Raw genomic sequence first — 115,343 nt, 5'->3', positions numbered from 1 at the left:
GTGTTCCGGGTTGCCCAAAAGGCATAGTTATGCAAGGCCAGCAGGCAGCTTGTGAAACGGCTATCGGCGCCCACACCGGTAACATTTTCCGAATAGCCTGTGCCTGATAAGATGATCCTTCCTTTCGGCACACTTGGGTAGCGTGTTAAAAACTCGGCGTATATGGTAGTAAGCTGTGCCAGTGTATAACCGTGCGGTTCGTTAAATACCTCAAAATACACATTGTTGTTGCTTCCATACTTGTTTACCACCGTTTGCCACATCGACCAAAACTGCGTCGTATTATCAATAATGCCATTCCTGGATGAAGCACTTTCCCAGCAGCATATGATCACCTTCATGTTTTTGCTGAGTGCCCTGTCGATAGCGCCTGTATACGCTCCCCACCACGATTCCAGCACACTTGGCGGGTTAATCGGCAACCTTACCGTGTTTACGCCCGAGATATTGGTTTGAAAACCACTGAGTACAGCATTAGCCTTCGCCGAAACCGTTGTGTAGGAGTCTGCAGCGGTAAGCCCCGACGGGATCACCCAGCCGTCTACAAAATTGTCGCGCCCATCGGCCCAGTTTACGCCGGCTATACCTGCCGCGCCAACGGCGTTAACCGCCACGCTTTCTGCGGCAGGCGTTTCGGGCGTAGTGCCGGTAGGTGCAACACCGTCATTTTTAGAACACCCGGCCAGCAAATAAATAATGGCACAGGCAAACAGGATCAAAGTTTGTTTTTTCATAAAAAATGGTTTATTGGTTTATAATGCTGTAAAAGTCGCGTTATAACTACTTGGTAGTGAGTGGCAAAACCATAATAAAAAGGGGGCAGACCGGGCTGGTGGCGGGGATTTTCGCTTTAGTTGGGCTTTGCGCGACCGCCAATTACACTTTGATAGCATACGACGCACGTCAGTTATCTTGCATATGTACCACAAGCAGGGCACTGCTATAGCGAGGACTACAAATTACCTATTTTATTTACCGGGAGATGTTTTAATTTATACCGATCTGCGTTAGGGATTGCAGTGGAAAACCCGCAGCCGTGGTGGGCAGTGCGCGGGCCTGGCGAGGATTTGCAACGGAAAGCCCGGGCCGAAGGCAACGCCCATTCAATAACCGCGTTTAAAGCTGTTCTTCATATTGAGAAGCCGCGTCCCAATAGTCTCTGAAATCATTCAAGTCGTAACTGGAAATACCGAGGTATGCCAATGCATTTCCGGATATTCCGTCGTCAGATGAGGTGTAAGTTCCCTCAACTCTGTGACCATTTTTAAAAGCCGCAGAAAACCAATCGACAGGTATATCAGCCCAATCAGATGTATAAAGGAGGATAAATTCCTTGGTCACAAGATCAAATTTTTTCAATTCTGCTAATATTATCTCAGGATCGCCGTTTAGCCATTCGACTTTTTCGCCGCCATTATATTGAGCTGCATCTTCTTCCGTTCTACAAAAATGCGGAGGTATTTTAATTTCACCGGCAGAGAATACTTTTAAAAAGGCAGCTACGTCATCACCGTCCGCATTGATAGGTATGGTAATAACATTCTCTTTTTTAAAATGAGGGAATTCAGGCGGAACCTCTAAAATTTCCTTAGTGATAAAGCGACTGTATGTTGAACCCATACAGCTAATATACTATTATTTATTTTGAAAAGATTCATCTCATTCTGCAATCATCCCCAAAAAAAAACGGCTTCCGATTACTCGAAGGCCGTTTTTATATATCAAAGAATTTAACTTCTTATTTCACTGCATCAATAACTGCTTTGAAAGCGTCAGGATGATTCATAGCTAAATCGGCTAATACTTTACGGTTTAAACCGATTTGTTTAGCGGCTAATTTGCCAATTAATTGTGAGTAAGAAATACCGTGCTGACGGGCACCGGCGTTGATACGCTGGATCCATAAAGCGCGGAATTCTCTTTTCTTGGTTTTACGGTCACGGTATGCGTACTGTAAACCTTTTTCTACTGTGTTTTTAGCAACGGTGTAAACCTTGCTTCTTGATCCCCAATAACCCTTGGCGAGGATCATGATCCTTTTCCGGCGTCTTCTCGACGCGACTGCGTTAACTGAACGTGGCATGTGTTGTTGTTTTTGGTAGTGAGTGTCCCTCTCGGAAGCTTTTGTACTCTAATACCTGGTTAAAAAATTTGTGTAATTACTTTCCGATACAAAGCATACGTTTTACGTTACCTAAGTCAGCATTAGACACTAAGCTGGTGTGACCTAAGTTACGCTTACGTTTTGTCGACATCTTGGTTAAGATGTGGCTTTTGTATGCGTTTTTACGGGAAATTTTACCGGTTCCAGTAAGCTTAAAACGCTTTTTTGCACTGGAATTGGTTTTCATTTTTGGCATAACTCTCTATTTGTTTGTTTTTAGATATTCACGTTTCTCAACGCTTTATTTTTATCAGTTTCATTTGCACATCTGCACATCTGAAATCTGCACATTTATTATTTTTTCAACGCTTTCGGGGCTACGGTTAAAAACATCCGCTTTCCTTCCAGCTTTGGTAGTTGCTCTACCTTACCCACTTCTTCTAAAGCCTGTGCAAAACGCAACAACAAGATCTCGCCCTGCTCTTTGTAAACAATGGCACGACCTTTAAAGTGCACGTATGCCCTCACCTTTTCGCCGGCTTCTAAAAACTTGGTGGCATGTTTCAACTTAAAGTCGAAATCATGGTCATCAGTATTAGGCCCGAAACGGATCTCTTTAATTACAGTTTGCTTGGCGTTGCTTTTTATCTCTTTAAGCTTCTTTTTTTGCTCGTAAATAAACTTGTTATAGTCTGTTACTTTACAAACCGGCGGGTTAGCGTTCGGGGAGATCTCAACCAGGTCGAGTTCTTGTTCCTGAGCTATCGCCAAAGCATCTCTTAACGAGAATATACCCTGCTCAACGTTGTCACCTACAAGGCGCACTTCCTGAGCCCTAATGAACTGATTGATATTGTGTTCGGCTTCTTTTTTCTTAAAAGGGAGCCTTGGTCCTCTGTTGAAAGGTTTGTTTAAAGCCAAGTTATACTGTTATTTCTTTAATTATTTGTTGTTTAAATTCTTCTATGCTCATGCTTCCCAAATCGCCCTGCCCATGTTTACGAACCGAAACCTGCCCTTCGGCTGCTTCTTTTTCGCCCACTATAAGCATGTATGGGATCTTTTTAACTTCAGCGTCGCGTATTTTGCGACCAATCTTTTCATCTCTGAAATCAATTAGCCCGCAAATATCGGAATCTTTTAACTCATCTGAAAGTTTTTTTGCATAATCTTCATACTTTTCCGATATCGGGAGGATAATAAACTGCTCTGGTGATAACCACAGCGGGAAATTACCCGCGCAATGCTCTATCAGTACGGCAATAAAACGTTCCATCGAACCAAACGGCGCACGGTGGATCATCACCGGGCGGTGCTTTTGATTATCGCTACCGGTGTATTCCAGCTCGAAACGCTCGGGCAGGTTGTAATCTACCTGGATGGTACCCAATTGCCATTTACGGCCGAGGGCATCCTTCACCATAAAATCGAGCTTGGGACCGTAGAAAGCGGCCTCGCCCAGTTCAACAACGGTAGTTAAGCCTTTCTCAGCCGCAGCTTCGATGATGGAAGACTCGGCTAATGCCCAGTTCTCATCGGTACCGATGTATTTGGTTTTGTTCTCCGGATCGCGCAGGGAAACCTGTGCGGTGTAGTTTTCGAAGCCAAGGGCGCCAAATACGTACAGCACCAGGTCGATAACCTTTTTAAACTCCTCCTTCACCTGGTCGGGGCGGCAAAACAAGTGGGCATCATCCTGTGTAAAGCCACGTACGCGGGTTAAGCCGTGCAGCTCACCGCTTTGCTCGTAACGGTATACGGTACCAAACTCCGCCAAACGAACTGGCAGGTCCTTATACGACCGTGGTTTTGTTTTATAGATCTCGCAGTGGTGCGGGCAGTTCATCGGTTTCAGGAAGAACTCCTCCCCTTCCTGCGGGGTACGGATCGGCTGGAAAGAATCCGCGCCGTATTTTTCGTAGTGGCCCGAAGTTACATACAAGTTTTTATGCCCGATGTGCGGGGTCATCACCTGCTCGTAACCGGCTTTTACCTGGGCTTTCTGCAAAAAGTTTTGCAGGCGTTCGCGCAGGGCGGTGCCTTTTGGTAACCATAACGGTAAACCCATGCCCACTTTTTCGCTAAAAGCAAACAGTTCCAGTTCCTTGCCCAATTTACGGTGATCGCGTTTTTTGGCTTCTTCGATCAGGTGCAGGTATTCAGTAAGCTCACTTGCTTTAGGGAAAGTAACCCCGTAGATACGTGTAAGCTGCTTACGGCTCTCATCGCCGCGCCAGTAGGCACCGGCAAGGCTCATTAGCTTGGCCGCCTTTACAAAGCCTGTGTTAGGTATATGCGGCCCGCGACACAGATCGGTAAAGTTACCTTGTGTGTAAAAAGTTATGCTGCCATCGGGCAGGTCTTTGATCAGGTCGAGTTTGTACTCGTCGCCTTTCTCTGTAAAATATTCAATTGCATCGGCTTTGCTCACCGGTTTGCGGATGTATTCGTTTTTGGCCTTAGCCAGTTCGATCATCTTATCCTCGATCTTTTTAAAATCGTCGGATGAGAGGGTCTCGTCGCCAAAATCCACATCGTAATAAAAACCGGTTTCGATAGCAGGACCGATACCGAATTTGGTACCCGGATACAATGCCTCCAAAGCTTCTGCCAGCAAGTGCGCTGAGGAGTGCCAATAGGTTGATTTACCTTTAGGATCGTTCCAGGTTAATAATTTTACGGATGAATCTTCATCAATTGGGCGGCTGGCATCCCATACCTCGCCGTTTACTTCGGCGGCTAATACGTTACGTGCCAAACCTTCGGAGATAGACAACGCTATCTGCATAGCAGTGATTCCTTTGTCGTACTGACGAACGGAACCATCAGGAAGTGTAATACTAATCATCTACAACTATGATTTAAAAGTTAATAAAATAATGGACGATAAAAATCACATACTAACGTGATTTACATTTAGCGCAAAAATAGGATTTTATTTATAGGTAGGAAGTAAAATTGTGGATTTGCTGAACAGCGCTGAACATCACGTCATTGCACGAAGCAATCTCCCGATATGCAGAGCGGTAATGCAAGGCGTAGAGATTGCTTCGTTCCTCGCAATGACGCAGTGGAGAAACACGTTGTTCGCCCTACATCCTCAAATACTTGTTCTTTATTAAAAAGTAATGATGCATTTCGTGGCCGGCTATGTGGTAGGCTAAGGCGCGTACGGTGGCATCGTTAAAGGTGCCGGTACCATGCCCCATCCGGTCGAAAGCTTCCTCGGGCAGGCCGTTAAACAAGGCGACGGTAGCCAGGCGAACCGCCTCGTATTCCTCAAAAATATTATCGAGATCGCGTTTATCGGCGCCGGAGTATTTGGCGTAACTGTCCTGGTCGAAACCTATCAGGTTCTGCTGCTCATTACGGGCGAAGCGCAGGGCGCGGTAAGCAAAGATGCGTTCATCATCTATAATATGCACCAGCGTTTCTTTGATGCTCCATTTGCCGGGAGCATAGCGATGGTATAGCGTACTTTCGGGCAGCGAATAGATCAGTTCCTTCATGCGGTAGAAGTTGTTTTGCAGATACTTCAGCACCATCCCATCGGTTGGTATCAGCTTCATGTACATATCGGCATACGGCGGGTAATCGCCCGGTTTGGGTGGCTGGATGATCCTCATTGGTTTAATGTGTATAAAGCACGTGTAAAAACAAAAGCCGCTTGCAACGTTTGGGCTGTAAGTATCGTCTTGCCGGCAAACAATCATAACGAAATGAAAGCCAGGTTTATTCTTTTTATCTTTCTTTTATCCGCCTTAACTACCTCATTTGCACAAACAAATAACGGCAAAACCGATTACCTTGCCAAAAATTATGCAACATGGGATGGCGAGGGTTTCGCAAATATAAAACGCGTGTTCACTCCCGAGGTTTTAAAAAACCAGCTCTTCCTCATCGGCGAAGGGCACGGCATAAAATACTCCTACGATATCCAGTTCAACCTGGTGGCTTACCTGCAAAAAACTGCCGGCATCAGGTACCTACTGGTAGAGCTTGGCTACATCGACGGCCTGATGCTTAACAATTACCTGCAAACAGGCGACGAAAGTAAATACGAAGCGGTGTTCGCAGGCTACGCCGGCACCTACTACTACAATAAAAGCGTGCATGAGTTTTACCGGAAACTGTACGCTTTGAACCGATCGCTGCCTGCCGAGAAAAGCATCATGATTTTGCCCGTGGATATAGAATTTGGGCACCGCAAGGCCATAAAATACCTACAGCAAAACATTTTTACCGGCGATAATGCCAATACACCAGTTGGAGTAGCCATTAATAAAATTGACGCTGAAAAAGGAGTTGGAAAAGATATCGCAAACGAAATTATAAAGCTCTACCCTGCCTATAAAGCCGACTCCGCCCTGTATAAGAAAGCCCTTGGTAAACTATACTTTGATGCTACTTTCTTACTGCGGAACACTTACGAGCGGCTCAGCATCGCCCTGAAAGGCAACAGCGATACGCGGCGCGACAGTGTAATGCTGGAAAACTTTAATATTTACAAGCAGCGCTATAAACTGCAAAACCAAAAGCTTATGGGGCTTTTTGGCGGCTTCCACATCAAACAAACCGACCAGCCAAAGGACCTGCGCTTTGCAGCCCTGCTAAAAAGATCGGCCGCGGTAAAAGGCCTGTGTTCGGCATTGATGGTATACAACGGCGGGTATGCCATGTCGCCCAAGCCTAACCGCGATACCATTAAAACCGGGAATATTTACAGGCAGGCGGAGAACCTGTCGGACTATTGCATCCAAAGCGTAAGCGACGGAGACCTGCTGGAAGCTTATCATAAAACGGCTAAAGGCGTATTGTTTAACCTTAGTGCCAAAGGCAATCCATTTAAAGGCGACAAAAGCTTCCTGATGGGCAAAGACCAATACGCTAATATCAATGAGATGTACCAGTTGCTGATACTGATAAACGACTCCCCCGCCACCGAGCCTTTTATGGGCGGAATGGATAAGCCGTAACCCCCTGACCTGAAGGGGAACCAAAGTATTGGTTATTAATGATAACACCGCCCCTGGTAAAACAAAACGGCCTTTGACTTTTCGTCAAAGGCCGTTTCAATATATTTAAGAAAAGAATTATCCTTTAAAATGCGCGATAATTAAGCTTGCCAGCTCCACGCCAATACGCTCCTGCGCTTCGTTGGTAGCCGCACCGATGTGCGGAGTAAGCGAAATTTTTGGATGAGCCAGGATCTCTGCACGTGGGGTTGGTTCGTTATCAAACACGTCTAATGCCGCGTATGATACCTGGCCGTTGTTCAGCGCTTCGATCAATGCCAGCTCGTCAATTAAGCCGCCACGGGAGATGTTGATCAACTGAACTCCTTTTTTCATTTGCGCCAGTTCTTCGGCACCAATTAAGGCTTTATCAATAAATGGTGTGTGCAGGGTAATAAAGTCTGCTGTTTTGATAATTTCATCAAGCGTAGCTGTTTTAACAGTTACGTTAACTTTGGTACCGCCAGTACCTAAAACGATCTCCACTTCGGGGTTGAAAGGGAAAAGATCATAGGCTATAACATCCATACCCACGCCGATAGCGATTTTTGCTACCTCTCTGCCGATACGGCCAAAGCCTACAATACCCAGTGTTTTGCCACGCAGCTCAACACCTTTGGCGTAAGCCTTTTTCAGATCGTTAAATTTTGTGCCACCATCAACCGGCATTTTGCGGTTGCTATCGTGCAGGAAACGCACACCGGTAAAAAGCTGCGCAAATACCAGCTCGGCAACAGATAAAGAAGAAGATGCCGGGGTATTGTAAACACCGATGCCTTTTTCTTTTGCGTATTCCACGTCGATGTTATCAACGCCTACGCCACCACGACCGATCAGTTTAAGTCCGGGAACAGCGTCGATAAGGGCTTTACGCACCTTGGTTGCACTGCGCACGGTTATCGCGTCGAACTCCTGTAAGCGTACCGGTAATTCATCCTGCGGGATATTGTTGGTTTCAACAAAAAAGCCCGCGTCTTCTAACATTTTTTTGCCTATCGGGTCGATGCCGTCATTGGCTAATATTTTGATCATGTTGTTTGGTTCAATGGTTCATTTGTTCATTAGTTCATTGGTTCGCCTCATTAATGCTAATGAACTATTGAACCAATGAACTGGTGAACTATCTTTATTTATTCTTCTCAGCAAACTCTTGCATGGCGTCTATCAGCACGTAAACGCTGGTGATAGGCAATGCGTTGTAAATAGATGCGCGGAAACCGCCTACGCTTCTGTGGCCTTTTAAGCCTACAATACCTTTTTCGTCGCAAAGCTTCAGGAAAGGTTTTTCGTGCTCGGGGTTAGCGGCAACAAAGCAAACGTTCATGTGCGAGCGGTCTTCCGTTGCGGCAACGGCCTTAAAGAATGGGTTGCGGTCTATTTCTTCGTAAAGCACTTTTGCTTTGGCATCGTTCTCTTTTTCGATAGCTTCAACACCACCTTTGGCTTTCAGCCAGTTAAGCGTTAACATCGATACGTAAATAGCAAAGCATGGCGGGGTATTGTACATCGAGCCACCTTCTATCTGCACCTGGTAGTTAAACATAGCCGGAATTTTGCGGCCGGTTTTGCCCAACAGATCATCTTTTACAATTACCAAAGTAACACCGGCAGGGCCCATGTTTTTTTGCGCGCCGGCGTATATCACGCCAAAATCGGCAACGTTTACTTTGCGGCTAAAAATATCCGAAGACATATCGCAAACAACCGGTATAGGCGATTTAGGAAACTGCTTCAACTGCGTACCATAAATGGTGTTGTTTGATGTGATGTGGAAATATGCTGCATCGGCAGGTATTTCATAATCCTTAGGGATGTAAGTAAAGTTGCTTTCTTTTGAAGTTGCAACAACCTGCACCTCGCCAAAAAACTTGGCTTCCTTTAATGCCTTGTTGGCCCAAACGCCTGTTTCCAGGTATGCAGCTTTACCGCCTTCGGGCAGCAAGTTGTATGGTGCCAAAGCAAATTGCGTGCTGGCACCGCCCTGTAAAAACAATACCGAATACCCCGCAGGAACTTCAAACAGTTCTTTTACCAGTTTAACAGCTTCGTCTAACACCGCTTCAAATTCCGGCGATCGGTGCGAAATTTCGAGCAAAGACAAACCTGTACCGTTAAAATCAATTACTGCTGCTGCAGCCTGCTTTAACACTTCGTGTGGTAATATGCCGGGGCCGGCACCGAAATTGTGTTTCATATTATGAGTTTATTTTATGCTGATGTTTGATTATCAACTTTGTATTTTGAAGTGCCGAAGTTAATAAATCCTACAAAGTTCATAGACTTTTTTTACATTTTTTAGAAATAGTTGACATAAGACAAGTCTATAGGCAGCAGCAACAGGTATTTAGTGACTAACCTGCTTCAGCGCGGTTATGGCTGCTGTTGGGTTTGGTGCCGAGAACACCGAATTACCGGCAACTAACACGTTTGCCCCTGCCGCCAAAAGCTGGGCTGCGTTGGTATCGTCCACCCCGCCGTCTACCTCTATCAGCAAACCGGGATTAACATTTTTGGCAAGTTCCCTTACCTCTGCTATTTTGGTATAGCTATGGGGAATGAACTTTTGAGCGCCGAAACCCGGGTTAACCGACATTACCAGCACCATATCCAGCTGGGCTATAATATCCTTTAGTAACAAGGCTGGCGTATGCGGATTGATGGCAACGGAAGCCTTGCAACCAAGTTCTTTAATAGCCTGCACGGTGCGGTGCAGGTGGGGGCATGCCTCGTAATGTACAGTAATACTGTATGCGCCACCCTCGGCGAATGCTTTAAGGTAACGGTCGGGATCAACGATCATCAGGTGCACGTCAATTGGCTTGGTAGCGTACTTTTTTACCGCCTTTAATACCGGGAAACCAAAAGAAATATTGGGCACAAACATGCCGTCCATCACATCAAAGTGCATCCAGTCGGCCTGGCTGTTGTTCATCATTTCAACATCGCGCTGCATGTTTGCAAAATCGGCAGCTAATATGGAAGGCGCTATCAGGTGGTTCATGGCAGCAAAGATAAGTGGAATTTTGCAGTTGTAATGTTAGCGGGTTGTAAAGTTGAAACGGTTGCAAAAGCCACGGTGTAGCAACAAGTTCAACATAACGCATTCAATGACTATACCACCATCTCCGGGATCTCTCCGTCAATCACCAATTTCCCAGCGGTGGCTTTTATTATTTCTTCCACACTTACGCCCGGGGCACGCTCCAATAACCTAAAACCGCCGTCGGGTAAAACATCCAGTACGGCCAGTTCGGTCACTATTTTTTTAACGCAGTTTACGCCGGTTAAGGGCAAGGTGCAATTGGGGAGTAGTTTTGACTCGCCGGCCTTGTTTACATGCTGCATGGCAACAATGATATTCTCGGCAGATGCCACCAAGTCCATTGCGCCGCCCATGCCTTTTACCATTTTGCCGGGGATCTTCCAGTTGGCTATGTCGCCATTTTCGGATACCTCCATAGCGCCCAGGATGGTCAGGTTTACCTTTTTAGAGCGGATCATCCCAAAGCTCATCGCAGAGTCGAATACAGCCGAGCCGGGCAGCATGGTGATGGTTTGTTTACCTGCGTTAATTACATCGGGGTCCTCCTCGCCCTCAAAGGGGAACGGCCCCATACCCAGCAAGCCGTTCTCTGATTGTAGTACTACGTCTATATTTTCGGGGATATAATTGGCTACCAGCGTAGGTATGCCGATACCCAGGTTTACATAGTAACCGTCCTTTATTTCTTTCGCGATGCGTTTCGCTATTCCTGTTTTATCAAGCATGATGTTCTTTCTTTTTTGTCATTGCGAGGAGCAGCGCGGGGCTGTGCGATTGGAGCGACGTGGCAATCTCATAGGACATTCAGGCCCTGCAGATGAACTTTGCATATTCGAATGTCCTATGAGGTTGCCGCGCTTCGCTCGCAATGACAAGTTTGTTATAAATCTCGTTTCCTAACCGTCCGTTGTTCTATGCGCTTTTCGTAATCATTACCCTGAAAAATCCTATGCACGTAGATTCCCGGCGTATGAACGTTATCCGGGTCCAGTTCGCCGGGCTCTACCAGTTCTTCCACTTCGGCAATGGTGATCCTGCCTGCCATTGCCATTACCGGATTAAAATTACGGGCGGTGGAGCGGTACACAAGGTTACCCATCCTATCCCCTTTCCAGGCTTTTACAATGGCAAAATCAGCATCGAACGCCATTTCCATCAGGTAATCTTTGCCGTTAAAGTTTCTAACTTCTTTGCCTATGGCTACCTCGGTACCGATACCCGCCGGGGTGAAAATAGCGGGCATACCGTAGCCTGCTGCCATACAGCGGGTAGCTAATGTTCCCTGTGGGATGAGTTCTACTTCCAGTTCGCCGCTAAGCAGTTGTTGCTCAAATATGGCATTCTCGCCAACGTAGGAGGAGATCATTTTTTTAACCTGGCGCTGATGCAAGAGCAGGCCGATGCCAAAATCATCCACACCTGCATTGTTGGAGATACAGGTGAGGTCTTTCACACCTTTTTTCACAAGAGCTAATATGCATTTTTCGGGCAGGCCACACATGCCGAAGCCCCCCAGCATGAGTGTCATGCCGTCTTCAATATCGCGGATGGCCTCATCGGCGCCGCTCACAACTTTATTCATGGTAAATAATTGGTTGGGGCAAAATTAGATAATTTAGTTCATAGATGTTGGTTCATAGACGATAGTTCATGGTTCATAGTAAAACGTGTTGTCGCAACCTGTATTTAAAAACATCCTTATGCGCCATAAACCAAACATTTTTTACCATGAACCATCAGCTATGACCTATGAACCCCTCTTGGCATACATCTTGTTTTACTATGAACTATCATCTATGAACTATTAACTAAAATAACATCATGCAACTCAACGAAAATCAAAATACCCAACCAAACGCCTACGAAGTAAAAGACGACGATAACCTCGAAGAAAAAGATCTGCGCCGTACCTTCCTGTTTGGTAGCGGTGATGAAGAAAAAAAGGGCAATGAATCCGGATTAGAGGGTTCACCGGCGGGCGGCCAGCGGTTCGGGGAAAATAGCAACACCCCATCAGGCGACGATAAAAACAATCCATCGCAGCTGGCGGGTAACACCAACGGCTACTTCGCCCGTACCGAGCCATCAGACGAGCACCCCGAAAATTCGAATTTTAAAGACCCTAACCATTTAGGCCAACCAAATTATACCCTGGCGGCGGATGCGGCGAAGACCGGTCAATCGGACACAGAAAATACCGGTCTTGTACGGGAAGACCCGGACGTGGCCGATGCAGCTGATAATAAAAACGAACAGAATAAAACTTACCAGGAAGGTACTACCGATGGAGCCGATGAAAATATACCCGGGCCAAATGAGGTGCCGGATCAGCAAAAGGTTGGAGAGTAATAATTGATAGTGGTTATTACCACTTCATTTTCTTCTCGATAAATTTAATCAGATCGGCGGCCATTACTTTGTGTTCTTTTTCACTGGGGTGTCCGCCGGTCTCTTTGTAGGGGAAGAAGTGTGTATAAATTCCTTTGTCGCGCATATTGTCTACAGCTTTTTCGATATATCCCGGCCATGGCGAACCTTTTTTAGTGGCGTCCATAGCGCCTAAGGCACAGATGATCTTTGCATTGGGGTATTTGCTGCGTATGTTGCCAATAAACTTTTGATAAGCATTAACTATAAATTCCGGTGTCGGCGGCGTGTTACCAAAACGGGCTTTAAAGTTTGGGTTATCGGGCTGCAGTACTATCCAGGCATCGTTTTGAAATAGGTTAACTACCACAACCTCCGGCGTATACTTTTTAAAATCCCAAAGCTGGGTAGGATCCATCGCATAAGTGCGATCATAGATCTCGGGCATTACGTATGGGAACCAGCTTACCGTAACCCCTATCCCGCTTTTGGCAATGCAGTAATAATCAGCATTAAAATGGCGGGCGGTTAAGTTGGCATAGCTTTTATAGCCGTTTTCAAACTCATAGGAACCTCTATCTTTCCCTTCTAAGTCCTCTATCGCGTAGCCGCAAGTGATAGAGTTGCCATAAAATTCTATCCGATGTTTGTATACGGGCGGGGGCAACACTTTGGCATCGGCATCCAACGTAAATTTGTAGAACAACAGGCGCCCCATTTCGTATTCGGTACGTTTAAACAGTTCCAGTTTATGCGGGCTTTTTGGCAGGCCAGTCACCAGCACATATTCCTTTTTGTAGTTTTTCACCTGGATGGTGTTCACTACTTTGCCATCAACAACCACCGTAACAAAATCAAAACCGGTATCATCCTGCAAGGTGGCTTTTGCGCTGGTACCATCGAAATTTATAATAGCGGATGAAGCCGTCCAGGTGAGTTCCGCAGCATCGTCCTTCGTCCCGATACGCCCCATGTAGTGGATATTAGGGTCGGTGTAAGGCACTACCGTTTGCGCCGAGCAACTAATCGAAAAGCATGCGCTTATTAAAACAATTAAGCGGAAGATTTTTAGTCTTTTCATCATTCTAATTTCCTGAGATCAGTATCTACGTTGTTTATCTTTTAATTCGTGAAATTCGTGTCCCTTTATTTAAAATACACGTATGTTATCCCTGCTCCGCCCCTATCGGCATGTTCATCCTCCATCCTATCTACCTGCTCGTATTTTTTCAAATACTGGCGGATCATTTTCCGAAGGATACCATCGCCTTTGCCATGCAATATTTTCAGGGTTGCAAAGCCCATCATCAGGGCCCTGTCAAACAATTTCTCTATCGCGAACAAAGCATCCTCGGTACGCATACCCCGCACATCAATCTCCGGACTAAAACTCGCTATATCTTCGGTATGCCCAATATTACTGCGGCGAATCTCCTTCGGCACGGTTGATTTGGCCACTTTCTCCACGCGCTTGCGTTTCACCACCGTGCGTAATTCGCCCATAGCAATTACCACGTTATCTTTTATCAACTCCAGTACTTGCCCAGTGGTGTCGCCGTCAATCAGTTTTACCCAATCGCCTACTTTTATTTCTTCATCAGTATTGGCAGCTGCTTTTGGCACCTCTGCTTTAACTGTGTTCTTTTTAACTTCCGCCGTAAGGTTGTCGCGCAGGGTTTTGGTCACTTCCTTATCGGCGTTACTGCTTTTTATTTCGGCAATGGTGTTCTCTACCAGCTTGTTTGCGTTCAGGATAATGTCCTTAGCTTCCTGCTTAGCTTCCTTTAACAACGTCTTGCGGTTCTCATCCAAAAAGCTTTTCAGCTCTTCGTTCTCTTTCAGCAGCAGGTTTACATGGCGCTGCTGTTTATCCAGCTTTTGTTTGGTATCGAAGATCTCTTTCTTCTCCCGCTCCAGGTCAACCAATAAGCTATCCACCTTTTTTTGCCCGGCGCTTACCTTGTTGCGTGCCAGGTTCAATACATTTTGTGGCAAACCTATCTTTTGCGCTATCTCAAACGCGTACGAGCTGCCCGGTTTACCCACTTCCAGCATATAAAGCGGCTGCATGGCGGTATTGTTAAAAAGCATCGACGCGTTCTCTATCCCCTCGGTATGGCTGGCAAAAATTTTAAGGTTGGAGTAGTGCGTGGTGACCATGCCCCGTACTTTCTTATGATTCAGTGCCTCAAGTACAGCCTCGGCTATGGGTCCACCAAATTGTGGGTCGGTGCCCGTGCCAAATTCGTCAATCAGTATCAGTGTTTTGCCGTTGGCACCCTCTACAAAGTATTTCATTTTGGATAGATGCGCACTGTAGGTACTTAAGTCACTTTCGATGGATTGGTCATCTCCGATATCCACAAATAGCTGTTTAAACACGCCCGCCACACTATCGGCACTTGCGGGTATCAATAACCCGGCCTGTACCATCATCTGCAGTAATCCAACGGTCTTCATACAAACAGATTTACCGCCCGCGTTGGGCCCCGAAACCACGATGATACGCGTACCCTCATCTATCGATACATTTAGTGGCACCACCGTTTTCTTCTCTTTTTTAAAGTTGAGATATAACAGCGGATGGCGCGCATTGTAAAAAGTAAAGCGGCCCTCGTTCACTACCTTGGGCATTTCAGCCTCAATATCTATGGCAAAAAGAGCCTTGGCGCGCACAAAATCAAGCTTGGTAAGCAAACCGTGGTACGATAACAGCAAAGGCACATACGGGCGCAACTCGTCGGTGAGCGCGGTTAATATTTTAATGATCTCGCGGCGGCGGTCAAACTCCAGGTCGCGGATGCGGTTGTTCAGCGAGAATACCTCTTCCGGTTCCAAATAAACCGTTTGCCCGGAGGCGGATTCATCATGAATAAAACCTTTCACCTTGCGTTTATTCTCGGCTAAAAGCGGGATACAAAGCCTGCCATCGCGCACGGTGAGCGACCCATCGGCCGTCCAGTTACTGGCGGTAGCGGCTTTAAATATCTGGTCTATCTTTTTACGCGCTTCCTGCTCGGCTTTGGCAATGCCGCTGGTAATCTCCATCAGCTCGCGCGAGGCGTTGTGGCGAATTTTCCCTTTCGGGTCTATCACCATATCTATCTTTTTCAGGATCGCCTTCTCTATCGGCAGGTGCTCAAAAAGCGCTTCCAGGTTGGGGTAAACATCCTTACGCTCGTTAAAGTAAGCGATAACCGCGAATACGGTAGTAAGAGAGGCCTGCACCTGGAAAAATTCCTCTTCCGACAGGAAAGCGCCCTCTATCCTCGCCTTGTTGGCCAGCGTTTTAATATCATAAAAATGGTTAATGGGCAGCGCATCGTCGTTTTGGAGGATGTTCTTAAATTCATGGGCCTGGTTCAGGAACTTGGCTATCAGGTCGTAATTACTCATTACCTGTATCTTATCAACCATTTGCTGGCCCATAACACTCAGGCAATGCGCCTTTATCAGTTCTTTAATTTCGGTAAAACCCAGCTTATCGGCGCTATTTAAGGGGTACAGCATTTTTTATATTTGGAGGGTTAGTTGGTTTACTACCGATCTTGACTAACGAATCAGTTTTCCCCTTGATATTCTTTGATACCTGATCGTATATCTCTACCAATTTAAGGGGTTGGGTAGTGTAATATTTAAGGCTGGCTGTAAACTGCTTGTTGTTGGTATGGTAGCGTTTAAAAACCTCGGCGTAACGCGCCGAGCCGTATTTGTAAAGGCTATCAGGTATCTGGGGCACATTATACAGGGTACCATCGGTAAGGTGTATATCGGTAAGCAGGCCTGCCATTTGGGGTTGTTCAATTATTCCTTCAGGCGCATCCTTACCGCCACAGGCGGTTAAAAATACCAATACTGAAAAAAACAAGATGATATATTTATGCATTCTGTAATTTAGCGGCGTTTATAAAAGACAAATTTACGGATAAATGAGCATTGCAGATAATATCAAAAGCCTAAAAAAGGAAACCGACGGTATAAAGGTTACGTTGCTGGCTGTTAGTAAAACCAAACCCGCCGAAGAGCTGATGGAGGCCTATGATGCAGGACAACGCTTATTTGGCGAAAATATGGTGCAGGAACTGGTAGAAAAACAAGAAAAACTTCCTAAGGATATACAATGGCACCTGATAGGCCACCTGCAAACCAATAAGGTGAAGTATATTGCGCCATTTGTAAGCATGATACAATCGGTAGATAGTATAAAACTGCTGCAGGAAATTAACAAACACGCCGAAAAGAACAAGCGCGTTATTGATTGCCTGTTGCAGATCTACATTGCTGATGAAGATACCAAATATGGTTTGGGTTTCGACGAAGCAATAGAACTGCTGCGCGGCGAGGAATATACCGCATTGAAGAACATCCGTATACGCGGCCTGATGGGTATAGCCACCAACACCGATAACGAAACACAGGTAAAGGAAGAATACTACGAACTGAAGACTTTCTTCGACGGTGTAAAAGCCAGCTTTTTCCGAAAAGAGGCTTCGTTTGATACCCTGTCGATGGGCATGTCGGCAGATTATAAGCTGGCTATTGAGCAGGGCAGCAATATGGTAAGGCTGGGCAGTACCATATTTGGCACCAGGGTGGTGAAGCATTGGAAAAATAATTAGTCGTTCGCCGGCATTAAATAAAGACATACAAATAAATGAATAACTCCGTATTGAGGGCTGCCGTTAAAGAAGATTGCCCGCGGCTTTTGGATCTTGTGATAGAACTGGCCATTTTTGAAAAAGAGCCGGATGCAGTTACCGTTACCCTACAGGAATTTGAAGAGGCCGGTTTTGGCACCAAACCAGTTTGGAAGGCTTTCGTAGTGGAAGCAGACGGCAATATCGTAGGCTTCGCCCTTTATTACGTTCGCTACTCTACCTGGAAAGGGCAAAGGCTCTATTTAGAAGACCTGGTAATTACCGAAGCCTGGCGCGGTAAGGGACTTGGTAAGTTACTATTCGACAGGCTGATACAGGAAACCCGCGAACTGGGCTTTAGCGGCATGGTTTGGCAGGTGCTGGATTGGAACGAACCCGCCATTAAATTCTACAATAAATACGAGGCAAATATTGAGGCCGGCTGGTTAAATGCTGCCCTATCAAAAGAACAGGTTAATAATTATTAGGCCGATGAGGGCATTATTGCTGCTTTGTTTTGTGCTGATGATCTTTGCTTCGTGCGAGTTTGGTAAACCGTATGCTCCCGGCAAACCAGATATCTTTACGGATACGGCTGCCTACACCGTGCAAAAGATCTATCAGCGCGCCAACGATTGCGGCAATAAAGCTGATAGTGCCTGCACCATCGCAAAAATTACCTATCCCCTGTTTAAAGGGCAAAATGCCTTGAACGATAGCGTAAAACGCGGGTTACTGCGCATTAATTTTTCGGATAATAACGATGCGGATACCACTTTAAAAATGATGGTAGACAGGTACTTTGATGAGTATGCCGGTTTTAAAAAGTACAACAAGGCTGATGATAGGTTTTTTACGCTCGATAGTTACGCGAAAGTAGTAAACCAGGATAGCAGCCTGCTCGCGCTGGAATATGGCGGTTATGTGTACGAAGGTGGTGCCCATGGGGCCGATTTTAAAGAATTTCTTAACTGGGACCCTAAAGCAAAAAAGCCTGTTTATTTAAAGGATGTTTTAGTGCCGGGGGCTTATCCGCAGCTTACCAAAGTTGCCGAGCGGATCTTCCGCATGGATGAAAAACTAAAGGATACATCATCATTGGCGCGCGACTACTTTTTCAGAGATAACAAATTCGCGCTGAACCAGAACTACCTGTTCACTCCTTCGGGCATCAGGTTTGTTTACAATCAGTACGAGATAAAGCCATACGCCGCCGGGCAAACAGAACTGCTGATCCCCTGGGCACAAATAAAAACATTGATACGGCCCAACGCGGTTGTTGCACCATACACAAAAAAAGATGCTGGTATTTAAATTCGGAGGTGCATCGGTTAAAGATGCGCAAGGCGTAATTAATTTAGGAAAAGTAGTGAGCCGTTATGCAGGCAATCAGTTATTGGTTGTGGTATCGGCCATGGGCAAAACCACCAACGCGCTCGAAAAACTCACCAACGCCTATGTTAACGGCGAGGGTGATGTGCACGAGATCTTCGATGAGATCAAGAATTATCATTACCAGATCCTGGCTGAACTGTTTGAACCTAAAAATCCTGTTTTTGATGAAGTGGCCAACACTTTTGTAGAGATAGACTGGATGATAGAGGACGAACCGCACGACGATTACGACTTTATTTACGACCAGATAGTTTCCATAGGCGAACTGGTATCTACCCGCATTGTAAACGCCTGGTTTAACCATGAGGGTATTGCCAGCAAATGGCTGGATGTGCGTGGCTATATCCACACCGATAACACTTACCGCGAAGGCGTGGTAGATTGGGATAAAACCCGGGCAAGTATTCAAAACGAACTACCCGCGCTGCTGGAGAAAAGCATTATAGTAACCCAGGGCTTTTTAGGGGGCACTTCCGAGAATTTCACCACCACGCTCGGTCGCGAGGGCTCTGATTATACCGCTTCCATCATCGCTTCGTGCTTAGGTGCCGAATCGGTAACTACGTGGAAAGATGTGCCCGGCATTTTAAACGCCGACCCAAAACACTTTGCCGATACCATAAAGTTTGATGAGCTAAGCTACCAGGAAGCCATAGAAATGACCTACTACGGCGCAAGTGTTATCCACCCAAAAACGATTAAGCCGCTGCAGAATGCCAAAATCCCGCTGCTGGTAAAACCCTTTACAGATCCTGATGCGCCGGGCACCGTTATTAGAGAAGGCGCGATGAACAGCTTCGCGAAGCCCGTTATCATCCTCAAGCAAAGACAGGTGCTGTTGTCTGTCTCCACAGTAGATTATTCTTTTATATCAGAGAGCCACCTCAGCGAGATCTTCGGCTTGTTTGCTACAAATCATGTAAAGGTTAATGTGATGCAAACCTCGGCTCTAAGCTTTACGGCTTGTATAGATCTTGTACCCGGACGTTTCGAAAAATTGCTTGCATCGCTTAAAGCGTACTTTAAAGTAAGATACAACGATAACCTCACGCTGATCACCTTAAGGCATTATACAGATGAAGCGCTGGCGGAAATAACAGCCGGTAAGACCATCCTGATGAAACAAACCAATAGGAATACCGCGCAGGTAGTTGTTAAATAAGCAACAACAGATAAGCCACCAACGCGGCGAAAGCAGTATTAAGGAAGTTAACCAGATTGTTTTTGATATAGCTCTTACGCTCCAGTGTAGCGCCTAAAACCGAATCGAACAGGTTACCGGCGGTGCCTGATATTACTACAACCCAAAACACCGGGCTCCAGCCCAAAAACAGCACATAAATAAACGCTATTACTGCTGATCCTGCGATACCTATTAACGTGCCTTCCAGGCTGACCACCCCGTCCCTGCCCTTTTCATCGGGTTTAAAACTAATGATATTATAAAATCGCCGGCCATACACAGTGCCCAGTTCAGATGAAAGCGTATCGGCGGTAGCGGATGACAATGCTGCGGCTAATAAAATCAGCAGAGGATACCCTTGTACAGGCACCAACCACATCACCAGTCCGCAAAGCGCCGCTAAGCCACCGTTAGCCAGCACCTGCGCGGTATTGCGGATCTCGGGATGGGATTTACCCTTCAAACTCTTCTTCCACGAAGTGGCGATAGTTGCCATGATAAAGAACGCGGCCAGCATTAAAATGCAGGGTAAACCTGCACCCATAAAAATACAAATCGCCACCAATCCGCCGGTAAGGGTGCCCGCTAACGTAAGTTTACGAAGCTTGTAAACAGCAATTAGAACGGCAAGGAGGATTAAAAAGAATAATAAATAGGTCATCGGCATTATGCCCACGAATTTCACGAATTAAAAAAGATTTTACGAATATTAAGTGAAGATCACTTGATACGCCGCCCTGCCCAATTCGTGAAATTCTTGTTAACTAAAAACGCCCCTTAACGGGGCGCTGTAGTCGTTTATCGCATTATGATTTCTTATGTTCCGGCTTATGAGCGCTGTCGCGACTCGAGGTTTGATCCGAGCGCTGGCCACCGGCATTGCTGATGCCCGTTTGTTTCAGGGTTTCTTTTTGGTTGTTAAACGCGCGGTCGGATGTTGTTTGTCCCTGCCCGCTGTTGTTGTTTTTCAGATCCTGGCTTTTCATAATAAAATGTATTTAGTTTTTAAAATACCGGCTTTGCAGCCATACCGTATCTTAAACAATAACCATACCGAAGGCACAAAATGTTTTAAAACAAATCCCTCCCCTTTTTCTTCATTAACAAAGATGGAACAGCGACCAAAGAAAACAGCACTCACCGGCCAGCTAAAATGGGTGGAGCAGGTGGCCTCGGTTATGGACGATAAATTCAGGCTGCCGGGCACCAGCTTTCGCTTCGGGCTCGATCCTATCCTCAATTTCATCCCTTTCGCAGGCGATGTATCGGGCTTTATTGTGGCAGCGTCCCTGCTTTATGTGATCGCAAAAAACGGCGCGGTAAGCCGTAAAGTATTGATATTGATGGCGCTGAACATCTCTGTAGATGCGCTGATCGGCGCCATCCCCATCATTGGGCAGGTAACCGATTTTTATTTAAAAGCCAACACCCGCAATATTAAACTGCTAAAAGAGCATTACCAGGAAGGCAAACACCATGGAAACGGGAAAGGCACTATTACTTTGATATTAATAGTGCTTGTTGTTTTCCTTGCCGCGACTATCTACCTGTCGTACATAGCATTGCGGTGGTTATTTAACCTTGGCTAAGTTTTTTGTGGTGATCTTTTGCCGAGGTTTATAAAAGGTTTTTCTATATAATTATATACCAGTGCCGATAGTAGAACCACTATGATCAACATAACCACATCGAAGGTGATATTAAACAGTATATTATTTTGAATGGCTTCCCCTCTGTAATAGGATAGTATATTACAGCACACCGGTATATGCAGGAGGTATATACCGTAAGAATAATCGCCAGGCTTACTCAGGGCATTTTCCCCAAGCGGCCAACGCGAATTTGCTATAATAAGCAGCCCCGTGGCAAAGCACAGGATATAATATGGTGGGTAATCATTTATGGCAATAATGCCGGTTATACTTACAACAAATAAAAGCAAGCCCCAGTATAATTGCTGCCTGTTGTGTATGATATAATAAAGCGCTATACCAAAGCTAAACACGGGCCAGTTGCGCATCCAAAACAAAAAACCATGCTGTTGCACGGGCAGCGCTGCAGCAATTAATGTAATGCCAATAATTACAGGCAGCCAATACCTGTTGTTCAGCAAAATAACGAGGTAAACCACCACGTAGAAGAAAACCTCATAGGTTAAGCTCCAGTAAACGCCGTTTACGGTATGTATTTCAGAAAATGGATCTGTTAACAGCGTGAGTGTGGCCAATATCCCCGGCACTGTGCGGGGGATAACTGTTACAGAGTTTATGCCGGTTACAAGCAAATAAAAAGCAACGGCCAAAGCAACCACAAATAAACTAAACCAATAAGCAGGAAATATCCTGAAGAATCGCCGTACGATGAACTGGCCGGCGGTTTTGGTATGGCCTATTGCTATAAAAATACAGTAACCGCTTATCACAAAAAATACCGGTACGCCCAGCCATAGTTTACCGCAAAGGGTTTGATACCAGTTCCCGCCTTCCGAAGCGGGTAAGTTTAGGTGGTACAGTACTATACCGCAGGCCGCTAAAAACCGAAGGCCGTCGATCAAATGGTTCCTGCCCGGGGAGTTTATCATCCAATAAAAATATAACAATTTTAAACGCTTAAAGCAAATCTTTTACAAAAGCCCGTATAGATCAGTTTCTTTGTATTAAAAAAAACGAATGATTGTTAAACAACTTATAGCATAATACCTATATATTTATAAAAACAAGCCGAAGTTCCCCCAACTTGGTTGCTAACTAACGCGAATATTAATCGGAACCTGGATAAATAATCATGCTGGATCACTCAACCCTCAACGATATATTTAATTTTATACCAGCGCCTACGTTAATTTTATTGCCCGATACGCCGGTTTTCAGTATTGCCGATGTGAATGAAGGTTATTTAAACGCTGTAAGCCTCCCTGCAGAAAAACTCCTGGGAAAAAGCTTTTTTGAATATTTTGAGCGGTTTAACGGCAAAGACATGAGTGACGACCTAAACTCGCTTAACCAGGTACTGCAAACTAAAGCACCCCACCAAACCGGCGTAAACCAATACGAATTTCCTATAGCCGACAGCACTAATTTCCAAACCAGGTATTTTACCGCCGTTAACGTACCCGTTTTAGATGACCTGGGCAATGTAACTTATATAGTGCACACGGTAGCCGATGTTACCGAAACAATGGCCATAAAGCACCGGCAGGAACGTACCAGGAAAAACCTGCAGGAAACGTCCTTACTAATGTCGCAGGGGCAGGAACTGGCCAATTTTGGCAACTGGCAATGGGATATTGTAAACAACCGGGTAACCTGGAGTGAAACCCTCTACACCATTTACGGGCTTGATAAAAAATCTTTTAAGGCAACGTTTGAAGGTTACCAGGAACTGCTGCACCCGGACGACCGGCAATTTGTTTATAATAAAATAACGGGCGTTCTGCAAACCAAAGAGGACGCTGTTTTTGAAGAACGTATAATAAGGCCCGGTGGCGAAGTGCGGTATCTTAAATCGTGGGGGAAAGTACAATCTGATGAACAGGGCAACCCTGTAAAAATGATAGGTGCATGCCTGGATATCACCGAAACTAAACTGGCCGAAGCCCAGCTTACCAAAATGCATCACGAGCTGGAAGAGCATTTGAAAACCCTTGCCATATCAGAAAAACGTTACAGCGACCTTTTTCATCTCAGCCCATTACCCATGTGGGTTTTTAACCTGGATACCCGCCGGTTTTTAAATGTTAATGCTGCCGCCATTGCCCACTATGGTTACACGCTGGAAGAATTTTTGGAAATGGAGGTTACCAAAATATGGCCTGCGGATTGCGTAAACGAGTTTGAGGAAACGGTAAACCAATCGCATTTGGTTTACAACGGCATGTCTACCCAAACCAAAAAGAACGGCGAACAGATAAAGGTGTACCTGCAAAGCAATTTCATCCAGTTTAGCGGCGAAAACACCCATTTGGTGCTGGCTATGGATGTTACCGAAAGGCAAAATTACATCCATGCTATTGAGGAAAAGAACAAGCATTTACAGGATATAGCCTGGATCCAATCGCACGTGGTACGCGCCCCCCTCGCACGCATTATGGGGCTTATCGAGTTATTTAAAAGCTACGATGTGAGCGAGATAGATAAAAACAACCTGCTGGATAACATCGCCACTTCCGCGCACGAATTAGACGGCATCATCCGCGGTATATCAGACAAAACCGGGGAAATTGCCTTGAATAAAAAATAATTCTATTACACTCCGAACTGTGTAAGGTGGTGGTTAAGGTGTTTGTAAAACATATTGTTCCATTCGTTAGTGCTTAACGCGCCAAATGAATGCGACATCCGGTTATCAAACGCTGCCTCGCCAAGCTGCTGTGTTTTACTAATATAAGCCATCAGCCTCGCTTTTTCTCCCTCAAAATTTCTATCTCCCTTAATAATAAATGCGGCAGCTGTTGGCCCGTTGCGTTTATAAGGAGTTTCGCTTACCACCATTTTTTTCACCAATAGTTTTAATATCAGCTTCATGAAAGCGTTGGGGCGGGGGTGTTTTTCGGGCTCATAAAGCATTTCGTATGTTACATTACAATGTGCCAGCATTTGCGAAACATTCATTTTACCCCAATCGGGTGTAGTTTGCGGTGTAAGTTTGTTTATTCGTTCTATCACACCGTTTGCCACGGGCTGCGTAAAAATGTTAGGTAATGCCATTTGTTGAGTGATGATTAGTTTTCAGTTGCGGCTAAGTTCGGCATAAGCGTTGGTAATAAACTGCGGGCGGGCGCTATTATTTTTTAAGGAATGTTGATATTGGGCTGATGCTTAGCAAGGCAAAATATTTACTATTTTAAACCGCAAACTATTTGTCACGTCTAAAGTTTTAGCTTTACAAAGCCGCGTCAGCGTATCACAATAATAAAATGGGCAAAATATTTACAATAACCGAAGGGCTCGAAAACATGGGCGCACTACATACCGGCGGCCAGGGTTCGGTATATAAAGGCAAGCGTATCGGCGAGATTTACGTAGCAGTAAAACTATTGCCCACCCCTATTTATGCCGAAGACGAGAACGATAAGCATTATAAAGACTTTATAAACGAGGTTGAGAAGCTAAAAAAGGTAAACCAGGTATCAAACCCTAATGTGGTAAAGATCCTCAACTCGGGCATTACCGAAAGCGGGTCGTTACCGTTCATCGAAATGGAATTTATTGAGGGCCCCGATTTGGCCGAACTACTTACCGAAAAAGACACGCCTGTTTTTGCCATCCCGGAAGCCATAAAGGTAGCCTATCAGCTGGCAAATGCGCTGAGCCACTGCCACAAGGTATCGGTAAAGCATGGGGATATCAAAAGCAATAACGTCAAATTCAATATCAACACCGGCAATTATGTACTGCTTGATTTTGGCTTGGCCATCATGAGCGATGAACAACGGCGCAGCAGTTTGCGCAATGCAGGCGCAGTTGAATTTATGGCGCCCGAACAAAGCGAGGGTAACCTGCTGCCGCAAAGCGATGTATATAGTTATGGCATTATAATGTACGAACTGCTTGCCGGTACGGTACCCTTTAAACTGAACGATAACGGGCAAACCGCGCGTAATGCCGTAATGATTGCGCACCTGGAAAAAGACCCACCCGACCTGCTAACCCTGCGCGAAAAAAACATGCCACTCAACTGGCCCGAAGAGCAACGCCGGCGCGAAATGCAGGTGCCCGAATGGCTGCTCGCCCTTATTTACAAATGCCTGCAAAAAGACCCGGCGGGCCGGTATACTGATGGCACGGAGCTGCGCGAGGCGATACAAAGCAGCGTGATCGCAGTAAAGAACGACACAGAGAGTGCATTAATCCTGCAAAACGAAAAAGAGGCTTTAGAACTAAAATTACAGGAAGAACAGGCGAAGACCGACCGTTTACAGAAGGAAATAGCACAGCTTAAACAAACACCAACACCAAACAATTCGCAGCCGGTAATAGCACCGGCAACAAGTAGCAGCGCTAAAAGAAGTTCGATGTCGCTGTTAATTGGTATTGGATTTTTGTTTACTTGTGTAGGCGCATTAGCGGGACAATACCTGTTTAATAGCGGTAAAGCAGATGCAAGAGCTATCCCACAGGATACAATTGCTAATTCGAAAACTGCGAATGATGAAGCTTCCGAACCAAAACCCGTAACAACGGAAAAGAACGACACTGCGGAAACCGTAAAGAAGCCCGCTGCAAAAGCGGAATCGCTGGCTGTTCATAAAAAAGCGAAGAAAGATTCGGCTAAAAAGGCAGTTAAGAAAGATCCGCCGAAATCTCAAAATCAGGTACCCGTAAACACCGGCAAAGGAAGTGACGCGGGGAAAGTATTTACCTTATTTACTACCTACGCCTATTTTTATAGCAGGCCCGATGAATCTACCAAACGCGCTGCCAACATAAATCAATGGAACAACGCCCGATTAAAAGCACTTGACGATCAAAATGGATTTATATTTGTGGTATACTCTAACGATAAAGGGCAAACCAGCCAGGGCTGGCTTCGAAAAAAAGACCTCATTGTAGTTGGACAATAATATATAGAAACAGCATTATCTGCATATCGAGGTTTTGGTACGCACCGGCTGCGTAGCTCCCTGCGACTGCTGGTTACACTTGCCCAACAATACCCAGATAATGATGAATATGATAATAGTGGAGAAACATCCCCCTCCAAGTTTTTTTGCGCCCCAGGCCGCTATAAGGCCCCTAAAAAAATTATTCATGCGATGTGGTTTTCAGGTTAACAGCATCCGGGCAATAAGGTTTGATGATTTGCCAATTTGCCGGAGATATCCACATCCGGTCCCTCAATTGTCATATGTAGCTCTTATCAGTAATTTTATTAGATTCTAATAAATGATACACTTGATAATTATTTCAGCGGAAACTCCAATTTAAAAGTACTGCCTTTATCCACTCCGCTTTCCACGCTTATTTTACCACCAAGGCGTTCCACCTGTGTTTTTACCATAAACAGGCCCATGCCCTTACCTTCTACGCTAAGGTCGAAGCGTTTGTATAGGCCAAATAGCTGCAACCCGTCGCGCTGCATATCTATGCCTTTGCCATTATCCGTAAAATAAAGGCAGGCTTTGTTGTGATCAATTTTGCTAACGATACTTATAACCGGCTCTACGCCGGCACGGTGATATTTAATACTGTTGACGATAAGGTTTTGGAAAATACTGTACAGGTAACTTTTCAAACTGGTTAGTTCACCCACCTCGCTAAAATCGCAATGGATCTTCACATTGTTTTTTTGAATAAGCTGGCTGTTTGCCGACTTTACATCATCTACCAGCAAAGGCAACGAAACCTTTTCGAGCGTATCATTTGCCTGGCTGCTTACCTGCAGGATGTGGTTCAGATCGATGATCACCTTATCAAGGTTGCCAACCGAGGTATCCAGCGCGGTGAGTGCCGCCATGTTTTCGTCGTCGGGCTTCATATCATCTGATAAAAGGTCAGACAGGCCTTTAATGTTGGCCACCGGTGCGCGCAAATTGTGCGATACAATGTAGGTAAACTGCTCCAGGTCTTTATTACGCTGTATCAGGTCGGCCGTCATGCGGTCGCGCTCCTGGTCGGCTTGTTTCTTGCCGGTGATATCCTTTAATGTTAAGATGATACCTACCGGCTGGTTTTGAGCATTCACTACGCTCACCCAACGCACCTCAAACCATTGCGTCAGCTCAGCGGTGATGGGGTACGATACCTCGTAAACAATAGGCGACCTCCGGCGTAATTTTTGTAAAATATGCTTTACATCGCCCACCCGTTCCGGCAAGCAATAGTAAAAGGCCGATTCACCTACCTTTAGTTCGGCCTTAAAATAGCGGTCGGCCAGGCGCCGGGCATTATTATTAAAGGATTGTAACCTGGCATCCATATCAAACAGAACGATGGCCAGATCTGTGTTCTCAAATACCGATCGCAGGTTCGACTCTGATTGCTGCATCGAAGCCTCCGCCAGCTTGCGTTCTGTTATATCGCGGATAAAAACTGATAAGCCTTCGGGCGATGGATAGATATGGTTTTCCTGCCAAAGCCCAAGGGGTGGGTAGTAATCTTCGTTCAGGATATAATGCTGCTCCTCTATTGCCTGCTTAAAGGCCTTGTGAGTTGATGAGTTAACAGCATCCGGAAACACATCCCATACACATTTCCCAATCAATGATGCGGCGTCAACGCCAAGCATTTCGCCAATACGGTGATTTACGTAGGTGTAACAAAAGTTCTTGTCGAGCGCGATAAACCCATCAGTAATACTTTCCAGGATACTACCAATCTGCCGGTTTTTCTCCCTGATCTGTTCCTCGGCCAATATACGGCCGGTAACATCTCTAAAATTGCATACTATGGCTTCTACATCGGGGTCATTCAGCAGGTTATTAAGCAGGCACTCTATCCATATATAATGTCCCTGTTTGTGCAGCGTGCGGTAAGTGGCCATCACCGGCCTGGCGGGTTCTGTCAGTACCCTGGCAAACAGCTCTTTTGCCATCGGCAGGTCGTCGGGATGGATCAGGTCATCATGTCTTTTACCGGCCCGCTCTTCATTGCTCCAACCGCTTATCCGCGCTGCCGACCGGCTCCGATACAGCACATTCCAGTATCTGCCAAACAGCGAAATGCCATCGTAGCTGTTCTCTATCAATTCCCTGAAACGGCGTTCGCGGGCAATTATCTTATCGGTATTTGCTTTTACCCGGCGCTCCAGTTCGGCATTCACCAGGGTCTTCTGGTCGTCCTTTTTTTTTCGGGCGGTAATATCCCGGGTTATTTTTGCAAAGCCCTTCAAAAAACCGTCGTCGTCGTATAAGGTGGTGATAGCCACATCGGCCCAAAATATCGAACCATCTTTGCGTACACGCCAACCCTGGCTTTCGTGAATATTATTTTTCAGGGCATCATTGAGGTTATTGCCCGGCACATTTTCCCGCCGCTCTTGTGTGGTGTAAAAAATCGAAATATGGCATCCTATTACCTCTTCATCCTGGTAACCTTTAATATTTTTTGCGCCCTGGTTCCAGCTAAGGATATAGCCGTTCGGGTCGAGCATATAAATGGCGTAGTCTCCTATTCTCGAAATGAGCAGCTGCAACAGCTTTTCATCAAAATTATTCTGCATCAGTTCAGGCTTGGGCATAACCGTAATTGGTAATTCGGTTTAATTATCTATTTAATTCCAATTTAGCGAATTTGAATTGCTTCTACAAATACCCAAAATTTCATATAAAGAAATCGGACACAACAGACCCATGCATCAAAAGCAGGAGATATCCCTATAGGATATTTTGTAATTAATAGATAATCAATTATATATATGGTAAATTACGGGACATCACCAGTTAAACCATGGCTAAATTAATTGGGCATCAATACTTTCTTAAAAGTAAAAGTGAACAAAATGAACAACCCTTTTTAAGAAGAAAAGGAAATCAGAATATAAGACCGCCCTAACTGTGACTGCACACATTTCGCGGATTGAAAAATTAATAATTGCAAGAGCGTAACTACATCTCACTTTTTTTGTCATATTTATTTTTTTTAAAACATTAAACATATATGGGCTTCTTCAGTAAACTCCTAAACGAATTTATAGATGTGATAGAATGGGTAGATACTACCCAGGACACCTTGGTTTGGAAATTTCCGCGGAATGACAACGCTATAAAGATGGGCGCTAAACTTACCGTGCGCGAATCACAGGCTGCTGTTTTTTTGAACGAAGGACAAGTTGCCGATGTGTTTTTGCCCGGCATGTACGAGCTGCATACCGAAAACATGCCCATCCTCACCACCCTGCAAAGTTGGAAGTACGGCTTTAACAGCCCCTTTAAGGCCGACGTTTATTTTGTAAGTACGCGCCAGTTTGTAAACCAAAAATGGGGAACCAAAAACCCGGTGATGATACGCGATGCCGAGTTTGGCCCCGTTAGGCTGCGCGCATTCGGTTCTTTTAATTTTAAGGTACAGGATCCAAAAGTGTTTTTGAGCCAGGTATCGGCAACCAACCCCGAATTTATTGTTGAGCACATTAACGAGCAACTACGCAATACCATTGTGGCCCGCGGTATAGACGCGGTGGCGCAATCTAAAATACCCATACTGGACCTTGCCGCCAATTACAACGAAATGGGCGTGCTGATGTCTGATACCATACAGCCGGATTTTGCCGAACTCGGACTTAACCTTTCCAAGCTGTTGGTAGAGAATATTTCGCTACCGGCAGAAGTTGAGGCCGCGCTGGATAAACGCAGCCAAATGGGCATTATAGGTAATCTTGGGGCCTACGCGCAGTTCCAGGCTGCCAACGCGATGGAAAAATCTGCCGAGAACAGTATTGGCGGAAACCTTGGCGCCGCTGGCATGGGCCTTGGTGTTGGCGCCGCCATGATGAACCAGGTAGGCAACGTATTTAAGCAAAATAACTTTGATGGTAACAACCCATCCGGTGCAGATGCACCTCCACCCCTGCCAACTACCCAATATCATATTGCAGTAGATGGCAAGTCCGACGGGCCGCATAGTTTGGCAGATATTGATAGCATGATCGCAACCAAAACGATCAATAAAGAAACCATGGTTTGGAAAAAAGGCATGGCCGCCTGGGTTGCCGCCGGAACGGTTGCCGAGCTTACCGATCTTTTTAATAACGAACCACCGCCCTTAGCCTAAGCATCAACTGAAATTTACCTGTAAATGAGCGAACTTTTAAAACCGGCGGATAGCATCAGCAATTCGTTAAAATGCGCCGGCTGTGGTGCGTTATTACATTTTGTACCCGGCACCCGTACTTTGCAATGCAGTTATTGCGGCGAAAGCAATGCAATTGCAAACACCGATGATGTTATAGAACCTGTAGATTACGAAGATTTTATAGCGAATATCGACGTTACAAAAGCCGCTGATAACTTAAAAGTGGTCGACTGCAAAAACTGCGGCTCGCAAACGGTGCTTGATGCTTCGGTTACTTCTGATAATTGCCCGTTTTGCACCGCTCCCCTGGTTTTAAATTTGCAGGCCGGCAAAAATTATTTGCCGCCACATTATATTTTACCGTTTGAAGTAAGCCAAAAACAAGGCGCGGATTTTTTTCAGAAATGGCTTAAGGGCCTGTGGTGGGCACCAAACGACCTCGCGCAAAAAGCAGGTGGTACGTCGGCAGCGTTAAGCGGCGTTTACCTTCCTTACTGGGCTTACGATACCGATACCACAACCGATTATACCGGCGAGCGCGGCGATTATTACTACACTACCGAAACTTATACGGAAACGGTTGACGGCAAAACGCAAACCAAGACCCGGCAGGTGCGCCATACCAATTGGTCGTATACATCGGGTACGGTTGATTGCAGCTTTCGCGATCTGCTGGTGCCGGCCAGTAAATCATTACCCGAAAAAACACTGGATAGGCTGACACCCTGGAAACTGGACATGCTGGCTAAATTTGATGAACGTTACATGAGCGGCTTCCGATCTGAAACCTACCAGCTCGACCCTGAAAATGGCTTACTGAAAGCTATAGCGCAAACCGTGGAAGAGATCAATTCGACTATACGGAACGACATCGGCGGTGATGAGCAACGCATCAACAACACCGATACCGATTACCGAAACAAGGCTATTAAATACATTATGCTGCCGGTTTGGGTAAGTGCTTACAACTATAATAACAAAGTTTACCAGTTTACTGTAAACGCCAGCACAGGCGAAGTTATTGGCCAGCGCCCGCTAAGCGCTATTAAAATTACGTTGGCGGTGTTGCTTGCTATTGCGTTAATTATTGTGGCTTTTATACTGTTTTCGCAAAATGCAAATGGGTAACGGATCTTTCAATTTACTTTAACAGCGGGATTCTTTGCTCTCAGCCCGATGGCTCGTTATCTTCGTTTTGCACTTGATATAAAGCTATTTAACGATGCTGGTCGATAAGGATAACATTACCGTCGGGGTCGTTTAACATAAAGCCGGCCGGCCCGGAAGTACCCTCATCTACGTTGCTTGTTAATTGGATATTTTTGTCTTTCAGTTGCCGTTGGATCTCCCTGACGTCATCAAACTCCTCTAAATTTTTAGCATTTTCGTCCCACCCCGGATTGAAAGTGAGGATGTTGCCTTCGAACATGCCCTGGAACAAACCGATCAACGAATTCTCGTTTTTCATGATAAGGTATTTTTTCTCCAGGCCGCCCGCGAAGACGGTAAAGCCCAGATTTTCATAGAATGCTTTTGAAACGTTAATGTCTTTTACACTAAGGCTTACCGAAAATGCTCCAAGTTTCATATTTTTTGGGGTTTTTGTTTTGCTTGCTGATGAAGGCCCGGCCTGTAGGATAATGCCGTAAAGTTTATTGGTTTATTGGTTTATCTGCCGGCTAATCTACTCATCATCCAGGCCTTTTCCGTCAAAGATTTTCGGGATACATTTTTCAACCCTCGCCTCCCTCGTTTTGGCTTGTTTGGGTTGAGAAAAATGAAGCAGATATCCTCTTTGCCTGCCTGGTGTTAAGGCGTTAAAAGCGGTTTCCAAGCCGGGCATCCCGTCCAATTTGGCTTGAAATTCCTCGGCAACTGCAAATTCGGTAGTTTTTTTCAGATCTACTTTTAAACCGGCCTTTTCAACTTCTATAGCTTCGAAAATATAGGCTCTCAGGGTGGGTTCAAGTTCTACTATCTCCGCGATATTAGTAAACCTCACCTGTCGCGCTACCTGCACGTTCTTGGTTTGCTGGATGAGAATGCCCTCGGCATTATTTAATAAAGCGCCCTTAAAAAACAACACTGCGCAATATTCCTTAAACACATGTATCAATACAATATTATCTTGCTGAAACGTGTAGCAAGGACAACCCCACTTCAACTCCTCGGTAAGCCCGCAAGCAAGGATGATCGCTCTTAGTTTCACGATCTCTTCCTGCCACTTTTGGACTTTGTTGAAGTAGAAATCAACCTTCGGATTCATTCCGTTCTCTGTCATAATATCTTATTTTATACAAGCTCAAACTCTTAACGAGCCACGAAAGCCCCTGGCAGCGTAATAGGATTCCGCCCCATTATGATAAAAAAACACAGTATCGTACCGCCTGTCGCAAAAAACGGCGCCGCCAAGTTTCCTTATATTGGCAGGCGTTTGCACCCAACTGGATGTTTTCAGGTCGAACTTACCAAGTGTTTGCAATTCGCGGTATTGTTCTTCTGTCAATATCTCGATGCCCATCTCGGCGGCCATACCAACCGCACTATTTTCCGGTTTATACTCCTTTCTCGATTCCAGCGCCGCGTGGTCATAACAAACGCTTCTGCGGCCTTTAGGGCTCTCTGCCGCGCAATCATAAAAAAAGTATTCGCCCGTATTTTCGTCCCGGGCAACAACATCCGGTTCGCCGCCGGTTGTTTCCATTTCATCAAGCGACCATAGTTTTTGGGGCATAGCCTCCAGCTTAGCCTGTACATTAGCCCATTCAAGGCCTGTGTGGCGGTTCATGTTTTTCAAAACGAGCTTTCAACAACGCAAGTAGTTCTTCAGATCGTTCTGCGGGCAAGTTCTTTTTATCGTTTTTCATGCAATCTATTATTTATTAATTTGCTGTTACGACCCTTCTTTCGACAGGCCTGAAATACCATGATATAACTGTTAGCACTAACAGTAACGCCGGCCCGAAAAACTCTTTGCCCCCGTCTCCAACGGCTAAATGTGAAAATAAGGCACCCGACATGGAAAAGAAAAATCCTGCATAGGCCCACTCCTTCAATAAAGTAAATTTAGGGATTAGCACCGTTACAACGCCTAAAATTTTCCAAACGCCCAGTATGGTTAAAAAGTAGCTGGGGTAGCCTAAATGTGCCATCATCTCTACTTCTTCTTTTTGTTTGATGAGTTGTACAATCCCAGTGGCCGTCATTCCTAATGCCAACCAAAGTGTAGCTACCCAATAGATAATTTTATTCCGTTTTGTCATGATGTGTTTTATTTTAATTTGTTTGCAGCGTCCTGTAAGCGGTTATGCGCCATATTGAGGCCCTGGGCAAAAGGAAGCCGCAGCATCTGGTCTCTCAGGTCGCCCGATTTAAACACAGTATGTATACTGATCTTACTGGTGTCTTCGGTCAATTTTTCGAATTCTAAAAATTCTAATTGAACGCCAAACGGCGCGTTCTCCATTTCAAATGTGCGTGTGATCTTCTGGTTGGGCACAAACTCATGGAACACCCCATCAGCGCGAAACACCACGTTACCATTAGCGTCGCTTGTTTCAAAGGCCCAGCCGCCATGCTTCTTATTTTCGAGTTTAAGCACCTTCGTCCCCATCCATTGCGCCACAATTTCCGGCTCTACATGCGCTTTAAACAGCAATTCCAGGGGCAGGTCAAACTCCCGCGTTATCAGCAGATCGTGTTGGCCATTTTCGGCGCTGATCTTTGTTTTTAATTCCATATCAGGTTGTTTTTTTGGTTTGGTAGGTTTTCATAATGGCTTCCAGTTTGTTGAACCGGTCATCCCACATCTGGCGGAAGGGTTCGATAAAGTCGGCTACTTCTTTCATATTTTTTGCATTGATATGGTAGTAAACTTCCCTCCCGTTTTGCGTTTGTGCCACCAGTTCGCACTCGGTAAGTATTTGCAGGTGTTTGGAAACCGTAGGCCTCGCGGTGTCGAAGTTTGAGGCTATCGCGCCAGCCGTCATTGCTTGCGTAGCAACCAACAGCAGTATAGCCCGCCGTGTTGGGTCGGCAATGGCCTGGAATACATCTCGTCGTAAATTCATTATGTAGCTATTTGACTACGAATATATATGTAGTTATTTAGCTACGCAAATTTTATTGAAAAAAATAATTTGAGAATTGAGTTTTACAAGGTATTTTGGGGTATAATCGCCATCCGATAACAAGATAGGTATATGAACACCACCGACATACATAACGAGCGTATTGCAAAAATGACCTTCTCCTCGGTTTATCCTTTGTACCTCGCAAAAGTGGAGAAGAAAGGCAGAACAAAAGAAGAGTTGCACCAGGTAATAAATTGGCTAACAGGCTTTGATAACGAAAAGTTAAAAGAGCTAATTGAAAAAAAAGCAACTTTTGAAACATTCTTTCAGGAAGCTTCGCTAAACCCCAATGCGCAACTCATCACCGGAATAATTTGTGGGTACCGTATAGAAGAAATAGAGAATATGCTAACGCAGCAGGTGAGATATTTGGATAAGTTGGTGGATGAGTTAGCAAAGGGAAGAAAGATGGAGAAGATATTGCGGGGGTCTTAAGCCACTCGGGATATTATCATTTCATACTAATGGTGATTTACGGTTTGCAAACCGACTAAAAAAATCAAACAAAAAAGCCTCTGCTATGAATGTTTAATGCCTTTATGTCTCTACCGTGGTGCAATATGTTGATTTAAACTTTAAGAGATTTACTTAACCTTAGATATTTTAATTAGTTACTTCCTGTAATGATTTTTGAATTTACAACAGCCCCGGGTTTTGACTTTATAACACTGTTTTCAAAACAGATCAACGCGCCTGTAAGGGATAATCTATTGGAAATTCCGAAGACACTTGGAGAAGGTTATGTACGTAAAGTTGGGTTTGGGGACGATTTCAAATTAACGATCCACCGTTATATATTAAAAGAAGACTTAATTGTTAAACGCAATCCGGCTGCAGTAGCTAATAATGTACGTACCATTTTCTTTTATAATGACAGGGAAGATCTTGAAGTTAAATATCATAGCAAGGCAAACATGCCAGGCTCACAAAAAAATGATTCTTCTATACTTCTATCATCAAATGATTTACGTACGGAAATCCGGTTTCCTGCCGGCAGCAACATTCAATACATAGTAGTCGGGATCACTGCTAACAGACTACGCTCAGTTCTATCTATTGAAAAACCCAACGGTACCTTAAAAACCATTACAGCAGAAAATGCTTCCTTTCTCTTTTTCGAAAGCTTAGATGCAGAAATGCAATTACTGCTTAAAAATATTGTATCCATCGACATGAATAACTCCCTGAATAATTTCTATGTGCAAATTAAGGTACAGGAGCTGATGTACTTGCTTTTTAGTAAGCTATCGCTCAGGGAGCATACCACTTTTAAAAATATAAATAGCAACGATGCGGAAAAGCTTTTGGTCATTCGCAATGAAGTATTGAGTGATCTGAGTACTCCGCCTGTTCTAAGTGAATTAGCCACTATGGCTTCAATGAGCGAGACAAAACTTAAGCAGCTGTTTAAGCAAACATTTGGAGATACAATCTATAATTATTACCAAAAGGCAAGGATGGAAGAGGCCGCTTTTCTGCTGAAACAGGCTAAGCATTCAGTTTCTGAGGTTGGCTATGAGTTGGGGTTTTCAAACCTTAGCCACTTTAGCAGATTGTTTGCAAAGCAGTATGGCATTACCCCAAAAAAGTTCTCGTATACTTCATAAATCTTTCTATTCTTTTATATCAATATCACTTGCCGGATAGGACTATTCTTATGTCTTTTTCGGTTATTTTACCTATTTGATAACTTCTACATTTGTCATATAATTAAATATGACAAACTGAAAAATATGAAAGCAATACAATATAAGGCATTTGGCAATTCCGATGTGATAGAGGTGGCAGAGATCCCTCAGCCTGAAATAAGCAATGAAAACCAAGTTTTAATTCAAGTTAAGGCAGCCAGTGTAAATCCTTTGGATATCAAATTACGTAGCGGCATTATGCAGCAGATCCGTCCTGTCTATTTGCCTTTTGTGCCAGGTGCAGATATAGCGGGGATTGTTGTCGCCACCGGAGAAAAGGTAACCCAATTTAATGCAGGCGATCAGGTGATCGCTGTGACTTCGGCAGGTGGCTATGCTGAGTACGCATTGGTAAATGAGAGCCGTGTTGCACTAAAGCCAGCCAATACCTCATTCGAGGAAGCAACCTCGTTGGTTGTCAATATCGGAACTGCCCAGTCTGTATTGTTTGATGAGGGAAAATTAACGAAAGGTCAGAAAGTTTTAATTCAGGGAGCGGCTGGCGCAACAGGAGCCACCATGGTGCAAATGGCAAAAAATGCCGGAGCCTATGTTATAGGAACGGTATCCGGACAAGGCATAGCTTTGGTAAAAAGCCTTGGTGCAGATGAAGCAATAGATTATAAATTGCAGGACGTTACGGCGCTGGTTAAAGCTGTCGACCTGGTGGCTGATTGCGCCGGCGGCGAATCTCAAAATAAACTCTTTAAAGTGCTAAGGCCCGGAGGCAAATTATTCAGTATAGTAACCCCACCTTCCGCAGAATTAGCGGAAAAGTACCAGATTGACGCACGGTTTATCAGTTCCAATATCTCCGCAAATAGTTTGACCTGCGGTTTGGCTTTGGTCAAGGAAGGAAAGCTTCGTCCCATCGTTGCAAAAACATTCTCCTTAGAAGAAGCTGCGCAAGCTCAGGATTTTGTATTGGCTGGTGGCGTCAACGGTAAAGTTGTTCTTGTGGTTGCTCAATAACAGAATCGATCAGCAGGCCGATCTAAGGTAACATCTTTCAAACCAAACAGTACAATTTACAGATATCAATAAAGTATTAAAAAAGAAACCATGAAATTATTAGAAAAGATAACATTAGGAAAAGAATCATTAAAGAACGCTATCGCGATGGCACCAATGACACGCAGCCGGGCTAACACCGAAGGTGTTGTAACAGACCTGACCGTATTGTACTATACACAGCGTGCAAGTGCAGGGCTGATCATTACAGAGGCCATAAATATTTCTGAACAGGCGCTGGGTAGCCCCATGACACCCGGCCTATACAGCCAGGAGCAAATTGATGCCTGGAAGAAAGTAACCAAGTCGGTTCATGATAATGGAGGCGTGATCTATGCGCAGCTTTGGCACACCGGCCGTGTTGGACATTCGGTGGATAGAAAGGGAAAGCTTCCTGTTGCGCCGTCAGCAATTGGGATAAAAGGGCAGCAGCATTTTACTTCCCAGGGATTGAAAGATTATGAAACGCCTCAGGAACTTACTACCGGAGAGATCAAACAGATTGTTAAGGATTACGGTGAGGCCGCAAGGAATGCAATCGAAGCCGGTTTTGACGGTGTTGAACTGCATGCCGCATTTGGGTATTTGCCTAACCAATTTTTATCGGAAAGTGCTAACCTCCGAACCGACGAGTACGGTGGCAGTGTTGAAAATAGGAACCGTTTTGTGCTGGAAGCAATGCAGGAACTGGTTAGTGCGTCAGGAAACGATAAGGTCGGCATCAAACTATCACCTACTATTTATTACAATAATATTGACAACAGTGATCCGGTGGCACAATTCACACCTTTGATCGAAGCATTGAACGATATGCCATTGGCTTTTATTCATTTGATGAATGGAATTTTACCTTTGGATAATTATCCGAGCTATCCTAAGAATGCTATAGAAACATTTGGCAGTATAAGTAAACATTTGGTCATAGCCAATGCTGGGTTCAATAAAGAAAGCGGGGAAGCCGAATTGAAAAAGGGGATTGCCAAAATGATTTCTTATGGTTCATTATTTTTGGCCAACCCCGATTTGCCCAAACGATTTGAATTGAATACTGACTTGAATGTGCCGGATGGACCTACCATGTATGGTGGGGGAGAAAAAGGATACACCGATTACCCATTCTTAACAGAACTATAATAAAATTACATTGCCTGAAGTAATGGTACTCTTAGTTAAGAGAATGACAGGAATTAACAACAAGAATTTTCAACGATACTTTGCCATCACTTTTTATCGGCTAAATGCAAGCCCAAGCTGTCGTTACATAAAAAAAGCCTCCCATTTTCATGAGAGGCTTTTCGGGTAAATGATGGGGCTCGAACCCACGACCCTCGGTACCACAAACCGATGCTCTAACCAACTGAGCTACATCTACCGTATTGGAGGCTGCAAAAATAGGAATTCAACGGTAATTTGCAAAGCTTTTTTAAAATTACAATCGCCTTACCTTAATTATTTAGAACAATTCTACTTAATGGGTAAATTTGTACATCATGGCAGAGCAACTGGTTGAATTGAACGTTACGGGAATGCATTGCAATAATTGCGCAATGAGCATTCATAAGTTATTGGAAAAGAAAGGGCTGCAAAATGTGCTGGTAAGCTTTGCTTCCGAAGAAGTAAAGTTTTCTACTGCCGACCAGTCCATTTTACCCGGAATTATTAACGACATAGAAAATTTAGGTTTCCATGTGGTTGATGATATTGATACCCATAAAACGCCATTTTACGATAAAGTGGAGAACAAATTCATCTTCTGCGCGCTGTTTACAGCACCGCTTTTGCTGCACATGTTGTTCCCATGGCACTTTTTGCATAACCCGATAGTGCAATTATTGCTTTGCCTGCCTGTGTTTTTGGTAGGGTGCCTGCATTTTGGTAAAAGTGCGTACAGCTCGATAAAAGGCGGCGTACCTAATATGGATGTGCTCATATTTATCGGCTCCACATCGGCATTTGTTTACAGTGTTGTAGGTACCGTTCAAAATTTGGGCGGTCATTATTTGTTTTACGAAACCTGCGCCACCATCATTACTCTGGTGCTATTGGGTAATGTGCTGGAGAAACGCAGCGTAAACCAAACCACCTCTGCGGTGAAGGATCTGATGAAGTTTCAGCAGGTGAATGCCAACCGGGTGATTAAAGATGGTATAGAAGTAATAAGCGCCAAAGACGTATTAGCCGGCGATATTTTGCTGGTGAACGAAGGCGGCCAGGTGCCGGTAGATGGCGAAGTGCTGTCCGGCGAAGCATCTCTCAACGAGGCAATGATCACCGGTGAGAGCATCCCGGTGCAGAAAAAGAAATACGATACCGTTATTGGCGGCACGATAGTACAGGAAGGCAATATTAAAATAATGGCCACCAAAGTGGGCAGCAATAGCACGCTTTCGCAGATCATCGATCTGATGAAGAAAGCACAGGCCGCAAAACCTCCCGTACAAAAACTGGGCGATAAAGTGGCGTCGATATTTGTGCCCGTAGTGATATTGATCGCACTATTAACTTTTGTGATAACCTATTTTGCCACGAATGCAGGTTTGCAAAACAGCATGATGCACGCTATTGCTGTGTTGGTGATCTCCTGCCCTTGCGCCATGGGCTTGGCTACGCCCACCGCGGTAATGGTTGGCTTGGGCCGCGCGGCTAAAAACGGCATCCTCATCAAAGGTGGCGACACCATCGAAGCTGTTGCCAACACCAAGTTTGTGATTTTCGATAAAACAGGAACGCTTACAACAGGCAAATTCAGCATAAAAGATATTAAGGTAGAGGACGGGCAGGATCTGGAAAGCATCCGCGGAGCCATTACGGCTATTGAAGAGCGCTCTAACCACCCAATAGCCAAATCATTAGTTGCCGGACTAAGCAGCTTGCCGAAACAAAAAGTAATACTACGATCTGTTGCAGAAGAAAAAGGCCTCGGCATGCGCGCCGAAGACGTGGAAGGCAATAACTACTTTTTGGGTACCGCCAAGCTAACTACCGATGACAATTACAACCTTTCCCTGTATAAAAACCAGGTGCTGGTTGCGCAAATAGCCATTGAAGATACTATTAAGCCCGATGCTGCAAGCTTAATAGCACAGCTAAAAAAAGCAGGAATAAAACCAGTGCTGTTAAGCGGCGATAAAGCCAGCCGATGCGCATCTGTTGCAAAAACACTTGGAATTACCGATGTGCATGCCGAAAAGTTGCCCGACGAGAAACTAAGCGTAGTAGATATCTACCGCAAAAAAGGCAAAACCATTATGATAGGCGATGGCATAAACGATGCCCCTGCCCTCACCCAGGCTGATGTAGGCGTATCTATGAACGATGCCAGTCACATTGCCATACAATCGGCCAAAGTTATTCTGTTGAATACCGATCTGCAATCCGTAGTGAAGTTTCTGCAGATCAGCAGGCACACCTTGCTTACCATCAAACAAAACCTCTTTTGGGCATTTGCCTACAACATCATTGCCATACCTGTTGCCGCATTTGGCTTTTTAAACCCAATGGTTGGCGCGCTGGCCATGGCATTCTCCGATGTGATCGTCATCGGGAACTCCCTGAGGTTGAAGGTAAAGAAGATTAGTTGATAGATCATGGCTCATAGTTCATGGCAGCTGCGTAAAGTTTTTATATTTTTGAGGCTTGACAGGTGCATGGTATACTCATTTTAACTATGATCTATGAACCATCAACCATGAACTATGATTGAAATTTACACAGACGGTGCATCGAGCGGGAACCCGGGGCCAGGTGGTTATGGCGTGATATTGCGCTCGGGACAGCATTATAAAGAACTTTCAGCAGGCTTTCGTAAAACTACCAACAACCGCATGGAGCTGCTTGCCGTTATCAGCGGACTGGAAGCTATCAAATCCCCAAACCAGCAGGTCACCATTTATTCCGACAGTAAATATGTTATCGATTCTATTGAGAAACGCTGGCTGCAGGGATGGGTTGCCAAAGGTTTTGCAGGCAAAAAGAATAAAGACCTTTGGCTGAAGTACCTTACGATCAGCAAAATGCACCAAATAAAATTTGTATGGGTACGAGGCCACAACGGCCACCCCGAGAACGAACGCTGCGACGTACTTGCCGTAGCAGCCGGGAAACAAAGGGATTTACTGATCGATTCTGTTTTTGAAGCGGAAGCAGCGAATAGATCATAGTTGTTAGCTCATGGTTCATAGCAGCCTCTTTTTCTATGAACTATTAACCATTAACTATTTACTGCCCAGCTCAATCACATCCAGCCCGTGGATCTTATCTTCGGTAATACTGAACCTCATTAGTGTGCGCACTTTTTGCCAGCCTTGCTTGCCGGCAGCACCAGGGTTGAGGTGCAGGCAATTGATCTTTTTATCGTAAATAGCTTTGAGGATATGCGAATGCCCGCTGATGAACAACATCGGCGGGTTTAAATAAATATCCTTCCGCACTGCGGGGCTATACTTATCCGGGTAACCGCCTATGTGCGTCATCCATACATCAACCGCTTCGCACTTAAAGCGGAGATGTTCGGGATAAACCTGGCGGATATCCGCACCATCAATATTTCCATAAACACCCTTTAACGGTTTAAAAGCTGCGAGTTGGTTCACAAGCTCAATATTGCCAAAATCGCCCACGTGCCAGATCTCGTCGCAGGCATCAAAATGCTTAAACACGGCATCATCAAGGTAGCTGTGGGTATCTGATATTAAGCCTATTCTTTTCATTTGGGATTTTCGATTTCGGATTTATTCTCAGAAGATGGTTAAGAACTCCTTCAAAGTATTTTGGTACGCCGATGAATATACTTTTGGTTCATTATAAATTACAAGTTCCTTGCCTGCATGCGTAACTGCTTGCCTGCCAAAAGTTACAATTTGCCTGTTTGGCGGCGCATCAACAAAAGACTTGATATTAACCGCACCCTGCAGGTATAGTCCATTCGCTATTGCTAATTCTTTCACCAAATCGGCTGTTTCCAGCGGCAATATCATTGCGCACACGCCATCGGTTGCTAAATGGTTTGATACGCTTTTTATCAATCGTTCAAAAAAAGCACCGTCTGTGTGCCTTGCCAAACTCTTCTTCGCGCCGGGTGAGGTGAGCGAGTTTAAAAAGAACGGCGGGTTGGATACGATGAGGTCGTATTTTTTTTCCGGATTCGTTTCAAAGTACGCGTCAAAACCTAATGAAAACAGTTGGAGCCGGTTGGCGAATTTTGATCTTTTAAAATTCTCTTCAGCCGTGTTAGCCGCCGCTTCATCTATTTCAACAGCATCGATAATGGCATTTTGAAACCTCTGCGCCAACATTAATGCAATAACTCCTGTGCCTGTGCCGATATCCAAAATAGTTTTCGGCGCAGACGCGTTGGCTAAAGCGCCAAGCAATACGCCATCGGTATTTACCTTCATGGCGCAACCGGCCTGGTTTACAGCAAACTGCTTAAAATTGAATATATCTGCCAATTTATATGATGATAGCGCGCAATTTAAATCCCGCGTTTCAGTGTAAATTATTGATTATTTCCCTATTTTCAGGCTGGATTTTAAACGCCCTGCATTTAATGCAACCACGCCTGCAATACTTCAAAAATCAATTTAAAAAGCCAAAAGTAATTATAATAACAGCCATTTTACTGGCTTTAAGCACCTGGTTTGCGCTTTGCCTTCCCCGTCCCCTGTTTAACAGCCCCACTTCGTTTGTAATTGATGACGACGCCGGGCAATTGCTTGGTGCTTCCATAGCAGCCGACGGACAATGGCGCTTCCCTTATAACGATAGTGTTCCCGAAAAATTCAAACAATGCATTATCGCCTTTGAGGACAAGCGCTTTGAGCATCATCCCGGTTTTGATGCATTGGCTTTTGGGCGCGCTATCCGCCAGAATATCCGAGCCGGCAGGGTTTCCAGCGGAGGTAGTACGCTTACCATGCAGGTGATGCGCCTCTCCACCCGGCACAAACGAACCATCCTTAATAAGATAGGCGAAATTTTTATGGCCCTGCGGCTGGAACTGGGTTATAGTAAAAAAGAGATATTGGCCATGTACGCCAGTAACGCCCCCTTTGGCAGTAACGTGATCGGGTTGGATGCCGCGTCGTGGCGGTATTTTGGTCGCGGACCCGATAAACTCTCCTGGGGCGAAATGGCCGCGCTGGCGGTATTGCCAAATTCGCCGTCGCTGGTGCATCCGGGTAAAAACAGGCTCATTCTGCTCAAAAAACGCAATTTGCTGCTCAACAGGCTGTATAAACAAGGCATTATCGATAGCACCACCGCCAAACTTGCCGCATTTGAACCCGTACCCGAAAAACCGGTGCCCCTGCCCCAAATGGCACCACACCTGCTGCAGCGCTTTAAAGCAGATTATAAAAATAAACAGCAGGCCCTCACCCGCATCACCTCTACTATAAAAACCACCCTGCAGCAACAGGTAGCGGATATTTTAGAGCAGCATCACCAGGTATTAAAGGCAAACGATATCAATAACATTGCTGCGGTAGTATTAGATGTCGAGACCGGCGCCACCCTCACATACGCCGGCAATATCGCACACCGCGACGACCCGGAGATGGAAAGCGATGTAGATGTAGTTGGCGCTCCGCGAAGCCCTGGGAGTACACTAAAACCGCTGTTGTATGCATCTATGATGCACGATGGGTTGATACTGCCCAATAGCCTGATCCCCGATGTGCCTACCCAAATAGCGGGCTATCACCCTGAGAATTTCGACCTGAGCTATGATGGCGCGGTGCCCGCATCCAACGCTTTATCCCGTTCGCTAAACATACCCGCTGTAAAGATGCTGCAGCAATATAAGTACGAACGCTTTTATGATATAATGAAAAAGGCCGGCGTTACCACCCTCAAACAACCCGCCGATCATTACGGCCTCTCCCTCATCTTAGGCGGCGGCGAAAATACACTTTGGGAGCTCACCGGGATCTATGCAGGTATGGCCCGGGTGCTTAATCATTATAATAAATATAAGGGTAAGTACGATGCTGCCGATTATCATCACCCGGTTTATACATTAGCTCCGAAAGAAGAACCCTCGTTAGAAAAAAATGGGCTACTTGATGCGGGTTCGCTGTATTACACCCTGCAGGCTATGGAAGAAGTAATGCGCCCCGGCGAGGAAATGCTTTGGCAGCAGTTCAGTTCCACCCAGCGTATCGCCTGGAAAACAGGCACCAGCTTTGGCTTTCGCGATGGTTGGGCCATTGGCGTTACGCCCAAATACGTGGTAGGCGTTTGGGTGGGCAATACCGATGGCGAAGGCCGACCGGGCTTAACAGGTATCAACACCGCAGCCCCGGCCCTTTTCGAGATCTTCCGCCTGCTGCCTGCCGCGCGCGATTGGTTTGCCATGCCTATGGGCGAAATGGCCAAAATAAGTGTATGTAAGGAAAGCGGCTACCGCGCAGGGCAATATTGCACCAATACTGTGGAACAATTTGTACCCAAAACAGGCTTGAAGGCTGCCGCCTGCCCATGGCATCGGTTGGTGCACCTCTCGCCCGATGAACACTACCAGGTTACCGGTAACTGCGAGCTGCCGGAGAACATTGTTAATAAAAGCTGGTTTATGCTGCCGCCATCTATGGAGTATTATTACAAAACCAAAAACTACCAGTACCATGTGCTGCCGCCGTTTAAACCCGGCTGCGGCGAGGCCGATTATGGTAACCCGATGGAGCTTATTTATCCCAAAGAGAACGCCAAAATATACGTACCGCTTGAGGCCGACGGCAAACGCGGGCGCGTAGTGTTCAATGCGGCGCACCGGCAGCCCGGCATCAAGATCTTCTGGCACCTGGACGATCAATACGTGGGCGAAACCAGCACTTTTCATCAAATGGCGCTCAATCCATCCCCAGGGAAACACAAACTGACGCTGGTAGATGGCTCGGGCAATACCATCAGTATAAATTTTGAGGTATTGGATAAGAATAAATAACCTAAATTTAACATGTGTTCGCAAACTTACCGCATAGCCTCATCCCAACCCTTCTCCCAAGGAGAAGGGCTAAATATTGGATTTGCTATTCAAGTCCACTCCTTTGGAGAGGATTTAGGTGAGGCTAAACAGACTAATTTAATTCAAATACTACGAACAAATGCTTGAACAATACGACCTGGGTAACCTGATGGTTTTGGATATAGAAACCGTACCGCAATACCCCACGCATAACGAAGTGCCCGAACATTTGCAGGAGCTTTGGGAAGCCAAAACCCAATATCAGCGTAAAGAAGAAACGGCTGAAAATTTTTACGAACGCGCGGGCATCTGGGCGGAGTTTGGTAAGATCGTTTGTATCTCCGTTGGGATCTTTTTAAACGGGAAGAAGACAGGTCTCCGTGTAAAATCCTTTGCCGGGCACGAGGAAAAAGAATTGTTGATAGATTTCAGCAAAATGCTGAGCAGCCAACCGCCCAGCATTATCCTGTGCGCTCATAACGGCAAGGAATTTGATTTCCCGTACATCTGCCGCCGGATGCTGATCAACGGGGTACCCTTTCCGCCGCATTTACAGATAGCCGGAAAAAAGCCCTGGGAAATAAACCACCTGGATACCATGGAACTGTGGAAATTCGGCGATTATAAAAACTACACCTCCTTAAACCTGCTCACCGCCATCTTTGATATCCCCACTTCTAAAGATGATATCGACGGCAGCCAGGTGGGCCACGTTTACTGGGTAGAAGACGACCTCCCGCGTATTTGCACTTATTGCCAAAAAGATGTGATAGCCACGGCGCAATTGATAAGGCGGTATCGCGGTGAGAATTTGATAGCGGAGGATTGTATTACAATTGTGGCATAAAAAACAAGGTGTCCCACTTTTGAATGTGGGACACCTTGTTTTTCCATAGTTTTGATTATCAATATTTTAAGCAAAATATATGAAACACTTTGGGACACCCATGTTGTTTAAGTAGCCTTTGTAATTTATTTATTATAACAAACTTATACAAAAGCAAGAAAAAAATTTAAATAACATAGTGGGACACTATACAGTCCGCCCCGTCATGAAAAAAATCTCCATATTAACTTTTGTATGCCTGTTATCAATTATTACAGCCTCAGGCCAGGTATTTAATAAATCTATAAACAAAGACTCTCTGGTTAAGGCTATTCTAAAAGACCTGCCTGAAAATAAAAAGGTAGAATTTCTTGAAGCTTATAATTCGAGCGATGTTAGGTCAAAAGAATTTTTACTATTTATGTTCTCGATGCCTAAGAGCAGTAGGAAAGAATTGATCAAAAACATTGATTCGAATTATGAAAATGTCGACGCTTTAAAAACTCAATATAACAAGCTGGTTCCCCCAAATTACACTGTCTCTATAGAATTTAATCCGGAAAATAAAATTGTAAGTACTAAAGAAACTATAGACTTAAAAATAGCTCTTCTAAAAAATAACATGACAACTGTTACCCAAGAATGGAACTTAGAGCTTAATTCTGAAAAGCTTAACCAAATGCTGGTCATGCTTAACTGGAACAATGAGACATTGATAACGATAAAAAAACTGCTTGCCAATGCCAATTGCATTTCAATTGAAAATGGGCAAAAAGCAAATATTGGCTTTGCGAGAAGCGGTATGGGCAAATATTCATATTTACTTTTCAGCGATGATCTGACAGCAGCGCAAATCAAACATTACAATAATGGCTGTGAGTATATTTTTTACAAGAAAAGGATAGTATTGCAATATGGCGGCGGTGCTGTAGGGCCGCAGTGTTTTCCCGATTAAAATTGAATCGTTCAAAATTGGCGGAACAAGGGATTCAAGCTGCTGCACAACTGATCAGAAGGTATCGGGTGAGCCCAATGAACTTAAGCGTGGACGCTTAAGTTTTCAACATTCAAGCGTGGACGACTGAACGGGCGAGTATCCAGCTCTTCTTCGCCCGTTATAAGGATACCAATTTGAAACGATTTTCGTTTATTCTTCTTTCGATCTCTTTGCTTTTTCGCGTCAATTAAATAAATTAGCCTTTACATCTAAACCTGCTCCCGATGAGATACTTTTATGCGCTTTTAATGCTTATCAGCTGTTCGGCCGCATCCTTTGCACAGGATGTTATGAAGAGTTATCCTAAAGTAGTAAGCACACCTTCGGATACCGTTTACTTAAAATGGAATTTTTACCCGGACAAATACCCGAAAATTTTACGCGCCGGCGATACGGTTAACATCGGCACGGATGGCGCGCTGGGTATGGTGGGTACCATTTATTACGGAAAGGATTCGATAGTAATGCCTTATACCAGCGCGCCCAACGCGCAAAAACTATATGTAACGTTTGCTATGCCAAAAGGCAAACAAGGCGTTTTAGAATTTCGCTTCAACGGTGTAACGGCCGCCTTTCCAGGCGACTATATTGCCAAAAATACCGGGAAGGTGCAATTTGAGATCCCCGAGGTATACGAACTGGCTAACGTCATCTGGACACTGTCGCCGTCCGGTCAGCGTGCCACCGATCTGTGGAAGCAGGGTTCCTATTACGAAAAGATGATGGCTTACTTTAAGCCATACCTTAATCACCCGATTTTTAAGCAACTGGATTTTGCCGACAGCGTTTTTTACGAAAACTATTATGGCTTTCGCGAGAATAGCTTTATGTACCACTTTGCAAAAAACAAAATAGTGAACACCGGCCCATACTACTATGTATTCGGCGATGAGGATAAAACTGACCTGTTCACCAGGCTGCTTCCGCTTGCGGAGGACTTCGCGCTGAAATCCAAATTCAGGGAATTTTATAAACAGAACCAGCCCTTTTATACCGAAAAGATAAGCCGTGAAGCGCAGCTGATGCCCATAAAAAGTATGTGGACCTGGATGGAGGAACAATTCCCTAAGCGGACTTACAAATCTTATAAAGTGGTGTTTTCGCCACTTATTGGCGGCTCGCACAGCACGCAAAACTACTCCAGCGAAACAAAAAACGGCAGCTTTAACGAAAGCGTTATGTTTGTTTGCGCTACCGACCGATACGAAAAACCTACCTGGACGGAGAAGCAAAAGGAAGGCCTGATGAGCGGCATAGTGTTTACGGAGATAGACCATAATTACGTAAACCCGGTATCAAACAAGTACCGCTTGCCTATCGACAGTGTTTTCAAAAACCGGGTATTTTGGGCAAACGAAGTAAAAAGCTACAACAGCAGTATGGCCGTTTTTAATGAATACATGACGCATGCCGTATTTTGCCTCTGGGTAATGGACACTTACGATAAAGCCACCGCCGACGTGGTAATAGGCTTGCGCGAAGACCTGATGGTGAACAAGCGGAAGTTTAGCAAGTTTAAGGAGTTTAATCAAACGTTGATGGCAATGCATAAGCAACAGCCGCAAACCCCTGTAGCCGATCTGTACAAGGCTATATTAACCTGGAGCAAGGCTGAAATGAAATAGTAAAAAGCAACTACCCGCCCAGTCAGGAGTCTACGCCTGACTGTTTAAATTTGTAAGCGGTCCACGCTTACTTTACCACAAGGCCGATGAACTTAAGCGTGGACGCTTAAGTTTCCAGCATTCGGGCGTGGACGCCTGAATGGGTGCTATATCGTAAAAGAATCTACTCCCCTTCGCCTCTTCCTCCACATGCACAATAATAGATCGGATAGCCGTATCCAGCTCCCCTCCGGCTTCTCCAGTTTATCAAGCGCTTCTGGGTCTACCTATCCATACAGTTTTCAAATAAAATCGTTAATCCTCCTTAACAGTTCTTTCCGTATCTTAGCGCATTAGTTACTACCTATGTCTAAAAAGAAAAAAAAAGGCAATTCATCCATCAACCAGGTGCTTACGCAAATGGTGCTGGACATATTCGAACAGAACGGCAATACGCCGCTTAATCATAAACAGGTTTCGGCCAAGCTAAACGTGCGCGACCCGGATGCCCGCGACGTGATATTTGATGTATTAAAAGACGAAGCCTTTAAAGGCGTTTTAAAGGAGATCTCTCCGGGCAAGTTCCAGTTACTGGAGCTAAAAACCTTTGTGGAAGGAAAAGTTGACCTAACCAACGACGGCTCTGCTTTCATCGTTACCGACGACCCATCCGAAACCGATATTTTTGTGGCTCCCCGCAAACTGCGTAACGCCCTCAACGGCGACCGGGTAAAGGTTTACGTATACGCTATCAGCAAGGGCAAACGCCAGGAAGGCGAAGTGATAGAAATATTGCAGCGCAACAAAATGGAGTTCACCGGTATTGTAAAACTCTCCGAGCGTTTTGCCTTCTTCATCCCCGACGACCGCAAGATGATGCACGATATTTTTATCCCCATCAGCGATCTGAACGGTGCTAAAAACGGAATAAAAGCCGTTGCCGAAATTACCGACTGGCCCGCCGGTGCTAAAAACCCGATAGGCCGTATCAAGCACGTACTGGGTAACCAGGGTGAGAACGATACCGAGATGAACGCCATCCTGGCCGAGTACGGTTTCCCGCTCTCCTTCCCTGCCGAGGTGGAGAAAGATGCCGAAGAAATTCCGGCGGAGATCTCAGCAGATGAAATTGCCAAACGCAAGGATTTCCGTAAAACGCTCACCATCACTATCGACCCATTTGATGCCAAGGACTTTGATGATGCCATCTCCTACAAAAAGCTGGATAACGGCAATTACGAAGTTGGTGTGCACATTGCAGATGTATCGCATTACATCATCCCCGATTCGGCCCTGGATAAAGAGGCTTATGAACGCGGAACTTCTGTTTACCTGGTAGACAGGGTGATCCCGATGCTGCCGGAAAGACTGTCGAACGGGCTCTGCTCGCTTCGTCCAAAAGAAGATAAATTATGTTTTGCTGCTGTTTTTGAGATGGATGCCGATGCCAACATTATTGAGCAATGGTTTGGTAAAACCGTGATCCATAGCGACCGGCGCTTTACCTACGAGGAAGTGCAGGACGTTATAGAAACCAAAACCGGCGATTATGTGGAAGAGATTGAACAACTAAACGCCCTCGCCTACAAACTGCGCGACCGCAAGTTTAAAAATGGCGCTATCAGTTTTGAAACTACAGAGGTAAAATTCAAACTGGATGAAACCGGCAAGCCAACCGGCGTTTACGTAAAAGAACGCAAAGACGCTCATAAGCTGATAGAAGACTTTATGCTTTTGGCTAATAAAAAAGTGGCCGAATACATAAGTAAAATGGGCAAAGGCAAACATAAATACACCTTTGTTTATCGTGCGCACGATTCCCCAAAACCCGATGCGCTGGCGAATTTTGCGCAGTTTGCAGCACGGTTTGGATATAAGATAAACACCAAAAGCGATAAGGAAACCGCCAAATCCCTCAATTTTTTAATGGAGGATGTGGAAGGCAAAAAAGAGCAGAATGTGCTTACCCATCTGGCCATCCGATCGATGGCTAAGGCTATTTATACCACCAAAACATCAAGCCACTACGGTTTGGCGTTTGATCATTATACCCACTTTACCTCGCCTATCCGCCGTTACCCGGATGTGATGGTGCATCGCATATTATTCCACTATTTAAATGGCGGCCAAAGCGTAAACGGCGAGCATTACGAGGAACTGTGCAAGCACAGCTCGCAGATGGAGAAAAAGGCGGCAGATGCCGAACGCTCGTCAGTTAAATACAAACAGGCCGAATACCTGAAAGACCAGGTGGGCAACGTGTTTACCGGCATCATCTCGGGTGTTACCGAGTGGGGTATGTACGTGGAGATCATCGAGAACAAATGCGAGGGCATGATCCGCCTGCGCGATATCAGCGATGATTTTTATACCCTGGATGAGAAGAACTACGCTATCATCGGCCAGCGTAAAAAGAAAATTTACCAACTTGGCGATGAAGTGAGCATCCGCGTAAAAACGGTAGATTTGACCAAAAAACAGATAGATTTTTCCTTAGTAACAAACTAATCAGTGAGTGGTAAATGGTGAATAGTTCTAAAACTCACCGCTCACCATTCACCACTCACCATTCACCTTAAATGAGAAAACTCGAAGACCTGCAAGCACTTATTGCAACCTCGGTAGAACAATTGAAATACCCGGCATACCCTGCCGAACTGTACGAGCCTATAAGTTATATTTTGTCAATAGGCGGCAAGCGCATGCGCCCGGCCCTGTTACTGATGGCATGCGACCTGTTTGGCGGCGATGTGGAAGCGGCCCTTCCCCCTGCCCTGGCCATCGAGGTGTTCCATAACTTCACGCTGATGCATGACGATATTATGGATAACGCCCCCATCCGCCGCGGCCGTGCCACCGTGCATGAAAAATGGAACCAGAACGTGGCCATCCTTAGCGGCGATGTGATGCTGATTGAAGGCTACAAGCTGATGATGCAAGTGCGCGATAACATCCTGCGCCGTGTATTGGACATATTTAACGAAACTGCTGTTGGCGTTTGCGAAGGCCAGCAGCTGGACATGACCTTTGAGACCAGCAACAATATCAGCATCGGGGAATACATCAACATGATCCGCCTTAAAACGGCCGTGGTGCTGGGCGGTGCCTTAAAGATAGGCGCCCTTATCGGTGAAGCAGACAATAAGGATGCAGATCTGCTATCCGAATTTGGCGTGAACCTTGGCATCGCTTTCCAGTTACAGGATGATATACTGGATGTTTACGGCGATCCGCAAAAATTTGGCAAACAGGTTGGCGGCGACATCATCTCCAACAAAAAAACTTACCTGCTGATAAAGGCTCTGCAATTGGTTGAAGGCACCGATGCCGAAGAGCTGCAGCGCTGGATAACATTTACCCAGTTTGACGCTGCCGAAAAAGTAGCCGCCGTTACCGAAATTTATAACAAAGCAAACGTGCGCCAATACGCCGAAGACGAAATGCAGGCCTATGCCGAAAAAGCCTTTAAAGCGCTGGAGCAGATCAGCCTGCCCGAAGACAGCAAACAATACCTCCGCGATTTTGCCGACGGCTTGCTGGTGAGGGAATATTAGTATATTTAGGGTATGAAACTATTAGTACGTTTAGGCCTTCTTTTTACGATCACCTCTACTTTTTCAATAAGGGTGGTGGCTCAAACAACCGATACCACAAAACTACCTAAAGATACCAGTAAGATTTTTATGCGGGTTGAAACCATCCCAGAATTTAAGGGCGGTAACGAAAAGTTTGCTAAATTCCTCAACAAAAACCTGAAATACCCAAAGCAAGCCCGCATCGATAAAATACAGGGAACCGTTATCCTCACTTTTGTAGTAGAAAAAGATGGCACGTTATCGGACCTAAGGGTTATAAGAAGCGTTTCACCCGAATTAGATCAGGAAGCCCTACGCCTGATGAGCATTTTACCGCCTTGGGTTCCCGGCACGCAGGGCGGAAAGCCGGTACGCGTGCAATTTTCGGTACCTATCGGCTTTCGCCTTTAATAAAATAGCGCTAAAGCTATTGCTTTAGACCGAGGAAGTAACATTTCAGTATTTTCCCTATCTTTAAGCAAATGAAAGCCTTATTGACGTTTACAGTACTCATCATAGTTGCAGTAGCTAATGCACAACCAAAGCAGCCTAAAATAAACGTTAAGGACACCATTGTTTACACAGCTGTAGAACAGCAGCCGCAATTCGGCAATGATGAGGTTGCGTTTAATAAATACCTCATGAAAAATGTAAGATATGTGCCACCCGACGGCGTTGGCCATAATACAGAGGGTAGGTTTATAGCGTCATTTGTAGTGGAGAAGGACGGCACGATATCTCACATCAAAATATTACGCAACTGGGACTCTGCAACCGGTAAGGAGTTTGTTAAGGCAATTCAACGATCTCCCAAGTGGCGTCCGGGTATTCAGAACGGCTATTTAGTTCGGACAAAATTTTCCATCTCTATGTTTATCTGCCTTGCGTCTGAGGAATAAACGAGCAGCTTAATCACAATGTTATCCACAGTGATGATCCCCTTTCGACAAAATACGATGCACAAGCTTTAAGGGTGGTAAAAAACAGCCCGCGCTGGATACCCGGCAAAAGTTTAAAAGGCAAGCATTGAAACCTATTAAGGTAATGCTTAACTTGCCTATCCTATTCAGCTTTAAATGAAAAGAAATCTATATGCCTTTTTGATGGCGATGACTATCGCCACCACAGCCTCTGCCCAAAACAAAACCACCTCCGGCGGCAAATTAAAACCCGAACAGGCCAATATGGATGTGCGGCATTATACCATCGCGCTGGATGTAAACTTCGAACAGAAAACGATTGATGGGTATACTACCATCGATATCATCACAGCTAAACCAACGCATATACTGTTATTCGATTTGCTGGATTCGCTTAAAGTAAGCGCGGTGCTGGTGAATGGCAAAAAAGAGCCGTTTACATATAAAAACAACATGATCACCATCAACACGGTGAAAGAACTCGCGGCCGGTAAAGCCAGCGTAAAGGTGGTTTACGGTGGTAAACCGCACATTGCCGTGCGCCCGCCATGGGATGACGGGTTTACTTTTACAAAGGATTCTACCGGTCACCAATGGCTGGCCATTACTGCCGAAGGTACCGGCGGCAAGGTGTATTATCCTTGTAAAGATCACCCGTCCGACGAGCCGAACGAGGGTGCCGATCTGATCATCACCGTCCCCAAGGATCTGGTAGTTGCAGGCCCGGGCTTATTGATTAAAACCACCAAAAAAGGCGATAAAGCCACCTTCCACTGGAAAACTAACTATAGCATCAATAATTACAGCATCCTGTTCAACGTGGGCGATTATAAGCTGGTGCAGCGCACGTACAAAAGTATTGCAGGCAACACCGTTCCTATCCAGTTCTATGTTTTAAAAGAACATGCTGATAAAGCCAATAAGCTGATGGATATGTTTGAGGTGACCATCCACGAAAAGGAAAAGTATTTTGGCGAATACCCCTGGGCAAAAGAAAAGGTTGGACTTGTAGAAACACCGCATTTAGGTATGGAGCACCAAAGTATGGTGGCTTATGGCAACAAATTCAAATATGTACGCGTTGGCAGCCAGGATTACGATTGGCTGCTGCACCACGAATTCGGGCACGAATGGTGGGGCAATAAAGTAACCGCTATCGACTGGGCCGACTACTGGATCCACGAAGGTATCGGCAGCTATGCCGATGCACTTTTCACATTGGAATTTGCAGGCAAGCCGGCATACATTAAGCTGTTCCAAAAATCGGTAAAAGGCATCCAAAACAAGCAGCCTATTGTACTGGGTAAGGATATCGACGAAGAATCGGCCTACAACGGCGACATCTATAGCAAAGGCGCATTCTTTATGCATACTATCAATTACGTAATGGGCGATAGCCTCTTCTTCCCAACTTTAAAGGGCTTCGCAACCGACCCAAAACATACCTACATCAACCTCAACAATACCGATGACGTAGAGCAATATTTCAGCGCGGCTTACGGCAAAAGTTTGAAGCCTTTGTTTGATATGTATCTGCGCACCATTGATAAATTACAAATCAGCGTCATCCCCGCACGCGGCGATAACAAATACCTGGTAAAACTGGATAACATCAGCATGCCGCTGCCACTGGATATTACCACCGATGCAGGTACCCAACGCATGGTAGTTGATGCCAAAGGCACAAGCATCACCAGCAAAACTATGCCAGTTGTGGATGCGGATGGCTGGTATTTTAAGAAGGTGATATATGAGTAAGTTCATAAAAGCGTTTTTTATCGCAGCATTGCTGTTTTGCGGACTATCAGTAAACGCACAGGTAAACAACCAGCAAACATCTGGTGATACCACCGCGCACTCTTCGGTCGACGTACTTCCTGAATTTAAGGGAGGCGAAAAAGCTTTCGTTGATTATCTTACCAAAGCCATTGTTTACCCGATGGTAGCAAGAAAAAAGAATGTTCAGGGAAGAATTATTTTGGTATTCACGGTTGAAAAAGATGGCTCGCTAACAAATATCCGGGTAGTTAAAAAAGTATCGCCAGAGATAGATGCCGAGGCAGTCCGGGTTATCCGGGAGTCGCCTCATTGGATACCAGGAACCATCAAAGGGCAGCCTGTGCGCACTCTTTTTGCTATCCCACTCAATTTCAATCTAACTGGCAAATAGCCGTCATATAAATATAAAGCTAAATAACAATAAATATTCGTGCCCTTGTTGGTGTTCTCACCAACAAGCCCGTCATTCACTCTATTACGTGATCAACGAAAAGCCACCCGGCTTTATTGGCATTGTTATACATACCGGGGAAATATTCGGCTATCAGTCATTTAAAAGCTTACCACGTTCGGTTTGCTTTTATGCAAATATTGAGGTAGCGCATTGATAGCTGTGATGATGATCATGGCAGTTGGGCGTTTGCCAAGTAACTTTGCATTTTAAATGAAGCGCTATCGTGTGGTATCTTTGCACGCGCAACGCTCCTTTATATATTTAATAAGATCATGCTACTCGAAAAACATTACATCAGCCGGGTGGGCTGGCTACGCGCAGGCGTATTAGGCGCTAACGACGGCATCCTGTCTACTACCAGCCTGGTTATCGGTGTTTCCGCAGCAACGGCCACACATCAGGCTATTGTGCTGGCCGCCTTATCCGGGTTAATAGCCGGGGCAATGTCTATGGCAGCAGGCGAGTATATTTCCGTAAGTTCCCAGTCTGATACAGAACTGGCAGATATAAAAAGAGAAAAAGAAGAATTGGAGACTATACCCGATGAGGAGCTCGAAGAACTTACTGATATTTATAGAAAAAGGGGGCTCTCTGATGAATTGGCCCGACAAGTTGCCGTTGAGCTTACCAGCCATAACGCGCTGGAAACACATTTAAGGGACGAACTGGGTATAACTGAAATAACTGCTGCCAGGCCTTTGCAAGCCGCTGCTTATTCTTTTGCCTCATTTATTTGCGGTGCATTGCTTCCCTTAGTGGTAGCCGTTTTCGCCCCGATAAAAAACATGATCTACTATCAATACGCTTTTTCAATTATCTTTCTGGTTGTGCTCGGAACCATCGCTGCCCGGGCGGGCGGAGCGCCTATATTTAAAAGTATGCTGAGGATTGGTTTCTGGGGAACAATAGCAATGGCTACAACTGCCTTGATAGGGTATTTTTTTGGCACGCAGATCATTTAGCGCTGTTTCCCTGTCCTGATGGAGTTCAAAAGTAATCCCACAAAAAAAGCCCTGCATCAAATGATACAGGGCTTTTTAAATATTGAGAGCTTCTTAAGAATTACTCAGCTGCTGCTTCTTCAGCTTCAGTAGCGTCTTCTTTTTTAGCTTTAGGTGCTTTTTTAGCTTTAGGTGCTTCTTCAGCAACTTCAACTTCTGCAACAGGTGCAGCAACTTCTACAGCTTTAGCTTCTGCTTTAACAGCAGGTGCAGGTGCTGCATCTTCAGCTACAGGAGCAACTTCAAAAGGAATAACAGAAACGTATGAACGGTTATCTGCTTTCTTTTTAAATACTACGTGCCCTGCGGTTAAAGCGAACAAGGTATGATCTTTACCGATACCTACGTTTAAACCCGGATTGTGTTTGGTACCACGCTGACGAACGATGATGTTACCAGCAATTGCAGGCTGGCCACCAAAAATTTTGATACCTAAACGCTTGCTATGTGATTCGCGGCCGTTTCTTGAACTACCGGCCCCTTTTTTGTGTGCCATTTCTTAATTTCTTTTGTGGGATATAAACCCCGGTTAAAATTTAATTATAATGTGATACCGGTGATCTCTATCTTGGTAAATTGCTGGCGGTGGCCATTTTTCTTCTGGTAACCTTTTCTTCTTTTCTTTTTGAAGATAATTACTTTATCACCTTTTAAATGAGACACGATCTTAGCTGATACTTTAGCGCCTGCCAGGTCTGAACCTAATTTGAAGCTACCTTCGTTCTCTGCTAACAACACATTGTCAAATTCAATATTAGCGCCTTCATCCCCTTGTAAACGGTGTACAAAGATCTGCTGGTCTTTCGCAACTTTAAATTGTTGCCCGGCTATACTTACTATTGCGTACATTGTTGATTAATTATTGTTTTAAATTTTGAGGTGCAAATATAGTGCTTATACTCATAAAAAGCAATAGCGAAAACAAATTCGTGAAATTCGCCCCATTCGTGAAATTCGTATTCATTATTTTTTCAACCGCTGCTCGGCATCGCCCAGCCTGCTCTGTATCTCTTTTATCAACCGCTGGTTGGCATCCACCAATTTTTCGGGTCCGGTATAGTCGGCATCAAATACCACGCGTTTGGTTTTGCGCTTATAATTAAAGGTGATGATGTAACGCGGCGCACGGCTTTTGCTGCCTTCAACCGTTTCATTCGCCGGAAAATCCCAGTAACCAAGGTCGGCAGCTTTACGGTGCAGGTACAGCAGGTCATCGTTAGTTAAGCGCATCTTCATTTTCACTACCGAATCCTTGCGGTTGATGTATTGGTAATTACCGGTTTTCGAGTCGTATTTATTCAGCAGGCTATCCTTATAACCAAACTCGAACTGCATCGACTGAAATTCCGAGAATTTATAAGGAGCGTTCTTCACCATCATGCCGTAGTAATAAAAGCAGTACAGTAAAAAAGGCACAATAATACTTAGGATAAGAAATGTTTTTTTCGACTTAAGAGCGCTCATGAATATCAATAAAAGATTAAGGCCGCAAAATTCGATATTTTATTTTCAATAATCCACACACAAATCTAATCTTTTAGTTCGCCTTCCCATTTGCTTACTACGGCTGTTGCCATGGCGTTGCCTAACACATTTGTAGCAGAACGACCCATATCCAACAACGGGTCTATGCCTATTAATAAGGCCAGGCCGGCCTCGGGAATATTAAACAACGAGATCGTACCCGCAATAACCACCAGCGACGCACGAGGAACACCTGCAATACCTTTACTGGTAAGCATCAACACCAACAGCATAGATAGCTGCTGACTGAAGCCAAGATGGATCCCGTACGATTGCGCCAGGAATAAAGACGCAAAGGTCATATACATCATCGAGCCATCAAGGTTAAAGGAATAACCCAGCGGCAGTACAAAGCTCACGATCTTGTTATTGCAGCCAAAACGCTCTAATTCTAATAACACTTTCGGATAGGCTGCTTCGCTGGTAGAGGTGCTGAAGGCAATGAGCATGGCATCTTTTATCCTCGCTACCAAATTAAACGCACGTTTTTGCAATACGGCGAAACCCGCCAGTACAATAACCGTCCATAACACCAGCAGCGAAAAATAAAACTCACCAATAAATATGGCGTAGGTGGATAAGATGCCCAAACCCTGTTTGGCAATAATTGCGGTTATCGCACCAAATACAGCCAACGGTGCCAGTTGCATTACGTAGCCGGTTATTTTTAGTATTACATGGGCAATAGCGTCTAAAGCTTTTATCACAATAAGGCCCGGTTCGCCAATGGCAGCGGTTGCTACGCCGAAAAAAAGAGAGAATACCACGATCTGCAATATCTCGTTATTGGCCATCGCCTCTACAAAACTCTTCGGGAAAACGTGGCCGATAAAATCGCGCAGCGAAAGCGCCGTTTTTTGGATCCCTGTGCTCAGGTTGGCATCTGGTAATGGCAAATGCATGGCTTCGCCAGGCTTAAAAAAGTTAACCAATACCATACCCAAAAGCAATGATACCAGCGTAGCGCTTAAAAACCAAAGCAGCGTTTTACCGCCAATACGCCCTACCGATTTAATATCGCCTACCTTGGCTACCCCTACCACCAGCGTGGTAAATACAAGCGGCGCTACTATCATTTTTATAAGCCTCAGGAATATGTCGCTCAGCACGGTAAACCCAACCAGCTTATCCTCGCGTGCGGTGTCACTTTCCTTGCGAACTTTTGCCTGGGCTGTGCGTTGTGTTTTCAGTGCCTTAAAATCGGCGGTTGTGGTATCTTTGGCGGCTGCTATTTGCAGGTCTATGGTTTTTATCTGTGCTTCGGCAGCGCTCATTTTTGTGTTAATGGCGTTTATTACCGTAGCATTGTATATATAGCCGGCTATAACACCCAGCACAAGCGCTATAAAAATATACAGGGTGAGTTTGTTTTTTTGCATTTGGTTACGATCAGTGCCGCTAAACTACAAAATTTACTATGTTGCAGAAAGTTTAATATGAGCATTGCCACCTACGGATTACAACAAATAAAAAAAGAACTTCAGCACCTGCCGCAAGAGCAGCTTGCCGAACTGGCCCTGCGGCTGGTACGCTATAAAAAGGAGAACAAAGAACTGCTGGCGTACCTCCTCTTCGAAGCCCATAACGAACAGGATTTTATCGAAAGCATTAAAGCCGAAGCAGGTTTTATGTTTAGCCAGCTGCCCGCGCAAAGCTATTTTACAGCTAAGGCTCTGCGGAAGATCCTGAAGATGCTTACCAAATACACCAAATTCATAGGCACAAAACCGGCGGAGATTGAGCTGTTGCTCAATTTTTGCCAAAACTACCTGCAATACGTTATCCGCCAAACATCCTACAAGCCTATCCGCCTCATATTCACCCGCCAGTTGGAGAAAGTAAAAGGCTCCATAGGTAAGCTGCATGAGGACCTTCAGTTTGATTACAGCCAGGATTACAACGCCCTGCTGGATGATGCCGCTAATAAACTCCCCTGGATAAATAAAAAAAGTTACCTGTTGTAACATTTACCCCATACCTTCGTCAAACTTTTAAAAAACTACTAAACTATTAACAAGTGGCCGATAATAAAGAAGAAGCTTTCCGGAAGGTATATGAAGCCAATTCGAAGAAAATTTTCCATTTGTGCTATGGTTACACAGGTGATGATGATGCCGCTAACGACCTGCTGCAGGAGACCTTTTTAAAGGTTTGGCAAAATTTACACAAGTTTCGTAACCAGGCGCTGATATCAACCTGGATCTATCGCATTGCGGTGAACACTTGCTTAACCTACCTGCGGTCGGAAAAACGGCAGGCCAAGGATGAGCTGACCCCATTAATTGCTGAAAACAAACGCGAGGAGTTCTCTGAAAAGAACGAACAGGTTGCTTTGCTGTACAAGTGTATATCTAAGCTGGAGGAATCGGAAAGAATTATAATAACATTGGTGCTTGATGAAGTGCCGTATCCCGAAATTGCAGATGTTTCGGGTATATCAGAAGGGAATTTGAGAGTGAAGATATATCGTATTAAACAAAAATTAACCGAATTATACAACCATTATGAAAGACTTTGATCATTTATTGATGGTTTGGCAGGGACAGCCAAAACTTGAGCCGGTTGCGGTAGACGAAGTGCTGAAGCAGGTAAAAAAAGGGATGAGCAGCTTAACGCGCAACCTTTTCTGGAGCATTACGGGCATGCTGCTGGCCTTATTCGGTATTACAATGGTGATGCTGTTTTTTGTGTTTCATTCCTGGGTAACCTACGCCGGTATAGCCGTTATACTATCTACCATGGTAATTTATGTACTGATGATGATCCGCGATTACCGCCTTATTCACAAACAGGACCTTACCATCGATCCATCTTCTTATTTACAAAGCTTAAAAGAATACCAGCGAAGCCGCGCTACTATTTACGGCTGGATGTATTATTTATACGTTTTACTGCTAAGCATAGGCCTAACGCTGTACTTTTTTGAAGTACTGCAAAGCGCTTCAACGCAATTTAAGTTGGCCGCTTACGGGCTTACTGCTGCATGGCTGCTTTTTTGTACCTTTTACTTAAAGGGCCGCATATTTGCCAGCGAACAGGAAAAACTTAACCTGATGATAGATCGGCTGGTGCGTTTGCAGGAACAATTCAATTAGCTAAGCGATAACGTACGGGAAAGATAATATCGAAATAATGAATTTCAAATATCCAATACCGAAGTTTTCCTTCGTTATTCGGCGTTGGATATTCGCGTTCGATATTAAAATATCCCTCCATTTTTTATTTTAGAGGACAATTTTATACCTATGCTCTCTCCCATCCTTATACAAAGAGTAACACCCGATCAGTCCGCCCGTTTGCTGGAGGTAAGCCGCCGGACGTTTTTTGATGCCTTTGCGCACCTTAACAACCCTGCCGATATGGAGGCATTTGCTTCCAAAGCGTTTACGCTACAGAGCTTTGAGGAACAACTGGCAAACCCCGATTCGCATTTCTTTTTCGCGATGATAGACGGCGAACCTGCCGGATACCTCAAACTCAACTACCACAAGGCCCAAACAGAATTTCAGCACCCGGATGCCCTCGAAGTGGAGCGCATCTACGTTTCCAAAGAATACCAGGGGCAGCAAATAGGCAAGCAACTGATAGATTTTGCCATCCAAACCGCCGTTGATGCAAAGTTCAGCTACATCTGGCTGGGTGTATGGGAGCAGAATGCAGGTGCTATCCGTTTTTACCAAAGCAAAGGCTTTTGCATATTCGGTAAACATAAATTTATGCTGGGAAATGATGAGCAGACGGATCTGTTGATGAAAAAAGAGATTTGATGTGCAGATGTGCAAATTTCAGATGTGCAGATGAGAAGCGCCAAATTAACTTCATAGCCGTCCCATTTATGGGACGGAACACAGCCAGCTTTATCTGGCTTTAGCCGCAACCCAACAATTTGGCTAAAGCCGCGTGTTTTTTGCTATCCGTCGACTAAAGTCGACGGCAATGAAGGTGGGTGGCTGAAATACGATCGTTTAAAACGCAACCCACTTTCATTGCCGTTCCATTTATGGAACGGATGAGTAATGCTTTATGCTACCGCGAGATTAGCGCAGCGTATCTCGTGGTAAGCATTGCCGAAGCATCCTGCTTAAGGCTGCTTAAAGTTGCAGCCATGCCTACCACGGGTTAAAAACCCGTGGTAGGCATGGCTCCATGCAAATCAAAATCCCTAAATCGCAAAAATCAGCTTAATCCCGGTTACCCTCTCATAAACGGATTAAACGTCCTCGCCCCGATCTCCATCCCGGCGGCCCGGCAAACGGTTTTCTCACCATACCTAAAGTTGATATTATCCATCGCCTGGTACAATTTAATACGCTCTTCGTTATCTTCAAAAAGGTTTATCTGGTAGCTGCCGGTGCACAGGTCGCTCAGGCGTACGCCGATGAGCCTAATAGGGCGATGCTGGTTCCAGGCTTTTTTGAGCAGGTTTTTGATACCCGGAATCAGGATATGCTCGGCAGCGGTGAGCGGGATCTTTTGCTGCTGGGTATGCGTTTCAAAATTGGCGTAGCGTATTTTTATCGCCAGGCAGCTGCTCACCTTGTTTTCGCGGCGTAACTTGCCGGCGAGTTCTTCGGTCATGCTTACGAGGGTGTTCTCCAGCGTGCGGATATCTTTTACATCATTGTGGTACGTGGTCTCGGTAGAGATGGATTTGCGGCCCGTGTGCGAAACGATCTCGGTATCGTCTATCCCGTTGGCTTTATTATAGATGTAAGTCCCCGCTTTGCCGAACACCGCCTCCAGGAACTTGATGTTCACCTTTTGCAGGTCGCCAATTTTTTCGATACCATACTGGTAAAGTTTCTGGCAAGTATGCTCGCCCAGCCCCGGTATTTTGCGGATGTTGAGCGGCGCCAAAAAAGCCTTCTCTTCCCCTGCCTTCACCCATAGCTGCCCGTTTGGCTTTGCCTGGTTAGTGGCCATTTTAGCTACGGTTTTACTTGCTGCCATCCCGAAGGAAATGGGCAGCCCGGTTTCGCTGATAACGCGCTGGCGCAGCTCGGTTGCCAGTTGGTAGGGGTTGTGAAAGCGGTCCATACCAGTCAGGTCGATATAGAACTCATCTACCGATGTTTTTTGGTACAGCGGCACCGAGCGCTGGATGATCTCGGTAACCTGCCTTGAAGCCTCCGAATAGCGCCCGTGTGTGCCATGGATCACAATAGCATGCGGACAAAGCTTTAGCGCCTGCCGTGTCGGCATAGCCGAATGCACCCCAAATGCCCGCGCCTCGTAACTACAAGATGCCACCACGCCCCGCTCTGCCGAGCCGCCGATGATGACCGCTTTGCCGATGAGCGATGGATCGAACTTACGTTCTACGGATACGAAGAAAGAGTCGAGATCGATATGTACAATATGCCTTTGAGCATCCATGCACAAATATGAAAATTTAATTTGAAATACTAAAATAATTAGCAAAATTTGCAAGGTAAAACGCGATGGATAAACTCACTTGCAGATAGGTGGCACCTACGGAGCCGTGTGGCTTTTAATTGAATTGCTATAAACAGGGTGCTCCTCCGGAGCGTATAGAAAATACCCCGGGCACTAAGGTTCATTTATAGCAAGGCTTAACCAGGTAGCGACTCCGGAAGACCCGCTTATAGAAATACACAACAAGGGTTTGGCTCCGGCGGAGCCCCCTGTTTATAGAAATACCTGAAGAATGGATTTTGGGTCCGTAGATGCCTCCTATACACGATTTTAATACACGAAATAACTAACATGAACGGCTACTCCGACTACCTCTTCCTCCTTTCGCCGCCCGAAAATATCAGGCACCAGGTGATGCGGTATAAAAAAGCGTCGGCAAAGCACATCGGCGATTTTGGGAGCATGAACTCACCTGCCCATATTACTGTTAACCAACTGGAGCGCCAAAAGCCCTTTATGGTAGATAGCGCTTTTGAGCGTGTGGAAAGCACACTGCAGGCCATGCCGCCCGTATTGCTGCACATGGATGGCTTTAAATACTTCGAACATCTACACAGTAAAAACACCATTTACGCTTATATCCGCAGCACACCTGCTATGGAAACCTGGTTTGCCCTGCTGCGTAAAAACCTCAACATCAAAAAGGCAGTGGTGCCGCATATTACCGTGGTGCGCAATGTGCCCGAAGCTGATTTTAAAAAGCTATGGCCAAACTTTAAACATAAAAAGCTGCAGGAGCCCTTTTGGATCTCCGAACTAAAAATATTGCAGCGAGAGACCTTTGGCACCATTGCCGGCAAATGGCAGCCTTATAAAACCATCCCATTTAGAAATACTACGGGACTGGCAGGAAAAAATAGCTGGAAACAGCAGCAGGAAGCGAAGGCTGAGATTGCGGCGAGGAAGCAGGTTAAATTGTTTTAAAACCATTAAATCATAAACATCATGTATCAAAAAGAATTCTTACACCTATTGTCGTTACCATTGGCGAGCAACAAAAAAATTCAACTTTTTAAGCGTTCTTGTTTTAAACACATTGGCAAATATCTGAGCATGAATGCCCGGGCTCATATTTCCTTCGCTAAATTTATTGATGATGTTGATGAGCAAACAGGAGTTCCGAAGCTTTTAGACTCATATCATGAAATTTATCAACAAATTTTCCTGCGCGTTCCGCCGCCGGTTATCAAACTACAAGGTTTCGGGTATTTTGAGCATGGCCCAAATTACAGGACAATTTATGCAGCTATTGTAATGGATGAGAAAACAACCACCTGGTTCGATTTTGTTAAACAGATTTTTTCTATCGGTAATGACTTTAATCCCCATGTTACCATTGCTCGCCGTATCTCTACGGCAGATTTCAATAAATTATGGCCGTTTTTTGAGCGAATTCAATTTGAGGATTCATTCCAAATTGATTTTTTAACAGTATTGGCAAAAAAAGCAAATGATAAAGAGTTGAACTACCAGTTATACAAACAAATACCATTTGCTGGGCAGTATTCAGCTTAAAAGGCTGCCGCGAGTTTCCAACCATGAGTGTTCGAAACCTTTCAATTCGTTTCTTGTCGCCCGCATATTTGACTCACCCCGACATCGCTATCGCTTGTCGACCCTCTCTGCTCCGCAAAGAGGGTGAAGAAAAGAACTCCCCTCTTTCCGCAGGAGAGAGGGGCTGAGTCAACTTGCGATGCAGACATGACCGCCATGTTTCGAACACGCAAGGTTTCCAACTCGTGGCCGGCATGGTTGCAGCTTTCAGCTGCCGTAAGCTGGAAGCTTACTCAGTGCAATACCACGAGATACGCTGCGCTAATCTCGCGGCAGCGAAAGAACAATCGTCATGCCGATTATTTCGCCACCCCACACGGCAGGTCTTGTGCATGCAAGGTGGCTTTGCATACTGGCAACTTTTATGATGGGGTTCTGAAACAAGTTCAGAATGACGGTTGGGTTAGGCTCTCTCCTTCGCCACAATATCCCCAATGATCATCTCCGCATGCACCCGTGAGTTTTCTATAAACCACAAATGGGTATCCAGCCCACCGCAAACTACACCGGCAAGGTATAGGCCGGGCAGGTTGGTTTCCATGGTTTCGGGGTTGTACTGGGGGATGAATTTATCTTCGGTGAGGTTGATGCCCAGCTTGGCCAAAAAATCAAAGTTGGGTTTATAGCCCGTCATGGCCATTACAAAATCGTTTGGGATGGTAATAAGGCCATCGGGGGTTTGGATATCTACTTCGGTATGGCGCACGGCTGCCAGGCTGGAGTTAAAGTGCGCCGTGATACTGCCCTCTTTAATACGGTTAATAATATCGGGCCTAACCCAGTATTTTACCCGGCTGCTTACTTCATCGCCACGTACCACAAGGGTAACGTGCGCGCCTTTGCGGTAGGTTTCTAAAGCTACATCAATAGCGGAATTGCTGCTGCCTACCACTACCACGTTTTGCATGGCGTAGTAGTGTGGGTCTTTATAGTAGTGTTTTACTTTGGGCAAATCTTCGCCGGGGATATTCAGGTTAACGGCGATATCGTAAAAACCGGTACTCAATATCACCCTTTTTGCCTGGTAGGTTTGCTTATTGCTGGTGATGGTGTAGCCATCGGTACCGCCTTTTATATCGGTAATTTCCTCAAACAGATTTATGGGTAACTTATTATCCAGCGCTACACGGCGGTAATACTCCAGTGCTTCGTTGCGGTTGGGCTGTTTATTTACGCTGATAAAGGGCACACCGCCAATCTCCAGCCGTTCGCTGGTAGAGAAGAAGGTCATGGTGGCGGGGTAGTTATACAGCGAGTTTACCAGGCAACCTTTTTCTACAATAACAAAGCTAAGCCCTGCCTTTTGTGCTGCCAGTCCGCAAGCCAAACCGATGGGGCCGGCACCAATGATGAGTATATCGAGCATGTTGCGAAGATAGGCTTTAAGGCAATCTGCAAAGAAGTTAATATCGAATAATGAATTTCGAATGATGAATATCGAACCGAAAAGATTTTAATACCCGATAGCCCGCACCAGGGATTGTAAGGGGCAGCCACCGTGTGAGGGGGAAGCGCGAGGGCGGGGTGGCCGAAGCGCAGCGCAGCCCTGGAAAGCCCGGCCCGAAGGGGGTGCCATAAGTTTTTAATTTAATTACACAAAAAACCTCATTGTCCAATTACGGCAATTTCATTAAGCTAAGAGATTTAAAGAGAATTTAATATCGAACACCGAATGTCCAATATCGAATAATGAAGTAAAAACTTCGGTGTTGGGAATTCGAAATTCACTATTCGATATTAATTAAAGAACAGATTTTTCTTAAACAGGTAACCCCTAACGGGGTAAAGGAGATATATGGGGTGAGTGATGAGTGCGTTAGGAATAACGTTAAGAAAAACACCCGCCAAAAAGTTGATTGCACAAAAAAGGGTAAGCTACTTTTATCGCGCCGCTCAACTCTCTACCCTTGCTGCGTTCCCACCCTGGGGGAGTTCAAGAGGAGCTGGCCGTAAAAGACTTACCCCGGCGCAAAGATAGAAAAATGATGCGTTTTGGGTTAATAAATTGTTAAAATTGGCAATTTGCTTACCTACACCCTGATTATCAAGTACAAAAAATCACCGGCAAGGGCGCATCTACTGCAGCGATTACCCGTCTTTAGCTTATCTACGGGCTTAATTTCCACCTGAAACTCATAATCAAAGTTTTTTCTTGCATAAGTAAATTATTATGCAATAATTTGCACAAATTTTAAAAGCAAGTAAATTCATCAATAATGAATACAAAAAACTCAAACATGACGGCTATCAGGGCAATATTTGCTCCGGTTGCTGCTGCTTTAGTTTCGTTTGTTTTGCTCTTCCCCCCCAGCCGACGACGGGTTTTCATCCCGCGCGTGTGAATTAGATTTTAGTTCTCCCGCCAACAAAGAAGCCTTATTAAACTTCTTTAACAAAAGTCCCTCTAATTATTTATGGCTTAAACAGCCAATAATTTAACGGTAATTTTTCTATTATAATGACCATACAAGATTTTGACATACAGGTAGCCACGGCACAACATGCCGACTTTGCCCCTATGATATGCGATGAGATGGCAGAATCGGCAAAGGCACGCGGCACAGGTATTGCCCAGCGCTCGCCGGAGTATGTCGCCAATAAAATGCTGGAAGGCAAGGCCGTTATTGCCCTGCATAAAGACGGCACCTGGGCCGGCTTCTGCTACATTGAAACCTGGAGCCACGGCGATTTCGTGGCCAATTCGGGGCTTATTGTGAACCCGATATATCGCAAGGCTGGCTTGGCTAAGGCTATTAAGCATAAGATATTTGGCCTTTCGCGTAAAAAGTACCCCGACGCCAAGATCTTCGGACTTACCACCGGCCTTGCCGTAATGAAGATCAATTCGGAGCTGGGTTACGAACCGGTTACCTATTCGGAACTAACACAGGACGAGAACTTTTGGAAAGGCTGCACCAGCTGCGTAAACTTCGACATCCTGACAGCCAAAGGCCGCAAAAACTGCATGTGCACCGCCATGCTGTTCGACCCTGCTGAAGTACAAAAGCAGTACGAAGAGAAGATGAAGAAGATAACGCATAAAGCAACATTATTGGAGCGCATTGAGGCAGCTATTAAAAAGCGCCTTGAGCATGTGATGGCCTTTGATTTTCATTAACGTATACGGGCAGGCAAATAATCCGGAGACGCAAAATATTGCGTCTCTACAACAAAAAAGAACGTAGAGACGCGATACTTCGCGTCTTCTCCACAACAACATAACAAATGGACAAGAAAAAAGTAGTACTGGCATACAGCGGTGGTTTAGATACCTCATTTTGCTGCATTTATTTAACACGCGATTTAGGTTACGAGGTACACTCTGTAATTGTAAATACCGGCGGTTTTAGCGATGAAGAATTAAAGGGCGTTGAGGAACGCGCTTACCAAATGGGCGTAACCAGCCACCACGTGGTTGATGAAACTGAAAACTTCTATAATACCTGTGTTCGTTTCCTTATCTATGGCAACGTATTAAAGAATAACACCTACCCGCTATCGGTTAGTGCCGAGCGCGTAAGCCAGGCTACTGCTATTGCCAACTACGCCAAAGAAATTGGTGCCGAATATGTTGCCCACGGCAGCACCGGCGCCGGTAACGACCAGGTGCGTTTCGATATGATCTTTAATATCCTGGTACCTGATGTGCAGATCATCACCCCTATTCGTGATTTAAAACTAAGTCGCGAAGCGGAAATAGAATACCTGAAAAAACACGGCGTGGAGATGAACTTCGAAAAAGCGAAGTACTCTATCAACAAGGGTATCTGGGGAACATCTGTAGGCGGCAAAGAAACCCTTACGTCTAACCTTGGCTTGCCCGAAGAGGCATGGCCAACTCAGGTAACCGAAACCGGCACCCGCGATATCACCCTTACTTTTGAAAAAGGCGAACTGGTTGCTATCGATGATGATAAATACGACCACCCGGCTAAGGCCATACAGGCACTACAAGCCATTGCCCAGCCATACGGCGTTGGAAGAGATATCCACGTGGGCGATACTATCATCGGTATTAAAGGCCGTGTAGGTTTTGAGGCTGCCGCACCAATGGTGATCATTAAAGCGCACCACACGTTGGAAAAACACGTATTAACCAAATGGCAGCTATTGTGGAAAGACCAGTTATCCATGTTCTACGGCAACTGGCTGCACGAAGGGCAGTTCCACGACCCTATTATGCGCAACATAGAGGCCTTCCTGACAGATACGCAGAAACAGGTTAGCGGTAAAGTATTTGTACAGCTGAACCCTTACCGTTTCCAGGTGGTGGGCATCGAGTCGGATCACGATCTGATGTCGAACAAGTTTGGCAGCTACGGCGAAATGAATAACGCCTGGAGCGGTGAAGATGTGAAAGGTTTCTCTAAGATCTTTGGTAACCAGGTAATGATATACCATAAAGTGAACGGCACCAATGAGTAATCCCGTTTTCTCGCGGAGCGAATGTTTAAGCCATTACCGCTGGGGCGATGATTGCTATGGCTGGAATTATGTTGATACCGAGGCGCTATCCATTAAACAGGAACTGATGCCGCCGGATACAGCCGAGCAACTCCATTTCCACGAAACGGCATCCCAGTTCTTTTTTATACTGAAAGGGCGGGCAACATTCTCTATCGACGGAGAAATCAGCGTTTTAAAACCCGAACAGGGCATCGAAATTAAACCCGGGCAAAAGCACTTTATAGCCAATAAAGAAAGCAGCGATCTGGAATTTATTTTGTACTCCACACCATCTACAAAAAATGACAGAATCAACCTCTAAAATACGCGCGGGCATTGTTGGCGGTGCGGGATATACCGGCGGCGAAATGCTGCGGATCCTCATCAACCACCCCAACGTGGATATTGTGTTTGTACACAGCACCAGCAGCGCAGGCAAGCATGTTTACGATGTACATACCGACCTGTTTGGCGATACCGACCTGCAATTTGCTTCGGAGCTTTCTAACGCCATAGATGTACTGTTCCTTTGCGTTGGGCACGGCGATGCGAAGAAATTTTTAGAGGCAAACGAGATCCCGGATAGTATCAAAATAATTGATCTGAGCCAGGATTTTAGGTTAAGTCAAAACTCAAAATTAAAAAGTAAAAACTTTGTATACGGTTTGCCGGAGTTAAACCGCGAAGCTATCAGATCGGCAGATAACATTGCTAACCCGGGTTGCTTTGCTACCTGTTTGCAATTGGGCCTGTTGCCGCTGGCATCAAAAGGCTTGCTTACGCATGAGGTGCATATTACGGCTACAACCGGGTCTACAGGCGCGGGGCAAAGCTTATCGCCTACCACGCACTTCACCTGGAGGAACGATAACTTATCTGTATACAAGGCCTTTAGCCATCAACATTTAAATGAGATAGGGCAATCGCTGAGGCAATTACAACCGGATTTTTCTGAAGCTGTAAACTTTGTTCCCTACCGTGGCGACTTTACACGTGGTATCATAGCTTCTATTTATACTGAGAGCGACCTATCAGAAGCGGAGGCTTTGCAGCTTTACAAAGAATATTACGCCGGGCATGCATTTACCCATGTTACCAATAAAGATATTGACCTGAAACAGATCATCAATACCAACAAGTGCTTTGTTCAGGCGAAGAAACATGATAATAAAATATTCATTATCAGCATTATGGACAATTTACTTAAAGGTGCCTCCGGGCAGGCGGTTCAAAACATGAACCTGATGTTTGGTTTGGATGAGCGCGCAGGATTACGACTTAAGGCTTTAGCATTTTAGTGGCGGGAGCCAAAAGCTGAAAGACTAAAGCCAAAAGCAAAGAATCGTAAAAAATATTAATCCTGCTGAAAAATGAGCTTTGTGCTTTTCGCTTTCAGCTTTAAGCTTAAAAAGAAAATGAATTTATTCGACGTATATCCTATCAACCCAATCAATATTGTTAGAGGCATTGGCAGCCTTGTTTACGATGACAAAGGCACCGAGTACCTCGACCTTTACGGCGGCCATGCGGTTATCTCTATCGGCCACACCCACCCGCACTATGTAAAACGTTTGGAGGATCAGCTGCACCAGATAGGTTTTTATTCCAACTCTATCGAGATCCCTTTACAGAAACAACTGGCCGAAAAGCTTGGGCAAGTTTCGGGCAAGGAAGATTACCAGCTTTTCCTGTGTAACTCCGGGGCTGAGGCAAACGAGAACGCTTTAAAACTGGCCTCATTCTATAATGGCAAAAAGAAAGTTATTGCTTTTAAAAATGCCTTCCATGGCCGTACATCATTGGCAGTTGCGGTTACCGATAACCCAAAAATTGTTGCCCCGGTAAACGAAACCGATAATGTTATTTTTCTGCCATGGGCCGATGAAGCAGCTTTAGAACAGGCCTTTACTGCCAACGAGATATCTTCGGTTATTATCGAAGGCATACAGGGCGTTGGAGGTATACAGGTAGCACCAATTCAGTTCTTACAGAAGATCCGTACGCTTTGCGACAAGTACAACGCTGTTTTTATTGCTGATAGTGTACAATGCGGCTATGGCCGTACCGGCAAATTCTTCTCGCATGATTTTGCGGGCATTAATGCCGATATTTATTCCATGGCAAAAGGGATGGGCAATGGCTTCCCGGTGGGCGGTATCATTATCTCGCCAAAAATAAAACCATGGTACGGCGAACTGGGCACCACCTTTGGCGGTAATCACCTGGCTTGCGCGGCTGCGCTGGCAGTATTGGAAACCATAGAACAAGATAACCTGATGCAGAACGCCGCCGAAGTAGGCGGTTACCTGATAGAAGAGCTAAAGAAATTTGATAAGGTGAAAGAAGTACGCGGCCGTGGATTAATGATAGGCATAGACCTGCCTGCAGAATTACCGAACGTTAAAAAAGACCTGCTGTTTAAGTACCAGATATTTACAGGCGAAGCTAAACCAAACGTAGTGAGGCTCTTACCTGCACTTAATTTAACAAAAGCTTATGCCGACAGGTTCCTGGAAGCATTTGATACGACACTTAAGAATTCATAATATTATAAAATAAGCTTCAAAAAGCCTCACCCTAAATCCCTCTCCAAAGGAGAGGGATTTAGGGTGAGGCTACAGAGGCAAAACGAGGCAAAACAATGAAACTATTTACTTCTGTTAATGATGTTACCGATGTAAAAGCACTTGTTGCTGAAGCATTGCAGCTGAAACAAATCCCTTTTGCCCACAAGCATTTGGGCGAAAATAAAACGCTTTGCCTCGTTTTTTTAAACCCAAGCCTGCGTACCCGCATCAGCACCCAAAAAGCCGGGCAAAATTTGGGCATGAATGTTATTGTGCTCAACATTGATAAAGAAGGCTGGGCGCTGGAACTGAATGATGGTGTTGTAATGAACGGCACCACCGTAGAGCACATTCGCGAAGCTGCTGCCGTAATGGGCGAATACTCAGATATCATCGGCGTACGCTCTTTCCCCGGCCTTAAAAATCGCGAAGAAGACTATAGTGAGTTGATATTCAACAAGTTTGTAGAGTTTTGTAAAGTACCTATCGTAAGTCTGGAATCGGCAACGCGCCACCCGCTGCAAAGCCTTGCAGATTTGGTTACCATCGAAGAACTAAAAACCAATGCACGCCCTAAGGTAGTATTAACCTGGGCGCCGCATATAAAGCCCCTGCCGCAGGCTGTGCCGAATTCTTTTGCCGAATGGATGTGCAAGGGCGATGTGGAATTCATCATCGCTCAGCCGGCAGGATATGAGCTTTCTGAAGAATTCACCAATGGCGCTACCATTACCCACAACCAGGAAAAAGCATTAAAGGATGCTGATTTTATTTACGTGAAGAACTGGTCGGCCTACGAGCCATACGGCAAGATACTGCCGGGTAACGAAGACTGGATGCTTACTTTGGATAAATTAAAGGATGCTCCCAACGCCAAAGTAATGCACTGCCTGCCCGTAAGGCGCGATCTGGAGCTATCTTCGGAGATATTGGATAGCGATAGGTCGGTTGTGATACACGAAGCGGGTAACCGTGTTTGGGCCGCGCAGGCGGTGTTGAAGCAAATGCTGGAAGCGTTTGTAATAGCTCGTTGAAATGATGAGCACCCTTTATAACATACTGCTTGAAGGCACTCTAATTGGCCAAACAGCTCTGGAACATGCCGATGTGCCAATGGGAGTTGTATTTGGGAAGATTAATTTTCGCGATAACACATACGGATTTCATTTTTTTAAAGAATATTGCATTAAGGGCGGCATTTTATTTTCAGAATATGCTGAGGATAATTTTATTTCAACGTATGATTTACCTGGCTTGCAGGTAATCAGTTCAAATGATTTAATAATTAAAGGTTTATCAACTAATATTGAAGGAATGGATTCGGACGGATTCAACGTTAATATTGTAGGAATCGGAGCGGCTGATTATGAAGTTGAGTTCCCAAATCACGTTCAAAAACATGAAGCAAGCTTTAACAATACCATTGAGTAATGTACACGCCTAAGCATTTCCAATTATCAGATCATCAGGAAGCTATCAACTTCATGCAGAAGTACAGCTTCGCTACGATTGTTACGAATATTGACGGTGTGCCGGAGGCTACTCACCTGCCTTTTATTGTAGAGCGGCGGGATGATAAACTTGTTCTTATCTCCCACTTCGCCAAAGCAAATCCGCAATCAGTTGCCGTTTTTAATGAGACGTCCCTGGTGATCTTCACCGAGCCACATGCCTATATCTCCCCATCAAACTACGAAAAGGAAACAAATGTACCTACCTGGAACTATCTTGCCGTGCACGCCTATGGCAAGGCAACCCTCGTAGACGATAAGGCCGAAGTAGCCAAACTACTGGAAAAGATGATTGGCTTTTACGAAGCCAGCTACTTAAAGCAATGGGCACAACTACCTGACGATTATAAGTTTAAGATGATGAATGGCATCACTGCTTTCGAGATTATGGTGGATGATCTGCAAGGCAAAAAGAAGTTGAGCCAGAACCGTAGTGACGTTGAACGGGAGAATATCATTAAAACTTTTAGCGGTTCGGCAGATAAGAATGAGGTAGAGATTGCGGAATATATGGCGAAGTTAAACAAGTCAATCAACTCATAACGTCATCCCGAACTTGTTTCGGGACCCCACGCGGCAGGTAGTCAGCTCTACTTATCGCCCCATAATGGCTACTTTTATGATGGGGTGCTGAAATAAATTCAGCATGACGAATTTTTATTTACTCCTATACGACGCATTGATCACCCTATTCAGCGTAAGCCCCTGCACGATAATGGAGAATATCACAATAAAATAACTTCCCGATAGAATAAAATGCCGGTAAGGCGATGCAGGTAGGGCCAGCGCCAATGCAATAGTAATGCCGCCCCTCACCCCTGCCCAGGTAAGGATATTGACATTGCTATAACTCACATTTAATGAGCGCCTTAAGAAAGTTAACGGAAGCGCTATACTCAGCCAGCGGGCTATCAAAATAACCACGATACCTATGGCACCAGTTAGGTAATAATTTTTAATGTAAGGCAAATTCACCATCTGCAGCCCTATCATTACAATGAGCATGGTGTTTAGCATCTCATCTATCAATCCCCAGAATTTTTCCAGCGCCTCGTGCGAATGTTCCTTGTTATCGGCGTTTATAGAACGCCCGCCCGCCAGCAACCCCGCCGTAACCACTGATAATGGTATGGAGAGATGCAGCATCTCTGCCACTACCGAATTGATCATTACCAGCGCAAGCGAAACCAGGACAATGGTTTGGAAATCGTTTACCGAAAGCATTAACCGGTAAGCCAGAAAGCCCGTTACCGCCCCTAATGCCAGGCCGCCAAAAACTTCCTGTACAAACATCATCACCGCCTTAGCAAAATCTATATTGGCTGCACCGGTGTGAGTTATCTCCAGCAGCGTAATAAACAAAACAAGCCCTATACCATCGTTAAATAAAGATTCCCCAGAGATGATCGTCTCCAGGTTAGATGGCAGCTTAGAACCCCTTATTATAGCCCCTACAGCCACCGGATCGGTGGGTGAAACCAGCGCGCCGAAGAGCAAACAGTATATATAGGGTATTTTTATATCGATAAACCCTGCTACATAATACAGCAGCGTACCAAATATGGCGGTGGAAAGGATAACGCCTAACGTGCTTAATATCAGCACCGGGCGCATCTCGCGTTTAAGCTTGCGTACATTTAAATTAAAGGCGCTGGCAAACAGCAGGAAACCCAGCATAATGTTGAGCACCGTTGTAGAGAAATTGATGTTTTTGGCAAGTAGCGTTAGGTATCGCGCTATTTTGGGGTCAAGGCTATCAACGGCAATAGTCAATATAGAGCCGATGATGGCTAACGCCATGATACCAATAGTACCCGGTAGTTTTAAAAACCGGGCGTTGATATAAGAATATAAAGCGCTTACAATTACCAGCAGCGCGATAATGAGAAACAGATCCATATTTTGTGGTTAAATGCTACAACCACAGGAATGCTTAAATAGTTTTACTATTTCGCTACAGGGTCCGTCATCATAGTATTGGTGTCAAAGTGATGAATAACCAGCCTGTTGTCACTGTTGCGGGTGAAGTAATTTACCGCCCAGTTAAAAAACACGATGGACTTATTGCTGAAGCCGGCCAACGAAAGCAAATGCACAAACATCCACAGGATCCAGGCAAAAAAGCCCTGGAACTTTAATTTCTTTAAATCGGCCACCGCTTTATTGCGACCAATAGTTGCCATTGTACCCAGGTCTTTATACTTAAAAGGCGTTGTAGGTTTATTATTGATAATACATAACAAATTGGTGGACAATTGCTTACCCTGCTGCAATGCAACCTGCGCTACACCCGGAAAGCCGTTTGGATTAGCTTCGCTTACCACCGAAGAAACATCGCCAATGGCAAATACGTTTTCGTAACCTTTCACCCGGTTTATCTCATCGGTTTGGATGCGGCCGCCTTTAGCAATAGCTTCGGGCAGCAAGCCTTCGGGCATTTCGCCGCGTACGCCTGCTGCCCAAAATACATTTCGCGTTTTGATATCTACACCGTTGTCTATCTTCAGGATATCTCCGTTATAACTTGATACATGCACGCCGTTATAAATGAAGATGCCCATTTCCGTGAGGAATTTCCCGGCTTTGGCAGAGGCTTGTTCAGACATAGCACCGAGTACCCTATCCTTCCCCTCTACTAAATACACCTTCATATCTTCTTTGCAAAGCCCCGGGTAATCTTTACAAAGAACGTATTTACGCAACTCAGCAATAGCACCGGAGAGCTCTACCCCTGTTGGCCCGCCACCTACCACCACAAAGGTGAGCAGTGCATCGCGTTCGGCCTCATCAAAAGTCACCAGTGCTTTTTCGAGGTTTTGAATAATGAGACTACGGACGTTAAGTGCTTCGGCAATGTTTTTCATGGGGAGCGTATAATGCTCCAGCTCTTTATTACCGAAATAGTTGGTGTTTGCCCCGGTGGCTATCACCAGGTAATCGTAATGGATATCGCCGATGTTGGCTGTTACTATTTTTGCTTCGGTATCTATCTTCTGCACCTCGGCCAAATGGAAGGTAAAATTCTTTTGCCTGCCGAAGATCCTTCTGATGGGAAAACCTATCGAATCGCCCTCCAGCGCCCCCGTGGCAACCTGGTAAAGCAGCGGTTGAAAAGTATGATAGTTGTGTTTATCGAGCAGTAAAACCTCAACCGGCGCGTGTTTTAAATTTTTGGCCAGCTGTACGCCTGCAAAACCACCGCCAATAATGAGTACACGGGGCTTTGCCTGATTTTTTTTATCCATAGCTATGTATAAGGGCGGCAAATTAATAATTAAACCGCCGGTTTGTGTTTAGCTTAACAGGATAAATTAAATATGTGTTTTTAATGGCCGTTTTTTTATAGCAGATTATCGTTGCCGGAACAAAACAAAGCCGGAAAAGGGTGAATTTTCCGGCTTTGCAATGGTCTGTTTTAGCGGCCAAAGAACTTATATTTTCTCATAATATTTATAAAAGTACTCGGGGTTTTTAACACCATAGTCTCGTACGTTGTTGCTTAAGGATACCCAGTCGTTAACGATATACTCCTTTGCTCCTGTTTTCACTTCGTGCACAAAACGGAGCCATACATGATCGCCGGCGACTATATTTTTCACAGCCGGTGCTGATGATTTAAGATTGAATTTTATCCTGTAACCGTTAGCTACCTGCACCACCGCGCTTTTCCAGTTACCGTTGGGGTATTTCTGCACATCGGTTATTTTGCCATCGGTAAAACGTACGCGATTGGCTTCATAAAGGAACGCGTATTGAGGCAGCTCTTGCTTTTCGGCCTGAAAGATGACTTTGCCGCCTTTCGTAATGGTTTCCGGCGAGATGGTCAATGGCGAGTCATTGCCGTAGAGGCAGGTGGATACGTTTATTTCTATCTCATCCCCCGGCTGTACCAAACCTGCTATAGTCTTGTACTTCCCTCCTGTTTGCAGCACATATTCATCGTTGCCCTGCATTACTTTATAGCCCTTAAGGTGACCGGCAAACATATTACTATAAGTGGTATCTACCGTACCAACTACTTTAAAAGTAAGCGCTTTGCCCGATACTCTTTTGGCAGCTTCCCTATCGTGTCTTCCCTTGTCGGAATTATTGTAATCCTCAAAAGTTTTACGGTTAATTGGGTCAGGAAGCACGCGTTTACCGTTACGATACACCTTTTGGCGGTATTTATTATTGCCGATAGTGGTATCGCCTGCCCTGCTTAAGAAACCGAAATAGCTTGCATTGGCGCTGATATCCCGGTCGGTTTTACCCTTGTAGCTTTCGCCTGCCGTCCAGCTATATATCTTATGCGTTTTTACATAGTCTTCTACTTTGCTTATTTCCTGCTCTGTAAAAACCTTGCCATCGGCAATAAAGACGATAGGCTCATCGGTTTTAAGGTCAGTGGTTACCCGTCCGCCCGATGGTAAACGCACTATGCATTTATCAAAGCGGCTTCCATCCTCTTTTTTAAGCTTCAACCGCGCATAAAACTGGTTATTGGGCACAGCCGCTTTTTTTGCGAGATTTTCTCTCTCGATGGCTGTTTGATAGGTGATCTGATGGTTTTTGGTGCTGATGATAACCAGGCCGTCCTTTACTTTTTCGCCATACTTTGCATATGCAGGTTTCGCAACGGGTGGGTTATAGGTGCTTATCCCCAATACACATTTTGCGCCTATTTTATAAAGCATATCATCGCTGTATTCTTTTCCGTCGATGATTACCAGGGGATGCTTACCTAATAAGCTCAGGTCATCTACTACGCTCAGTTTTTTGTCGGACCGTAAGTTGGCAAATGCCAGGCAGCTTATCATTACCACGGGTAAAATAAGCAGGTAAATTATCTTTTTCATATTTGATGTTGGTTTGTTAAATAACATGGCAATGCGCTTTTTAAGCGGTACTTTACTAAAACTGTGGAACAGGTAGCTTTGGCCCGATACGGCCAGCTTAAACAGCAGCTGCGCGTAAATGCCCTTTTCGTCCTTACCGGCGGCAATTCGGTCCACCTCAAATTCGTGGTTCTCTTCTATCGAACGCATATACAGGTAGGCGAAGGGGTTAAACCATATGGCTATTTGTACCACACGGGCAATTATCCTGTCGGCCGAATGCATCAGCCTTACATGCAGCATCTCGTGGGTGATGATCTGTTTTATCTCCTCGGGCTCCAGCTCTTCGTCGTTAATAAATATTACGTTCAGGAAGGAGCTGTTGCCCTGCTTTTTAGTACCCTTAAGCACTTTTACATGGCCTATCTGCATGAGCTTTTTGTTACCCATGCGCCGGAAAAACGCAGTAAGCGTAAACAGCAGGTGTGCTACAGAAATTACCGCGATGGCAACGTAAAATATTTGCAGCGCGGCCATCCAATCGAACGGCGGAGCGGATTTGGCAACATCTACCGTATATTGAGGCTGCGGTATGGTTTGGATCTGCTGCACATACATCACCGGCTCCAGCATTGGCGAAGGGGCTGCTGTATCAACCTTAAAGGTTAAGGTGGGTATCACAAAACTCAGCAGTAGTGTTACCAGCAAATACCAGCGGTTTAAGGTAAAAAATGTCAGCCTCCTTAAAAACAGGAAGTAGAATGAGTAGAAGATACCGGTACATGCCGATACCTGCAGCAAATAGATGAGTGTTTTCATTTTTTTGAGTTTTTGTCGATCATTTCCCGGATCTTTTTAATGTCCTCGTCGCCCAGTTTTTCTTCCTTCACCATAAAGGATAAAAGGCTCTCCACCGAATTATCAAAATACCCGGTGAACATTTTCTTGAACGATTCCTTACGGTACTCCGCTTTGCTGATGGCGGGGAAGTACTCATAGGTTTTGCCATAGGCCTTATAATCTACATAGCCCTTCTTCTCCAGCAGTCGTACCACCGATGAGATGGTGTTATAAGGCGGCTTAGGATCATCCGGCAGGGCATCAATAATATCCTTTACAAAAGCTTTCTTCAGCTTCCATAAAATTTGCATTACGCGTTCTTCGGTGCGGGTTAACTCTTCCATAAATCAAATCTATAACTTAGTTTTCAGTTTTACAACTATATTTTACGTTATATAATTGATTTTGCAGTTTTACCGTGTATTATTCTGATTATTAGGATATTAATTTTTTGACCACAGCGTCTACAAAGAAAGAAACAGAGGTTAGCATATGCTTTGATGGAAGAAATTGCTTAAAGATTCTTTAGGACGATACACTTGTTCGGGCTGTTCGCGCCCCGTGCCGAACGCGAACAAGCCTAAAAAAATCCACATGGTTAGTGGTTCTGTTTTAAATGCCATTTCCTTTGGTTAAATAGCCGCAACCCTCAATTTCCCCTAAAAATTCCCTATAATTGCCATCGAACTTATATATAATACCATGCAAGCCCTGCACATCATCAAAATTGGCGGCAACGTTATTGATAACTCGGAAAACCTGCACCGCTTTTTAAAGGACTTTACCGCCTTAAAAGGCTATAAGATCCTTGTTCACGGCGGCGGCAAAGTAGCCACCCAGATAGGCGAAAGCATGGGTATTGAGGCGCAAATGGTTGACGGGCGCCGCATTACAGATATCGACACCCTGCGCATAGTTACCATGGTTTACGCCGGGCTGATCAATAAAAACATTGTAGCACAATTACAGCGCTATGGCACCAACGCCATCGGGCTCACAGGTGCCGACGGTGATTTTATCCGCGCAAAAAAACGCCCGGTTAAAACCATTGATTACGGGTTTGTAGGCGACCTCTTCGAGGGTTCTATCAACCCGGATAACATCAGCAAACTACTGGACGGTGGGTTCAGCCCGGTCTTTTGTGCCTTAACGCACGATGGCGAAGGGCAAATGCTGAACACCAATGCCGATACAATCGCTTCCGCGCTGGCGGTGGCGCTATCCGGCAAGTATGAAACCACACTGGTGTACTGCTTTGAAAAGAAAGGTGTGCTGATGGATGTAAATGATGATGATTCCCTGATCAGGGAGATTGACCCGGAACGGTACGAGAAATTAAAAATAGAAAAGGTGATCCACAGCGGCATGCTGCCCAAGCTGGATAACGCTTTTACCGCTATCTCCTGCGGGGTGAAAGCCGTAATTATCGGTCATTCGGACGACCTGGCGCACTTGGAAAATAAAAAGGGATTTGGTACACGTTTAAGCAAATAAGATGAACACACAACAACATATTGCCATATTAGGCAGCGGAAACATTGGTTTGGCTTTGGCTAAAGGCCTGGTGAAAGCCGGCATATTTGCCCCGCAGCAAATTACATTAACACGCCGCAATACAGTGGCCCTTGGACCCCTGGCAGCGGAAGGATATAATGTAACCGCCAACAATGCCGAAGCCGTGAGCAAGGCCGATATAGTGGTTTTAGCTATATTGCCGCAACAGCTAAATAAATTGCTGGATGAGATACAGCCCACTGCACAGGAAAGCAAACACCTCCTCATCTCCGTAGTATCGGGTGTAAGCTGTGCGGATATCCGCAAGCAGCTTGCTTTGGATGTGCAGGTGATCCGCGCTATGCCGAACACGGCTATTGCCATTGGCCACAGCATGACCTGTATTGCTACCGATACCGCTTCAGATGCCAACATCAGCCTGGTGAAATCGTTGTTCGATACCGTTGGCGTTACCATCCAGATAAACGAAGAACTGATGACCAGCGCCACGGCGCTTTGCGCCTGCGGCATCGCTTTCTTCCTGCGTTCTATCCGTGCTGCCTCACAAGGCGGTACCGAAATAGGTTTCCACGCGCATGATGCCCTTAAAATGGCCGCGCAAACCGCCAAAGGTGCTGCCGACCTGCTACTACAGCTTGCATCGCACCCGGAACAGGAAATTGATAAAGTAACGTCGCCAAAGGGCTGCACCATTGCAGGCCTCAACGAAATGGAGCACAATGGCTTCAGCTCCGCTATGATCAAAGGGATTAAAGTTTCTGCCGAGAAAGCAGGGGTGCTTTATAAGAGCGAGTAGTTAAATAAGAGACAAGAATCAAGACGTAGTATCTGCTCTTGATTCTTGTCTCTTGACTTCTTGCTTCCTGGTTCTTAATTCCCTGCAACCCCTAACTTCCTCCATTAAACCCGAACGGGGTTAAATTGGCGATTTTTTGCCAGCCCATGTAGCCTTCAAAAAACAGGTCCTGTGGTTTATAGAACGCCCCTTTGGCATCTATAACAACAGATGGCGCTTCCAGGTTGATAATGGAAGATTGCCCCTCATCCAGTCGTTTATCGTTATACAGTGTGCTTAAGCTATAACCATTTGCCTGGTATTGTATGTCCTCTTTTTGTTTAAGATAAACAACAAACAAAGCCCTGCTAAAGCCAAATTTTTTGTAGTTCTTATTAACCGATGTTATCATCGTATCCACGTCTACGCGCCTTTTACGTACCAAGGAATCTTTACGGGCTACGTATCCGTTGCCGCCCGGGGTCCATTTAGCCAGTTCATAAACCATAAAGCCCTGTTGTTTTGTATCGTTATTATATAACGAACTTATAAAATGCTGTATCGAACCCTGGTACGCCGTAGCCCTTTTTTCTTTCCAGGCAGCTTCTTCCTCCGGTGTTCCCGCCATGTTCTCAAAAGATGGATACCCCTGGTAAACAACTGTATTTTTCCGGCTATCGTATTCAAAATTAATAAGCAGGTAGGTTAAACGGTAACCAAGCGCCTTATTTTCTATTTTCAGTAGCTCTTCACTCCCCGCCTTAAGTATATGTCGTTCTTTATTGTAATCCAAATCCAAAACCTCGGCGTTTAATATCTGGCATTGCTTAGCGTTGGCGTTCTCGCCCAAAAACTGCGCTTTAAACAACTCCAGGTTTTTATACCACTCCTTTGTGTTTGGCTTTATAACAACCTCGCTGAGCTGCGCGGTGCTTACTTTAAGCAGTATATTTAAGTTAACGTCCTCCTCGCCCACCATTATCTGTTTTAAAAACGGACTGTACCCCATCATTTTAACGATCAACGAATAGTTCCCCGGTGGCACCTTACTGAATTTAAAATCGCCGCTAAGGTTAGTAGCAGTAATGTATTTTGTCCCCGTTAAAAAAACGGTAGCTCCCGGCAGGGTGCCTTTGTCATCATTAACCGTACCGCTAACGGTTACAACCCTTTGCGCAAAAACATGGAAGGAAAAAAATATTCCTAACCATAAAAAACAGCAGATCTTTGTGTTTTCTTTAAACATGTCATGATAGATTACATTTAAACGCCCCGGGGCGGCGTTGGTACATTGGTGGTATAAATATATCAAAATATCTGGTTCGGTTTTTTTGGCTGAGAAGCAAAAAAAACAAAAAAAAGGCCCGTCATTTAATGTGACGAGCCTTAACCTTCGAATTAAAACGTTCGGCTTAAAGCTACTGCCCCTGCGCCAAAGTATAGCCTATTTTACCGCCAAATTTCATCAGGAACTCAACCGAGCACACTTTAAAATCTTCGGACAGGTCTGCTGCGATGTGCAGGATCTCTTTTTGGGTGATGGTGGTGCCTTCCTTTTTCTCAAAACGGATGCGGTACTCGTTCACCAGTTCGGTAAAGATAGAACCGGTTGGCCATACCTGTGTACCGCGGTTAGAGATCATCACCAGCTGAAAGTTATCAGTTGATTTACGTTTTGCCAGTTCGGCCAGTTCTGTAGGCTGCGCCTTCGATTCTACGAAAACGTCCACACCAACCATTTCTTCTTGCACATTAGTGCTAACGGTAAGCTTATTTTTTAAAGGATGACCGTGGGTCGCCTTATATTCAAAATCAGGCTGAGCAATCACAACGCCTTTTTGCGGCAGCTGACCAAGGTTTGCAATAACGGCGTCAGCAAATGTATTTGTATCGGCAGACGGTGTGGAACGGTCGCCAAAATCTCCCGTGTGTATACCTTGCTCTAAAGTATATAGCAACGCATTTTCAATACTGGCTGCGGCTGTTGTAGCGCCTAAGTAACGCAGCATTAATATACCTGATAACAGTAAAGCAGTAGGGTTAGCCACACCACGGCCTGCAATATCCGGCGCGGTGCCGTGTACTGCCTCGAAAATAGAGATATTATCACCGATGTTGGCAGATGGGGCAAAACCAAGTCCGCCAACCAAACCAGCACAAAGGTCGGATACGATATCGCCCTGCAGGTTAGTTAACACGATGGCTTGGAACATCTCCGGGCGCGAAACCAGTTTCATACACAGGTCATCCACAATGATATCAGATGATTCGATATCCGGGTATTCTTTGGCTATCTCCTGGAAAGTTTCGAGGAAAAGGCCATCGGTAAGTTTCATGATATTTGCTTTGTGGCCACAGGCCAGCTTGGTATAACCTTTACGGCGGGCCATCTCAAAAGCATAACGAATTACCTGGGCAGAGCCCGGGCGGGTAATAATGCGGCGGCCAACAGCTACATCACTTGTAAGCAAGTGCTCAATACCTCCGTAGGTATCTTCAATATTTTCGCGAACGATGGTTAAGTTGATAGGGATACCTGCTTTAGAGAAAACGGTATCAACACCGTTTAATGAGCGGAAATCGCGCTGGTTGGCGTACGTATTCCACACTTTACGGGCGGTAACGTTAATGCTTTTTACACCCTTACCTTTCGGGGTTTCCATTGGGCCTTTAAACAAGAGGCCCAGGCGTTCGATAGTTTCTTTGGCGGCGGCGGTCATCCCGGTGGAGTGCCCGGCATCGAAATAGGATTTACCCATCTCTACATACTCGTATTCGAGCTGTACGTTTGCGGCATCAAAAATCCTCAACACGGCGGCCATTATCTCGGGGCCTATCCCGTCGCCTTTTGCAACTGCTATTTTGGTTTTCATAAGAACGTGTTATATTAAAAAACGGCGCAAAGGTACGGTTTTAAGGCCTTTTTTTACACCGACACCGCTATCGCAATCAATTTGTGACATAGCGCTGTGGCTTTAACAGATTAATTATTAATTTGTGTGGATGATAATTAACAACATATAAATGAGAATAGGCAGGCTACTTTTCTTAATTTATTTCTTCTCTTTTTTGTTGACGATAATTTTATTGTCGGTTTATGTACTATTGATCCAGGGCGATGCTGACGATATCCGCGTTTTCTATATGATCATTGCCGGTAGCCTTTTTATCAACTTACAGCTGATATTTACGGCGTCTGTGGGCATTCTTATCTCTGCATATTTCGCCAATAATAAGCGAAAAGCTTTTATTGCCTGTTTTATCACGCCTGTAATTATATTATTAGTCATTTTTTTTCGGGATTGTTAAAGCTACAATCAGGGGACATTGAGGCGTATTCAATCACTGTACTTTCGTTCACTTTAGTTTTAGGATACTTTTTCTTTAAGAATCTAACACCGAACAATACTCCACCCTTGAAAGAAGAGGTAAACTAAATTGATTTACCCCATTTTAAAAGATTTAGGCTAAATTTGCCGCACACGATGAAAGCATTTTACGGCGATTTACGATTAGGGATTTTAGGCGGAGGCCAGCTTGGCCGCATGCTGATACAGCAGGCCATTAATTACAATGTTACCGTTAAGGTTTTAGACCCCGACCGCGAGGCTCCCTGCCGCCGGCTATGCAACGAGTTTGTAATAGGTTCGCTGAGCGATTACGAAACCGTTTACAATTTCGGCAAAAAGGTAGACCTGCTTACCATTGAGATAGAAAAAGTAAACGTTGACGCGCTGGAGCAGCTGGAGAAAGAGGGCGTTGTTGTTTACCCGCAATCGCGTATTATCCGTTTGATACAGGATAAGGGCCTGCAAAAGCAATTCTTTAAAGAAAACGAGATCCCCACCGCCGAGTTCCAGATCATTTCATCGGCACAGCAATTAAAAGAAAGCCATATCCCCTTCCCTTATATCCAAAAACTCCGTAGAGATGGTTACGATGGCAAGGGCGTTTACAAAGTTTTAGACGAAAGTTACCTCGCCGGCGCCTTTACCGAGCCCAGCCTGGTAGAACGCATGATAGATTTTGAAAAGGAAATTGGCGTTATAGTGGCCCGTAACGAAAGCGGCGAAACAAAAACCTTCCCGCTGGTAGAGATGGAGTTTAACCCCGAAGCCAACCTGGTAGAGTTTTTAATATCCCCCTCTACCCTGCCGTTCGAAATACAGCAGGAAGCTGAAAGCATTGCCAAAAAGATTGCCGAAACGCTGAACATTGTAGGTTTATTGGCGGTGGAAATGTTTTTAGATAAGCACGGCAAAATATTAGTAAATGAATTAGCCCCACGCCCGCACAACAGCGGCCACCAAAGCATCGAGGGCAATGTGGTTTCGCAATTCGAACAACACCTGCGCGCCATATTTAACCAGCCCCTGGGCGACACCGCCTGCCTGAGTAATGCCATTATGGTGAACGTTTTGGGAGAGGCCGGCTATGAAGGCCCCGCAGTTTACCAGGGAATAGAGAAGATATTAAAATGCCCTGGCGTATATTTACACTTATATGGCAAGGCACTTACCAAACCCTTCCGCAAAATGGGGCATGTTACCATTGTTGATAACGACAGGGAGAAAGCGATAGAGAAAGCAAGGTATGTACAGGAGACGTTGAAAGTTATTGCTTAACTGAATTGTTTATAAATGATGGCGAATAAACCTTTTATCACAGTATCAACTTTGATGCTCATTTCACTAAGTGTTTTTGGCCAATACAAGTATAAACAGCAGCTTGGCACATTAGGATCTGTGTTAATGCCCGACACTCCTAAGGTTCAGAATTACAAAGGCCTTGGTATTTATCTTACCAATTACAAAGGTGTTTCATATTTAGCGCAGGCATCAGATGTAAGCGGTAACTTAAAAGATTTACTCACAAGAAACAGTCCCGATTCACTGTACAACAGTTACATCAAAGGATCATTGCAAAGTACTAAAGGCAAGCTTTTCTATAAGAATAAATTAAACATCAACGGCAATGAAGGAATTGAATTTGCCTATAAAGCAATTTTAAAAGGTCAAAACACCTATACTTATCAGCGTGCGGTGTGTTTAAATGATACAATATTAAGTTGCGCTGTATTAGCGGCTGACTCTTTATCAAAAGATCATCCTGCGCTTACCAAATTTTTTGATGGATTTAAAGTTCAAAGCGCATCAGCGGTAAAAGATGCCGAGGCCTACAGCAACGGCGTTAAGGTCGGCAAGGTTATAGGCGTACTTACATTTATCGCTATTTTTATAATTATTATAGCAGGGATAGTTCTACTCCTCAGGAAGCTAACCAGCTCAAAAAGAAAAAAACAATGGAGCGAGGAAGACTTTAAATGATGATTACGCCCTCGTTAATTCACACGCAATCTGTAATAGTTTTAAGATGATAAAAAAGCCTTATGCCACTATACTTTTGGTTATCCTGACTGCAACGAATGCGGTTTTTGGACAGGCACCTGTTAAACAAAATCTTGCAGGTATTGCTACCATCACCTTCCAGAATGCTCCGCAGGAGTCGGAGGTACCTAACGGTTTAGGCAAATTTTACAAGCTGGCCAAACCTACAAACAACTATATTGTCATCGTTATCAATATCGATACTGCCCGGGTAATTATTAAATCATCTAAAGATCTCGACCTGTTTTATTCGGGCGTGGTAGATGGTGCGGCAGATTCCACACAAAACCGCAAGCTATTGTATACCAAACAAATAGCGGTAGATAAGTACAAAGCAGTAGAGTTTAAATATTTAGATGCATCTACTTCAAGGAAATTCACGGTGTACCAGCGGATAGTTTATCTTGACCAAACATTATTTATGTATAATTTTACGGTTTATGATGACAACCAGCCCGCAATGAATGCCGAACGCGAGCGGTTTTTAAATTCTTTTACGGTTACAAAAGCAACTGCAAAGCAGTTATAACAAAATATACAAACCAATGAGCCAAGCAAAAATAGCCATCATCATGGGCAGCAAATCCGACCTTGTAATTATGCAGGACGCAGCGGATGTTTTAAAAGAACTGGGGGTAGATTACGAGATAACCGTGGTATCGGCCCACCGCACGCCCGACAGGATGTTCAGCTACGCCCGTGCCGCCGCCGACCGTGGCATCAAAGTAATTATTGCCGGTGCCGGTGGTGCCGCGCATTTACCGGGAATGGTGGCATCGTTAACGCATTTGCCTGTAATAGGCGTGCCTGTAAAATCAAGCAACTCTATCGATGGATGGGATTCTATCCTCAGCATATTGCAAATGCCAAACGGTATCCCGGTTGCAACCGTGGCGTTAAACGCGGCAAAAAATGCAGGAATATTGGCAGCTCAGATACTATCTACAGCAGATGAATACCTCGTTGCTAATTTGAAAGCTTTTAAAGAGGAACTGGCGAGGAAGGTGGAAGAATCGGCGAAAGAGATGGAGGGGTAAGAAATACGAACTTATTCTCCCATCGTCCTTGCGAGCAATAGCGTGGCAATCATCGGTAGGCAGAGCGGCTTTGCATATCCGCTCTGCCTACCGATGATTGCTTCGTCGCTACGCTTCCCTCGCAATGACGCGGGGAAATAAAAAGCCCTAAGTTTAAGTCAAATGACTCAAAACTTAGGGCTTTCGACTTAAGACTATAAAATTACGCTGTTACCACGTGCTCTTTAGCAGCTAAATAACGCTCAGCATCAATAGCAGCCATACAGCCTGTGCCTGCAGCGGTAACTGCCTGGCGGTAGATATGGTCTTGCGCGTCGCCACAGCAAAACACACCTTCTATATTGGTTTCGGTAGAACCGGGGCGGGTTATTATATAACCTGTTTCATCCATGTGGATCACGCCGCGGAAAATATCGGTGTTTGGTTTGTGGCCAATGGCTACAAAGAAGCCGGTAACATCCAAAACCGAGGTCTCGTTAGTTACGTTATTGCATACCTTAACGGCATTAACGCTTTGGCCATCGCCTAATATTTCAATGGTATCGGTATTGTAAAGGATCTCGATGTTTGGCGTGTTCAGCACGCGGTGAACCATTGCTTTTGAGGCGCGGAACTCATCCCGGCGAACGATCATGTAAACCTTACGGGCCAATTTAGCCAGGTATGTTGCTTCCTCGGCGGCGGTATCTCCTGCCCCTACAATGGCCACATCCTGCCCTTTAAAAAAGAACCCATCGCATACGGCACATGCCGAAACACCAAAGCCACTATATTTTTGTTCCGACTCGAGGCCCAGCCATTTTGCTGAGGCACCCGTAGAAATAATAACCGTATCGGCCAAAATGGTTTTGCTTTCATCAACAACCACTTTATGCGGCAATGATGAAAAATCAACAGAACTTACGTAGCCAAAGCGGATATCGGTACCCAGGCGTTCTGCCTGTTTGCGAAAATCCTCCATCATTTCGGGGCCCATGATGCCATCCGGGTAACCGGGAAAGTTCTCTACATCGGTAGTTTGGGTAAGCTGCCCACCGGCCAGCATACCAGTATACATTACTGGTTTAAGATCGGCGCGCGACGCATAAATAGCCGCTGTATAACCTGCCGGTCCCGAACCTATGATAAGGCATTTAACGTGTTCAATATCTTGTGACATTTTATTCTAAAATATGATGCGAATTTACGTTTTATTGCGGAGCAGGGCAATAGGCAATGGTCAGCATATTGCCATACATTTGATGCTTGTGCTGGTGGTCGACTATTCATCTTCCTTTACATTCCTATAGGAAAAAACAAAACTGGATGTTTGAGAAACCGGGACTTTTTTCTTTCGGGCACTCACCCACTTCGGGCTTTTACTAATGGCGTCAATTATTGCCTTATCCAATATAGGGTTTACTCCAACTTCGAGTTTTGGATCATTCAGCGTTCCATCCTCGGTTATGGTAAAAGCAACAATAACATTGCCCGTAATAGGTGGTAATCCCAAATTCTTTAAACTTTTAAGAATATACCGGCTAAAATTAAAATTAGGATAAGCGCCATGCATCAGGTCTTCCCGGCTATACTCCGTCATATCTATAAATCGGTTTTTTCTGAACCTGGTACAAACCTGTACCGTGCTATCGGTATAGTACAGATACCAGTCGCCTTCCCTGTCGCCTTTCAAGTAGTTACCCTGTCTAAACAACCTACCGCTAAAATCAAATTCCTTGTAAGGCCCATCCAGCGTATCAGCTACAAAAGACCTTATCATTTGCATATTTCCATTTAAAAAATATTCTACCCAATTCCCTTCCTTTTTCCCGTTTAAATAATAGCCTGTACGGTAAACCTGCAGTGTAGTATCCATTGCCGACTGGTGCTCTGATACCTGCCGCTGGTTCACCGCGAGCTTATAATAGGAAGCCTTCCCATGAGGAACTGTCAATTCTTCATCAAGAAAGGTACCTTTAAACATCAGCACATTCCTCATATCTTACTGGGCAGCCAGCCAGGACGAATCAGGAAGTTTTTGATACAATTTATACGAAGTAGCTTTCAGCGAGTCTTTGGTGACATCCCCATTTTTATTGATAAAAAGTTTGCGCACTTGTGCCTGCGCCGCTACAGTCATCAACGTTAATAAAGTCAATGCTAAATATCTTTTCATTATTTTCCTTTGTTAGCCTTTAGCACCCTAATGAAATTCCCGCCCAAGATTTTTTCTACATCTTTTTTTGAATAGCCAATTTTAAACAGCTCGGCGGTGATCTTTGAATAATCGGTAACGCTATCTAATCCTAAAGGATACGATTCTGCACCATCGAAATCGGAGCCGATGCCTACATGGTCTGCACCCATCATTTTCACCATATAATCAATGTGTTTGATGAGCATACTAAGCGGTGGGCGCAGTTGATCTGCTTCGGCTTTATTCAGTTCGTTAAGGCGGATGCTGGCGAGGTCGTAATCTTTGTAAATCACGCGCAACGAATCAAATTGCGGTTTGTGCCTGGCCATAAATGCTGCGTGCTTACCTTCGTAGGTGCTGTCTATAAAGCCACTATAAAAATTAAGAAAAACCACTCCACCATTATCAGCAATAGCTTTTAACTGGTAATCCTTAAGGTTACGGCGATGCGGGTTTAAGGCGTATACGCAGCTGTGCGATGCTATTACAGGCTTGGTGGTAATGGCCATTACATCTTTAAATGTTTGTTCGCCGGGGTGCGACAGGTCTATCATTACACCGTCATCGTTCAGTTTGCGAACGATCTGTTTGCCCAGTTCAGTTAAACCTTTGTGCTTTAGCGTATCGCCATGCAGGGTTTCATCTCTTGCGGAGGTTGCCCAGCTGGTGCTGTTGTTCCAGGTGAGGGTGAGGTAGCACATACCGCGTTTTACCAGGCTGTCCACGTAATCCAGCCGGTCTTCTATCATATGGCCGCCTTCCACCCCTATCATGGTTGCCAGTTTATGTTGTTTAACCGCTTTTTTAAGGTCTCTGGAGTTAGTTACCCATACCATCTTATCAGGGTTGCGGCGCACCAATGCCTGCAGCGAATCTATCTCGCGGTTAGCGTATGCATAAGCTGTGCCGTTTCCATATTGGTCGCCGCACCAGATAGAGAAAACCTGCACGTCCAGTCCGCCGGTTTTGGCGCGCACCAGGTCGAAATTACCCGTGGTTTGCAATTTGCCGGCGTCGTTGCCAGTAATCAATTCGTTGGAGATGATATCATTATGCGTATCAACCAGGATAGCTTTCTGATGGATCTTTTCTACATCCTGTGCCGAAAGTTTTAGGGCGGCAAGTAGTAGAAACGGGAGCAAAAGTTTTTTCATGGTTGGAAGATAGAGAAAATATTGACACGAATTTCACGAATGGCTCGAATTTCACCAATTCCTGAATTCCGGTATTGAGTAGTTACTGTTAGCGATCTTTGCGAGAAAAAAAATAAATATTGTGCAGCAAATTATTAAAATAGGTACAGTCTGATATGCCTATGTTAATCATTTATGCAAATTGATTAAAGGATAGTAGACGAAACAAGCCAAACAGTAAAAACAACAGACCAAATACCAGGAAGATCCAGGCTCCAGCCTTGCCAGACTTGTTATCAATTATATATTCCCTTTTATCTGCCGGGTCGTAAACCACCGGGACCTTTTCATTTAAAGAATATAAACTGGGCCTGCTTTGCATCGCATCATAGTGGGTGGTGATCACCTCGTTTTCAAGTGTAGTGTAAGTGATCACCGGATAATAAACCGGTTTATCATCGCTGCCAGCAACCTCTATTATTTTTATCACTTCTCCCTCAGTCCAAACACCGTTCTTCATGAATTTTGCCCGCCTGATAAATTTTATTACACCGGCATAAATAGCTGTTATGCCGATAGCAATAACTACTGCACATTGATAATAAATATTATTAATGCTTACATGGGTTGAAGTATAACTTGCCGCGATAATAAGATTCAGCATACCTTACGTTTGTATAATTCCAACATTAAAAGCTTTCTCAATCGGCGCATGGTTAGCCGCCTCTATCCCCATGGATATCACCTTGCGGGTTTCCAATGGATCGATGATGCCATCTACCCAAAGCCTGGCGGCGGCGTAATATGGCGTGGTTTGGGCGTTATAGCGGTCGGTAGTTTGTTTAAGTAGTTCGGCTTCTTTTACATCATCCACCTCCTCGCCTTTTGCTTTTAAGCCGGCTGACTGCATCTGCACCAATACTTTGGCCGCCTGCGCGCCACCCATTACAGCTATTTTCGCCGATGGCCAGGCGTATATCAGCCTTGGATCATAAGCTTTGCCGCACATGGCATAGTTGCCCGCTCCGTAGGAGTTGCCTATCACAATAGTAAATTTAGGCACAACAGAATTGGCGACGGCGTTCACCATTTTAGCACCATCTTTGATGATGCCGCCATGTTCGCTGCGGCTACCTACCATAAAACCGGTTACATCCTGCAGAAACACCAGCGGAATCTTCTTTTGATTGCAATTCATAATAAAACGGGTGGCTTTATCGGCACTGTCGGAATAAATTACGCCGCCAAACTGCATCTCCCCCTTTTTTGATTTGATCACCTTACGCTGGTTGGCCACAATACCAACCGCCCAGCCATCCACCCGGCCAAGCCCGCAAATGATGGACTGGCCATAGCCAGCCTTATACTCTTCAAAATCTGAATCATCTATCAGACGGAAGATCACCTCGCGCATATCGTAGGCCTTTTCGCGGTTATCGGGTAAAATACCGTAAATGTCTTTTTCGTTCAGTTTTGGCGGAGCGGGTTTAATCCGGTCGAACCCGGCCTTATTATAATCGCCCACCTTATTCATAATGTTGCGGATAGAATCGAGGCAGGCTTTATCATTGGGGTGTTTATAGTCAGTTACACCGCTTATTTCGCATTGCGTGGTTGCACCGCCAAGGGTTTCATTATCCACATCCTCCCCTATGGCCGATTTTACCAAATATGATCCCGCCAGGAAAACCGAACCGGTACCTTCTACGATCATCGCTTCATCGCTCATGATGGGCAGGTAAGCGCCACCCGCCACGCAGGAACCCATAATAGCGGCTATCTGGATAATACCCATGCTGCTCATTTGTGCATTATTGCGGAAGATCCGACCAAAATGTTCCTTATCCGGGAAGATCTCATCCTGCAAAGGCAAATACACCCCTGCCGAATCTACCAGGTAGATGATAGGCAGCCGGTTTTCCATGGCTATCTCCTGTGCACGCAGATTTTTCTTAGCAGTTATCGGGAACCATGCACCGGCCTTTACGGTGGCATCATTAGCCACCACAACGCATTGCCTGCCGCTTACATAACCTATGCCGCAAACTACACCGCCACTTGGGCAGCCACCATGCTCGGCATACATACCATCGGCGGTAAAAGCGCCGACTTCCAGCCATGGCGCACCATCATCAAGCAGGTAGGCAATACGTTCGCGGGCAAGCATTTTGCCTTTTTCTTTTTGTTTGGCTGCGGCCTTTTCGCCACCGCCAAGGAAGATCTTTTTTAGTTTGGTGTTAAATTCGTAAACGAGTTGTTTGTTAACGTCCTCATTCTTATTAAATTCCAGATCCATACGTGCTTATAATAGGTAATCGAAAATTAGAAAAATAAACGAGAATTATATGCATGCATAATAAATCATTTATATGATAATATTTAGCGAGCCTAATTTCGCGAATTGGCCCGACCCGGAAAATAACCATAGTTTTACGGGCGTTATGATTGATATGAAGAAAATAGTACTACTTGCATTTTTCACGGCGGGCTTTGCCACTCATTCATTCGGGCAATACGTTTTTGATATCAAAGGCAAAACGATGGCGTATGCCCGGGGTTTCGAAAAGAGCGCAAAGAGCATAGTATTTGAACTAAGCAGCGACTACATCAGCGGGCAAGGAATTGGGCAACCCGAGATCTTCCGCCGCAAAGAAAAATCATTGCCCGATCTGTTGGTGTATTATTTCCCCAATACCAAAGATTCCACAATCAATTATATTCTGTACGAGTGGGATGATACCAATTTCGCTAAAAATCATGATGCAGTAAAGCAACCGGTAACAGCACTGCAACCCTACATCGACAAATACCTATCCATCCAAAAACAGGCCGAAGCGGTTTTTGGGAAAGCAGAAACAAGCGGTACCGTTAATGATGTTGCCCTGATAGAAACCGGCAGATTTAAGCGGAAAGACAATTTTTCCAAAGACGGCGTTTCCGTGGAGATGTACGTCGTGTTATCCAACAAGCAGGAAACCAACGGCATCGTCAGTATTATGCCAACGCATAGGGTGAGGATGTATGTGAGAACCAGTGAGCAGTAGGCAGTTACCCGTTTGCAGTTTTAAATTCAAGTTGGCAAAAAAAACTGCAAACTGCCCACCGCAAACTGTAAACTTTTAAGTCAAATTCCTGTCCATAAACCAAACCTCATCGGGCTTTATTTCGATCTTATCCATCAAGCTGATGAGCTCTACCGGGTCGGCAGAGGAGATTACCAATGCACGGTTGGTTGGTTTAAGGTAGCGCTGCTCTACCATTACATCCATCTGCTTTAACAGATTATCGTAAAAGCCATTGGTATTCAGGATGCCAACCGGGTGATTATGCAGCCCCAATTGCAGCCAGGTAAGCACTTCAAAAAACTCTTCCAGCGTACCAAAGCCGCCGGGCAGCATAATGATGGCGTCGCAAAGATCATTCATCAGCTGCTTGCGCTGGTGCATGTTCTCTACAATACGTAACTCAGTAATGCCGGTATGCCCTACCTCCTTATCCATCAAAAACTGCGGGATAACGCCGATAACTTTCCCGCCGCGCCCCATCACCGCATCGGCGAGTATGCCCATTACACCAACCTTACCGCCGCCGTAAACAAGCGTGATATCGCGGCTTACCATAATTTCGGCCAGTTGCTCAACTGATTGCTTTAAAACAGGGTCACCGTTAAAATTGGCGCCGCAGAATACACAGATGGATTTCATGGCGGCAAATATAAAAACTAAGGAACTATTCCAAGTTTTATATGATCTTTAGAACGGCACATTATTATCCATCAGGTTTGAAGATTTATCCATTTAAATGGCAGTTTCATCAAGCTAAATTTATCTAAATTAAATAGCCAAAAACCTTATATGAAAAAAATACTGTTTCTTTTCGCAGCGCTTACTGTAGTTTGCTTTTCTTCATTTGCGCAAAACGTTGTTAATCCAAATATCGAAACTAACGAAAGCCTTGGTACAATCATCACAAAAATCGAAACCGATAAACAATACACCGTTATAAGCTTTGAGCAGTATGCTATCCGCGATAGCGCCTGGGTAGTGCTTAATAAAGAGATTTACATTCAAACGGATATCGACAACAAACATTACGATTTTGTAAAAGCAGAAGGAATTGCTGTTGCGCCGGAAACAAGGCACACTTTTGCAAAAGCGGGCGATAAGATCGCCTTTAAGGTGTATTTTAAAAAGATACCGGTTAATGCGAAAGCAATCGACATTATTGAACATGCCGGTAAGCGCAGCGATGGCATTACTTTTTTTAACTTTTATAATGTAGACTTAACCAAATCGCACCCGGGCGAGCAAAGAGTAAAAATAACTGAAGTGGTACTGGCCCCGCCGCCAGTAAACGATCCCGAAGGTAGTTCAACGCCAATTTCTGTAGATACCAATGAGTTAACCGGGATGATGAGCACCATCGGCCCTATGTATAACGGCCTTGTAAAATCCATGATGGATGCGCAACTCGCATTCTACAAACAGCCAGGGAAATTAGCTGAGATAGCCAAACTGAATAAGCAATACTTTGATGCGCTGGTAAAAGAAGGTTTTACCTATGAACAGGCATTAAAGATAATCACTTCTGATAGTTTGTTACCGAAGGCTGCCTCGATGGGGAAGTAATTTTTAGTCAGAAAAGACGGAAAGTCCGCAGGACAGAAAAGATTTAAAACTTTTAAACCGTCTTACGGACTTTCTGACTTACGGACTTTCGGTCTATCTCGTATAATTAGGTGCTTCTTTAGTTATCGTAATATCGTGCGGATGGCTTTCGCGCATACCTGCAGCGGTGATACGTACAAATTTGGCGCGTTGCAGATCTTCGATGTTGGCTGCACCGCAATAGTGCATACCGGCACGCAAACCGCCAATGTACTGGAATATCACTTCGGCCATATTGCCTTTGAACGGTACTCGGCCTACAATACCTTCGGGTACCAGTTTGGTTACCACATCAGTTTCATCCTGAAAGTAGCGGTCTTTAGAACCCTTCGCCATGGCCTCTACCGAACCCATCCCGCGGTACGATTTAAACTTACGGCCTTCGTAAATAATCGTTTCGCCCGGTGATTCTTCCACACCGGCAAACAACGAGCCCGCCATGATAGAGCTTGCACCAGCCGCAATAGCCTTTACAATATCACCTGTTTGCTTAATACCGCCATCCGCAATTACCGGGATACCACGGCCTTCCAGCGCTTTAGCGCATTCGTAAACAGCATATAATTGCGGAACGCCCACGCCGGCAATGATACGCGTGGTGCAGATAGAACCCGGACCAATACCAACTTTTACCGCATCTGCACCAGCATCTGCAAGGGCAATGGCGGCATCGGCAGTGGCAATGTTACCAGCGATAACCTGTAAGCTTGGATAAAGCGCTTTAACCGCCTTTACCATGTCAATTACACCCTTGGAGTGGCCATGCGCGGTATCGACAGTTACCACATCCACACCGGCGTTGTATAGAGCCGTTACGCGGTCGATATTATCTGAAGCGACACCAACGGCAGCACCAACGCGTAAACGGCCGTACTGGTCTTTACACGCGTTAGGGAAATTCTTTACTTTTTGAATGTCTTTATAAGTGATGAGGCCAACCAGGGTGCCGTAAGCATTTACAACAGGTAGCTTTTCAATTTTGTTGGCTTGCAGTATATTAGCCGCCTCGGTAAGGTCGGTACCTTCCGGGGCGGTGATCAGGTTAGTTTTGGTCATTACCGCACTAACAGGAACAGTAAGGTCCTTTTGAAAGCGCAGATCGCGGTTGGTGATGATGCCTTTCAGTTTGTGTTCAGCATCAATAACCGGAATGCCGCCAATGCTGTTTTCGCGCATGATATTCACGGCGTCAGATAACAGGGCGTCTTCCAGTAAAGTAACAGGGTCCTGGATCATCCCGCTTTCCGACCGTTTTACCTTGCGCACCTCATCGGCTTGCTGTTGTATGGTCATGTTTTTGTGCAGCATACCAATACCTCCTGCCTGTGCAATGGCAATGGCAAGGCCGGCTTCGGTAACCGTATCCATCGCTGCCGATATGATAGGAATGTTTAAACGGATAGTTTTTGTTAAAAAAGTACTCGTGTTAACTTCGCGCGGTAATACTTCTGAATAAGCGGGGAGTAGTAAAACGTCGTCGTAAGTTAATCCTTCGGCAACAAATTTAGATGGGTCTAACTGCATAGCAAATAATTATTTTGGAGTTATTATTTGCCGGGCAAAGGTAGTATTAATTATGGAATTTGAGAATTTGAAAATAAGAATGATTTGAAAATGACTTTCAAATTTGAAAATTCGCAGATTTGAAGATTTGAAAATGGAGAAATTGTGATATTCAACTCATCTCATCTCCAAATATCCGCCCCCATCCTTATTTTCAAATCTTCAAATTACCAAATCTTCAAATTAATATTTCCCTACTATCACTTTATAAAAGTTCTCAAAATCCCAGTATTTATTGGCCAGGGCCTGTAGATCTTCGGCTGTGATGTTTTTCACTGTGGATGCATATCGCTCGTAGTAATCATAATCCAACCCTGCAAAATACAGGTTCTTGAATTTATCTGCATGGGAGAAAACATTCTCCAGGCTGCCTAACAACGAACCCAGCATAAAGTTGCGCACCAGCGATAGCTCTTCTTCGGGGATCAACTCTGTTTTCATCCTGTTTACTTCTTTTTCTATCTCGCTTACGGCAGAGCGGCAAACATCTGCACCAACTTCCGATGCGATAAAGAACGAACCGGTTTGTTTAAAGGAGGTCATGCCGGAGCCAATACCGTATGTATAACCTTTATCCTCGCGGATATTAGCCATCAGGCGCGAGCCAAAGTAACCACCCAGCACCGTATTCAACACCTGCACAGCCGGGAAATCCGGGTGGGTACGGTTAATAAACGGCGTGCCTATGCGTATGGCCGACTGTAGCGCCGCCGGTTTTTCGGTATAAAAGAACCGCTCTGCGGATGGTGCCAGTGGTGGCTGCATCGTATCAGCAGGAGCCGCCTGGTTGTCCCAACCGTTTTCAAAGGTTTCGCTCAATAAGTCGAGCGCGTGTTCATCTACTTTACCGGCAATTACCATAGTGCAGTTGGCTGGCTGGTACATTTGTTTAAAATGTGCCAGCAGGTCTTCGCGCTCCAGGCTTTTAAAATCTTCGGGCTCGGCAGCAAGGCCGTAAATGGTTTCGCCATTCAGCGCTTTGTTGAAGAGGCGGCGGGCAACAAAATCGTTCTTCTGCAGGCTCACCTGTAACTTTTGCTGCTGGTTGCGCACAAAAGTCTCCAGCTCCTTCTTGGGGAAAACCGAATTGGTGATGATATCTTTAATTACGGGCAGCGTGCTTGCCAAATGTTTGGTAAGCGTATATAGTGTAACCTGCGAGTAATCATAGCTATAATCTACCTGCAAAAACGCCCCATAAAAATCAATGGTATCGGCTATTTGCGCGGCGTTCATATTGGTGGTACCATCCGTAAGCATGGTATTCGCGGCCACGTTAAGCAGTGGTTTCTCCGGGTTAAAACGCAGGTTACCAAAGATCCATTCGATACGCACCAGTTCCTGATCACCAGAATTAAAGGCGTAAACATTGCATCCGTTGGCCAGTTTTTTATGCTCCGGTCTTATTAAGGTTATATTTTCTACGCCATTGAATTGTGGCGCTTGTTTTCTGTTTAAAACACTCATTATTGTTGTTTAATGAAGATATTGTTAGCTAATCGCCTCAATTATTTCTTCTGTTTTCTCCGCCAGGTAGATCAGCGTTGAAGAGTTATCTTTTCTGAATAATTTATTAGCCTGCTCTTTTATCGCAGCCGGCGTCACCGCCAGGTATTTGGCTGCTTCGTGGTTAAAATTATCAGCATCGCCCATCATTTCGTAAAAAGCCAGGTTCATGGCCTTGTCCAAAAGCGACATCTCCGAAAACACCATAGTCGATTCGGTTTTGTTCTTCACCTTGGTTAGCTCATCTGCCGGTACTTCTTCGTTCTTTAGATTTTCCAACTCCTGCCACAGGGCGGCTTCCGCCTGTTCGGTGCTTACGCCCTCAACAGGTTTACCCTGCATTACAAACATGCCTTTATCCAGGCTTTCGGTAATGTAGGCGTGTACCTCGCTAAACAAAGCCTTATCCTTAACCAAACTCTTGTAAAGCCTTGATGAATTACCGCGCGATAAGATATCCGACATCAGTTCCACCGCATGAAAACTCTCGTGCAACCTCCCCTCCATCTGGAAAGCAATATAAACATCGTTTAGCGGCACCTTGGCGGTAACAGTTTCACGACGCTCTTCCTGCTGTGGCGGCTCTACCGGTAATTCGCGGGTGTACTTCTCCCCCGCCGGTATCGGCCCAAACCATTTTTCGGCAAGCGCTTTTATATCTTCAGTTTTCACATCGCCGCCAACCACCATTACAGCGTTTTGCGGGGTGTAATGCTTTTTAAAAAATGCCTTTACATCTTCTATCCGCGCGTCCTCAATATGTTTAATGGTTTTGCCTATGGTTGCCCAGCGGTACGGATGCTCTTTATAAACCAGGGGCCTCAGCTTTAACCATACATCGCCATAAGGCTGATTCAGGTAGCGCTGCTTAAACTCCTCTATCACTACATTGCGCTGTACCTCCAGGCTTTTTTTGCTGAACGCGAGACTTAGCATCCGGTCGCTCTCCAGCCAAAAGGCGGTTTCGAGGTTTGCCGAAGGCAGGGTAATATAGTAATTGGTGATATCGTTGCTGGTGAAAGCGTTATTTTCCCCACCCACGCGTTGCAGGGGAGCATCATAGTTGGGGATGTTCACCGAGCCGCCAAACATCAGGTGCTCAAACAAGTGTGCAAAGCCGGTTTGCTCGGGATTTTCGTCGCGTGCGCCCACATCGTAAAGGATGTTGAGCACTGCCATTGGAGTGGTACTATCTTCGTGAACAATAACCCTAAGGCCATTATCCAGCGTGAACCGGTTGAATTTAACCATGTAATAACAAAATTTTAACCCGACAAATGTATAGTTTTTGTTGAGGTTGTTGCAACCGGGATTTCACCGATTTCAAAGTTTACACAGATTTGATTAGACTCGGATTACATAATGTTGCAGTTGGTGCTTTCTCGCAGCAAAGCTTAAACCTGCCCGATTATTTTTCATCCTTCTCGATGCTTTTTTTGTAAACCTATCTGATACCCTGGTGAAAAAAGTTTACAAAAGTTTACACAATTCAGGATGTTAACTTTTAAATATATTGATAATCAGATATTTGCTATTTTTCAGGGTTAACATAAAACTCATCTTTTTTTACCAGTAATTTTTCAATCCGTCCCTGCTTAAAAAAGGCGAACAATGGGCAAAAAAGTTTTTATAGATTTATATTTCTAAATCGGCTATCATGTGTTGCTCATGTCATAATTATGAAAAGAATTAAGCCTTATGTAATTGCGTCAATATTTATAATAATTATCGGACTGGTTGTTAGGGGCCATCTCGTAGAAAAAAACTATGAATTTAACGGCTTAATACAGAAAATAACATACGAAGAGCCTAAGCATACTCCCACGATAAAAGTTAACGGTGAGTACTACACGTTTGTGTATAATAACAGGACTTTACTTGATAGTGTAAAAGTAGGAGACAGGGCTGTGAAATTACAGGGAGAAAATGAGATACAAGTTTTCAGCAAAAAGAAATAATCCTATTTATAATCGTATCCAGCCATGCTCAGCCAAGACGAACTCATACAGGAACTTTACAAAACCTTTGGCAAAACCAAAATTGCGAAGCTGACGGCTATTGTAAACGAGCAGGCTTTAAATGTGGATGATTTGATAGACCTCACCTTCCATGCTGATAAAACCCTTGGCTTTAGGGCCATGTGGTTGCTTGATAGTGTAATGCTGAGCGATATAACCCGCTACTCGGCAAACCTTAAATACTTTCTTTCGAGGATAAAGGAAGTGAACAACGAAAGTTGCAAGCGCCACTACGCACGCATTATGATGTTTATGACCGACCTAAAGGCACCGGATGTTGTTAAAGAACGGCTAAACGAAATTGATTTGGAAGATACCGTAGAACAATTTTTCGATTGGCTGATACACCCTAAAGTAAAACCCGCTGTAAAAATATTTGCTGCGGATGCCCTGTTTAACCTGAGCGAACGTTACGATTGGATAGCAGAGGAACTGGCCAACCAAATGGAGTTCCTGATGCAAACGAGCGGGCCTGCCATACAGGTAAGGGGAAAGAAATTACTGGCGGCGCTGGGAAGATAGTTGGCAGTGGGCGGTTGCCAGTGGGCAGTTCTTTTTTATTTACAGTGGGCAGTTTGCAATATTTTAACTGCTAACTGCCCATTGCAAACTGTCAACTACTCCACCGGCCTGTCGCTGCCGTGTAAGTTGGTGCTAACCTGGTTGTGGTGCAATTTTGCTGATATAGCCGATGAGCTATCATCCGCATAAGTACCGTAGGCATTTATCAGGATGCCCTTCAGGTTGTATTTTGTTGAACTGATAGCATAAACAATAGACATATCTGATGGGTTGCTTTGTCCTTCGAAACGGTAAAATTCGTCTATCTCGAAGTCGTCGGCAGTCATGTGTATATCTTTAGATTTATCATCTATGGTGTCGCCTTCCAGGCTAAGGTTGGCATCGTATCCGCGTTTGGTGAGGTCGTTAGTGGCATCCACTAAGGTTTCAAAGTTTTTCATGCTAATTATAATTTTTGGCTGTGATAATTGCTTATATCTACTAAACCACCAAGGCAGGCTGTTGTTTTTTATTTTAAATGCGGAGTAAGATTTATTTTTGTAGAACACCGTCAATCGCTAATACCCCATTAGAAAAATAACCATACCAGTCCCTGCAAAAAACAAAAGCGGCGGGGTTTAAGGCCCGCCGCTTTTTGAACTATAAACGAAAACTGATCTTAAGTACGCTTACTTATTGAGCTTTAGCTGCCCACAATGCCGCGTTTAAATGCAGCGCGGGGTGCGAAGTATAGCCTGATGGTACATCGCCGCTCCAGCCGTTGAACAGGTTGTCGCCGGTATCGCCGGTTCCATCGTCAGATGGTGAGCTATCACCTATAAAGAAAACTCTGCCTGTGCCATAAGTGGCTAATAACGCCATTGCATTGGCGGTACCACCGTTAGTGGCGCTGTTTCTCCAAAACAAACCCTGTACCGTTGCATTGGTAGCCGGAGTAAGGTTTGCTGTTGCCCCATTGTAAAATGCCAGTTTAGATGCGGTGCCTGCGGCACCATTCAGTACAATGGCCGCGTTGGCGTTAGCACCGGTGTACACGTTGGTTGACGGCCCTTCGCTGATATCAACATAGTTTACAGTAAAACCGAAAGGATTGTTGTTGTTGATGCCATTATTTGTCATCAGATCGTTCCAAACACGTGGCGAATCGTAGCCATCGCCATCACGGTCAGACGGGTTGTAGCCATTAGCATCGGTACCTCCGGTAGTAGCAGCTGTATGATCTGCAACCATAACCAGGCCGCCGCCGTTTGATACGAAGGTCATGATAGCTGTTTTTTCTGCCGCGGTGAATAAACGGTTTGGCTCTATCACCACATACACATCATAGTTGCTCAGATCCTGTGGGTTTGAGCCGTTACCGTAAGTAAGTGCCGTACCAACAGGCAGGGTTTCTACCAGCTCACCTTTTTTAACCAATTCAACCGCCCAGGCAGACATTGCGCCTTTCCAGTAGTTTTCTGCTGTAGTTGAAGTGATGCCAGTATATGATGGTGTTGGATAGCGTTGTGCTTTAGTTTCAACGGTAGTACCACCGGTGTACATCGGCACATTCTCGGTACCGTCGGCATCTATCTGCCAATCGGCGCTGCCCGCATTTTCCAGGTGACTGGCATCAAACAGGAATTTCTTGCCTGTAAGTACCGTACCGCCGCCGCCGCCCGCGTTATCATTCACGGTGATATCGTCGATATTGATACGGTCGGCACCGCCGCTTAGTTTGCGGATCTCTAAACGCACCGTACCACTAACTGCAAAGGTGAACGTTTGGGTTACAAGTGTTGTGCCGGTGGTAACGTTACTGCCGGCCTGTGTCCAGCTGCTGCCGCTGTTTGTAGAGTAAAACAGGCCCCAGGTGCTGTTGCCATCGGTACCGTAAGTAGCGTGTTTAACGGTAACACTGCTGATGCCGGTTGTTAAATTGTACAGCATGGTAATTTTACCAGTGTTGCGGATCCTTGCCGACCATGAACCCGCCTTCTTATCAGCGGCAAGATTACCAATTAAGGCATCGTACAAATTCCACGAATTGCCCGAGAGCGTAACATTGTCGCCGCTTGATGAGCCGGTTGGCGATACATCATAAGCCGTTTTAGGGCTGGTTGCGCCAACTTCAAAACCCTGGGTGAGCGTTACAGCGTCTGTTTTCAGTGTGCCCACGGTTTCTACCGCCGGAACATCCGCTTTTAGGTTTTCCGACTTTTGGCAGCCAGCTGACAACAAACCAACAACCGCAATTGAGAGTAGCGGCAATTTTAATTTAGAGAAATAATTCATAAGTGTTTTGTAGGTAAGTGAGTATTAGTTAAGTAATAATTAATTATACGTTCAAAGTTGGTGCTTATGTTTCAGATATTTATGCACATTGTATTACCTTATTGTTAATAAATTATTTATTGGATTACACCGATTTTGGGATGATTACACCGATTTATTTGATGCCACTGATTTTTCGACAAAAAAAAGCCGCTCTTGCGGGCGGCTTCATACTCCTTACTAACTCTTGGGCTATTTCTTATACACTTCCACGCTCCAATCGCTGCCGCTGCCAATTTTATAGGTATCGGCAAAGCTGCCCATGTTTAGTGCGAAGGATAATTGCAGCAGGCTATTAAGGTAAGCCAATGGTTTGCCTTCGGGTACATCGCCAAAGGTACGGCTGTAGGGTGCCTCTCCTCCGTAAACCTGTTTGCCTTTATTGAAGATCTTAAAATGCAGTATATCGCCGAATTTGGGGTTAAGCTTAGCCACCAGGTCATCGTTTATATCCGTCCAGATGTTGCCGTATTGTACGTCGTGTACATCTATGGTGCCTTTTAACACACCATTCATAAAAGTAGAGCGCTGGTATGGGATCATCACTACCTGTTTAGGCAATAGCTTACCTACCTGCTGATAGGTGATTACCTTTGAGGCCAGTCGTGCTGCCGTATAAACGTAAACATCGCGGCCATGGAAGGTGTATGATTTTCCTGATTCTTTGCGGCGGTTAACAGCCTCATCTATTTCCCGCACTTCGGCAATGCCAAAGGCCTCGGCAACGTGGGTGAGCGTACCGTTATCGGGCGTTACAATGAACTGCCCGGTTTTTGTCTTTAGCACAATGGATTTGCGCGATGTACCCACGCCCGGGTCTACCACCGATACGAACACCGTGCCTTTTGGATAATAATTGATGGTTTGATACAGGCGATACGATGCTTCCCAGATGTTGTAATTGGGGATCTCGTGCGTAAGATCGAAGATCTTTAAGCCGGGCGAAACGCCCATAGCTACGCCCTTCATGGCCGAAACCGCCCCGTCTTTTAAGCCGAAATCGGTTTGGAGGACAATGATGTTGTTTTGGGCTGATGCGCGGTTGAAACTAAACAGCAATAAAAGGAGAGTGAATGATCTGAATAGGCTCATGGTAAATTACAATGCAGCAATTTACATAAAGGAATTAAAACAAAGGGTATCACGAGGCAAGGAAAATTGAGCTTAACGTCCCCACTTGCAAAGTATGCAGCCATGCAAAACGGTTTGGCAAACTGGCTACTTTATGATGGGGTGTTGAAACAAGTTCAACATGATCAGGGTGTTTTACTCCGATGCCTCTTCGCCCTTTTCGCTTAACTCTACAATATCGCCTTCTGTAAACAAAATAGCTTGCAGGGAATCTAGCTTATATCACCTCATTAATGCTCATTTCCCTTATTTCTTTAGAAACATTAGGCCGGCCGTTTTTGAATGCTTTGCGGGGCGTTAAACCCAGCAATTCAAACATCGCCATATCTTCATCAAAAGATGGGTTTGGCGTAGTTAACAATTTCTCACCGGCAAAGATGGAATTTGCGCCTGCCATAAAGCAGAATGCCTGTTCTAAAGTGCTCATCTCAGTACGGCCTGCTGAAAGCCTTACCACGGTTTTCGGCATCACGATGCGGGCTGTTGCTATCATCCTTACCATATCCCAAACAGAAACGCGGGGCTGATCTGCCAAAGGCGTACCTTTTACCGGCACCAGCGCGTTGATAGGCACCGATTCGGGGTGCTTTGGCATATTCGATAGCGTTTTCAGCATCGAGATCCTGTCGGCAACGGTTTCGCCCAGGCCGATGATGCCACCGCTGCATACCGAGATCTTCGCTTTACGCACATGCTCTAATGTTTGCAGGCGATCATCGTAGGTACGGGTGGTGATAATCCGCTTATAGTCGTCTTCAGAGGTATCTAAATTGTGGTTATAGGCATACAGACCTGCGTCGGCTAATCGTTGCGCCTGCGATTCGGTAAGCATTCCCAGCGTGCAGCAAACCTCCATATCCAGCGAGTTTACGGCCTTCACCATATCTATCACCTTGTCGAAATCGCGGTTATCGCGCACTTCGCGCCAGGCAGCGCCCATGCAAAGGCGACTCGCGCCACCGTTCTTTGCTTTCTGAGCTGCGGCCAAAACTTCTTCCTTTGGCATAATGGCGTGTACATCCACACCCGTATTATAACGTGCGGCTTGTGGGCAATAAGCGCAATCCTCGGGGCAGCCACCGGTTTTTATCGAGATCAGCGAGCTGATCTGCACCTCGGAGTAATCCTTGTTTTCACGGTGAATGCTTGCCGCCCGGTAAACCAGGTCGAGCAAGGGTGAGTTGTATATTTCGGCTATTTCGTCGTGTGTCCAGTTGTATCGTACTTCAGTCATCTCTATGTAGGTATTTTGATGGGGCAAATTTATAATAAAATTTATTTTGCTTTAACTATGCAGTAAAAACTTACTTGCCAGCCACAGCGGCAGTAAAAAACCGGCGCAGTCAGTAAAGGTTGTGATAATGATGGATGATGCCACGGCAGGGTCTATCCCCACCCTTTTTAGCACCAGCGGGATGGATGCACCCGTTAAACCGGCTATCACCAAATTACCGGTCATGGCCAGGAATAATACCAGCCCCAATAAAGGGTCCGCATCGTAAAACATCGCGATAGCAAAAACAATGAGGCCATTAGCAGCGCCGTTTAACAGCCCAACCAAAAATTCTTTTAATACGGTATTGTATGCCTGGGCATCGCTCAGGTCGCTCAGCGAGATCCTGCGAACGGTAACCGCTAAGGATTGCGTGGCGGCGTTACCGCCCATACCCGCAATAATGGTCATGTAAGCGGCTATCTGCGGTAATTGCGATACTGTGCTATCAAAATGCCTGATGATGGATGCGGCAAGGTATGCCGTACCCAGGTTGATCACCAGCCAGGGCAGGCGGCTTTTTACGGCTTCCTTCCAGTTACCGCTCAACTCCTCATCTTCAGATACACCGGAGATCTTCAAGATATCCTCGGTGCTCTCCTGCTCCATTACGTCGATGATGTCATCAACCGTAACGCGGCCCAGTAGTTTCATATTATCGTCCACCACGGGAATGGTAGTGAGGTTATATTGCGAGATCAGGCCGGCAACATCCTCCTGGTCGAGATCGGCCTTAACGTAAACAAAATCGCGCACTACCAGGTCGCGTACACGCGCATCGTGGCGGGCTTTGATGATAGATTTGATAGACAGGATCCCCTGCAATATATCGTCATCATCCACCACGTAAATGGTGTAAAACTCCTCCATCTCTTCCGATTGGCGGATGATCTCGTCAAGCGCTTCTTTTTTATCGAGGTTGATATTCACCTTGATGATCTCGGAGTTCATCAAACCGCCCGCCGTATCTTCGTCGTACTTTAAAAGCGCGCGGATGTTGTGGGCATCTTCCTGGTCGATATCCTGTAGAATTTCGTGCTGTTCATGCTCTTCCAGCTGCGAAATAATATCCGTAGCATCGTCATAATCCAGCTCCTCTACAATGTCCGACCGTTTGTCGGGATGCATGTTCAGCAACAGGTCCTCCGGGTGCGATTCTTCGGTCATTTCGGAAAGAACTTCCGAAGCGATATCAGCAGGCAGCAAATTTATGATGCGCTCCTTGGCCTCCTGCGGCAACTTTTCAAACAGGATAGCTATTTCAGAGGCGTGGTACTCCTGCAGAACCACCTCTAAACCAGCATCATCCCCTTCAAGCGCGGTTTTAATGCGCAGCAGGTCCGATTTATCTATTTCAAAAGATTGCATATGGAGGCAAATTAGGCAAAATTGCCGAGTAATAGCGTCTTAAAAGCGCAATTTAGAAACGTTTTAGGGCGTTACCCTCCGTCGGTTGAAACCGGCGGTAATGAAGTGGCAAAGAGTTTTGATCGCCCCCGGAACAAAATAGCAAATCAATCTTGTGAATCCTAAAGTCCCTAAATCGTGTATTAGCCGCTGTAATTATAAACCACCTTCACTCCTGTTTGTTTATTTAGTTTGCTCATCACCTGCTCTACCTGAGTTTTGCGGATGGAGAATTTGATATTGCAATTTAGTTCTGATGTTTGTTCCAATACCTGTAATTGCTCTTCTTTAATGATGCGCATCACATCGTTCATCTGCGGATACTCGAAGGTGATGGTATAAATATCGTTTACGGTTTTATTAATAATCTCGGCTTGTTCCAATGCGGCTTCGGTAGTGAGTTTATAGGCGTTTATCAAGCCGGGAACGCCTAACAGTGTGCCGCCAAAATAGCGCACTACTACTACCAGTACATTGGTGATATTTTTGGATAGCAGTGTATTCAATATTGGCCTGCCCGCAGTGCCGGAGGGTTCGCCATCATCGTTCACACGGAAGACGGAGCGATCTATACCAAGGCGTATCGCCCAGCAATGATGGTTGGCTTTTGGGTGTTCGGCCTTTAGTTTGGCTACGATGGATTTAATATCAGCATCCGAACCGATGGGATAAGCGTAGCCCAGGAATTTACTGCCACGGTCGCGAAAGATGCCCTCCGCTGGTTGGGCAATGGTTTTGTACGTATCGTCGAAAAGCATTTAATTTTGCGAAAGGGTAATAACAATTATAGCAGTTAGCGCTAAAGCGATGCCAATTTTATTAAGTAGGCTCAGGCGCTCTTTAAACACCACCAGGCCAACTACGGCACCGGCTGTAATAACGCCGATATTCATAGCGGAGAATACGGACGAAGGACTTGCCGATAATTGCTGGTGCGCCTTGAGATAAAACAGGATATTGCCAAAATTGGCCACCCCGATGATCCACCCGAACATTACATGCGGCCAGGAAATGCGCGCCCCCTTGGTTACTACCCGGAAGATCAACGCTATCAGTGCGATAATAAATGCCAGGATAAAAATAACGAATAGCGAGGTAGTATAGGCAACTTCTTTATGAGCGGCGACCTGCTTAAACAGGATATCTATCGCCCCAAAACCAAAGAAAACAATAAGCAGGTAAAACCATGCGTTACTAAGCACCTTACGGTTTGCCGTTTGCTTTTGCCAGGGGATAGAGCACAGTATAGCCGCGAAACCGATGAAGATACCTATAATTTTCATGGACGTTAATGGCTCCTTAAAAAGCCAGAACGCTGCCACCAGCGGGATCAATAGCGATAGGCGCTGCGCGATATCGGTACGCACAATGCCTGCCACCCTTACTGATGAAGCCATGATCATAAATATTACCGGAAGTAAAATACCTACCGCGATATAGATGGGTACGGGGCCGGTCTGTAGCGCGGTAAGATCTAATTTGGGCCTAAAAAAGAACCAGGTGAGCAAAATAGCCACCGGGTAATTCCAGGTGATGGCTTGCGAAATATCAATACTGTAGCGCCTTGCCAGTTTTAATAAAACCGACACGATAACACTGCAGCACACACTCAGGAAAACGTATAACATTAGCTTTTAGGCTTATTATAAAACACTTGTAATTGGTCGCCACCTACAGGGTATTGCCCGCCGTTCTGACCGATTATTTTTGGTGCGGGTATGCCATTGGTTAAAACATCCGCCCCGGTAAAAATACGTGCTTCGTCCCACAATCCATCTTTTATAAATGAGTTTAGGGTACGGGCACCGCCCTCTATAATAACCGACTGGATATCCTGCAAATACAACTGGTACATCATGTACTGCGGCACATACCTGTCGAAATCTTCCAGGGCGATGTATTTTATTTTTCCGTCAATATCGGTTTTAATTTCGTTAAAAATCAAAGTTTCAACCGCCTGGTCGAAGATGTTAAGATCAGGTGACAATTCCAGCCTCCTGTCAATCACCACGCGCTTCGGCGATCTGCCTTCGGCGTAGCGCGTATTCAGTTGCGGGTTATCGGCCAGCACAGTATTCTTGCCTACCAAAATGGCATCTTCTTCGGCACGCCACTGGTGCACTAGTTTGCGCGCGTCGGGGCCGGTTATCCAATGCTGGCTGCCATCTGCCGGCGCAAAAAAGCCATCAACAGTTTGCGCCCATTTCAGGATGATATAGGGCCGGTGCTTTTGCACGCGGGTAAAAAAACGGCGGTTCAGCCATCGGCATTCCTCTTCCATCACGCCGACGGTTACGTCTACCCCAACGGCTATCAGCTTTTCTATCCCTTTACCATCCACCTGCGGGAAGGGATCGCGGGTGCCCACAACTACTCTCGGGATATGGTGTTTGATGATGAGATCGGCACAGGGCGGCGTTTTGCCATAATGCGCGCAGGGCTCGAGCGATACGTAAATAATGGCGTTTTCAAACAGCTCTGCAGAGTTATCATACTTGTTTATCACCATATTAACCGCGTTCACTTCCGCATGGGCTTCACCATATTTTTGATGGTACCCCTCGCCTATTATTTTGTCGTTGTGCACAATTACCGCGCCTACCATCGGGTTCGGGCTTACATGGCCCGCGCCCAAAGCGGCAAGCTCCAGGCAGCGGTGCATATATATTTGGTGTTGCGGCATGGTACAAAAGTAGGTTTTATGTTACTTTGTTGCATGAAAACTATTAAGGATGTGTTCCTCAATTTTCACCAGGTACTTGATGGGCTTTACGGCGCGCAGGAAACCGAAGCGATAACCCTAATGGTGCTCAGCGAAATAACGGATCTATCAAGAGCAAAAATAAAAGCCTTTCCCGAAGATGATGCCCCGGCGGAAGCAGTAGGAAAACTCGGCAACATCCTCGAAGAGTTAAAAACCGGCAAACCCGTACAGTACATTTTGGGCAGTACCGAATTTTACGGGTTAACATTTTTGGTGAACCCGGCTGTATTGATACCCCGGCCAGAAACGGAGGAATTGGTGGAATGGGCGTTGGAAAGCGTAAAGCTGAAAGCTGAAAGCAGAAAGCCGCTATCAATTTTGGATATTGGCACTGGCAGCGGTTGCATCGCCATCAGCCTAAAAAAGAATTTGCCCGGTGCTGACGTTACAGCGCTGGATATTTCTGCCGAAGCTTTGCAAACGGCGAGGCAAAACGCCGTGATAAACGGGGTGGAAGTGGATTTTGTACAGGACGACATCTTAAACCACTCACTACTCACCACTCACTACTCACTAATTATTAGCAATCCCCCCTACGTTACCCTGCACGATAAAACCCTGATGCACACCAACGTAACCGATTTTGAACCACACTCGGCCTTGTTTGTACCCGAGCAGGAACCGCTGCTGTTTTACAAAGCCATCACCAATTTTGCTGTTGAACATCTGGTACCAGGCGGCTTGCTTTTCTTCGAGATAAACGAAGCCTTTGGTAAAGAAACAGTTGAACTATTAAGCGATAAGGGTTTTATTAATATTGAGTTACGGAAGGATATGAGCGGCAGGGATAGGATGATAAAGGCATTTAAAATTTAAAAATGTCATTGCGGGCGAAGCGCGGCAACCTCATAGGACGAGCGGACGCACTGAGCCGAATTGCATATCCGAATGTCCCTATGAGATTGCTTCGTGCCTCGCAATGACACGGTGGCGATCAACGGTTCAGTTACGCGGATGAAACCCGATTATCGTACTTTTCAGATACTCCCTATCCAAATGCGTATAGATCTCTGTTGTGGTGATGCTCTCATGCCCAAGCATTTCCTGCACGGCGCGCAGATCTGCACCGCCTTCTACCAGGTGAGTAGCAAAAGAATGGCGAAAAGTGTGCGGACTGATCTTCTTTTTTAAACCGACGGTCGCCGCCAGATCTTTGATCATTAAAAACACATAAACGCGGCTTAGCCTGCTGCCCCGGCGGTTAAGAAAAACCAGGTCTTCCTCGCCTTTTTTAATGGGGATATGCACCCGCACAAACTCTATCCAAATTTTTAGTGCGCGGATGGCCTCGCCGCCAATAGGTACCAAACGTTCCTTGCTGCCTTTGCCTGTAACTTTTATAAATTCAATTTCGGTATAGAGGTTGGAGATTTTCAGTTCGGTTAATTCGGATACGCGGAGACCACAGCCATAGAGTACCTCCAGCATGGCTTTGTTGCGGGTGCCTTCGGGTTTGGAGAGGTCGATAGCGCCGATGAGCAGGTTGATTTCATCCACGCTCAGGGTATCGGGCAGCTTGCGTTGGATCTTGGGTGTCTCCAGCAATTCAGAGGGATCAGCAGCAATATAATCCTCCATCAGCAGGAATTTATAAAATGCCTTGATGCCCGAAATAATGCGCGATTGAGTGGAGGGGATCATACCTAATTCGTTCACCCAGGCAATAAACCGGCGCAAATCGTGTAAAGAAAAATCTTTAGGTGATTTTTTATTTAATTGTGAATCAGCATATTGATATAGTTTATCTAAATCTCTGCTATAAGCCTCGATAGAATTACCGGCCAAACTCCTTTCCAGTTTCAGGTAAGCTTTAAATCCTTTTATTGCCGCAGCCCAGTTCAATAGATTTTAGTTTTGATGATTTATACCTAAGTTTGAAACAAATGAATATACAAATTATAAACGGCCCAAATTTAAACCTGCTCGGCGTTCGCGAAAAATCTATTTACGGCAGCGCCAGCTTTGAGGACTATTTAACCGAGTTGCAAAAGCATTTTACAAACATCAGCATTAGTTATTACCAAAGTAATGTTGAGGGTGAATTAATAAACAAGCTGCACGAAGTTGGCTTTAGCTACGATGGTATTGTGATAAACGCCGGTGCCTATACCCATACCTCTATTGCCATTGCCGATGCCATTGCGGCTATTAATACGCCGGTGATAGAAGTGCATATCTCCAACGTTTACAAGCGCGAGGAATTCAGGCATACCTCTATGCTGGCAAGCAATTGCAAAGGAGTTATAGCCGGGTTCGGAATGCACTCGTACAGACTGGCTATTGAGAGTTTCCTGATTTAAGAAGATAAATCCGAAATCGAACATCCGAAATCCGAAATTGTTAATGAAAGTACTGAAAATAGCTGTTCCTCTCCTGTTCATATTAGTATTATTTACAGCGGATAGCTTTGGCCAAACCGCAAAAAAGGGTAAAAAGCTAAGCGTGCGCGATTCGCTGAGGCAAACCATCCTCAGGCGCGATTCGATGATGCGGAGCCTTAAAAAATCCGATACCTCCATCAACGGCCTGCTGCAAAAGATAGAATATTACACCTCGTCCTTCAACCAGATAAAAACCAGCCTCTCGCGTAATATCGATACGGTGGACATTAGCGCTAAGCTGCCATCTTTTGAAAAACGTGTGGGAATGATCAAAACCCTGATTGATAACGACCGCAGCAGTACCCTGCGCTACCTTTATGCCATCCGCGATATCCTTACCCGCAGCGATGATCAGCTTGATATATGGCAGGAACGCCTTGCTGTCATCAACTCCAAACTCGTTCAAAACCAAAACGAGCTTTCGGCAATGGGCAAAGATTCTTCGCTTAAAATGGTGCCCGCAGATAGCGCCCTCGCAACATCTTTCCTCATTCAAAAAATAGCTATCGATAGCAAATACAAAAGGCTGGATAGCAACAACAAAAAGCTGTTACTTAAAATTGGCTCGCTGCAAAACAGGGCCACATCGGTATACATTGCGCTGATTGACCTGCGCGACCAGATAGACCTGAAGATCCGCGAGTTTAGCATCTCCGCCCTGTCTGACGAGAACAACAGCATTTGGGAGATGGATGCCAATACGGAGAGCACCTTTAAAACGGCACTCAGTAAAACGGTTAACATGAATACGCGGCTGTTAACTTTTTTCGCCGCCCGAGATCCGCTTATTCACTTTGCAGGCGTATTGGTGCTGATACTTTTTTACACCTGGATCTATTCCAACCGGCGCAAGCTGCTGCGGATAAAAGAATCGCCGCACACGGTTTTCAGCCATGCTAAATACGTGTCGTTCTACCCGGTAGTATCGGCCATGATCGTTGCCTTCGCCATTGTGCCCAACTTTTACGACCATCCGCCGGTGGTGGTGCTGGAGATCTTTTTCACGGTGCTCATTGCTTCTATTTTGTACCTGGTGAGGAAAACCTGTCCGCAACAGCTATTTAAGTATCTCGCACTATTATTCTGCCTTACATGTGTTTATAGCTTCAGTAATCTATTTGTAGAGGTAAGCAATACTGATAGGGTTATTGTATTATTGCTGGCATTGGCTACCACCTTTATCACTGTTCGTTTTTACAGGATAGTAAAAAGCGCGCCTGACGATTACCTGCCGCATACCAAAACCATCCTGCGCATCTTCATCATCCTGTTAGTGATTTCCGCTCTTTGTAATATTTTCGGGCGGGTAACGCTATCAAAAATCATTGGTGTTACGGCCGTGTATAATCTATGGCTGGCGCTGGGCATGTACTACCTGGTGCAGATTATTATGCAAAGCCTTTTTATGCAGCTGGAAGCCAACAAGAACAGCAACAACCTCAGCTCCTTCATTGATTTTAAAATGCTGCAAACAAAATTCCGCAGTATTTTAACGGTGCTGGCCAGTTTGCTCTGGCTTATCATGCTCACCCAAAACCTGAGCGTTGAGGACGCCGTTTTTGATTACATTCAAAAATTCCTCACCGAAAGCCGCAGTCTTGGTGGTACCAATACGCAGTTCACATTCCAGAGCATTATCATATTCATCGCCGTGATATGGCTGTCGTCCGTAGCGGCCAAGATCATCAGCTACCTGTACGATGTTGCCGGTAAAAGCGGCACGGATATCGATGTGCTGAAAAAGAAAAACCGCACCTCTACCCTGCTCATTAAGCTCGCGGTGTTTGCCGTTGGCTTTTTATTAGCAGTTACGGCTTCGGGCTTCCCGCTGGATAAGATCACTATTATCATCAGTGCCTTTGGCATAGGTATCGGTTTTGGCTTGCAGAATATTGTGAACAACCTGGTATCGGGCTTGATACTGGCTTTTGAGAAACCGATACAGATAGGCGATATTATTGAGGTAGACGGCCGCAGTGGCACCATAATGGAGATCGGTATCCGCAGCAGCAAAATTGCGACCGCCGACGGCGCAGAAGTGATCATCCCCAATGGCGACCTGATAGCTCACCACGTAATTAACTGGACACTAAGCAACAGCAACCGCCGTATAGAACTCATTATCGGCGTAGCTTACGGTTCGGATATTGAAAAGGTAAAAACACTGCTCACCAACCTGCTTTGTAACCACACCGATATTATGGAAGATCCTGCCCCGCTGGTGTTTGTGCATAATCTTAATCAAAGCTCGGTAGATTTCAGGCTATTGTTCTGGGCGGCAGATATCAATACCTGGCTTTCGTTAAAGAGCCGCATCCTGTCGGATATTTACACTACTTTCGCTAAAGAAGGCATAGAGATACCGTTCCCGCAGCAGGATATTCATATAAAGATGGATAACGTAGTGGCGGAAACCGCCAGTAAAAACACCAAGCCACCGGGCGATGAAGCGCAGCCTACCGATACCAACGTAACAGATACCTTGATATAATTTATTAAGCTTCGGTAATGGATTCTTGCCTTTGTTGGTGTTGTCACCATAGCCGTTAACTTAAGGGAATTTGGAAAGTTATTTTCAGAATGTCATTCAGACGGGGCTTCGCCTTTGGGCAAAACCACTTAGATTTTCCCATATTTGTATAGTTTTATTTT

The 115,343-nt window shown here is 45.2% G+C and carries 115 protein-coding genes, 1 tRNA gene and 1 other RNA gene (1 of these 117 running past the window's edge); 55 read left to right on the top strand and 62 right to left on the bottom strand.

Annotated elements, in window-relative coordinates; all coding sequences use genetic code 11:
* From IDJ77_RS19025 to IDJ77_RS18995, 7 genes are all read right to left on the bottom strand, one after another.
* A protein-coding gene (locus IDJ77_RS19025) for a cellulase family glycosylhydrolase (protein ID WP_191190574.1) crosses the window boundary here: on the bottom strand, positions 1-734 show its 5' portion. Its footprint begins 310 nt before the window's first position; the window shows 734 of its 1,044 coding nt (coding positions 1-734); it begins with the start codon at positions 732-734; its stop codon lies beyond the left edge, outside the window.
* A gap of 382 nt (positions 735-1,116) precedes the next feature.
* Positions 1,117-1,620 carry a hypothetical protein gene (locus IDJ77_RS19020; RefSeq protein ID WP_191190573.1) on the bottom strand — a complete coding sequence of 168 codons (504 nt, stop codon included), beginning with the start codon at positions 1,618-1,620 and terminating at the stop codon, positions 1,117-1,119.
* A gap of 118 nt (positions 1,621-1,738) precedes the next feature.
* Positions 1,739-2,083 carry a 50S ribosomal protein L20 gene (rplT, locus tag IDJ77_RS19015; protein WP_191190572.1) on the bottom strand — a complete coding sequence of 115 codons (345 nt, stop codon included), beginning with the start codon at positions 2,081-2,083 and terminating at the stop codon, positions 1,739-1,741.
* A gap of 76 nt (positions 2,084-2,159) precedes the next feature.
* Entirely contained in the window at positions 2,160-2,360 is a 201-nt protein-coding gene (gene rpmI / locus IDJ77_RS19010; RefSeq protein ID WP_191190571.1) for a 50S ribosomal protein L35, read from the bottom strand.
* 98 nt (positions 2,361-2,458) lie between these two features.
* Positions 2,459-3,025 carry a translation initiation factor IF-3 gene (infC, locus tag IDJ77_RS19005; RefSeq protein WP_191190570.1) on the bottom strand — a complete coding sequence of 189 codons (567 nt, stop codon included), beginning with the start codon at positions 3,023-3,025 and terminating at the stop codon, positions 2,459-2,461.
* Between the two features lies 1 nt (position 3,026).
* Positions 3,027-4,952 carry a threonine--tRNA ligase gene (gene thrS / locus IDJ77_RS19000; RefSeq protein WP_191190569.1) on the bottom strand — a complete coding sequence of 642 codons (1,926 nt, stop codon included), beginning with the start codon at positions 4,950-4,952 and terminating at the stop codon, positions 3,027-3,029.
* Positions 4,953-5,196: 244 nt separating this feature from the next.
* Positions 5,197-5,730, bottom strand: coding sequence for a DinB family protein (locus IDJ77_RS18995; protein WP_191190568.1), 534 nt, complete (start codon positions 5,728-5,730; stop codon positions 5,197-5,199).
* A 93-nt stretch (positions 5,731-5,823) separates the two neighbouring features.
* Between IDJ77_RS18995 and IDJ77_RS18990 the strand changes: the two genes are divergently transcribed.
* Positions 5,824-7,080: a TraB/GumN family protein gene (locus tag IDJ77_RS18990; RefSeq protein ID WP_191190567.1), complete on the top strand. Its 1,257-nt coding sequence runs from the start codon at positions 5,824-5,826 to the stop codon at positions 7,078-7,080.
* Between the two features lie 117 nt (positions 7,081-7,197).
* Here the strand turns inward: IDJ77_RS18990 and IDJ77_RS18985 are convergent, their stop codons facing one another.
* The 5 genes from IDJ77_RS18985 to IDJ77_RS18965 all read right to left on the bottom strand — a co-directional run bounded on the left by IDJ77_RS18985 (position 7,198) and on the right by IDJ77_RS18965 (position 11,744).
* Positions 7,198-8,151, bottom strand: a complete 954-nt coding sequence (locus IDJ77_RS18985; RefSeq protein WP_191190566.1) for a D-2-hydroxyacid dehydrogenase — start codon at positions 8,149-8,151, stop codon at positions 7,198-7,200.
* Positions 8,152-8,245: 94 nt separating this feature from the next.
* A complete protein-coding gene (serC, locus tag IDJ77_RS18980) occupies positions 8,246-9,313 on the bottom strand; it encodes a 3-phosphoserine/phosphohydroxythreonine transaminase (protein ID WP_191190565.1) in 1,068 nt (355 codons plus the stop codon).
* A gap of 150 nt (positions 9,314-9,463) precedes the next feature.
* Complete coding sequence (gene rpe / locus IDJ77_RS18975; RefSeq protein ID WP_191190564.1) at positions 9,464-10,120, bottom strand: ribulose-phosphate 3-epimerase; 657 nt, start codon at positions 10,118-10,120, stop codon at positions 9,464-9,466.
* A gap of 110 nt (positions 10,121-10,230) precedes the next feature.
* Positions 10,231-10,887, bottom strand: a complete 657-nt coding sequence (locus tag IDJ77_RS18970) for a 3-oxoacid CoA-transferase subunit B (protein WP_191190563.1) — start codon at positions 10,885-10,887, stop codon at positions 10,231-10,233.
* A 155-nt stretch (positions 10,888-11,042) separates the two neighbouring features.
* A complete protein-coding gene (locus IDJ77_RS18965; protein ID WP_191190562.1) occupies positions 11,043-11,744 on the bottom strand; it encodes a CoA transferase subunit A in 702 nt (233 codons plus the stop codon).
* A 239-nt stretch (positions 11,745-11,983) separates the two neighbouring features.
* On the opposite strand from IDJ77_RS18965, the gene IDJ77_RS18960 reads away from it, so the two are divergent.
* A complete protein-coding gene (locus IDJ77_RS18960; RefSeq protein WP_191190561.1) occupies positions 11,984-12,511 on the top strand; it encodes a hypothetical protein in 528 nt (175 codons plus the stop codon).
* Between the two features lie 16 nt (positions 12,512-12,527).
* On the opposite strand, the gene IDJ77_RS18955 is transcribed toward IDJ77_RS18960, so the two are convergent.
* The 3 genes from IDJ77_RS18955 to IDJ77_RS18945 form a co-directional block, all read right to left on the bottom strand.
* The gene (locus IDJ77_RS18955; RefSeq protein WP_224751164.1) at positions 12,528-13,610 is read right to left on the bottom strand and encodes an SGNH/GDSL hydrolase family protein; all 1,083 of its coding nucleotides are present in this window, start codon (positions 13,608-13,610) and stop codon (positions 12,528-12,530) included.
* Between the two features lie 65 nt (positions 13,611-13,675).
* Positions 13,676-16,039, bottom strand: a complete 2,364-nt coding sequence (locus IDJ77_RS18950; RefSeq protein WP_191190559.1) for an endonuclease MutS2 — start codon at positions 16,037-16,039, stop codon at positions 13,676-13,678.
* The gene (locus tag IDJ77_RS18945) at positions 16,020-16,415 is read right to left on the bottom strand and encodes a DUF4296 domain-containing protein (RefSeq protein WP_191190558.1); all 396 of its coding nucleotides are present in this window, start codon (positions 16,413-16,415) and stop codon (positions 16,020-16,022) included. Before IDJ77_RS18945 ends, IDJ77_RS18950 begins: the two co-directional genes overlap by 20 nt.
* Positions 16,416-16,458: 43 nt before the next feature.
* Between IDJ77_RS18945 and IDJ77_RS18940 the strand changes: the two genes are divergently transcribed.
* Genes IDJ77_RS18940 through IDJ77_RS18925 form a run of 4 tightly spaced genes read left to right on the top strand, consistent with a single transcriptional unit; the run spans position 16,459 to position 19,723 of the window.
* Entirely contained in the window at positions 16,459-17,148 is a 690-nt protein-coding gene (locus tag IDJ77_RS18940) for a YggS family pyridoxal phosphate-dependent enzyme (protein WP_191190557.1), read from the top strand.
* 35 nt (positions 17,149-17,183) lie between these two features.
* On the top strand, positions 17,184-17,654 hold the full coding sequence (locus IDJ77_RS18935; RefSeq protein WP_191190556.1) for a GNAT family N-acetyltransferase: 471 nt from the start codon (positions 17,184-17,186) through the stop codon (positions 17,652-17,654).
* 4 nt (positions 17,655-17,658) lie between these two features.
* Positions 17,659-18,480 (top strand): DUF3298 and DUF4163 domain-containing protein, encoded by an 822-nt coding sequence (locus tag IDJ77_RS18930; protein WP_191190555.1) that lies wholly within the window; start codon positions 17,659-17,661, stop codon positions 18,478-18,480.
* Positions 18,467-19,723, top strand: coding sequence for an aspartate kinase (locus IDJ77_RS18925; protein ID WP_191190554.1), 1,257 nt, complete (start codon positions 18,467-18,469; stop codon positions 19,721-19,723). The genes IDJ77_RS18930 and IDJ77_RS18925 overlap by 14 nt, the downstream gene beginning before the upstream one ends.
* On the opposite strand, the gene IDJ77_RS18920 is transcribed toward IDJ77_RS18925, so the two are convergent.
* On the bottom strand, positions 19,716-20,405 hold the full coding sequence (locus IDJ77_RS18920; protein ID WP_224751163.1) for a DUF92 domain-containing protein: 690 nt from the start codon (positions 20,403-20,405) through the stop codon (positions 19,716-19,718). The genes IDJ77_RS18925 and IDJ77_RS18920 overlap by 8 nt on opposite strands.
* Positions 20,406-20,550: 145 nt before the next feature.
* Entirely contained in the window at positions 20,551-20,730 is a 180-nt protein-coding gene (locus IDJ77_RS18915) for a hypothetical protein (protein ID WP_191190553.1), read from the bottom strand.
* Positions 20,731-20,853: 123 nt separating this feature from the next.
* On the opposite strand from IDJ77_RS18915, the gene IDJ77_RS18910 reads away from it, so the two are divergent.
* On the top strand, positions 20,854-21,333 hold the full coding sequence (locus tag IDJ77_RS18910) for a DUF4112 domain-containing protein (RefSeq protein WP_191190552.1): 480 nt from the start codon (positions 20,854-20,856) through the stop codon (positions 21,331-21,333).
* On the opposite strand, the gene IDJ77_RS18905 is transcribed toward IDJ77_RS18910, so the two are convergent.
* Entirely contained in the window at positions 21,330-22,325 is a 996-nt protein-coding gene (locus IDJ77_RS18905) for an acyltransferase family protein (protein WP_191190551.1), read from the bottom strand. The genes IDJ77_RS18910 and IDJ77_RS18905 overlap by 4 nt on opposite strands.
* A gap of 203 nt (positions 22,326-22,528) precedes the next feature.
* Between IDJ77_RS18905 and IDJ77_RS18900 the strand changes: the two genes are divergently transcribed.
* Positions 22,529-23,983 (top strand): PAS domain S-box protein, encoded by a 1,455-nt coding sequence (locus tag IDJ77_RS18900; RefSeq protein WP_191190550.1) that lies wholly within the window; start codon positions 22,529-22,531, stop codon positions 23,981-23,983.
* Positions 23,984-23,988: 5 nt separating this feature from the next.
* Here IDJ77_RS18900 and IDJ77_RS18895 read toward each other — a convergent pair whose 3' ends face one another.
* A complete protein-coding gene (locus IDJ77_RS18895) occupies positions 23,989-24,450 on the bottom strand; it encodes a DUF1569 domain-containing protein (protein WP_191190549.1) in 462 nt (153 codons plus the stop codon).
* A gap of 209 nt (positions 24,451-24,659) precedes the next feature.
* On the opposite strand from IDJ77_RS18895, the gene IDJ77_RS18890 reads away from it, so the two are divergent.
* Positions 24,660-26,306: a serine/threonine protein kinase gene (locus IDJ77_RS18890; protein ID WP_191190548.1), complete on the top strand. Its 1,647-nt coding sequence runs from the start codon at positions 24,660-24,662 to the stop codon at positions 26,304-26,306.
* A 15-nt stretch (positions 26,307-26,321) separates the two neighbouring features.
* Here IDJ77_RS18890 and IDJ77_RS18885 read toward each other — a convergent pair whose 3' ends face one another.
* Complete coding sequence (locus IDJ77_RS18885) at positions 26,322-26,495, bottom strand: hypothetical protein (RefSeq protein WP_191190547.1); 174 nt, start codon at positions 26,493-26,495, stop codon at positions 26,322-26,324.
* Positions 26,496-26,644: 149 nt separating this feature from the next.
* The gene (locus IDJ77_RS18880) at positions 26,645-28,921 is read right to left on the bottom strand and encodes a PAS domain-containing sensor histidine kinase (RefSeq protein WP_191190546.1); all 2,277 of its coding nucleotides are present in this window, start codon (positions 28,919-28,921) and stop codon (positions 26,645-26,647) included.
* Positions 28,922-29,340: 419 nt separating this feature from the next.
* Between IDJ77_RS18880 and IDJ77_RS18875 the strand changes: the two genes are divergently transcribed.
* Together IDJ77_RS18875 and IDJ77_RS18870 are read left to right on the top strand one after the other, a co-directional pair.
* A complete protein-coding gene (locus IDJ77_RS18875) occupies positions 29,341-30,453 on the top strand; it encodes an SPFH domain-containing protein (RefSeq protein WP_191190545.1) in 1,113 nt (370 codons plus the stop codon).
* A 24-nt stretch (positions 30,454-30,477) separates the two neighbouring features.
* Entirely contained in the window at positions 30,478-31,602 is a 1,125-nt protein-coding gene (locus tag IDJ77_RS18870; RefSeq protein ID WP_191190544.1) for a zinc finger domain-containing protein, read from the top strand.
* 88 nt (positions 31,603-31,690) lie between these two features.
* Here IDJ77_RS18870 and IDJ77_RS18865 read toward each other — a convergent pair whose 3' ends face one another.
* From IDJ77_RS18865 to IDJ77_RS18840, 6 genes are all read right to left on the bottom strand, one after another.
* Positions 31,691-32,062 carry a VOC family protein gene (locus IDJ77_RS18865; RefSeq protein ID WP_191190543.1) on the bottom strand — a complete coding sequence of 124 codons (372 nt, stop codon included), beginning with the start codon at positions 32,060-32,062 and terminating at the stop codon, positions 31,691-31,693.
* A gap of 96 nt (positions 32,063-32,158) precedes the next feature.
* Positions 32,159-32,755 carry a YdeI/OmpD-associated family protein gene (locus IDJ77_RS18860; protein ID WP_224751162.1) on the bottom strand — a complete coding sequence of 199 codons (597 nt, stop codon included), beginning with the start codon at positions 32,753-32,755 and terminating at the stop codon, positions 32,159-32,161.
* Between the two features lie 21 nt (positions 32,756-32,776).
* Positions 32,777-33,262 carry a DUF4256 domain-containing protein gene (locus tag IDJ77_RS18855; protein ID WP_317174360.1) on the bottom strand — a complete coding sequence of 162 codons (486 nt, stop codon included), beginning with the start codon at positions 33,260-33,262 and terminating at the stop codon, positions 32,777-32,779.
* A gap of 94 nt (positions 33,263-33,356) precedes the next feature.
* Positions 33,357-33,737: a DoxX family protein gene (locus IDJ77_RS18850; RefSeq protein WP_191190542.1), complete on the bottom strand. Its 381-nt coding sequence runs from the start codon at positions 33,735-33,737 to the stop codon at positions 33,357-33,359.
* 8 nt (positions 33,738-33,745) lie between these two features.
* Positions 33,746-34,213 carry an SRPBCC family protein gene (locus IDJ77_RS18845; protein WP_191190541.1) on the bottom strand — a complete coding sequence of 156 codons (468 nt, stop codon included), beginning with the start codon at positions 34,211-34,213 and terminating at the stop codon, positions 33,746-33,748.
* 1 nt (position 34,214) lies between these two features.
* Complete coding sequence (locus tag IDJ77_RS18840) at positions 34,215-34,544, bottom strand: ArsR/SmtB family transcription factor (RefSeq protein ID WP_191190540.1); 330 nt, start codon at positions 34,542-34,544, stop codon at positions 34,215-34,217.
* Between the two features lie 132 nt (positions 34,545-34,676).
* Between IDJ77_RS18840 and IDJ77_RS18835 the strand changes: the two genes are divergently transcribed.
* The 4 genes from IDJ77_RS18835 (at position 34,677) to IDJ77_RS18820 (ending at position 38,440) form a co-directional block, all read left to right on the top strand.
* Entirely contained in the window at positions 34,677-35,042 is a 366-nt protein-coding gene (locus tag IDJ77_RS18835) for a DUF2200 domain-containing protein (RefSeq protein WP_191190539.1), read from the top strand.
* Positions 35,043-35,230: 188 nt separating this feature from the next.
* On the top strand, positions 35,231-36,214 hold the full coding sequence (locus tag IDJ77_RS18830; protein ID WP_191190538.1) for a helix-turn-helix domain-containing protein: 984 nt from the start codon (positions 35,231-35,233) through the stop codon (positions 36,212-36,214).
* 126 nt (positions 36,215-36,340) lie between these two features.
* A complete protein-coding gene (locus IDJ77_RS18825) occupies positions 36,341-37,267 on the top strand; it encodes an NADP-dependent oxidoreductase (protein WP_191190537.1) in 927 nt (308 codons plus the stop codon).
* Positions 37,268-37,357: 90 nt separating this feature from the next.
* Positions 37,358-38,440, top strand: coding sequence for an alkene reductase (locus IDJ77_RS18820; RefSeq protein ID WP_191190536.1), 1,083 nt, complete (start codon positions 37,358-37,360; stop codon positions 38,438-38,440).
* Positions 38,441-38,604: 164 nt separating this feature from the next.
* Here IDJ77_RS18820 and IDJ77_RS18815 read toward each other — a convergent pair.
* Positions 38,605-38,678 (bottom strand) — tRNA-His (locus IDJ77_RS18815).
* A 175-nt stretch (positions 38,679-38,853) separates the two neighbouring features.
* Between IDJ77_RS18815 and IDJ77_RS18810 the strand changes: the two genes are divergently transcribed.
* Together IDJ77_RS18810 and rnhA are read left to right on the top strand one after the other, a co-directional pair.
* Positions 38,854-40,887: a heavy metal translocating P-type ATPase gene (locus tag IDJ77_RS18810; RefSeq protein ID WP_224751161.1), complete on the top strand. Its 2,034-nt coding sequence runs from the start codon at positions 38,854-38,856 to the stop codon at positions 40,885-40,887.
* A 114-nt stretch (positions 40,888-41,001) separates the two neighbouring features.
* Complete coding sequence (gene rnhA, locus IDJ77_RS18805; protein WP_191190534.1) at positions 41,002-41,466, top strand: ribonuclease HI; 465 nt, start codon at positions 41,002-41,004, stop codon at positions 41,464-41,466.
* Between the two features lie 54 nt (positions 41,467-41,520).
* Here the strand turns inward: rnhA and IDJ77_RS18800 are convergent, their stop codons facing one another.
* Both IDJ77_RS18800 and IDJ77_RS18795 read right to left on the bottom strand, forming a co-directional pair.
* Positions 41,521-42,015 carry a metallophosphoesterase family protein gene (locus tag IDJ77_RS18800; protein ID WP_191190533.1) on the bottom strand — a complete coding sequence of 165 codons (495 nt, stop codon included), beginning with the start codon at positions 42,013-42,015 and terminating at the stop codon, positions 41,521-41,523.
* Between the two features lie 27 nt (positions 42,016-42,042).
* A complete protein-coding gene (locus IDJ77_RS18795; RefSeq protein WP_224751160.1) occupies positions 42,043-42,756 on the bottom strand; it encodes a tRNA1(Val) (adenine(37)-N6)-methyltransferase in 714 nt (237 codons plus the stop codon).
* 98 nt (positions 42,757-42,854) lie between these two features.
* Here IDJ77_RS18795 and pbpC point away from each other — a divergent pair, with 98 nt between their 5' ends.
* The 11 genes from pbpC to IDJ77_RS18740 all read left to right on the top strand — a co-directional run bounded on the left by pbpC (position 42,855) and on the right by IDJ77_RS18740 (position 56,389).
* Positions 42,855-45,251, top strand: a complete 2,397-nt coding sequence (gene pbpC / locus IDJ77_RS18790; protein ID WP_191190532.1) for a penicillin-binding protein 1C — start codon at positions 42,855-42,857, stop codon at positions 45,249-45,251.
* Positions 45,252-45,411: 160 nt separating this feature from the next.
* Positions 45,412-46,119 carry a 3'-5' exonuclease gene (locus IDJ77_RS18785; protein WP_191190531.1) on the top strand — a complete coding sequence of 236 codons (708 nt, stop codon included), beginning with the start codon at positions 45,412-45,414 and terminating at the stop codon, positions 46,117-46,119.
* Between the two features lie 205 nt (positions 46,120-46,324).
* Positions 46,325-47,053 carry a hypothetical protein gene (locus IDJ77_RS18780; protein ID WP_191190530.1) on the top strand — a complete coding sequence of 243 codons (729 nt, stop codon included), beginning with the start codon at positions 46,325-46,327 and terminating at the stop codon, positions 47,051-47,053.
* A gap of 266 nt (positions 47,054-47,319) precedes the next feature.
* Positions 47,320-48,720, top strand: coding sequence for a DUF4932 domain-containing protein (locus IDJ77_RS18775; RefSeq protein ID WP_191190529.1), 1,401 nt, complete (start codon positions 47,320-47,322; stop codon positions 48,718-48,720).
* 345 nt (positions 48,721-49,065) lie between these two features.
* Positions 49,066-51,207, top strand: coding sequence for a ribonuclease R (gene rnr / locus IDJ77_RS18770; protein ID WP_191190528.1), 2,142 nt, complete (start codon positions 49,066-49,068; stop codon positions 51,205-51,207).
* 71 nt (positions 51,208-51,278) lie between these two features.
* A complete protein-coding gene (locus IDJ77_RS18765; protein ID WP_191190527.1) occupies positions 51,279-52,253 on the top strand; it encodes a polyprenyl synthetase family protein in 975 nt (324 codons plus the stop codon).
* A 12-nt stretch (positions 52,254-52,265) separates the two neighbouring features.
* Positions 52,266-52,685: an energy transducer TonB gene (locus tag IDJ77_RS18760; RefSeq protein ID WP_191190526.1), complete on the top strand. Its 420-nt coding sequence runs from the start codon at positions 52,266-52,268 to the stop codon at positions 52,683-52,685.
* A 71-nt stretch (positions 52,686-52,756) separates the two neighbouring features.
* On the top strand, positions 52,757-53,173 hold the full coding sequence (locus tag IDJ77_RS18755) for an energy transducer TonB (RefSeq protein ID WP_191190525.1): 417 nt from the start codon (positions 52,757-52,759) through the stop codon (positions 53,171-53,173).
* A 177-nt stretch (positions 53,174-53,350) separates the two neighbouring features.
* Positions 53,351-54,952: a M1 family metallopeptidase gene (locus IDJ77_RS18750; RefSeq protein ID WP_191190524.1), complete on the top strand. Its 1,602-nt coding sequence runs from the start codon at positions 53,351-53,353 to the stop codon at positions 54,950-54,952.
* Positions 54,945-55,364 (top strand): energy transducer TonB, encoded by a 420-nt coding sequence (locus IDJ77_RS18745; RefSeq protein WP_191190523.1) that lies wholly within the window; start codon positions 54,945-54,947, stop codon positions 55,362-55,364. The genes IDJ77_RS18750 and IDJ77_RS18745 overlap by 8 nt, the downstream gene beginning before the upstream one ends.
* A 335-nt stretch (positions 55,365-55,699) precedes the next feature.
* Positions 55,700-56,389 (top strand): VIT1/CCC1 transporter family protein, encoded by a 690-nt coding sequence (locus tag IDJ77_RS18740; RefSeq protein WP_191190522.1) that lies wholly within the window; start codon positions 55,700-55,702, stop codon positions 56,387-56,389.
* Between the two features lie 100 nt (positions 56,390-56,489).
* Here the strand turns inward: IDJ77_RS18740 and rpmA are convergent, their stop codons facing one another.
* From rpmA to IDJ77_RS18720, 4 genes are all read right to left on the bottom strand, one after another.
* Positions 56,490-56,924 (bottom strand): 50S ribosomal protein L27, encoded by a 435-nt coding sequence (gene rpmA / locus IDJ77_RS18735; RefSeq protein WP_191190521.1) that lies wholly within the window; start codon positions 56,922-56,924, stop codon positions 56,490-56,492.
* Positions 56,925-56,968: 44 nt separating this feature from the next.
* Positions 56,969-57,277: a 50S ribosomal protein L21 gene (rplU, locus tag IDJ77_RS18730; protein WP_128535000.1), complete on the bottom strand. Its 309-nt coding sequence runs from the start codon at positions 57,275-57,277 to the stop codon at positions 56,969-56,971.
* A 114-nt stretch (positions 57,278-57,391) separates the two neighbouring features.
* The gene (locus IDJ77_RS18725; RefSeq protein WP_191190520.1) at positions 57,392-57,892 is read right to left on the bottom strand and encodes a hypothetical protein; all 501 of its coding nucleotides are present in this window, start codon (positions 57,890-57,892) and stop codon (positions 57,392-57,394) included.
* 65 nt (positions 57,893-57,957) lie between these two features.
* Positions 57,958-59,331, bottom strand: a complete 1,374-nt coding sequence (locus tag IDJ77_RS18720) for a dicarboxylate/amino acid:cation symporter (RefSeq protein ID WP_191190519.1) — start codon at positions 59,329-59,331, stop codon at positions 57,958-57,960.
* Positions 59,332-59,388: 57 nt separating this feature from the next.
* On the opposite strand from IDJ77_RS18720, the gene IDJ77_RS18715 reads away from it, so the two are divergent.
* The 4 genes from IDJ77_RS18715 (at position 59,389) to IDJ77_RS18700 (ending at position 61,719) form a co-directional block, all read left to right on the top strand.
* Positions 59,389-59,916: a hypothetical protein gene (locus IDJ77_RS18715; protein ID WP_191190518.1), complete on the top strand. Its 528-nt coding sequence runs from the start codon at positions 59,389-59,391 to the stop codon at positions 59,914-59,916.
* A 53-nt stretch (positions 59,917-59,969) separates the two neighbouring features.
* Positions 59,970-60,470, top strand: coding sequence for an RNA polymerase sigma factor (locus IDJ77_RS18710; protein ID WP_191190517.1), 501 nt, complete (start codon positions 59,970-59,972; stop codon positions 60,468-60,470).
* Positions 60,457-61,047, top strand: coding sequence for a hypothetical protein (locus IDJ77_RS18705; protein ID WP_191190516.1), 591 nt, complete (start codon positions 60,457-60,459; stop codon positions 61,045-61,047). The genes IDJ77_RS18710 and IDJ77_RS18705 overlap by 14 nt, the downstream gene beginning before the upstream one ends.
* A gap of 150 nt (positions 61,048-61,197) precedes the next feature.
* Entirely contained in the window at positions 61,198-61,719 is a 522-nt protein-coding gene (locus IDJ77_RS18700) for a GNAT family N-acetyltransferase (RefSeq protein ID WP_191190515.1), read from the top strand.
* 424 nt (positions 61,720-62,143) lie between these two features.
* Here the strand turns inward: IDJ77_RS18700 and dinB are convergent, their stop codons facing one another.
* Positions 62,144-63,328 (bottom strand): DNA polymerase IV, encoded by a 1,185-nt coding sequence (gene dinB, locus IDJ77_RS18695; protein ID WP_191190514.1) that lies wholly within the window; start codon positions 63,326-63,328, stop codon positions 62,144-62,146.
* Between the two features lie 351 nt (positions 63,329-63,679).
* Here dinB and IDJ77_RS18690 point away from each other — a divergent pair, with 351 nt between their 5' ends.
* Positions 63,680-64,312 (top strand): 2'-5' RNA ligase family protein, encoded by a 633-nt coding sequence (locus IDJ77_RS18690; protein WP_191190513.1) that lies wholly within the window; start codon positions 63,680-63,682, stop codon positions 64,310-64,312.
* Positions 64,313-64,333: 21 nt separating this feature from the next.
* Positions 64,334-64,903 carry a 2'-5' RNA ligase family protein gene (locus tag IDJ77_RS18685; RefSeq protein WP_191190512.1) on the top strand — a complete coding sequence of 190 codons (570 nt, stop codon included), beginning with the start codon at positions 64,334-64,336 and terminating at the stop codon, positions 64,901-64,903.
* 442 nt (positions 64,904-65,345) lie between these two features.
* Here the strand turns inward: IDJ77_RS18685 and IDJ77_RS18680 are convergent, their stop codons facing one another.
* The gene (locus IDJ77_RS18680) at positions 65,346-66,308 is read right to left on the bottom strand and encodes a YpdA family putative bacillithiol disulfide reductase (protein ID WP_191190511.1); all 963 of its coding nucleotides are present in this window, start codon (positions 66,306-66,308) and stop codon (positions 65,346-65,348) included.
* A 499-nt stretch (positions 66,309-66,807) separates the two neighbouring features.
* Positions 66,808-66,906, bottom strand: an RNA gene (ffs, locus tag IDJ77_RS18675) — signal recognition particle sRNA small type.
* A gap of 494 nt (positions 66,907-67,400) precedes the next feature.
* Between ffs and IDJ77_RS18670 the strand changes: the two genes are divergently transcribed.
* The 8 genes from IDJ77_RS18670 (at position 67,401) to IDJ77_RS18635 (ending at position 74,009) form a co-directional block, all read left to right on the top strand.
* A complete protein-coding gene (locus IDJ77_RS18670; RefSeq protein WP_191190510.1) occupies positions 67,401-68,060 on the top strand; it encodes a GNAT family N-acetyltransferase in 660 nt (219 codons plus the stop codon).
* A 107-nt stretch (positions 68,061-68,167) separates the two neighbouring features.
* On the top strand, positions 68,168-69,367 hold the full coding sequence (argG, locus tag IDJ77_RS18665; RefSeq protein WP_191190509.1) for an argininosuccinate synthase: 1,200 nt from the start codon (positions 68,168-68,170) through the stop codon (positions 69,365-69,367).
* Positions 69,360-69,710: a cupin domain-containing protein gene (locus tag IDJ77_RS18660; RefSeq protein ID WP_191190508.1), complete on the top strand. Its 351-nt coding sequence runs from the start codon at positions 69,360-69,362 to the stop codon at positions 69,708-69,710. Before argG ends, IDJ77_RS18660 begins: the two co-directional genes overlap by 8 nt.
* Positions 69,691-70,686, top strand: a complete 996-nt coding sequence (argC, locus tag IDJ77_RS18655; protein WP_191190507.1) for an N-acetyl-gamma-glutamyl-phosphate reductase — start codon at positions 69,691-69,693, stop codon at positions 70,684-70,686. Before IDJ77_RS18660 ends, argC begins: the two co-directional genes overlap by 20 nt.
* Before the next feature lie 117 nt (positions 70,687-70,803).
* Complete coding sequence (locus tag IDJ77_RS18650; protein WP_191190506.1) at positions 70,804-71,934, top strand: aspartate aminotransferase family protein; 1,131 nt, start codon at positions 70,804-70,806, stop codon at positions 71,932-71,934.
* 95 nt (positions 71,935-72,029) lie between these two features.
* Positions 72,030-72,989, top strand: a complete 960-nt coding sequence (locus IDJ77_RS18645) for a Rossmann-fold NAD(P)-binding domain-containing protein (protein WP_191190505.1) — start codon at positions 72,030-72,032, stop codon at positions 72,987-72,989.
* A 1-nt stretch (position 72,990) separates the two neighbouring features.
* A complete protein-coding gene (locus tag IDJ77_RS18640) occupies positions 72,991-73,386 on the top strand; it encodes a hypothetical protein (protein ID WP_191190504.1) in 396 nt (131 codons plus the stop codon).
* The gene (locus IDJ77_RS18635) at positions 73,386-74,009 is read left to right on the top strand and encodes an FMN-binding negative transcriptional regulator (RefSeq protein ID WP_191190503.1); all 624 of its coding nucleotides are present in this window, start codon (positions 73,386-73,388) and stop codon (positions 74,007-74,009) included. Before IDJ77_RS18640 ends, IDJ77_RS18635 begins: the two co-directional genes overlap by 1 nt.
* 114 nt (positions 74,010-74,123) lie before the next feature.
* Here IDJ77_RS18635 and IDJ77_RS18630 read toward each other — a convergent pair whose 3' ends face one another.
* The 4 genes from IDJ77_RS18630 to IDJ77_RS18615 all read right to left on the bottom strand — a co-directional run bounded on the left by IDJ77_RS18630 (position 74,124) and on the right by IDJ77_RS18615 (position 79,467).
* Positions 74,124-75,365, bottom strand: coding sequence for a cation:proton antiporter (locus tag IDJ77_RS18630; protein ID WP_191190502.1), 1,242 nt, complete (start codon positions 75,363-75,365; stop codon positions 74,124-74,126).
* A gap of 47 nt (positions 75,366-75,412) precedes the next feature.
* Positions 75,413-76,711: an NAD(P)/FAD-dependent oxidoreductase gene (locus IDJ77_RS18625; RefSeq protein WP_191190501.1), complete on the bottom strand. Its 1,299-nt coding sequence runs from the start codon at positions 76,709-76,711 to the stop codon at positions 75,413-75,415.
* A gap of 186 nt (positions 76,712-76,897) precedes the next feature.
* Positions 76,898-79,102, bottom strand: coding sequence for a M56 family metallopeptidase (locus IDJ77_RS18620; protein WP_191190500.1), 2,205 nt, complete (start codon positions 79,100-79,102; stop codon positions 76,898-76,900).
* The gene (locus IDJ77_RS18615) at positions 79,099-79,467 is read right to left on the bottom strand and encodes a BlaI/MecI/CopY family transcriptional regulator (RefSeq protein ID WP_191190499.1); all 369 of its coding nucleotides are present in this window, start codon (positions 79,465-79,467) and stop codon (positions 79,099-79,101) included. Before IDJ77_RS18615 ends, IDJ77_RS18620 begins: the two co-directional genes overlap by 4 nt.
* A gap of 358 nt (positions 79,468-79,825) precedes the next feature.
* Between IDJ77_RS18615 and argB the strand changes: the two genes are divergently transcribed.
* A complete protein-coding gene (gene argB, locus IDJ77_RS18610) occupies positions 79,826-80,617 on the top strand; it encodes an acetylglutamate kinase (RefSeq protein WP_191190498.1) in 792 nt (263 codons plus the stop codon).
* A gap of 1 nt (position 80,618) precedes the next feature.
* Positions 80,619-81,434: a pyrroline-5-carboxylate reductase gene (gene proC, locus IDJ77_RS18605; RefSeq protein ID WP_191190497.1), complete on the top strand. Its 816-nt coding sequence runs from the start codon at positions 80,619-80,621 to the stop codon at positions 81,432-81,434.
* Between the two features lie 91 nt (positions 81,435-81,525).
* On the opposite strand, the gene IDJ77_RS18600 is transcribed toward proC, so the two are convergent.
* Together IDJ77_RS18600 and IDJ77_RS18595 are read right to left on the bottom strand one after the other, a co-directional pair.
* Positions 81,526-82,659 (bottom strand): carboxypeptidase-like regulatory domain-containing protein, encoded by a 1,134-nt coding sequence (locus IDJ77_RS18600; protein WP_191190496.1) that lies wholly within the window; start codon positions 82,657-82,659, stop codon positions 81,526-81,528.
* A 172-nt stretch (positions 82,660-82,831) separates the two neighbouring features.
* Entirely contained in the window at positions 82,832-84,286 is a 1,455-nt protein-coding gene (locus tag IDJ77_RS18595) for an NADP-dependent isocitrate dehydrogenase (protein WP_191190495.1), read from the bottom strand.
* A gap of 612 nt (positions 84,287-84,898) precedes the next feature.
* On the opposite strand from IDJ77_RS18595, the gene IDJ77_RS18590 reads away from it, so the two are divergent.
* Genes IDJ77_RS18590 through purE form a run of 4 tightly spaced genes read left to right on the top strand, consistent with a single transcriptional unit; the run spans position 84,899 to position 87,837 of the window.
* A complete protein-coding gene (locus IDJ77_RS18590; protein ID WP_191190494.1) occupies positions 84,899-86,038 on the top strand; it encodes a 5-(carboxyamino)imidazole ribonucleotide synthase in 1,140 nt (379 codons plus the stop codon).
* Positions 86,039-86,053: 15 nt separating this feature from the next.
* Positions 86,054-86,740 (top strand): hypothetical protein, encoded by a 687-nt coding sequence (locus IDJ77_RS18585; RefSeq protein ID WP_191190493.1) that lies wholly within the window; start codon positions 86,054-86,056, stop codon positions 86,738-86,740.
* A gap of 46 nt (positions 86,741-86,786) precedes the next feature.
* Positions 86,787-87,329: a hypothetical protein gene (locus IDJ77_RS18580; protein WP_191190492.1), complete on the top strand. Its 543-nt coding sequence runs from the start codon at positions 86,787-86,789 to the stop codon at positions 87,327-87,329.
* Between the two features lie 16 nt (positions 87,330-87,345).
* Positions 87,346-87,837, top strand: coding sequence for a 5-(carboxyamino)imidazole ribonucleotide mutase (gene purE, locus IDJ77_RS18575; RefSeq protein WP_191190491.1), 492 nt, complete (start codon positions 87,346-87,348; stop codon positions 87,835-87,837).
* A gap of 202 nt (positions 87,838-88,039) precedes the next feature.
* On the opposite strand, the gene trxB is transcribed toward purE, so the two are convergent.
* From trxB to IDJ77_RS18545, 6 genes are all read right to left on the bottom strand, one after another.
* Positions 88,040-88,996, bottom strand: coding sequence for a thioredoxin-disulfide reductase (gene trxB / locus IDJ77_RS18570; RefSeq protein WP_191190490.1), 957 nt, complete (start codon positions 88,994-88,996; stop codon positions 88,040-88,042).
* A 102-nt stretch (positions 88,997-89,098) separates the two neighbouring features.
* Positions 89,099-89,815 carry an energy transducer TonB gene (locus IDJ77_RS18565; protein ID WP_191190489.1) on the bottom strand — a complete coding sequence of 239 codons (717 nt, stop codon included), beginning with the start codon at positions 89,813-89,815 and terminating at the stop codon, positions 89,099-89,101.
* A 3-nt stretch (positions 89,816-89,818) separates the two neighbouring features.
* Positions 89,819-89,992 (bottom strand): hypothetical protein, encoded by a 174-nt coding sequence (locus IDJ77_RS18560; protein WP_191190488.1) that lies wholly within the window; start codon positions 89,990-89,992, stop codon positions 89,819-89,821.
* A complete protein-coding gene (locus IDJ77_RS18555; protein WP_191190487.1) occupies positions 89,992-91,167 on the bottom strand; it encodes a dipeptidase in 1,176 nt (391 codons plus the stop codon). Before IDJ77_RS18555 ends, IDJ77_RS18560 begins: the two co-directional genes overlap by 1 nt.
* A gap of 172 nt (positions 91,168-91,339) precedes the next feature.
* On the bottom strand, positions 91,340-91,810 hold the full coding sequence (locus tag IDJ77_RS18550) for a DUF3592 domain-containing protein (RefSeq protein ID WP_191190486.1): 471 nt from the start codon (positions 91,808-91,810) through the stop codon (positions 91,340-91,342).
* A gap of 3 nt (positions 91,811-91,813) precedes the next feature.
* The gene (locus tag IDJ77_RS18545; protein ID WP_191190485.1) at positions 91,814-93,442 is read right to left on the bottom strand and encodes an acyl-CoA carboxylase subunit beta; all 1,629 of its coding nucleotides are present in this window, start codon (positions 93,440-93,442) and stop codon (positions 91,814-91,816) included.
* 73 nt (positions 93,443-93,515) lie between these two features.
* Here IDJ77_RS18545 and IDJ77_RS18540 point away from each other — a divergent pair, with 73 nt between their 5' ends.
* Entirely contained in the window at positions 93,516-94,190 is a 675-nt protein-coding gene (locus tag IDJ77_RS18540) for a hypothetical protein (RefSeq protein WP_191190484.1), read from the top strand.
* A 75-nt stretch (positions 94,191-94,265) separates the two neighbouring features.
* Here the strand turns inward: IDJ77_RS18540 and IDJ77_RS18535 are convergent, their stop codons facing one another.
* A complete protein-coding gene (locus IDJ77_RS18535) occupies positions 94,266-94,850 on the bottom strand; it encodes an LOG family protein (RefSeq protein WP_191190483.1) in 585 nt (194 codons plus the stop codon).
* A 150-nt stretch (positions 94,851-95,000) separates the two neighbouring features.
* Between IDJ77_RS18535 and IDJ77_RS18530 the strand changes: the two genes are divergently transcribed.
* Positions 95,001-95,774 (top strand): hypothetical protein, encoded by a 774-nt coding sequence (locus IDJ77_RS18530; RefSeq protein WP_191190482.1) that lies wholly within the window; start codon positions 95,001-95,003, stop codon positions 95,772-95,774.
* A 93-nt stretch (positions 95,775-95,867) separates the two neighbouring features.
* On the opposite strand, the gene guaB is transcribed toward IDJ77_RS18530, so the two are convergent.
* The 3 genes from guaB to IDJ77_RS18515 form a co-directional block, all read right to left on the bottom strand.
* Complete coding sequence (gene guaB, locus IDJ77_RS18525; protein ID WP_191190481.1) at positions 95,868-97,337, bottom strand: IMP dehydrogenase; 1,470 nt, start codon at positions 97,335-97,337, stop codon at positions 95,868-95,870.
* A gap of 222 nt (positions 97,338-97,559) precedes the next feature.
* Positions 97,560-98,843 (bottom strand): M16 family metallopeptidase, encoded by a 1,284-nt coding sequence (locus tag IDJ77_RS18520; protein WP_191190480.1) that lies wholly within the window; start codon positions 98,841-98,843, stop codon positions 97,560-97,562.
* Between the two features lie 24 nt (positions 98,844-98,867).
* Entirely contained in the window at positions 98,868-100,133 is a 1,266-nt protein-coding gene (locus tag IDJ77_RS18515; protein WP_191190479.1) for a M16 family metallopeptidase, read from the bottom strand.
* A 428-nt stretch (positions 100,134-100,561) separates the two neighbouring features.
* Here IDJ77_RS18515 and IDJ77_RS18510 point away from each other — a divergent pair, with 428 nt between their 5' ends.
* Positions 100,562-100,840, top strand: coding sequence for a hypothetical protein (locus IDJ77_RS18510; protein ID WP_191190478.1), 279 nt, complete (start codon positions 100,562-100,564; stop codon positions 100,838-100,840).
* A gap of 24 nt (positions 100,841-100,864) precedes the next feature.
* Positions 100,865-101,422: a hypothetical protein gene (locus IDJ77_RS18505; RefSeq protein ID WP_191190477.1), complete on the top strand. Its 558-nt coding sequence runs from the start codon at positions 100,865-100,867 to the stop codon at positions 101,420-101,422.
* Positions 101,423-101,517: 95 nt separating this feature from the next.
* Here IDJ77_RS18505 and IDJ77_RS18500 read toward each other — a convergent pair whose 3' ends face one another.
* The 8 genes from IDJ77_RS18500 to ribD form a co-directional block, all read right to left on the bottom strand.
* Entirely contained in the window at positions 101,518-101,862 is a 345-nt protein-coding gene (locus tag IDJ77_RS18500; protein ID WP_191190476.1) for a phosphoribosylpyrophosphate synthetase, read from the bottom strand.
* A 232-nt stretch (positions 101,863-102,094) separates the two neighbouring features.
* The gene (locus IDJ77_RS18495) at positions 102,095-103,696 is read right to left on the bottom strand and encodes a hypothetical protein (protein WP_224751159.1); all 1,602 of its coding nucleotides are present in this window, start codon (positions 103,694-103,696) and stop codon (positions 102,095-102,097) included.
* A 231-nt stretch (positions 103,697-103,927) separates the two neighbouring features.
* Positions 103,928-104,827, bottom strand: a complete 900-nt coding sequence (locus tag IDJ77_RS18490) for an SAM hydrolase/SAM-dependent halogenase family protein (RefSeq protein ID WP_191190475.1) — start codon at positions 104,825-104,827, stop codon at positions 103,928-103,930.
* Between the two features lie 256 nt (positions 104,828-105,083).
* Positions 105,084-106,100, bottom strand: coding sequence for a biotin synthase BioB (bioB, locus tag IDJ77_RS18485; RefSeq protein ID WP_191190474.1), 1,017 nt, complete (start codon positions 106,098-106,100; stop codon positions 105,084-105,086).
* Positions 106,101-106,151: 51 nt separating this feature from the next.
* Positions 106,152-107,507, bottom strand: coding sequence for a magnesium transporter (mgtE, locus tag IDJ77_RS18480; RefSeq protein ID WP_191190473.1), 1,356 nt, complete (start codon positions 107,505-107,507; stop codon positions 106,152-106,154).
* A 182-nt stretch (positions 107,508-107,689) separates the two neighbouring features.
* A complete protein-coding gene (locus tag IDJ77_RS18475; protein ID WP_191190472.1) occupies positions 107,690-108,304 on the bottom strand; it encodes an IMPACT family protein in 615 nt (204 codons plus the stop codon).
* Positions 108,305-109,174, bottom strand: a complete 870-nt coding sequence (locus IDJ77_RS18470) for a DMT family transporter (protein ID WP_191190471.1) — start codon at positions 109,172-109,174, stop codon at positions 108,305-108,307.
* Entirely contained in the window at positions 109,174-110,229 is a 1,056-nt protein-coding gene (gene ribD / locus IDJ77_RS18465; protein ID WP_191190470.1) for a bifunctional diaminohydroxyphosphoribosylaminopyrimidine deaminase/5-amino-6-(5-phosphoribosylamino)uracil reductase RibD, read from the bottom strand. The genes IDJ77_RS18470 and ribD overlap by 1 nt, the downstream gene beginning before the upstream one ends.
* Before the next feature lie 33 nt (positions 110,230-110,262).
* Between ribD and prmC the strand changes: the two genes are divergently transcribed.
* Positions 110,263-111,126 carry a peptide chain release factor N(5)-glutamine methyltransferase gene (gene prmC / locus IDJ77_RS18460; RefSeq protein WP_191190469.1) on the top strand — a complete coding sequence of 288 codons (864 nt, stop codon included), beginning with the start codon at positions 110,263-110,265 and terminating at the stop codon, positions 111,124-111,126.
* Positions 111,127-111,252: 126 nt separating this feature from the next.
* Here the strand turns inward: prmC and xerD are convergent, their stop codons facing one another.
* Positions 111,253-112,152, bottom strand: coding sequence for a site-specific tyrosine recombinase XerD (gene xerD / locus IDJ77_RS18455; RefSeq protein WP_191190468.1), 900 nt, complete (start codon positions 112,150-112,152; stop codon positions 111,253-111,255).
* Positions 112,153-112,193: 41 nt separating this feature from the next.
* Between xerD and aroQ the strand changes: the two genes are divergently transcribed.
* Positions 112,194-112,610 carry a type II 3-dehydroquinate dehydratase gene (gene aroQ, locus IDJ77_RS18450; protein WP_191190467.1) on the top strand — a complete coding sequence of 139 codons (417 nt, stop codon included), beginning with the start codon at positions 112,194-112,196 and terminating at the stop codon, positions 112,608-112,610.
* A gap of 43 nt (positions 112,611-112,653) precedes the next feature.
* Positions 112,654-115,182, top strand: a complete 2,529-nt coding sequence (locus IDJ77_RS18445) for a mechanosensitive ion channel family protein (protein ID WP_191190466.1) — start codon at positions 112,654-112,656, stop codon at positions 115,180-115,182.
* The last annotated feature ends 161 nt before the right edge of the window (positions 115,183-115,343 follow it).

Source organism: Mucilaginibacter pankratovii (genome assembly GCF_014773265.1).
Classification (GTDB): Bacteria; Bacteroidota; Bacteroidia; order Sphingobacteriales; family Sphingobacteriaceae; genus Mucilaginibacter; species Mucilaginibacter pankratovii.
Note: the sequence above shows the minus strand (reverse complement) of the source record. Positions and strands in the feature narration are given on the sequence as shown.

Coding starts and splice junctions, on each gene's coding strand:
- IDJ77_RS19020 (WP_191190573.1), bottom strand. CDS start 1,620: ATGGGTTCAACATACAGTCGCTTTATCACTAAGGAAATTTTAGAGGTT.
- rplT (WP_191190572.1), bottom strand. CDS start 2,083: ATGCCACGTTCAGTTAACGCAGTCGCGTCGAGAAGACGCCGGAAAAGG.
- rpmI (WP_191190571.1), bottom strand. CDS start 2,360: ATGCCAAAAATGAAAACCAATTCCAGTGCAAAAAAGCGTTTTAAGCTT.
- thrS (WP_191190569.1), bottom strand. CDS start 4,952: ATGATTAGTATTACACTTCCTGATGGTTCCGTTCGTCAGTACGACAAA.
- IDJ77_RS18995 (WP_191190568.1), bottom strand. CDS start 5,730: ATGAGGATCATCCAGCCACCCAAACCGGGCGATTACCCGCCGTATGCC.
- IDJ77_RS18990 (WP_191190567.1), top strand. CDS start 5,824: ATGAAAGCCAGGTTTATTCTTTTTATCTTTCTTTTATCCGCCTTAACT.
- IDJ77_RS18985 (WP_191190566.1), bottom strand. CDS start 8,151: ATGATCAAAATATTAGCCAATGACGGCATCGACCCGATAGGCAAAAAA.
- serC (WP_191190565.1), bottom strand. CDS start 9,313: ATGAAACACAATTTCGGTGCCGGCCCCGGCATATTACCACACGAAGTG.
- rpe (WP_191190564.1), bottom strand. CDS start 10,120: ATGAACCACCTGATAGCGCCTTCCATATTAGCTGCCGATTTTGCAAAC.
- IDJ77_RS18970 (WP_191190563.1), bottom strand. CDS start 10,887: ATGCTTGATAAAACAGGAATAGCGAAACGCATCGCGAAAGAAATAAAG.
- IDJ77_RS18965 (WP_191190562.1), bottom strand. CDS start 11,744: ATGAATAAAGTTGTGAGCGGCGCCGATGAGGCCATCCGCGATATTGAA.
- IDJ77_RS18960 (WP_191190561.1), top strand. CDS start 11,984: ATGCAACTCAACGAAAATCAAAATACCCAACCAAACGCCTACGAAGTA.
- IDJ77_RS18955 (WP_224751164.1), bottom strand. CDS start 13,610: ATGAAAAGACTAAAAATCTTCCGCTTAATTGTTTTAATAAGCGCATGC.
- IDJ77_RS18950 (WP_191190559.1), bottom strand. CDS start 16,039: ATGCTGTACCCCTTAAATAGCGCCGATAAGCTGGGTTTTACCGAAATT.
- IDJ77_RS18945 (WP_191190558.1), bottom strand. CDS start 16,415: ATGCATAAATATATCATCTTGTTTTTTTCAGTATTGGTATTTTTAACC.
- IDJ77_RS18940 (WP_191190557.1), top strand. CDS start 16,459: ATGAGCATTGCAGATAATATCAAAAGCCTAAAAAAGGAAACCGACGGT.
- IDJ77_RS18935 (WP_191190556.1), top strand. CDS start 17,184: ATGAATAACTCCGTATTGAGGGCTGCCGTTAAAGAAGATTGCCCGCGG.
- IDJ77_RS18930 (WP_191190555.1), top strand. CDS start 17,659: ATGAGGGCATTATTGCTGCTTTGTTTTGTGCTGATGATCTTTGCTTCG.
- IDJ77_RS18925 (WP_191190554.1), top strand. CDS start 18,467: ATGCTGGTATTTAAATTCGGAGGTGCATCGGTTAAAGATGCGCAAGGC.
- IDJ77_RS18920 (WP_224751163.1), bottom strand. CDS start 20,405: ATGACCTATTTATTATTCTTTTTAATCCTCCTTGCCGTTCTAATTGCT.
- IDJ77_RS18915 (WP_191190553.1), bottom strand. CDS start 20,730: ATGAAAAGCCAGGATCTGAAAAACAACAACAGCGGGCAGGGACAAACA.
- IDJ77_RS18910 (WP_191190552.1), top strand. CDS start 20,854: ATGGAACAGCGACCAAAGAAAACAGCACTCACCGGCCAGCTAAAATGG.
- IDJ77_RS18905 (WP_191190551.1), bottom strand. CDS start 22,325: ATGATAAACTCCCCGGGCAGGAACCATTTGATCGACGGCCTTCGGTTT.
- IDJ77_RS18900 (WP_191190550.1), top strand. CDS start 22,529: ATGCTGGATCACTCAACCCTCAACGATATATTTAATTTTATACCAGCG.
- IDJ77_RS18895 (WP_191190549.1), bottom strand. CDS start 24,450: ATGGCATTACCTAACATTTTTACGCAGCCCGTGGCAAACGGTGTGATA.
- IDJ77_RS18890 (WP_191190548.1), top strand. CDS start 24,660: ATGGGCAAAATATTTACAATAACCGAAGGGCTCGAAAACATGGGCGCA.
- IDJ77_RS18885 (WP_191190547.1), bottom strand. CDS start 26,495: ATGAATAATTTTTTTAGGGGCCTTATAGCGGCCTGGGGCGCAAAAAAA.
- IDJ77_RS18880 (WP_191190546.1), bottom strand. CDS start 28,921: ATGCCCAAGCCTGAACTGATGCAGAATAATTTTGATGAAAAGCTGTTG.
- IDJ77_RS18875 (WP_191190545.1), top strand. CDS start 29,341: ATGGGCTTCTTCAGTAAACTCCTAAACGAATTTATAGATGTGATAGAA.
- IDJ77_RS18870 (WP_191190544.1), top strand. CDS start 30,478: ATGAGCGAACTTTTAAAACCGGCGGATAGCATCAGCAATTCGTTAAAA.
- IDJ77_RS18865 (WP_191190543.1), bottom strand. CDS start 32,062: ATGAAACTTGGAGCATTTTCGGTAAGCCTTAGTGTAAAAGACATTAAC.
- IDJ77_RS18860 (WP_224751162.1), bottom strand. CDS start 32,755: ATGACAGAGAACGGAATGAATCCGAAGGTTGATTTCTACTTCAACAAA.
- IDJ77_RS18855 (WP_317174360.1), bottom strand. CDS start 33,262: ATGAACCGCCACACAGGCCTTGAATGGGCTAATGTACAGGCTAAGCTG.
- IDJ77_RS18850 (WP_191190542.1), bottom strand. CDS start 33,737: ATGACAAAACGGAATAAAATTATCTATTGGGTAGCTACACTTTGGTTG.
- IDJ77_RS18845 (WP_191190541.1), bottom strand. CDS start 34,213: ATGGAATTAAAAACAAAGATCAGCGCCGAAAATGGCCAACACGATCTG.
- IDJ77_RS18840 (WP_191190540.1), bottom strand. CDS start 34,544: ATGAATTTACGACGAGATGTATTCCAGGCCATTGCCGACCCAACACGG.
- IDJ77_RS18835 (WP_191190539.1), top strand. CDS start 34,677: ATGAACACCACCGACATACATAACGAGCGTATTGCAAAAATGACCTTC.
- IDJ77_RS18830 (WP_191190538.1), top strand. CDS start 35,231: ATGATTTTTGAATTTACAACAGCCCCGGGTTTTGACTTTATAACACTG.
- IDJ77_RS18825 (WP_191190537.1), top strand. CDS start 36,341: ATGAAAGCAATACAATATAAGGCATTTGGCAATTCCGATGTGATAGAG.
- IDJ77_RS18820 (WP_191190536.1), top strand. CDS start 37,358: ATGAAATTATTAGAAAAGATAACATTAGGAAAAGAATCATTAAAGAAC.
- IDJ77_RS18810 (WP_224751161.1), top strand. CDS start 38,854: ATGAGCATTCATAAGTTATTGGAAAAGAAAGGGCTGCAAAATGTGCTG.
- rnhA (WP_191190534.1), top strand. CDS start 41,002: ATGATTGAAATTTACACAGACGGTGCATCGAGCGGGAACCCGGGGCCA.
- IDJ77_RS18800 (WP_191190533.1), bottom strand. CDS start 42,015: ATGAAAAGAATAGGCTTAATATCAGATACCCACAGCTACCTTGATGAT.
- pbpC (WP_191190532.1), top strand. CDS start 42,855: ATGCAACCACGCCTGCAATACTTCAAAAATCAATTTAAAAAGCCAAAA.
- IDJ77_RS18785 (WP_191190531.1), top strand. CDS start 45,412: ATGCTTGAACAATACGACCTGGGTAACCTGATGGTTTTGGATATAGAA.
- IDJ77_RS18780 (WP_191190530.1), top strand. CDS start 46,325: ATGAAAAAAATCTCCATATTAACTTTTGTATGCCTGTTATCAATTATT.
- IDJ77_RS18775 (WP_191190529.1), top strand. CDS start 47,320: ATGAGATACTTTTATGCGCTTTTAATGCTTATCAGCTGTTCGGCCGCA.
- rnr (WP_191190528.1), top strand. CDS start 49,066: ATGTCTAAAAAGAAAAAAAAAGGCAATTCATCCATCAACCAGGTGCTT.
- IDJ77_RS18765 (WP_191190527.1), top strand. CDS start 51,279: ATGAGAAAACTCGAAGACCTGCAAGCACTTATTGCAACCTCGGTAGAA.
- IDJ77_RS18760 (WP_191190526.1), top strand. CDS start 52,266: ATGAAACTATTAGTACGTTTAGGCCTTCTTTTTACGATCACCTCTACT.
- IDJ77_RS18755 (WP_191190525.1), top strand. CDS start 52,757: ATGAAAGCCTTATTGACGTTTACAGTACTCATCATAGTTGCAGTAGCT.
- IDJ77_RS18750 (WP_191190524.1), top strand. CDS start 53,351: ATGAAAAGAAATCTATATGCCTTTTTGATGGCGATGACTATCGCCACC.
- IDJ77_RS18745 (WP_191190523.1), top strand. CDS start 54,945: ATGAGTAAGTTCATAAAAGCGTTTTTTATCGCAGCATTGCTGTTTTGC.
- IDJ77_RS18740 (WP_191190522.1), top strand. CDS start 55,700: ATGCTACTCGAAAAACATTACATCAGCCGGGTGGGCTGGCTACGCGCA.
- rpmA (WP_191190521.1), bottom strand. CDS start 56,924: ATGGCACACAAAAAAGGGGCCGGTAGTTCAAGAAACGGCCGCGAATCA.
- rplU (WP_128535000.1), bottom strand. CDS start 57,277: ATGTACGCAATAGTAAGTATAGCCGGGCAACAATTTAAAGTTGCGAAA.
- IDJ77_RS18725 (WP_191190520.1), bottom strand. CDS start 57,892: ATGAGCGCTCTTAAGTCGAAAAAAACATTTCTTATCCTAAGTATTATT.
- IDJ77_RS18720 (WP_191190519.1), bottom strand. CDS start 59,331: ATGCAAAAAAACAAACTCACCCTGTATATTTTTATAGCGCTTGTGCTG.
- IDJ77_RS18715 (WP_191190518.1), top strand. CDS start 59,389: ATGAGCATTGCCACCTACGGATTACAACAAATAAAAAAAGAACTTCAG.
- IDJ77_RS18705 (WP_191190516.1), top strand. CDS start 60,457: ATGAAAGACTTTGATCATTTATTGATGGTTTGGCAGGGACAGCCAAAA.
- IDJ77_RS18700 (WP_191190515.1), top strand. CDS start 61,198: ATGCTCTCTCCCATCCTTATACAAAGAGTAACACCCGATCAGTCCGCC.
- dinB (WP_191190514.1), bottom strand. CDS start 63,328: ATGGATGCTCAAAGGCATATTGTACATATCGATCTCGACTCTTTCTTC.
- IDJ77_RS18690 (WP_191190513.1), top strand. CDS start 63,680: ATGAACGGCTACTCCGACTACCTCTTCCTCCTTTCGCCGCCCGAAAAT.
- IDJ77_RS18685 (WP_191190512.1), top strand. CDS start 64,334: ATGTATCAAAAAGAATTCTTACACCTATTGTCGTTACCATTGGCGAGC.
- IDJ77_RS18680 (WP_191190511.1), bottom strand. CDS start 66,308: ATGCTCGATATACTCATCATTGGTGCCGGCCCCATCGGTTTGGCTTGC.
- IDJ77_RS18670 (WP_191190510.1), top strand. CDS start 67,401: ATGACCATACAAGATTTTGACATACAGGTAGCCACGGCACAACATGCC.
- argG (WP_191190509.1), top strand. CDS start 68,168: ATGGACAAGAAAAAAGTAGTACTGGCATACAGCGGTGGTTTAGATACC.
- IDJ77_RS18660 (WP_191190508.1), top strand. CDS start 69,360: ATGAGTAATCCCGTTTTCTCGCGGAGCGAATGTTTAAGCCATTACCGC.
- argC (WP_191190507.1), top strand. CDS start 69,691: ATGACAGAATCAACCTCTAAAATACGCGCGGGCATTGTTGGCGGTGCG.
- IDJ77_RS18650 (WP_191190506.1), top strand. CDS start 70,804: ATGAATTTATTCGACGTATATCCTATCAACCCAATCAATATTGTTAGA.
- IDJ77_RS18645 (WP_191190505.1), top strand. CDS start 72,030: ATGAAACTATTTACTTCTGTTAATGATGTTACCGATGTAAAAGCACTT.
- IDJ77_RS18640 (WP_191190504.1), top strand. CDS start 72,991: ATGATGAGCACCCTTTATAACATACTGCTTGAAGGCACTCTAATTGGC.
- IDJ77_RS18635 (WP_191190503.1), top strand. CDS start 73,386: ATGTACACGCCTAAGCATTTCCAATTATCAGATCATCAGGAAGCTATC.
- IDJ77_RS18630 (WP_191190502.1), bottom strand. CDS start 75,365: ATGGATCTGTTTCTCATTATCGCGCTGCTGGTAATTGTAAGCGCTTTA.
- IDJ77_RS18625 (WP_191190501.1), bottom strand. CDS start 76,711: ATGGATAAAAAAAATCAGGCAAAGCCCCGTGTACTCATTATTGGCGGT.
- IDJ77_RS18620 (WP_191190500.1), bottom strand. CDS start 79,102: ATGAAAACACTCATCTATTTGCTGCAGGTATCGGCATGTACCGGTATC.
- IDJ77_RS18615 (WP_191190499.1), bottom strand. CDS start 79,467: ATGGAAGAGTTAACCCGCACCGAAGAACGCGTAATGCAAATTTTATGG.
- argB (WP_191190498.1), top strand. CDS start 79,826: ATGCAAGCCCTGCACATCATCAAAATTGGCGGCAACGTTATTGATAAC.
- proC (WP_191190497.1), top strand. CDS start 80,619: ATGAACACACAACAACATATTGCCATATTAGGCAGCGGAAACATTGGT.
- IDJ77_RS18600 (WP_191190496.1), bottom strand. CDS start 82,659: ATGTTTAAAGAAAACACAAAGATCTGCTGTTTTTTATGGTTAGGAATA.
- IDJ77_RS18595 (WP_191190495.1), bottom strand. CDS start 84,286: ATGAAAACCAAAATAGCAGTTGCAAAAGGCGACGGGATAGGCCCCGAG.
- IDJ77_RS18590 (WP_191190494.1), top strand. CDS start 84,899: ATGAAAGCATTTTACGGCGATTTACGATTAGGGATTTTAGGCGGAGGC.
- IDJ77_RS18585 (WP_191190493.1), top strand. CDS start 86,054: ATGATGGCGAATAAACCTTTTATCACAGTATCAACTTTGATGCTCATT.
- IDJ77_RS18580 (WP_191190492.1), top strand. CDS start 86,787: ATGATAAAAAAGCCTTATGCCACTATACTTTTGGTTATCCTGACTGCA.
- purE (WP_191190491.1), top strand. CDS start 87,346: ATGAGCCAAGCAAAAATAGCCATCATCATGGGCAGCAAATCCGACCTT.
- trxB (WP_191190490.1), bottom strand. CDS start 88,996: ATGTCACAAGATATTGAACACGTTAAATGCCTTATCATAGGTTCGGGA.
- IDJ77_RS18565 (WP_191190489.1), bottom strand. CDS start 89,815: ATGAGGAATGTGCTGATGTTTAAAGGTACCTTTCTTGATGAAGAATTG.
- IDJ77_RS18560 (WP_191190488.1), bottom strand. CDS start 89,992: ATGAAAAGATATTTAGCATTGACTTTATTAACGTTGATGACTGTAGCG.
- IDJ77_RS18555 (WP_191190487.1), bottom strand. CDS start 91,167: ATGAAAAAACTTTTGCTCCCGTTTCTACTACTTGCCGCCCTAAAACTT.
- IDJ77_RS18550 (WP_191190486.1), bottom strand. CDS start 91,810: ATGCTGAATCTTATTATCGCGGCAAGTTATACTTCAACCCATGTAAGC.
- IDJ77_RS18545 (WP_191190485.1), bottom strand. CDS start 93,442: ATGGATCTGGAATTTAATAAGAATGAGGACGTTAACAAACAACTCGTT.
- IDJ77_RS18540 (WP_191190484.1), top strand. CDS start 93,516: ATGATAATATTTAGCGAGCCTAATTTCGCGAATTGGCCCGACCCGGAA.
- IDJ77_RS18535 (WP_191190483.1), bottom strand. CDS start 94,850: ATGAAATCCATCTGTGTATTCTGCGGCGCCAATTTTAACGGTGACCCT.
- IDJ77_RS18530 (WP_191190482.1), top strand. CDS start 95,001: ATGAAAAAAATACTGTTTCTTTTCGCAGCGCTTACTGTAGTTTGCTTT.
- guaB (WP_191190481.1), bottom strand. CDS start 97,337: ATGCAGTTAGACCCATCTAAATTTGTTGCCGAAGGATTAACTTACGAC.
- IDJ77_RS18520 (WP_191190480.1), bottom strand. CDS start 98,843: ATGAGTGTTTTAAACAGAAAACAAGCGCCACAATTCAATGGCGTAGAA.
- IDJ77_RS18515 (WP_191190479.1), bottom strand. CDS start 100,133: ATGGTTAAATTCAACCGGTTCACGCTGGATAATGGCCTTAGGGTTATT.
- IDJ77_RS18510 (WP_191190478.1), top strand. CDS start 100,562: ATGAAAAGAATTAAGCCTTATGTAATTGCGTCAATATTTATAATAATT.
- IDJ77_RS18505 (WP_191190477.1), top strand. CDS start 100,865: ATGCTCAGCCAAGACGAACTCATACAGGAACTTTACAAAACCTTTGGC.
- IDJ77_RS18500 (WP_191190476.1), bottom strand. CDS start 101,862: ATGAAAAACTTTGAAACCTTAGTGGATGCCACTAACGACCTCACCAAA.
- IDJ77_RS18495 (WP_224751159.1), bottom strand. CDS start 103,696: ATGAATTATTTCTCTAAATTAAAATTGCCGCTACTCTCAATTGCGGTT.
- IDJ77_RS18490 (WP_191190475.1), bottom strand. CDS start 104,827: ATGAGCCTATTCAGATCATTCACTCTCCTTTTATTGCTGTTTAGTTTC.
- bioB (WP_191190474.1), bottom strand. CDS start 106,100: ATGACTGAAGTACGATACAACTGGACACACGACGAAATAGCCGAAATA.
- mgtE (WP_191190473.1), bottom strand. CDS start 107,507: ATGCAATCTTTTGAAATAGATAAATCGGACCTGCTGCGCATTAAAACC.
- IDJ77_RS18475 (WP_191190472.1), bottom strand. CDS start 108,304: ATGCTTTTCGACGATACGTACAAAACCATTGCCCAACCAGCGGAGGGC.
- IDJ77_RS18470 (WP_191190471.1), bottom strand. CDS start 109,174: ATGTTATACGTTTTCCTGAGTGTGTGCTGCAGTGTTATCGTGTCGGTT.
- ribD (WP_191190470.1), bottom strand. CDS start 110,229: ATGCCGCAACACCAAATATATATGCACCGCTGCCTGGAGCTTGCCGCT.
- prmC (WP_191190469.1), top strand. CDS start 110,263: ATGAAAACTATTAAGGATGTGTTCCTCAATTTTCACCAGGTACTTGAT.
- aroQ (WP_191190467.1), top strand. CDS start 112,194: ATGAATATACAAATTATAAACGGCCCAAATTTAAACCTGCTCGGCGTT.
- IDJ77_RS18445 (WP_191190466.1), top strand. CDS start 112,654: ATGAAAGTACTGAAAATAGCTGTTCCTCTCCTGTTCATATTAGTATTA.